Consider the following 111763-nt stretch of genomic DNA (forward strand, 5'->3'; position numbering starts at 1 on the left):
GGCTCGTCCTCGCGGTCGGCCCACTCGCGGAGCTCCGCCAGTTCGGCCCGCAGGTCGGCGACGACGCAGTTCAGCACCCGCGTACGCATGCTGGCGTCGGCCCACTCGACGGCCGGTTCGGCCGTGGTCTCGGGGAGCGCTTGGGCCGCAGCTTCGAGTTCGGCCAGCGACTCGGCCGCGAACGAGACGTCCTCGCCGAACTCGTCGTACCGACGCGCGGGGCTCGTGAGCCACGATTCGACCTGTTCGAGGTCCGTCTGGAGGTCGTCCGCGGTCCGGACAACGCCCTGCGCGTTCGACGCGACCGCCCGGAGTTCGACGGCGAGTTCGTACGCCGCGGTCGGGTCGTTCAGCCGTTCGACCGGCGATCCGAGATCCCGCGAGAGGTCGTCCCGGCGCGCCTCGACGGCCGCGAGCCGGTCTGCGGCCTCGTCGAGCCGGGCGGACACGACCTCGAGGTCGGCGACGGGTTCGGCCGCCTCGCGCGCCTCCTCGTGCTCGATCCGCGCCAGTTCGACCCGGGTTTCCGCGGTGGCGACGACCTTCGAGGTGTCCGAGACGGCCGACTCGACGGCGGCCTCGGTGACGACGCCGTCCTCGGTGACTGGGTCGAGCGCCGCCCGGACGGCGTCCCGCTCGCGCGTCCCGTCCGCCGCGAGGATCGTTTCGACGGCCTCCTCCGTGGTTCGACCGACGACGGCCTGGGGTCGACTCATGCCCGACCGTCCTCGGTCCCGACGGATGTACTTTTTCTCAGAGCAATCTATTAGGGAATATAGCGGGCCGGAGCGCTATTGTCGGCTATAGATCGGCCCGTATCCGGGGGGAGATCTCCGAGGGCTGGGTAGCCGAAGGGAGTTCTCTGAGCCGACAGTACCAGTATTATAAACCCCTTTTACCGTCTCACCGAAGCCGTCAGGTGATGGTAGACGACCCCAACCAGTCCATCACCGGCGTATCGCGGCGGAAATTCATCCTCACCTCCGGCGTCGTCGGCGCGACGGGCCTCGCCGGCTGTTCGAGTTCGAGCGAGACCACCCCGAGCGGGAGTTCTGGCGGGGACTCGGGCGGCGATTCGGACGGGGATTCGGGCGGCGACGACGGCGACGGCTCGGGCGGCGACGGCGGCATGGACACCTCGCTGCTCAACGCCGAGGGGTCCTCGACGGTCTACCCCATCTCCAACAAGGGGAGCTCCTACTGGAACTCCAACGCGCCGCCGAGCGACGGCGAGTACTGGGGCTCCAACTCGGAGAGCACCGTCCCCGGCTGGTCGGACCTCGGCGAGCCCGACATGCTCCTTGCCGACTACTTCGCCAGCCAGGCCGGCTTCGAGCCGACCGAACAGCGCTCGGAGCCGCCGTTCCCGACGACGGTCGGCCTCTCGCACTCGGGGACAGGCTGTGAGGCCGTCGTTGACGGCCTCGTCGACATCGGCAACTCCTCGGGCCCGATCACGGCCGAACTCGACTGGAGCGAGCAGCGGCGCGACGAGGAGGTCGTCGACCACGTCGTCGGCCGCGACGGCCAGCCGGTCGTCGTCAGCGGCGACGTGTGGGACGAGGGCATCCAGCAGCTCACCGGCGAGCAGGTCCGGATGATCTTCCAGGGCGAAGTCGAGAACTGGAGCGACCTCGAGGGCATCAGCTACGACCAGGAGATCTACGCCATCGGCCGCGCCGAGGGCTCCGGCACCGACACCGCGTTCAGGCTCAACATGCTCGGCGACGCCGACGCGCCGATGGACGTCGACACCCGGCAGGGCCAGAACCAGCAGGTCGCCCAGCTCGTCTCCCAGAACGAGGGCGCCATCGCGTACATGGCGCTCGCGTTCACGAGCGACGCGGTCCGTCCCATCGCCATCGACTTCGAGGGGACCGTGTACGAGCCGGACCGGGACGCGGAGAACACCATCTTCGACAGCGAGTACCCGCTGAACCGGAACCTGCACATGTACACGAAGATCACCGACGACACGCCCAGCGGGACGGACCGGCGCGAGGCCGCCTTCATGAACATGTTCCTGACCACGTTCGGGCAGACGCTGTTCGTGGAGGACGTGAACTACATCCCCCTGCCGACGGCCGACATCGAGTCCGAACGGGAGAAGCTCAGCGACTGGATCGACTACTGAGCCGACCCCGGCCGGCGGCGCTCTCGGACCGGACACCAGGCACTCGAAATTATTTCAAATGACATGACAGCAGCGAGAGAACGGGTGGGATCGTGGCTTCGTGACGCGGGCGAGCGGCAGGTACGGCGGGGCAGGGCGTTCGTCGACGACACCGAGCCGGAGGCGCTCGCGGTCGTCGGAATCGGATCGGCGGCGATGCTCGTGGCGTTCGTCGGGTTCCTGTTGGTCTCTCCGCTGACCGTCCTCCCCTTCGCCGTTTCGATCGCGACGTTCGGCTACGGCTGGGTCAGACACCAGGAAGTGACCGCGAGGGTGCTGACGCTGATGACGACCGTCTCGACGATCCTGATCCTCGGGCTCATCATCGTCTTCATCTTCATGGAGTCGATCCCGGTCATCCGGTACGAGAGCGCGACGGTGTTCGGCGTGACCGTGCCCGGGCTCCGGCTGTTCGTGGAGACGCGGTGGGACGCGGTCGCCGATCCGGTCCGGTACTCGATGGTGCCGATGATCCACGGGACGGTGATGGTGACCCTCATCGCGACGGCGGTCGCCGCGCCGCTGGGCGTCGCGGCGGCGCTGTTCCTCTCCGAGATCGCCCCCCCGATGGTGCGGGAGGCGGTCAAGCCCGGCGTCGAGATCCTCGCCGGCATCCCCTCCATCGTCTACGGGTTCATCGGCTTCACCGTCCTGAGCCCGTGGGCCTCCACCCAGTTCGACCTCAGCGGGCAGGGGACGTACCTCTTCGTCGGCATCGTGGTCGGGCTGATGGCGCTCCCGACGGTCGTCTCCGTCGGGGAGGACGCCCTCTCCAGCGTCCCCGAGTCGATCAAGAGCGGCTCGCTCGCGGTCGGCACGACCGACTGGCAGACGATGACCTCGATCACGCTGCCGGCCGCGTTCTCGGGCGTCTCCGCGGCCGTGCTGCTCGGCGTCGGGCGCGCCATCGGCGAGACGATGGCCGCGACGGTGATGCTCCGGGGGGTTCCCCGGCTCACCGACCCGCTGTACAACGTCTTCTACGGCCAGGAGACGCTCACCTCGCTCATCGCGCGAAACTACGGCGACGCGGACGGCCTCCAGATGGACGCGCTGTTCGTCTCGGGCGTCATCCTCTTCATCACGGTGCTTTTCATCTCGATCGGCTCGCAGTACATCGAGTGGCGGATGCACCGGAAGTTCGGGGGTGAGCTCTGATGGCGGGCGCGATGGGGACCGACCTCGTCCGGCAGGACACCTCCGGGACCGACGCGGTCGCCGCCGTCGCGGTCGCCGTCTCGGCCGTGCTGTTCGGGCTCTCGATCGTGGCGCTGGCCGAGGGGATCTCGATCACCGGCACCGTCGCGGGCGTCTCGACGGTCGCGCTCCTGGGCGCCCTCCTCGTCCTGCTCGGCGGGGCCGTCGTCTCCTTCGGCGTCGGCTCCCGCCTCGAGTTCGTCTCGACGACCCCGGACGCCAGCGCCGGCCTGATCGCGGGGGCCGCCGGCGCAGTCCCGTGGTTCGTCGTCGGTGCCGGCGCCGCGACCCTGCTCCTCGGCTCCGGGGGTATCGGACTGGTCGTCGGCGGACTCCTCCTCGGCGGCGTCGCCTTCGCGGCCACGGTGCTCCCCCGCGAGGACGTCGGGTCGACGGTTCCCATCGGGGCGCTGCCGGCGTTGACCGGCCTGGTGTTCCTGACCGGCACGCTCGGCCCGGAGTGGGTGTGGGACCTGGGCTGGGAGCAGACCGCCTCGCTGACCGCGGAGTTCGTCATCCCGGTCGCGACCCTGTCCAACGCGATGCTCGCCGGCTGGGCGGCCGCGAAGGCGTACGGCGGCTTCGGCGCTCGCGGCCGGCACCTGGGCGCGTACGTGCTCGTCTACCTGAACGCCCTCTCCATCGTCGCGTTCCTGTTCGTCCTCGTCGCGTTCACGGTCGTCCAGGGCGTCCCGGGGCTCCTCACCGGGGTCCAGTTCGGCCTCGGCGTCGGGCCCGAGACCACGCTCGGACTGTTCGGCCTGGAGCTGAGCTTCCGGTGGCCGGTCTCGATCCCGTTCCTGATGAACGGCGTCGCGCTGTTGAACGAGTTCAACGGCGTGCTCCCGGCGATCGTGGGGACGGTGTGGCTCGTCGTCGGTGCCGTGCTGTTCGCGGTGCCACTCGCGGTCGGGGCCGCGATCTTCCTCACCGAGTACGCCGAGCAGGGCGCGTTCACGCGGGCGGTCGAGATCGCGACGAACGGCCTCTGGAGCACCCCCAGCATCGTCTTCGGCCTGTTCGGGTTCGCGTTCCTCATCCCACGGTTCGGCAACAGCAAGTCGCTGCTGTCGGGGATGCTCACGCTCGGGTTCATGCTGCTCCCGCTGGTGTTGATCACCAGCCGCGAGGCGATGCTCTCGGTGCCCGACGAGTACCGCGACGCGAGCGCCGCCCTCGGCGTCACGCGCTGGCAGACCATCAGGAGCGTCGTCCTGCCGGCCGCGCTCCCCGGCGTCGTCACCGGGGTCATCCTCGGCGTCGGACGGATCGCCGGCGAGACGGCCCCCATCCTGCTGACGATGGCGGGCGGGACGTTCGTCCCCGGGGGACAGACGGTCGACGTGATCGGCGGCTTCGAGTTCACGTCGGCCCCGCCGTTCGTGGCCAACCCCGAACTGCTGCAGGCGACCTCGGCGCTCCCCTACCAGCTGTTCGCGCTCATCACCGCGGGCGTCGGGCTGGGGGAGAACGTCGCCAACCCCGACGAGTTCCGGTGGGCGACCGCGCTCGTCCTCCTCGCCGTCGTCCTGACGTTCTACGCCATCGGCATCGGCACGCGATACTACTTCCGGCGGAAGCTCAGACACGAATGACCATGAGTGACACACCACAGACCCAGCAGGAAAGCCAGACCGACCAGCCGCTCGAGACCGATCAGCCGCTCGAAACGACCGCCGGCGAGACCGACGAGCGCGTCCGTGAGGAGTGGCGGGAACACGAGTTCGCGGGCCGGGCCAAGCTGGCGGTCGAGGACCTGAACGTCCACTACGGCGACGACCACGCGCTGAAGGACGTCTCGATGGACATCCCGAGCAACAGCGTCACGGCGCTCATCGGTCCCTCCGGCTGCGGGAAGTCGACGTTCCTCCGGTGTCTCAACCGGATGAACGACCGCATCTCGGCCGCTCGGATCGACGGCTCGGTCGCGCTCGACGGCGAGGAACTCTACCAGGACGGCGTCAATCTCGTCGAACTCCGCAAGCGCGTCGGCATGGTGTTCCAGTCGCCGAACCCGTTCCCGAAGTCGATCCGGGACAACGTCTCCTACGGCCCGCGCAAGCACGGCGACATCGAGACGGGCCTCCTCGCGCGCGCGCTCGGCCGGTCGAACGAGGACGAGCGCGACGACCTCGTCGAGCGCTGTCTGCGCAACGCAGCCCTCTGGGAGGAGGTGTCCGACCGCCTCGACGACAACGCGCTCGGCCTCTCGGGCGGCCAGCAGCAGCGCCTCTGTATCGCCCGCTGTCTCTCGGTCGATCCGGAGGTCATCCTGATGGACGAGCCCGCCTCGGCGCTTGACCCCATCGCCACCGCGAAGATCGAGGACCTCATCGACGACCTGAGCGAGCAGTACACGGTCGTCATCGTCACCCACAACATGCAGCAGGCGGCCCGCATCTCTGACCAGACGGCCGTGTTCCTCACCGGCGGGGAGCTCGTGGAGTACGACGACACCGACAAGATCTTCGAGAACCCCGAGTCCCGGCGCGTCGAGGAGTACATCAGCGGGAAGTTCGGATGACCGGGGCCCCCCGTGGAGGCGGCGCGGACGCGGTCGCCGTGGGCCGGCCGGGAGCCGCTCGCGCGACGCCGCCCTCCACCGGACCCGTCGCCGCGCCGCGCGCGTCGTCCGCTCACCAACCCACCTCACGACCCACCGCCTGACAGATGGAGACGCGAAAGATCCAGACGGTCGGCAGCGGGACTTACACCGTCTCGCTCCCGAAGTCGTGGGCAGAGTCCGAGGGCATCTCGGCGGGGACGGTCGTCACCCTGCACGCCGACATCGACGGCCTCCTCCGCGTCGAGGCCCCCGGCCACGAGCGGGACGAACGGAGCCGCGTCTCGGTGCGGGTCGAGGACGGCGAGCCCGAGCGGCTCGAACGGGCAGTCAGGGCCGCCTACGCGGCCGGGTTCGAGGAACTCGTGCTCACCGCGCCCGACGGGTTCGGGGACGACCAGCGGGGGACCGTCAGGGCCGTCACCCGCACCCTCCCGGGCGTGACGATCGCCGACGAGTCGGCCGACCGGCTCACGGTGCGGACGCTGCTCGACGCCTCGGAGGTCTCGATCCGGCAGACGATCCGCCAGCTTCGGTTCGTCGCGCTCTCGATGCACCGGGACGCGACGGCCGCGCTGACCGGCGAGGCGACCGTCGAGGCCCCGGGCGACCGTGACGACGAGGCCGACCGCCTGTTCGCGATGATCGACCGGCACGTCGGGCGCGGCCTCTCGCGGCTCGACGAGGTCGACGCGCTCGGGGTGACCCGTCCCGAACTGTTCGCGCTCTGGGTCACCGCCCGCGAACTGGAGGGCGTCGCCGACCGCGCGGAGCAGCTCGCAACGACGGCGGCCGAACTCGACGGGCAGGCGACGGTGCCCGGCGAGGGTGACCTGGACGCGGTCGCCCGGCAGGCCCGCCAGGCGGTCGAGGACGCGGTGGGCGTCGTCGTCGGCGACGGCACCGTGGACGCGGCGCGGCGCGCGCTGGCCGCCCGCGAGGCGGTCCGCGAGGAGACCGACGCGATGGACCGGGCGCTGTTCGCCGCGGAAGGGGCCGACTACCGGCTCACGCACGCGCTTGAGGCCGTCCGCCGGACGGCCGAACACGCTGGCGCCGTCGCGGAACTGGCGCTCCGGATCGAACTCGGCGGCGGCGAGTTGCGGTCCGCGTCGGTCCAGGACGGCGACCGCGACGGCGACGACTGGGTCCTCCGGGCGGTCGCGGGCTCGGACGAGTGAACGCGCCCGACGGTCCTCGACTGTCCCGTTTTCCGCCGGTTCCCGCGAAGACCTATACTGTCGGTCCGTGAAGCGCCGGGTATGGACACCGCTGGGACCGAACGGTCGGGCCGCGAGGTGGCTACGGGCATCTACCGGTTCGGCACCAGCAGGATCAACTGGTACGTGCTGGAAGCCGAGGACGGGCTGACGGTCGTCGACGCCGGGCTGCCGGCCCACTGGCCCCAGCTCGGCGACTGGCTCGCCGAGAACGGCTACGAGTTCGGCGACGTGGCGGCGCTCGTGGTGACCCACGCGGACGCCGACCACGTCGGCTTCGCGGCACGGCTGGCCGAACGGGGCGTACCGATCTACTGTCATCCGGCCGACCGTTCCCTCCTGAGCGGCCAGCCCCAGGGCGCGCCCGGCTGGTTCTACCGGAACCTCTGGCGGCCGGGGTTCCTCCGCTACGCGGTCGAGATGATCCGGGACGGCGTCACGTCAGTCGAGCCTGTCGCCGAGACCGAACCGCTCGCGGCCGGCGAGGTGCTCCCCGTTCCGGGCGAGCCCCGGGTCGTCTTTGCCCCCGGTCACACGCCCGGGTCGTGCGCGCTGTCGGTCGAGGACCGGGACGTCCTGTTCTGTGGCGACGTGCTCGCCACGCGGAACATCTTCACCGGGCAGGAGGGCGACCCCCAGTTGCTCGGGGCAGCCGACGAGGATCACGAGGAGGCGAGGGGATCGCTCGACCGGCTCGACGGGCTGGGGTCGGTGACGCTTCTGCCCGGCCACGGGAACCCGTGGCAGGGGGAGGTCGAGACGGCGGTCGAGAGCGCGCGGTGACGGCTGGTCGGCCGGCGACTGGCGGCGTGAAAACACGCGTTCGATTGGTGAGGAAACGGGGGATACCGTCTTTCGGCTCCGACGTGGATGTGGTGGCCCGGATGAGTCGCCTCACCGGGGGCACAGCGGGCCGAATACGCCACCTGCCGTGAGACCGACTGCCGGGAACCGGTGGCGAGTGAACCGAACGGGTCCCCGTCCTCACCGCGAGAACGCGGGACCCGCCGGGCGCGACGCCTTCAGCTACTGGCCTTGCCGCTGGCCGCCCTCCTCGTGGGGCTGGATGACGACGAACCCGTCCGAGCCGGTGAACTCCATCTGCATCGCTTCCCCGGAGGTCTGGCCGATCTCGAACGTCTTGTTCCGGGCGATGGACGGCGAGAGGTTCGCGCTCCACGCGACGGTCGCGTCCGGGTCCGTGCGTACCGGCGGCGTTATCACGAGCGGGTCCCCGTGCGTCGAGATCGCGACCTGACCGGGACCGGTGAGGTAAACGTTCGTCAGGCCGCCGGCCGCAGCACCCGAGAGGCTGCCGATCGTGCTGATCTCGTAGTCGACCGTGGACTCGAACGCGAGGATGTCGGTCCCGTTGATCGAGATGGACTCGTCGCGGTCGAGGTCGAGCACCTGGACTTTCTTGCTCTGTTCTGCGACGTAGAGACGTCCGCTTCCCTCGGCTTCCATGACGGGCGTCCCCTCGCTGCTCACCGCCTCCTTCACGAAGCCGGTGATGCCACCTTCGGCCGACGACTTCCCGGTGAACGTCACGTCGCCGGTGTACGCGATCATCGACCCGGCCTTCACCATCACGGTGCCATCGAGCGGGACGTCGAGCAGCCTGTTGTTCTCTTTCCGAAACCCTGTACCGCCTTCCTCGGGCGCGTTGGAGCGCGCGAATTCCGCTAATTCCATGGGAACCATGAGCCGAGTCGAATTCGACTCACCCGAAAGTGGTCCGATCGTGTGATAAAATTGTCCTCGAACGGTGAGACGTCGATCCCGCGTCGTGACCCCGTCGACGTGTCGTGGACCCGTCCGGCCGGATGCCCTCCCGGGCGGCGATCACTGGCAAGCCAGTGGCCGGGAGTCGCCGGGGCGGAACTCGACGTCGGCCGGACCACGAGGACGTCCGGAACGTGAGGTGGTGGCTCGGAGAAAGCCTTCCTCAGAAGGGGTTCGGCGGGGCAAACACAGCATCTACTACTGGAACGACTGCCGGAAACGACGGCGAGTGAGACGCACGGGCTGCATCCTCAGCGCAGGTAACGCGGGTATCGTCAGGGACAGGTGAACGACTTCACGTCCAGTCCAACTCACAGGATGAACAGAACTACGAAGACGGCTATCACCAGGAGTAGGAGAAGGAGAAACCAGCGACTCCCGCTTTCATCATCCTTCTGTAGCTGTTCACCTCGGTGTTTGGAGTGAGAGTGCTGTTCATACCCTGTGTCGTCGTTCATCATCCGTTTTATTAGGTTCCTGACGGGATAAAGCTAACTTCGCACGTCTACCGAGGGGCCATCTCACCTCGACCCGCGTTTGAAGGTTCGCTGGTTTCAGAACTGAAGCACCCTCTCGCGAGGGCTTCCGGAACGTGAGATGGTGGCTCGGGTGAACTTCATCGTCACGAGGGGCTCGGCGGGGGTAACGTTCGTCATCGCCACCGGGACGAACTCCGCAACCGAGACGTAAAAACCCCGCTTTGAGGAGCGCCGCCCTCGACGCCCGGTTCCCAGCCAGCCCGGAATACGGCCCGCACCTTCCACACGCTTTTCTACGCACCCACCCCCATCGGACAACGATGACCGACGCGTACCTCGTCGGGGCCGGGCAGTCGCCGTTCGGGTCGTTCCCGGACGAGACGTACCGCTCGCTGTTCGACACGGCGTTCGACCGGGCGCTCGCGAGCGTCGACGGCGACCTCGACCCCGACCGGATCGACGAGGCGTTCCTCGGCACGCTCGGCGTCGGCGGGAGACAGATCGGGCTGAGCGCGCCCGCCGTCACCGAGCACGTCGGCCTCCACGCGATTCCGACGACGCGTGTCGAGAACGCCTGCGCGTCCAGCGGCTACGCGCTCCGGAGCGCCGTCGCGGCCGTCCGGGCCGGGATGGCCGACCTCGTCCTCGCGGGCGGCTACGAGGTGATGACCGACACCAGCGCCGACCGGACGAAGTGGTGGCTCGGCGTCTCCGGCGAGACCGAGTGGGAGCGCCTCTCCGGGACGACGTTCGCCGGCGTCTACGCCCAGATGGCCAGCGCCCACATGAACGAGTACGGGACGACGACGGAGGACCTCTCCCGGGTCGCCGTCAAGAACCACGCCAACGGCGCCGAGAACCCCGACGCCCACCTCGGCTTCGAGTGTTCGCTGGAGGACGCCATGGACGCCCCCGCGGTCGCCGACCCGCTGAACCTCTATCACTGCTGTCCGACGACCGACGGCGCGAGCGCGGTGCTCGTCGCGAGCGGGGACGTCGCCCGGGAACTGAGCGACGACCCCGTCCGCGTCGCCGGCGTCGGCGCCGCCAGCGGCCGGGTCGGTCTGTTCCAGCGCCCCGGCCTGGCGTCGATTCCAGCGACCCGGACGGCCGCCGAGCGGGCCTACGGGGCGGCCGGCATCGACGACCCGGCCGGGGACCTCGACTTCGCGGAGGTCCACGACTGCTTCGCAATCGCCGAACTGCTCGCATACGAGGACCTCGGCTTCTGTGATCCGGGCGAGTCCGGTCGACTGCTCCGCGAGGGGCGGACCGACCCGGACGGCGACCTCCCCGTCAACACCTCCGGCGGGCTGAAATCGAAGGGCCACCCCATCGGCGCGACCGGCACAGGACAGGCGGTCGAGGCGTTCAAGCAGCTCCGCGGCGAGGCCGCGGTGCAGGTCGCGGACCCGGTCCGCGGGCTGGCCCACAACGTCGGCGGCTCCGGCGGCGGCGTCACCGTCCACGTGTTCGAGCGGGCCGCGGAGGTGGACGCGTGAATCCCGATGCCGACGCCGAACGCGGCATCCTCGCGGCCGGGGTCTACGTCCCCCGCGCCAGACTCCCCGCCGAGACGGTCGCGGACGCGTGGGGCAGTTTCGAGGGCCGCGGCATCGACACGACCGCCGTCCCGGCGGGCGACGAGGATGCCGTGACGATGGGCGTCGCGGCGGCGGAACGGGCGTTCGAGGCGAACACCGCGACCGGAACGTCGCCCGATTCGCCGGACTCGGCGTCGGTCGCGCCCGACGAGGTCGGGACGCTCGCGTTCGCCACCACGACGCCGCCGCTGGAGGAGGAGCAACTCGGGCCGCGACTCGTCCGGGCGCTCGGCCTCCCGGACTCCTGCCGGACGTGGGAGCACGGCGGGAGCACCGCAGCGGGCGCGGACGCCATCCAGACCGCTCTCGACGCCGACGGCCCGGCGCTCGCGGTCGTCGCGGACGCGCCGGAGGGTGACCCGGCCGGCGAGGGCCACGCGTTCGGCGCGGGCGCCGCGGCGTTCCTCGTCGCCGACGACGCCCTCGTCCCCTGCGAGGCGGTCGCGGCCGCGACCGACGAGTCGCCCGGCATCCGGTTCCGGGAGCGCGGCGCGACCGACCTCGACTCGCTCGACGTGACCGGGTACGAGCGCGCGGCGACCCGCGAGACGACCCGCCGGGCCATCGCCGACCTTGACGTCGACCCGGACGAAATCCGCGCCGCGGCGGTCCACCAGCCGAACGGGTCGATGCCGTCCCGCATCGCGGACGGGGACGTCGTCCCCGCGGACGCCGTCTCGGCGGGACTGGTCGCGGACCGCGTCGGCGACGCGGGGGCGGCGACGGTTCCGATGGGCCTCGTCGAGGCGCTTTCGACCCCGGGCGACGGCCCCGTCCTCGCGGCGTTCTTCGGGAGCGGCGGGAGCGCCGTCGCGTTCTCGTTCGCCGGCGAACTCGACGCGGTGGCCGGGACCGACTTCGACGACGGCGTCGCCGTCGAGTACGCCGAGTCCCTCCGCAAGCGCGGTCGCCTCGGCGACGGCGAGGTCGCCGGGGGCGGCGCGAACGTCTCGCTGCCGAACTGGCGGCGGACGCTCGACGCCCGCTACGCGCTGACCGCCGGGCGCTGTCCCGAGTGCGGGACGCTCTCGTTCCCGGGCGAGGGCGCCTGCGGGGGCTGTCACGAGCGGGTCGAGTACGAGCGGGTGTCGCTCTCCCGGGAGGGGACCGTCGAGGCGCGGACGGTCATCGGCCAGGGCGGCGCGCCCCCGGAGTTCGTCGCCCTCCAGCGCCGCGAGGGCGACTACGCGGCGGTCCTCGTCCGACTCCCCGCGAGCGAGGCGGACGGGTCGGTGGTGCTGCCCGCCCAGGTGACCGACTGCGACCCCGACGCCGTCGAGGTGGGCGACTCGGTCCGCCGGACCGTCCGTCGGATCTACGACCAGGAGGGCGTCCCGCGGTACGGCGCGAAGTTCAAGCCGACGGGATAGCCGACGGTGACGACGAATCAGTGGGTGTCGTCGTCCCAGGTTTCCTCGTCCCACCCCGCGAGCGCGCGGTGTTCCTCGGCCACGGCAGCGACGGCGTCGACGTCGAGCGGGCCGTCCTCGGTGACGACGGTGACCAGGTTCGAGGGTGTCCGGTCGAACAGCGGGGCGAACGACTCGACCCCTGCCGGGACATCGAACCCGGCCGACCCGGGATGGAACGAGTCGGTGCCCGAAATCTTGTCCCGGGCGGTCACGGCGTAGCAGGGGACGCCCTCGCGGGCGGCCGCGAGCGCCAGCCCCCGCGTCCCGACCTTGTTCGCCACGTCGCCGTCCGGGAACACCGTGTCGGCGCCGACGAGCGCCGCGTCGACCACGTCCTCGGCCAGCACGGCGGGGACGGCGGCGTTGGGCAGCAGCGTCACCTCCCGGTCGGCCGCGGCCAGCTCCGCCGCGACGTCGCGCCCCTCGCCGCCCGGGCGCGATTCGGCGACGAACACTCGTTCGTCGTGGTCGGCGAGCGCCGCGGCGACGGTGCCCGATCGCGAGAGCGTGAGAACTGCACCGTCGAGCAGCGTCGCCGCCTCGGTTGCCGCGGCCTCGTCGGCGTTCACGGCGGCCTCGACGGCCGCGATGGCGCGGTCGCGGACCGCCGCGGGCGTCCGCTCGGCACCGGCCACGACGCGGTTCACGCGGTTCGAGAGCGCTGCCATCCCCGGCCGCGCGTCCCGGAGGGCCCGCGCGGCGTCGGCGACGGCGTCCCACGACTCGGCGACGGCCGCCTCGTCGCGCAGCGCCTCCAGCGCACGGACGGAGACGTCCGAGGAGCCGTGCGTGTCGTCGTCCCGGACCGTCTCGAGGGTCGGGCCGACCGCGCGGTACGCCGCCCAGAGCTTCGGCACCGTCTCGCGCCCCAGCATGGCCGTCGCGGGCACCCACTCGTGGGCCGCGAGTTCCTCGTTTTTCGTCACCTCGCGCGTCGCGCACTCGAACAGGAACGGGTGGACGGTGAACGTCCCCTCGGCGTCGTCTACCGCTACCGGGTCGCCGGCGCGGACGAGCGTCAGGGCCGACCCCTCGACGCCGACTTCCTCCTCGACCTCGCGGCACGCGTCCGCGAGCGGGTCGTCCGTGTCGTCCTCGACGTAGCCGGAGACGCCGCCCCACTGCCCGCGGTAGGTGCCGACCGCGTCGCCCCGGCGGACCAGCAGCACCTCGCCGCGGTTCCGGAGGAAGGCGGTGACGACGTGGGCCATGTCAGTCGGTCCGGTCGCCGTCGTCACGAAGGTTGCGGCGAGCGTCCGCTCGCGGCAGCAGCGCCCGTTTGCATCGCGCCCACCCACCGGCAGACTCAAGGACATCTGCTTCGAGATGCCGAAGACTGAGTCTCTATGGAACTTTCGGACGAACTCAAGTGCGTTTTCAGCGCCGAACTGGACGAGGCGGGCGACACCTACACCGTCGAGGTCCCGAAACGCGAACTCGAGAACGGCGTCCTCCGGCCGGGTGAGGTGGTCCGCGTGGCGATCCTCAGCACCGAGCAGCAGTCGACGGCCGCGTCCGAGCGCGGGAGCGACGGCGCGCAGTCGAACGGCGGTCCGGGGGCCGAGTCGGACGAGGGCCGCGCGGACGGTGCGGCAGCCGGCGGACGGGACGGGGCAAGCGGCGGACTCGAACCGCCGGTCGAGGAGGGCGACGAGCGGACGGTCGACATCGAGGGGATCGGCGAGCAGGGCGACGGCATCGCGCGCGTCGAGCGCGGCTTCGTCGTCATCGTCCCCGACACGGAGGAGGGCGAGCGGGTGACCATCGAGATCACGAACGTCCGGACGAACGTCGCGTTCGGCGAGGTCCTCGAGCGCAAGGACTACTACGTGTAGCCGGTCAGGCCTCGGGCTCGAACCGACTGTGGATGTTCGTGCTGCCACACTCGGGACACTGCGTGAGCGTGCCGAGCGGCGGGTGGTCGACCCGCTCCCAGTCCTCGCCGGCGGGTGCCTCGAACCCGCACTGGAGACACTGTAACTGCGCCGTTTCGGGTTGGTTTCGGGCCATACTCCACGGTTCGGGCTCCCGAGTGAAAACAGTACGTCAGCGCCGCTGCCGGGGACCCGGACGGTGACGTGACCGGGCGTCCAGTTTCGGCGTCGATCACGCCGGCACCGCTAGACACCGGACAGCCGTACCACCACCGGCGACCTTTTGCCACCGACGCACGACCGCCCGATATGGAACTGTTCGCCGTCCCCGACCTCCCCGAGATTCGGGAGGGCGAGGACCTCGCGGCCGCGATCCGCGACCGGGTCGACCTCCGCCCGGACGACGTGGTCTGTGTCGCCTCCACCGTCGTCTCGAAGGCCGAGGGGCGGACGTTCGACCTCGACGACTTCCCGCCCTCGGAGCGGGCCAGGGGGATCGCGTCCCGGCTCGAAGCGATCTCGGGCGAGGAGAAGGACCCCCGGTTCGCCCAGGCCGTCCTGGAGGAGTCCGACGAGCTGCTGCTGGAAGCCCCGTTCCTCCTCACGGCGACACGCTTCGGCCACGTCGGAGTCAACGCCGGCATCGACCGCTCGAACGTCCCGGCGGGTGACCTGCTGCTCCTCCCCGAGGATCCGACTGAGTCGGCCGAGCGGATCCGCGAGGGGCTGCCGGTCGATCGCGTGATCGTCACCGACACCTGCGGCCGGCCGTTCCGGCACGGCCAGCGCGGCGTCGCCGTCGGCTGGGCCGGCATGCACGCCTCCCGCGACTGGCGCGGCGAGACGGACCGCGACGGGCGCGAACTCGGCGTCACCGTCGAGAACGTCGTGGACGAACTCGCGGCCGCCGCGAACCTCCTCGCGGGCGAGGGCGACGGCGGCACCCCGGTCGTCGTCGTCCGCGACTTCGAGTGGGGCGCACACGGCGGCAGCGACGAGCACTTCCGCGCGGTCGAGGGCGACTTCGTGCGGCAGGCGCTGCAGGGGTGGGAGTTCGATGGGTGAGGACGACCCGTCCTCCGGCGCGGCCGTCGCCTCGCGGGGCGGCGGAATGTTCGGCCTCGAACTCACGCCCGAACACCCCGTCGAGCGCCTCGTCGACCTGGGTACGACGGCCGAGGACGCGGGGTTCGACGCGGTGTTCGTCTCGCACCACTACAACAACCGGGACGCGTTCCAGGCGCTCGCCCGTATCGCCGCCGAGACCGACGCGGTCCGACTCGGCCCCGGCGTCGTCAACCCCCTCGAAACCCACCCCGTCACGCTCGCCTCCCGGGTCGCCACGCTCGACGAGTCCTCGGGCGGCCGCGCCGTGTACGGCGTCGGCCCCGGCGACCCGTCCTCGCTGCGGAACCTCGGCCTCGCCGAGGAGCGCGGCCTCCGCCCCGTGCTGGAGGCGTTCGAGGTCGCGCGGGACCTCTGGGCGGGCGAGCGCGTCGACGGCGCGAGCACGTTCGACGCCGACGACGCGGGGCTCAACTACGAACCGCCCCAGGGCGCGGCCATCCCGGCCTACGTCGGCGGCGAGGGGCCCCACATGTGCCGGATGGCCGGCAAGCGGGCCGACGGCCTGCTGTTCAACGGCTCGCACCCAGACGACCTGGCCTGGGCCCGCGAGCGCGTGGACGAGGGGCTCGCGGAGCGCTCGGACGGCGTCGACGCCGACGCGTTCGACCTCGCGGCGTACGCCTCGGTGTCGGTCTCCGCCGACGGCGAGGCGGCCAGGGACGCCGCCCGCCCGCCGGTCGCGTACATCACGGCCGGGGCCGCGCCGCCGGTGCTGGACCGGCACGACATCGACCCCGAGCGCGCCGCGCGGATCGGCGACGCCATCGCGGCCGGGGAGTTCTCGGAGGCGTTCGCGGCCGTGACGCCGGCGATGCTGGAGGCGTTCTGCATCGCCGGCACGCCCGACGAGGTGGGGAGGGAGATGAGAGCGGTGCTGGCGGAGGCTAACTCGCTGGTCGTCGGCTCGCCGATCGGTCCGGACCTGGCGGAGGGGATCCGGCTGGCCGCCGAGGCGGCCCCGTAGCCGCGCTCGGCTCGAGGTCAGTCCCGTTAAAGAGGGCGGCGGTTCAGCGTCGCGGCGGCGCGTCGCGCGGACCGCTGCCGGGGGACGCGACGTTGACGCCGAGTTCCCGGACGAACGCGCCGAGCGCGAGGTAGCCGAGGACGCCGACGCTGGCCGCCATGAACAGCCCGCCGACGAGCACCGAGATCAGCGAGAGCGGATCCGCGAGCGCGACGTCGAGCCCGATGATCTCCCCCATGCCGACGATGCTCCTGCCCAGTTCCGTGAGGAACTCCGTGACCGTGACCATGGGGGCGCTTGTGTGTGGCGGTGCTTGAGCGTTGGCGTTCGCGTGGACGTTCGGGGTCGCGTCGAATCCGTCGAACCGGCTCCGAGGGGTCCATCACGTCGACCCGAACCCGTCCGGCGTTCAGGAAACGAACTTCAGCAGGTCGTCCCGCTTCGCCTCCCCGAACCGCTCGCGCAGCACCTCGAGCAGCGGTTCGACGCTCCCGCGCTTGGCGGAGACGGGCGCGACGATGTGGTCCCACTGCTGCCACGGCGGGTACAGCCCCAGCCGGTCGCACAGCTCGTCCAGCCGCTCGTCCCGGTCATCCACCTTGTCCATCTTGTTGACCGCCACGACCGGCGGGACGTCGACGTCCTGCAGGAAGTGGAACAGCTCCACGTCGTGGGGAATCTCCTCCTCGTTCGTGTGCCGGTCGATGATGTCGATCACGCTCTTGCCGTCGACGACCAGCACGCCGGCGAGGATGTGCTCGGCGTTCGCCTCGACGTACCGCACCACGTCGGTCTTGATCGCCTCCCGGTGTTCCTCCTCGACGCCGGACATGAACCCGAAGCCGGGGAGGTCGGTGAACATGAACCCCTCGGGCGCCCAGTCGTAGTGGTTCGGCTGCCGGGTGACGCCTGGCTTCCTGCCCGTCGTGAAGTCGTGGCCCGTGAGTTCGCGCATCAGCGTGGACTTCCCGACGTTCGACCGGCCGACGAGCACCACCTCGGCGTCGCGGTCGGGTCGTCCCTCGAAGGTCATGGCTTCGGGTTGGACGAGTGGGCGGTTAAGGGGTGTGGCCGGGCTCTGTCTGGTGGGTCTCTGCTGTAGTCGTAGAGTTTGGTGAGGTGACGATAGCCTCGAAAGCCCCCGCGGTCCCGTTCAGTCCCACCCACACTGCACCTCACCCTCCCCAACCTCCTGTGCTCCTCACTCACTCGCTGCGCTCGTTCGGCTGCGGTTGCTCGTCCCTCGCGCGCGTCTGCTCGTCCCTCGCGCGCGTCTGCTCGCCCCTGCGGGGCTCGCCGTCACGCGCGCCGTGCCGGCTGCTCCCCATCGCGCAACTCACATCGAAAACGTCTCACCGAAAAAGGGAGTTCGGCTACTCCTCGCTCTCGTACGGCTCGCCGACGGCCGAGGGCATCCGCGTCGAGCCCCAAACCGTCAGCACCACGACGACGGCGACGTACGGGAACAGGTTCACCAGCCGGTTCGACACCTCGATGCCGGCCGTCTGGAACTGGATCTGCAGCATGTCCAGCCCGCCGAACAGCAGCGCCGCGGCGGCCGCGCCGATCGGGTTGTAGTTGCCGAACAGGTACGCGACGATGCCGATCCAGCCCCGGCCGTTCACCATCGTGTCGCCGGTGCCGGTGAACGAGCCGGCGTGTGCGAGCAGCACTGCGCCGGCCAGCCCGGCCATCGCGCCCGAGAAGATCACCGCGGCGTACCGGACGCGCGTGACGCTCACGCCCGCCGTGTCGAGCGCCTCGGGGTTCTCGCCGGCCGCCTGGACCCAGTAGCCGTACCGGGTCCGGTAGAGCACGACCCACGCGAGGACGGCGACGACGGCCGTCGCCAGCACCAGCGGCGAGGTGTCGAACAGCACCGGGCCCAGCAGCGGCAGGTCCGCGAGCACCGGCACCGTCACGTCGTTCATGCTCACCAGCCCCGGGCTGTTCCGGTTGCCCCAGAGCAGCACCGCCGAGAACGGCCCGAAGCCGAGCCCGATGAACCAGACCGCGAGGCCGGCGACGATCTGGTCGGCCTGGTACCGGACGAGCAGCACCGCGAACAGCAGCGTGTACACCAGGCTCACCAGCACCGCGCCGAGGATGGCGAGCCAGAGGTCGCCCTGCGTCGGCGACTCGCCGCCGAGCAGCCAGACGAACGCCGCCGCGTTCGCGGCCCCGAGGATCATGAACCCCTCCAGGCCGATGTTGAACACGCCGCTCTTCTCGGCGTACAGCCCGCCGATGGCAGCCAGCGCGATGGGCGTGGCCGCCTGGAGCGAGCGCTCGATGAACCCGACGGTCACGATGGCCGCGAGCGGCAGATCGAGCGCGACTGCGAGCACCAGCGCGAGCAGGACCACCGCGACGGCGCTCCCGAGTTCGAGCCGGTTCCGCTCGACGTAGCCCGCGACGCTCATCGGCGCTCACCCCCGAGGCCGGTCCGCCGGGCCGCCATCCGGAACAGCTCCGGGGTGGCGACGAACAGGACGACGAGCCCAACGACCCCGTCGATGAGTTGCGGCGGGACGTCGCTGTTGATGCCGATGTGGGTCCCCGCCGAGTCGAGTCCGCCGAAGAGCAGCGCCGCCGGGACGACGCCCAGCGGGTTGTTCGCCGCGAGCAGGCTGACCGCGATGGCGTCGAAGCCGTACGTCGCCACGCCGCCGGGGTCGCTGTAGTAGCCCTGGATCATGATGGCGAAGACGGCCCCCGCGACGCCCGCGACCATCCCCGAGAACGCCATCGTGGAGACGATGGTCCGCCCGGCGTCGACCCCGGAGAACGTCGCGGCCGCCTCCTGGTGGCCGCTCGTCACCATGTCGTAGCCGAACCGCGTCCGGATCATGACGACCGAGACGATGGCGACGACGACGAGCGCGACCGCCAGCCCGACGAGCGAGAAGTCTGGACTGTCGAACGCGACGGCGGGAAGCTGGACGTACTCGGGGATGCGCGCGGTGTTGGGCGCGCGGTTCCCCTCGCCCCGCAGCGGCCCCTCGACGAGGTAGCCGACGATGCCCACCGCGATGAAGTTCAGCATGATCGTCGTGATGATCTCGTTCGCGCCGCCGTACGCCTTCAGCACGCCGGGCAGCGCGGCGTAGAGCCCGCCCGCGACGATGCCGAACGCCGTGCCGAGCACGAGCAGCGCGAGCCCGCCGACGGTGCCGGCGGGCAACAGCGGCGCGAGCCGGAGGATGGAGACGACGGTGGCGAAGCCGCCGACGACGAACTGACCCTGGACGCCGATGTTGAACACGCCGGCGCGGAACGCGATCGCGACGGCGACGCCGACGAGGATGAAGATGGTCGTGAACTTCAGCGTCCGCCCGATCGAGTTCTGGTCCCCGAACGCGCCCTCGAACATGTCCATCAGGAACGTCGCTGGGTCGTAGCCGGCCGCGGCGACGACGACCAGCCCGATTGCCAGCGCGAGCGCCGTGGACGCCGTCGCGATGCCGAGCCGCTGGAGCGCCGACGCGTCCAGCATTCTGGCCGCGGCCTCGTCCAGCACCGCCCGGACTCGCACCGGGTCGGCGTCGCTCACTGCTCCACCTCGGAGTCGGTGGCGGTGGCCGATTCGGCCCCGGTTCCCGCCTCCGCGCGCCCGGCGGCTGTCCCCTCTGTCTCCCCCGCGTCGTCGAGCCGACGCCCGGCCATCAGCAGGCCGAGTTCCTCCTCGCTCACGGCCTCGGGGTCGACGACGTCGATGAACTCGCCCTCGTACATCACCGCGATGCGGTCAGAGAGCTTCCGGATCTCCTCCAGTTTCGAGGAGACGAGCAGCACCGCGAGCCCATCGTCGCGCAGGTCGAGCAGGCGGTCGTGGATGAACTCGATGGAGCCGATGTCGACCCCGCGGGTCGGGTGCGAGGCGACCATCACGTCCGGGTCGTGTTCGATCTCGCGGCCGACGATGAACTTCTGCTGGTTGCCGCCCGAGAGCGACGCCGCCTCGGGCTCGACCGACGGCGGCTGGACGTCGTACTCGTCGACGACGCCCTCCGCGTGCTCGCGGACCGCCGGCCAGTCGATGAGCCCGCGGCTGACGTACGGCTCGACGGTCTGGTTGCCGAGCAGCGCGTTCCGGACGAGGTCGTAGTCCTGGACCAGCCCCTCGGTCTGGCGGTCCTCGGGGATGTACGCGATGCCGGCGCGGATGCGTTCGCGTCGGCTCAGCCCCGTGATGTCCGCGCCGTCGAAGCTGACGCTGCCCGAGTCGACCGACCGGAGCCCGGTGAGCGCCTCGACCAGTTCCGTCTGGCCGTTGCCCTGGACGCCCGCGACGCCGAGGATCTCGCCCTCCCGGACCGTGAGATCGACGTCGGTGACCCGTTCGAGCCCCCGGTCGCCGGTGACCCGAAGCTCGTTCGCCGTCAGGATCGGGTCGCCGGGTTCGGTCTCGCGCGGCCGGCGGTCGAACAGCACCTCGCGCCCGACCATCATCCGGGCGAGCTCCTGCTCGCTGGTGCCGTCCGCGGCGACGGTGCCGACGGCCTCGCCGTCCCGGAGCACCGTGATCTCGTCGGCGACCGACAGCGCCTCGTCGAGCTTGTGCGTGATGAAGATGAGCGACCGGCCGTCGGCGGCCAGATCGGTCATCACGTCGATCAGGCTCTCGACCTCCTGGGGCGTGAGCACCGCCGTCGGCTCGTCGAGGATGAGCACCTCCGCGCCGCGGTAGAGGCTCTTCACGATCTCGACGCGCTGGCGCACGCCCAGGTCGAGGTCCACGACGCGTTCGTCGAGGTGCTCGTCGACGTCGAAGCCGTACCGGTCACAGATCGCCTCGACGTCCGCCCGGGCGTCGGCCTCGTTCACCAGGCCGTTCTCGGTCGGCTCGTGGCCCAGGATGACGTTCTGGAGGACGGTCATCGGCCCCACGAGCTGGAAGTGCTGGTGGATCATGCCGACGCCCGCGTCCATCGCGTCGCGCGGGGAGTCGAACGCCCGCGGTTCGCCGTCGACCGTGATGGTGCCCGAATTCTGGTCGTACAGCCCGTAGAGGACGCTCATCAGCGTCGTCTTGCCCGAGCCGTTCTCGCCCAGCAGCGCGTGGACCGAGCCCTGCTCGAGCGTGAAGTCGATCCCGTCGTTGGCGACGACGTCGCCGAACCGTTTGGTGATCCCGTCGAGCCGAACGGCTTGCGACCCTGGATTACCTGTCATGATGGAAAGCTGCAGTCATGGGGGAGAGGACGAGGACGGAGTCAGTTACAGCCGGACGCGGTGCAGGGCACGCTGATGTCGCCCGAGGTGATGCCCTGCTTTGCCTCCTCGAGGTTCGTGGCGACGGCGTCGGGGAGCTCCCCCTCGAACGCCTGTCCGATGACGCAGTCGACGCCCTCCTGTTCGAGCCCGAGGACGTTCGCGCCGGTGACCGAGCCGAAGTCGTCCTCCGCGACCGCGACGGCGACCTCCCGGGTCCCCTCGTTGATGTACTTCACCGCGGAGCCGAGGATGACGTCCTGGAAGTCCGGCAGCGTCACCGACTGGTCGGCGTCGACGCCGATGGCGAAGCGGCCGTTACCCTGGGCGGCCTCGAACACGCCACGGCCCGCGGCCGCCGCGGCGTGGTAGACGATGTCCGCGCCGTCGTCGTACTGGGAGCTGGCGATGTCGGCGGCCGTGTCCGTGTCGGTGTAGTCGCCGATGTAGCCGACGTTGACCTCGACGTCCGAGTTGACCCACTCGGCGCCCGCGACGTACGAGCGCTCGAACGCGTTGATCAGCGACCCGTCGACGCCGCCGACGAAGCCGATCTGGGCGCTCCCCGGGTCGGTCTCGCTGTCGTCGTGGGAGAACTCCTCGCTCGTCATCGTGCCGCCGAGGACGCCCGCGAGATACGACATCTCGTGGTTCGCCCACGTGTAGCCGGCCACGTTCGGCTCGTCGACGTGGTCGTTGATCAGCATCCAGTTCTGGTCGGGGTAGTCGACCGCGTTCTGGGTGAGCGCCTCCGTGTGGTTGTACGACACGAGGACGATGAGGTCGTAGTCGCCGCTCGCGGCCAGTTCCGACTGCGTCGACTGGTACTGGGCCTGTTCGGTCTCCTCGACCTGGTTGATCTCCACGTCGTACTCCTCGGACGCGGTCTGGAGCCCCTCCAGCGCGAGGTCGTTGAACGCGTTGTCGTCGAAGCCGGCCGGGCTGGAGACGATGGCGACGTTCGTCGTCCCGCCGCCGTCCCCGCCGGAATCGGTTTCGGTGTCGTCGCCGCCGTCGCCGCCACCGTTCCCGCCGCCATCACCGCCACCGCCGCCGTCGCCGCCGCCACCGTCGCCGCCGCCCATACAGCCGGCGAGCGCCGTCCCGCCGACCACGGCCGCGCCCGAGGACAGGACGGTCCGCCGACCCACCGCCCGCGAGGAGGACTGTCCGTTCGATTCGGCTTCTCCGTCACGTGAACCCGTACTAGGACTCATTTCAGATACATAGACAGTCGTAGCTCACAAAAAGATTACTCTAATCTGGATAATCGTTCACAATCCATAATAAATACATATCAGACCGCGGCCGTGTTCGGCGGCCCCGCCGAGCGCCGACGTTTATCCCGCGTCCGGCCCGACGGGGTCCATGGAGAAACAGCCCCTCCGCGAGCGCGTCTGGGACGCGCTGGAGGCGTCTGGGGAGGCCCGATTCCCGTTCCCGCCACACGGCAGAATCCCCAACTTCGCCGGGGCCGCGGACGCCCGCGACCGGCTGACCGCGACCGACGAGTGGGCCGACGCCGGGACGCTGAAGTGCAACCCGGACGCCCCACAGCTTCCGGTCCGCCGGGCCGCGCTCCGGGCCGGCAAGACGGTCTACGTGGCCGTGCCGCGGCTGCGCGAGGAGCACCCGTTCCTCCGCCTGTCGCCCGAGGAGGTCCCCGACGTCGACGAGGCGACGACGGTGTCCGGGTCGGCCGAGCACGGCGTGCCCGTGGGGCCCGACGAGGTGCCACACGTCGATCTGATCGTCTCGGGCAGCGTCGCCGTCACGGAGTCGGGCGGGCGCGTCGGCAAGGGCGAGGGGTTCGCGGACCTGGAGTTCGCGGTGCTCACGGAACTGGGCGCGGCGGACTCGGACACGACCGTCGCGACGACGGTCCACGGGATGCAGGTCGTCGACGACGACGTGGAACTCGACGCCCACGACGTGCCGCTCGACCTGGTCTGTACGCCCGAACGGACGATCCGGCCGGACCGCGGGCCGCGGCCGGCCGGGATCGACTGGGACGCGCTGGACGAGGAGAAGCTGGCCGAGATTCCCGTGTTGGAGCGACTTCGCGCCGAACCGCGATAGCGTCGGGCGAGCGGGACTGTTTTGGGGTGGGCCTTCGAGGTACCGCCGTGCGACTCGTCCAGGTGATGGTTCCGGCGGGCAAGCGCGAGGCGGTGCTCTCCGCGCTCGACGAGGAGGGCATCGACTACGTGCTCTCCGAGGAGACCAGCGGCCGGGACTACACCGCCGTCGTCTCGTTCCCGCTCCCGACCGCCGCCGTCGAGCCGGTGCTGGAGACGCTCCGGGAGGCCGGCATCGAGCGGGACGCCTACACCGTCGTGCTGGACGCCGAGACGGTCGTCTCGAAGCGCTTCGAGCGGCTCCAGGAGCGGTACGAGGACGACGAGGACAGCGAGAACCGGATCGCCCGCGAGGAACTCGAAGCCCGCGCCGTCGAGATGGCCCCCGAGTGGACGCCGTTCCTCGCCATGACGACCATCAGCGCCGTCGTCGCCACCGCGGGGCTGCTGCTCGACTCGCCGGCCGTCGTGGTCGGGTCGATGGTCATCGCGCCGCTCATCGGTCCCGCGATGGCGACCAGCGTCGGGACGGTCGTCGACGACGACGAACTGTTCCGGCGCGGCGTGCGCCTGCAGCTCGTCGGCGGCCTGCTCGCGGTCGTGAGCGCCGCGCTGTTCGCCGCGGTGCTCCGCTACACCAACGCCGTCCCGTACAACGTCGAGGAGGTGTTCGCCATCGGCGAGATCCGGGAACGCCTCGCGCCCGACGTGTTGCAACTGCCCATCGCGCTCGGGGCGGGCGTGGCCGGCGCGCTGTCGATCTCCTCGGGCGTCTCGTCGGCGCTCGTCGGGGTGATGATCGCCGCGGCGCTCGTCCCGCCGACCGCCGTCGTCGGCATCGGCATCGCGTGGGGTGAACCGATCGCCGTCAGCGGGGCCGCGATGCTCGTCGTAGTGAACTTCGTCTCCATCAACTTCGCCGCGCTGGGGGTGCTGTGGTACCGCGGCTACCGGCCCGAGTCGCTGTTCCGGTTCGACGGCGCGCGCACTCGAACGGTCAAGCGGTTCGCGGTGCTCGGTGCCGTCATCCTGCTCTCGACGACCGTGCTCGTGGGCGTCACCGTCGCGACCTACCAGAGCTCGCAGTTCGAATCGACGGTGCAGACCGAAGCCGGCGACCTTGTCGGGCCCGAACAGACGGTCGTCGACGTGGAGGTGACCTACGGGAGCTTCCCGTTCCGCCAGCCGACCGCCGTCACGGTCACGGTCGCGCACCCGCTCGGAAGCGACCCGGAGCCGCTGGCGGGGCCGCTGGCGGCGCGGCTCTCGGACCACACCGGCGCGCCGCTGGGGCTCGGACCGAAATCGCAGGTGGAGGTGACGGTTCGGCACGTCCCCCGGGAGACCGCCCGGACGGCCGGCGGGACGGACCTGCCGAGCGCGAACGGGACGACCTCGACCGCGCCGGCGTGAGACAAACCGCTCTTTGTCCCTAGGCCACGTTGAAGCCCTCCCGGGTCGACACTGCTGTCGTGAAGCGAGTTGCCACCCTCCTCACGGTGCTGGTCGTCCTGCTGGCCGGCTGCACCGGAGCCGCCTCGAACGCGACGCCGAACCCCGCGGCCGACGGGTCGGCCGGGACGAACAGCGTGACCGCCACCGGCAGCGCCACGACCTCGGCCGCGCCCGACGTCGCCGTCGTCTCGGTCGCCGTCGCGGCGACCGCCGACACCGCCGCCGAGGCCCGAAACCAGGTCGCGGCCGATTCCGAGTCGCTCCGTACGGCGCTCCAGGACGCCGGCTACGAGCCGAACACGACCGACTACCGCCTCTCGCCCGAGTACGATCACGGCGGCGAGACGCGCGAACTCGTCGGCTACCGCGCCATCCAGGTGTTCGAGTTCGACGCCGAGCCCGACGCCGCCGGCGAGGCCGTCGACGTCGCCGTCGACAACGGCGCGAGCGCGGTCAACAGCGTCCGGTTCGAACTGAGCGACGAGCACCGCGCCGAACTCCGCGAGCAGGCGCTCGCCGACGCCGTCGGCGACGCCCGGGGCGACGCCGAGGCGGTCGCGTCGGCCGCGGACCGCTCGGTCGGCTCGGAGCTGTCGATGCAGGTCGGCTCGCAGGGCTACTCCCCGTACGAGGTCCGGTACACCGCCTCGGCGGCCTCGGCCGACGCGGGCACCTCGTTCGAGCCCGGCCCCGTGACGGTCACCGCGTCGGTGACGGTGACGTACGAACTGGAGTAAACCGGGAGCGGAACCGCCCCGTCCGGCGCTTTTTCGACCCCTCAGTTCCGCGAGGGCAGGTCGGGTTCGAAGCCGACCGCCTCGACCGCCAGGTCGAGCACGCCCTCGACGTTCTCGTCCTCGGTGACGCTCATGTACGCGTCGGCGTCGACCTCGCGCGAGCGGTCGCTCTTGTTACAGACGACGAGCACGGGCGAGTCGAAGGTGGACTCGACCTCCTCGAGCAACGTCAACTGGTCCTCGAGCGGATAGCCGCAGTCGCCCGAGGCGTCGACGACGAACAGCACCGCGTCCGCCAGGTGTGTCAGCGCCGAGACGGCCTGCCGCTCGATGTCGTTTCGCTCGTCGGCCGGCCGGTCGAGCAGGCCTGGCGTGTCGATGATCTGGTAGCGGACGCGGTCGCGCTCGAAGTGACCGATCTGGACCGCCTTCGTCGTGAACGGGTAGGAGGCGATCTCGTTGCTCGCGCGGGTGACCTCGTTGACGAACGAGGACTTGCCGACGTTGGGGTAGCCGGCGACGACGATCGCCGGTTCGTCGGGCCGGATCTCGGGCAGGCCCTTCAGTGCGTCGCGCGCCTCGCCGACCGACAGCAGGTCCTCGGCGATCTCGTCGACGACGTCGGCCATCCGGGCGAACGCCTGTTTTCGGTGCTTACGGGCGGTCTCGGCGCTGGAGCGTCGGATCTTGCTCGCGTACTCCGAGCGCAGCTCGGCGATCTGGTTCGACGCCCAGTTGACCTCCGAGAGCGACTGCCGGAGTTCGTCCACGTCGACGACGGCGTCGGCGAGTTCGTAGTAGAACGGGTCGACCTCGTACTCGAAGTCGGGCCAGTCGTTGGAGACGTTCTCGAGGTTGTCCGAGAGGATGTTGCCGGCGGTCCGGAGCATCGACTCCTGGGCCTCGATGCCGCCCTTCGCTCGGCCGGCGCGGGCCGCACGCGAGAAGGCCTTGTCGACCAGTTCCTCGGCGCGGGGCGTGGTGGGGAGGTTTTCGAATATCATGCGATTCTGCTCAATTACGCGTCTGTTGGCCGTGAGGCCGTAAAAGCGCGTCCGTTCGGTCGCGTCGGCCCCGCACGTCGACGGCGCCGCCAGTGGCGCCAGCGTTCCGCCGGTGGCGCCACGAGTGACACGACTTTTCCGGGCGCGCCACCCAGCGCGGGTATGAGCAGGCTCGAGCAGTTCCTCGCGGGCGAGCGCCTGGAGGACGTGGCGATCTACCTCGACGACGACCTCCTCGACGACGGGGGGAAACTCGCGGGCATGGGCGACCCCGTCGGCGACGGCGTCGTCCTCGTCGTGTCCGGCGAGAAGGGGCGCTCCGCGTTCGCGGCCGGGACGGGCATGGACCCGATGGAGTTCTCCCGGCAGGCGATGGAGCACGAGGGAACCGTCGACGCGGACCTGGGCGGCGGCGACTGCCCGGCGGCCGAGGACGCAGGGGCCGACCACGCGGTCGAGTTCCTGTTCGCGTTCGCGGAGGCGCGAAACGAGGGGGTCGGGGGCATGTACGCGGACGGCGACGTGATGCACGCGTACGCCCACTGTACCTGCGGGACGAACTACTCGCAGAAGTGGCTCCTCGGCGAGCGGACGGCGTGAACGCTTCGGGGCCCGGTCTGGCCCGGTCTGGTCCCGTCCGGTCCCGTCCGGTCCCGTCCGGTCCCGTCCGGACTCCGTTCGGCGAGTCAGACAGCCGGCAGGGAGTCGTCGCCATCGGTGCCACAGATCTCGGCAGGTGGGAACAACGCTCAATCCCCGTCCCGCCGTCCCCGAGGGCGATGGACAGATACGCCGACGGATACGTTCTCGTGGTCCCGACCGCGGAGCTCGACGCCTACCGGGAGATGGCCGCCGAGGCCGGGGAGCTCTGGATCGAACACGGTGCGCTCGAGTACTTCGAGGGGGTCGGCGACGACATGGAACCCGACGGGGACGGGACGTCGATGCGGACCTTCCCTCAACTCGCCGGAACCGGCGACGACGAGACGGTCGTGTTCTCGTTCGTCGTGTTCGAGTCCCGGGAACGCCGCGACGAGGTGAACGCGAAGGTGATGGACGACCCCGCGATGGACCCGAACCGACCGGACGTGGAGATGCCCTTCGACCCGGAGCGCATGACCTACGGCGGGTTCCGCTCCATCGTCAGCTACGAGCACACGAGCTAGTCGCGACTGTCGGTCCGGGACCCACGCGGGGCGACCCACCCGCAGTTCCCTCCGAGGAATCGCAACGACGGGAGTTCGAGAGCCGAGCGCGGTACGGGAGGCGGAACCGTTTTGTCCCGACTCGGACTCTCTCGGAGCACCATGGCGGCCCCGGAACTGCGTCGGCGGACGGTCGTCGGCCTCATGGCGGGCGCGGTCGTCGTCACCGTCCTGGCGTTCACCGTCAGGGGGTTCGGCCAGCTCGTCGTCGGCTACGAGTTCGCGCTCCTCCTCGCCGGGCCGCTGTTCGGCGTCGCCTTCCTGCTCGCAGTCCTCGGGTTCTGTCTCGCGGTTCTGGCGAAGCTCTCGGTCGTCTCGATCGAGTGAGGCGGCGGTCGGTCTGCGCGCTCATTCGGGTCGATTCACGGGGCACTCGCTCGAGACGGCCGAACGACGGGACTCTGGGCCGTACTCTCCCCCCGTCGGTCAGGACGAACGTACTGAACGCGGGGTCGGCCGTGATCGTGCACGCCAGCGAGGAGGATTCGCAACTGCCGGCCGGCCGCTCACGCGGGGGTGCGTTCCTCACCAGCCCATCCCCGGATCGTCGGCCGCTTGCCGGATCCAGGAGGCGACCTGCTCTTCGTCCAGCGCGTCCGTCTCCCCCTGGTCGAGGGCCTGTCTCGTCGGATCCGATCCGCTGGGTGGCTCCGGATCGAGGTACGCTTCACAGACGAACGACAGTTTCACGTGGTTCGAGAACGCGCTGAACGACGCGAACCATCCCTCGTCCTCGACGCCGTAGAACGGCTGGTGCCACTTCACGGCGCGGCGCACGTCGGGCAGTTCCTGCTGGATGATCTCGTCGAATCGTGTCGCGACCTCGCGCTTCCACCCCGGCAGCGCCGCGATGTACGCCTTCACCGCTGCGGACCCGTCGGTTTCGTCGTTCCTCCGCGCCGCCTGGTACCGTTTGCTCCGTTCGTCCCACTCCTGCTCCGAGGGAACCTGGTCCGGCAGTTCGATCTCCCCGAACTCAGCGTCCGGGACGCGGTTCTCACCCTTCCGGCCCGAGATCGCGGTCACGACCAGCACCTCCTCGGACTCCTCGGGACCAGAGAACAGGTCGAAGTCCAGCCGCACCGTTCCGCCGCGCCAGTGGCGAGCAAAGCCCACCCAGCCGTCGGGGTGGTCCTCCCGGCCGTCCTGCTCGACCCGGAAGAGGCCCAGCAGGGCCGGAACGGCGTCGGCCCCCCACTGGAGCCCCCGTTCCGGGTCCGTGAACTGAACCCCCTCGTCGTGGTCCTTCCTGTAGTCGGGTGCTCTGATCGCTCGGTTCGCCAGCACGAGTTCGGAGACTCGCCGGGCGGTAAGTGGGCCGGACGCGCTCATGATCACTGACGAAACGCGGCGTCGGCTAATCAATATACCGCGGCAACCGGACGGAGGACTCGGGATTGGGACGTGTCTCGCGTTCGACGCGACCCGACGAGCACCGTCGACGCCGGTCGCGCTTACTCCCCGTCGTCCTCGGCCATCGCCTCGAACTCCGCCCGCTCCTCGGCGACGCGCTCGAACGCCGCGAGGATGACGCGCTTGGTCGCCGCGCCCTCGGTCGTCCAGTGGTGGGCGTAATCGAGCATGTCGTCGTACACGTCGGGCATGCAGCCGGCGGCCTGCGGGTGGCCGCCGCCGTTGACCTGCCCGGCGACCTCGTGTGCCAGCCGAAACCCGTCCGAGCCGCGGATGGAGGCGCTGCCGGCGGGCTTGACGATGACCGCGGCGTCCATCCCTCCCTGGCGGAGGGTCTCGGCGACCTCGTTCTGCGAGCAACGGCCGTAGGTGACGCCGACCGACCAGTCGCCCACCTCGTGCTCCTCGGCGCGCTCGACGGCCTTCTCGATGAGCAGCTCCTTCTCGACCCGGCGCTCGGCGATGTACTCCTCGACCGCGGGCGGGAGGTCGACGCCGTACGCGCCGACGACGGCGGCGTACTCCTCGGCGTCCGTCCAGTAGGCGTAGTCGGCGATGTCGTCGCTGCGCTCGTCCTGCTTGAGCCAGAGGTCGTGGTCGCGGGTGACCGCGGCGAGTTCCGTGAAGCGCTCGGGGAACTCGTACTCGAGCGAGCGCAGGGTGACGTCCGTCGAGCACTCCTCCTCGCTGTCGCCGACCACGAGGTCGATGCCCAGTTCGCGGACCGACGCCATGAGCTCGTCGCCCCACTGGTGGTGGTCGAACCAGCGGACCCCGCCCGCGCGCTCGACGACCGTCCGCAGGTCGTCCTCGACGTACTCGAACGCGTCCGGACAGATGTCACAGACGAACACGTCGGCGTCGGGTTCGAGGTACTCGGCGGCGTAGCCCAGGTCCTCCTCGAACGAGTGCGGGCCGGAGGGGAGCAGCGCGACTGCCGACTCGGGGAGGTCGTCCTCGTCCTGCTCGGCGGCGGCGTCCGTGTCATCGTCGCCGTCCGTCTCGTCCGCGTCGTCCTCGTCGGCCAGGCGCTCGCGCAGTCGCTCCTCGAACGGGGCGACGTCGAGCGCGGCGTCGTACGCCTCGCGGACGAGCGCGACACAGCCGAGGCCGTCGGCGTCCGAGTCGGTGATGACCACGACGCCCGCGCCCTCCAGCGCCTCCCTCGCGCGCTCCTCGGCGAGGTCGTCGTCCAGCGAGTCGGGGTAGAAGAACCCCTCGCCGGGGAGCTTGGATCTGCGCTCCAGCGAGAGGGAGCCGGTGTCGATGAGTTCGTCGTCCATACCCGACCGTCCACGCCGGACGTGAAAACGTCGGCGTTCGGCCGCGACGGGGCGGCGGTCGACTGGGTCCCGATCGGCTGCCCGCTTACTCGGCTGCGCCCTGGAGCTGCCGGACGGTCAACACCGGCGTCGGGCAGGTGCGAACGACCCGTTCGGCGACGCTGCCGATGAGAAAGCGGTTCTCGCCGTGTCGGCCGCGGGTGCCCGTGGCGACGACGTCCGCGCCGATCTCGCGGGCGTACTCGCCGATCTCGTTGGCGGGGCGACCCTCCCGGACGACGGCGGTCACGTCGCGCTCGGTCCGCGCCTGGACGTCGACGATGGCCTCGCCGCCGCGCTCCTGGAGCGCGTGGCGCATGTCCTCGCGGACGGCGTCGGGCGAGGAGTCGACCTCGCCGGCGTCGACGACGTACAGCGCGTGGACCGCCGCGTCGAACCTGTCGGCGAGGTCGAGCGCGACGTCCACCGCTCGCCCGACGCTCTCGGAGCCGTCGGTGGCGATGACGATGGTGTCGAACATTACGAACTCCCTCGTCCGTTCGCGTCTTAAATCCCTGCAAGTTTCGCGTTGCGAGTGCGGAGCGGATGTCAGTCGAGAGGGCGTAACTGTTATTCGTACACAAATTCAACACGACCACATGTCAGAGGCCGATACGCCGCCGGACAAGACGACCGTGAACATCCGAATGACGGAGACGTTCCTCGCCGACGTCGACGGGACGTGGAAGGAGTTCGGCTACAACAGCCGAAGCGAGTTCATCCGTGACGCGCTCCGCGACGCCGTCAAGCACCCCGAGTTCAACCGCGCGGATCTGAAGGCGATGCTCGCGGGCGAGGCCGAGATCCGGGAGGGCCGGACGTACTCCAGCGACGAGGTGAAGGACAAGTACGGGCTCCACGCTGACGCGGTCGACGAGCACGACGAATGAGCGAGGGGTGGGACTGGCGGCTCACCGAACGGGCCATGAGACAGTTCGACGGACTCGACGACTACGCTCGCGAACGGATCACGTCCAAACTGGACGACGTCGTCGACGACCCGTGGCGCGAGCCCGCCGACTACCTCGAACCGCTCTCGGGAGCCCCACATCAGAAGCTTCGAGTTGGACCGTTCCGTCTCGGTTGCAGGGCGAATCAAGACGAGACGGTGCTCTGGGTGCTCACTATCAAGAAACGCGGTGGCGACGCCTACCGGAGCGACGACTGAGACGGCCCTCGAAGCTACAACTGCTCGACGCTCCCGCCGTCGTCCCGCTCGCGGAACACCTGCCCGTCGATGAGCGTCACCATCGTCTCCTCGTCCTGCCAGGCGGTCGGCGAGACCTTGGCCTTCCGGCAGACCCGCGAGAGGAACTGCTCCTTGCTCCAGCCGTTCTCGACCGGGATCGTCGGGTAGAGCCAGCCGTGCTTGTCGCCCTGGTCGATGGCGACCCCGTGGCGGCCCAGTTCGAGGTCGGAGACGGGATCGTTGGTGAGCGTGACGTTCGAGACGATACAGGCGGAGACGAGAATCGAGTCCAGTTCCTTCGGTTCGACTTCGGAGCCGCCCGAGTCGGACGAGGCGGCCTTGATCGCGGCGTCGACGATGGCGTGACCGAGCTGTTCTTTCCCTCGATACGAGCCGGCACAGCCCCGCATTCGGCCACGACCGCGTGTGGACTGGAGGCGAACGAACGCCCCCGTTCGGGCGTAGAAGGCGTCGCGCATGCTCCCCGGATGTTCGCGCTGTCCGTGGAGAACGTACGATTCGACGGCTTCCCGAGCGAGTTCGACCGCACGATCACCGTCCTCGTAGGTGAGCTGAACGGTCTGCGCCTCGGACATGGACCAGTTAACGGGACACGCCGACTTCAACCCTTCCCTTCATGTGCAGGACCGTTATGGACCGTACAACCGTCCCACAGGGAGGGCCTAGCCGCCAGTAGTGTCGAACTACTCACACCGGTTCGCGCCCGATTCGCGCTCGACTCTCGCTCGGTCCCCTCTCGACCACGTTCGAACCGGATCCGATTCCCGTCGAACCGATACCCCCGGCCTCGACCCGCTTTCTATCGACCACCCGACGGCCGCGGTGACGGCCCCCCGGACGCCTCCCGACGAACCCACGGCGAACCGCTTAAACCACGATGCGGCCTAGGTGCTGACGGCAGAGGGAGCCCGATCCCCGTGCGTCCTCGGGCGGTGAGCCGGCGTCCGCGCCGCGACCGCCCGACGAGGCATGAGGAAAGTCCCCCCACCGCCCGAACGGGCGACCGGGCGCAAGCCCGGAGCCGGAGACGGCTGGCGCTGGAACAGAAACGAGACCACCCGGCTCGACCGATGAGGTCCGCGAACCGACCCGCGAGGGGAGGGAGCTAACCGACCGAGGGCGGAGTCGCGGCGGGCGTCCTGCTCGCCCGGCTCCACGAGACCTCGCGTCTCGTCGACGGCCGGGAACGGATGGAACGGCGAATCCTCGCCGGTGCAAGTCCGCGCCGACGGGGCCTCGTGCCCCCGATGGTAGTTCGGGCCGCCGCTTCGCGGCATGGCGCGGACGCGTAGCCGAATGTCGGGACGAACAGAAGGGGGCTTACTCCCCTCAGCCGCTCACGACGGCGAGCGACGGCTCCGCCCGTGGGTCGTGGGGAGAATCCTCGCGGCACCGTCAGTCCGTCCGACGGTGGTCGTGCGAGAGTCTGACACATACCCGGCGGACTAAAAGGCGTGGAGTGCCAAGCAGGCACGTGGACAGTCGAGAACTGACGACGGCGCTCGAACGCGAGTTCGGCGGCGAGGAGCCTCACCGGCGGGTCGTCGCCCGCCAGGCGCGGGACCTCGCGGACGCCGGCAAGCTGGAGGCCGACCGCGGCGAGCCGCTCACGGCCGCCGACGTCGTGAACAACATGGCGGACGCCCCCGACGACAAGGACCTCGTCGAGCGGTGGAACTGGTGGCTGGGCTCGCTCGAGACCGCCTACGGCGGCTACGACCGGTTCACCGTCCGATTCGTCGACGACGGGCCGGACGTGAACGCGTAGCGCGGCCGTCCCCCGTGTTTCAGCCCTCCGGATTTCGCCTCCTCTTCATCGGCCGGACCCCCGGAGTCGACACGCCGACGGTCGCGCCGAGGTGAGGTCGGTAGTCGCGCCGAGGTGAGGTCGGTAGTCGCGCCGAGGTGAGGTCGGTAGTCGCGCCGAGGTGAGGTCGGTAGTCGCGCCCTGATGACTGTGGCAGTCACGCCGTGCGACGACGTGGACCGCCGGCGAACACGCCGTGGGCAACCCTTTTGACTCGCGCTCGCGCCTCTGGATGCATGGAGCCCGGCGACGTGGAGGCGGTCCCCGGCACCACCGACCTCTACTACCTCGACACGGGGATGTACGACACCGCGAACTACGGGGCCGTCTACGTCATCGACGCCGAGCGGCCCGCCGTCGTCGACACCGGCATCGGCACGAACCGCGAGTACCTCTTCGACGCGCTCGAGGAACTGAACGTCGTCCCCGACCTGATCCTCCCGACCCACGTCCACCTCGACCACGCCGGGGGGGCCGGGTTCCTCGCGGAGGCGTTCCCGGACGCGACGGTGATGACCCACGAGATCGGCGTCCCGCACCTCGTCGACCCCGGGCGGCTCGTCGAGGGAACGAGGGCCGCCGTCGGCGAGCAGTGGCGGTACTACGTCGAGCCGGAGCCGATCCCCGAGGACCGCATCGAGCCGCTCTCGGGCGGCGAGACGCTCGACCTGGGCGACCGGGCCCTCGACGTCCACCACGCGCCGGGCCACGCCCCCCACCAGGTGTTCTTCCACGACCGCGGCGACGACGTGGTGTTCACGGCCGACGCGGCGGGCGTCTACGTCCCGCAACTCGACGAGGTGCGCCAGACGTCGCCGCCGTCGGCGTTCAACATGGACGCGTGTCACGAGGACGTCGACGCCATCCGCGCGCTCGACCCGCGTATCCTCTGTTTCGGCCACTTCGGTCCCCGCGAGTTCGACGACGACTTTCTCGCGGAGTACAAGCGGACGCTGCTGGAGTGGGTCGAGGCCGTGAAGCGGAAACGCGAGGAACTCGGCGACGACGAGGCGGTCGTCGAGCACTTCGCGGCCCACGCCCAGGAGCGGTTCGTCGACTGCTGGGGCGAGCGGAAGGCCCGCGCCGAGGAGCGCCTGAACGCCCGCGGCGTCCTCGCGTACCTGGACTACGTCGAGGAGAACTGAGACCCTCCAGGGACGTCCCCTGCGGTACTGAGACGGACGTACGGTAGCTTTATCCGGCGCTCGTCGAATCTCACGACGATGCGACACGTCGGGGGCTCGTCGGGGAATCGCGGCCGATCAGGGGGTGAGTGACGTGCAGGCGCTCCCGTCGGCGGTCGGCGAGGTGACGCTCGGACTCCACGTTCTGGCGGGCGTTCTCGCGCTGTTCGCGGGTGCCGGCGCGTTCCTGACGAGCAAGGGCGGGACGCGGCACCGCCGCCTGGGCCGGACGTACGTGTACGCGATGGCGTTCGTCGTCACGTCGGCGCTGGCGCTGTTCGCCCTCGACCCGACGCCGACCCGCCAGTTCCTCGCGCTCGTCGCGGTGTTCAGCTTCTACTTCGTGTTCTCGGGCTACCGCGTCCTCTCCCGAAAGCGGCCGACCGACGGCCCGGAATCGGTCGACTGGGCCGCCGTCGGACTGCTGACCGCGGCCGGCGCGGGCCTCGTGCTGATGGGCGGAGCGCGTCTCCTCGACGGCTCCTCGTTCGGGACGGTGATGCTCGTCTTCGGCGCCATCGGGACGGGGTTCGGGCTCAGCGACGCCCGCGCCTACCGCGTGGGCGACCCCGAGCCCCGGGCCTGGTTCTTCCAGCACCTCTCCCGGATGAGCGCGGGCTACATCGCCACCGTGACCGCCTTCTCGACGGTGAACTTCCTGTTTCTCCCGCCGATCGCCCGCTGGCTCTGGCCGACGCTCGTGGGCTCGCCCGCGATCTACTTGCTGGCGCGGCGATACGAGGCCTGAGTCCGGGCCACCGATACGAGCTTCGGGCTCCGGAGCGCGGGATGCCGGGTGAGAACCGGCGAACGCGCCCGGAAACCCGTGACAACGGGCGCCGAGTGGGGGCACCGTTAAGACCCCGCCATCGCCACACGTTCGCATGGACTGGAGGCAGGCCGAACGCGAGTACGAGCCCGACGTGACGCGCGACTCGCTGGCGGCGACGTTCGACGCGAGCGCCCGGCGCAACGCCGACCGGGTCGCCCAGCGCTACAAGGGGGGCGTGTACGACCGCTCGCTCGTCCGCGAGGGCGTCGTCGACGCCGCGCCCGAGGGCGACTACGCGGACCTAACGTACGGCGAGGTGCACGACCTCGTCCGGCGGCTCTCGGCGGGGTTTCGCGACCTGGGCGTCGCGCCCGGCGACCGCGTCGGCATCTTCGCCCACACGCGGATGGAGTGGGCCCAGTCGGACTTCGCGCTGCTGGGCGCCGGCGGCGTCGTCACGACCGTCTACACCTCCTCGTCGCGGAGCCAGGTTCGCCACCTGCTCTCGGACCCCGGCGCCTCGGGCGTCGTCGTCGAGGACCGCGAACTGCTGGACCGGGTGCTCGCGGTGGAGGATGACCTCTCGCTGGAGTTCGTGGTGCTGCTCGACGGCGAGCCGCACGAACGCGAGGACGTCCACACGCTCGGCGAGGTCCACGACCGCGGCGCGGCGCTGGATCCGGGCGACGGCTGGGTCGTCGACCGCGACCTGGACGACCTCGCCAGCCTCATCTACACCTCCGGCACCACGGGCACCCCGAAGGGCGTGGAGCTCACCCACCGGAACTTCCTCGCCAACGTCGACCAGTGCATGCGCCGGTTCGGCCCGCGCCCGGACAAGGCCGAGGCGGGCGTCCCCGCCATCGACGAGACGACCGTCGGGCTGTCGTTCCTCCCGCTCGCACACGTGTTCGAGCGGCTCGCGGGCCACTTCATGATGTTCTCGGCGGGCGCGACCGTCGCCTACGCCGAGTCGCCCGACACGCTCCGCGAGGACTTCGGGCTCGTCCGTCCCACGACGGCGACGAGCGTACCGCGCGTCTACGAGAAGCTGTACGCGGCGATCCGCGAGCAGGCGTCGGAGTCGAGCGTGAAAGAGCGGATATTCGAGTGGGCGACCGACGTCGGCCGCGAGCACCACCGCGCCGACGACCCCGGGTTCGGCCTGCGGACGCGCTACCGGATCGCCGACCGGCTCGTCTTCTCCAGCGTGAAGGAGGCGCTGGGCGGCAACGTCGACTTCTTCATCTCCGGCGGCGGGTCGCTGTCGGCGGACCTGTGTGAACTGTACCACGGGATGGACGTCCCCATCCTCGAGGGGTACGGCCTCACCGAGACCGCCCCGGTCGTGGCCGCGAACCCGCCCGAGGAGCCGAAAGTCGGCACCATCGGCCCGCCGGTCGTCGACGTGGACGTGAAGGTCGACCCGACCATCGCCGGCAACACGGACGACGCGGCGGGGGAGGTCGGCGAACTGCTCGTGAAGGGGCCGAACGTGTTCCGCGGCTACCACAACCTTCCCGAGGAGACGGACGCGGCGTTCGACGACGATGACTGGTTCCGGACCGGCGACGTGGTCGAGATCCGGCCGGACGGCTATATCGCGTTCCGGGAGCGGGCGAAGCAACTGATGAAGCTCTCGACCGGGAAGTACGTCCCGCCAGGGGCGATCGAGGACGCCTTCGCGGCCTCCGAGTACGTCGAGCAGGCGATGGTGCTCGGGGACGCCCGGAAGTTCGTCTCGGCGCTCATCGTCCCCGCGATGCCGGCGATCAGGGAGTGGGCGGAGGCGAACGGCGTCGACCTCCCCGCGGACGCCGACGCCGTCTGCCGGAACGACGAGGTCCGCGTGCTCGTCCAGTCGGAGGTCGACCGGGTGAACGAGTCGTTCGAACCCCACGAACAGATCAAGCAGTTCCGACTCGTCCCCGAGGAGTTCACCGAGGAGAACGACCTGCTCACCCCGACGATGAAGAAGAAGCGCCGGAACATCCTGGACCGCTACGCGGAGGCCGTCGACGTCCTGTACGAGGGGCCCTGACGTCCGGCATCGTTCACGGAATCGTAACATAGTTGTCCGTTCTTCTGGATTCGCCATCCAACCACGGCCGCCGCTGTCGAAACACCCCCGTAACGGTGGACTTATCAGATTCGGACGGATACCCGAGCCTAATGGAGGGGCGATAGTGGCAGGCGACGGGACGCTCATCGCGCTGGTCGCCGCCATCATCGGCGTCGGCGTGATCGCACAGATCCTCTCCGACCGCTTTCAGGTGCCGAGCATCATCTTCCTGCTGGGGGCGGGCATCGCGCTCGGTCCCGAGGGGCTCGGCGCCATCACCTCGGAGTCGTTCGGCGACGCGCTGCCGGCCATCGTCGGGCTCTCGGTCGCGGTCATCGTCTTCGAGGGGGCGTTCCACCTCCGGGTGGAGAAGCTCCGGGAGGCACCCCGCGAGACGCTCCGGCTCGTCACCCTGGGCGCGGCCATCGCGTTCGTCGGGACGACCCTGACGGTCCGGTACGCGCTGGGGACCTCCTGGGGCATCGCGGGGCTCATCGGCGCGCTGCTCGTCGCGACCGGCCCGACGGTCGTCACGCCCATCCTCGAGGTCGTCCCGGTCAGGGACCGGGTGGAGGCGGCCCTGGAGACCGAGGGGATCGTCAACGACGTGACCGCGGCGATCCTCGCGGTCGTCATCTTCGAGGCGATCCTCGCCGGCACCACCGCCCCGGGCGCGCTGTTGACGCTGTTCGTCGAACGCCTCGGCACCGGGGTCGTCATCGGCGGCCTGGTCGCGGCGGTCGTGTTCTACGTCCTCCGCTACGTCGACCTCTCGCCGGGGAACGCCCCCCGGAACGCCCGGCTGCTCGTGCTCGCTGGCGCGCTGGTGTCGTACGGCGCGGCCGACTTCATCGTGCGCGAGGCCGGCATCGCGGCGGTCGCCACCGCCGGCATCCTGCTCGGGAACATGGACATCCCGTACGAGGAGGACGTCACCGACTTCAAGGGCGACGTGACGCTGCTGGTGCTCTCGTTCGTGTTCATCGCGCTGGCGGCGCTGCTGCGGTTCGAAGACCTGGTCCTGCTCGGGTGGGGCGGCGTCGCCGTCGTCCTCGCGGTCGTGTTCCTCATCCGCCCGGCGCTCGTGTTCCTCTCGTCGGTCGGCGACCGCTTCTCGCGCCAGGAGAAGCTGTTCATGTCGTTCGTCGGCCCGCGGGGAATCATTCCGGCGTCGGTCTCGACGCTGTTCGCGGTCGAACTCACCGCTCGGGGGATGACCGAGGCGGCGAACGTCCTCGTCGGGACGGTGTTCCTCGTCATCCTGGCGACGGTCGTCCTGGAGGGCGGGTTCGCCCGCCGCATCGCGGAGACGCTTGACGTGATACCAATGCGTGTACTCATCATCGGGGGCGGCACCGTGGGGCGCACCCTCGCCACCCGCCTCGAAGACCGGGGAGAGAACGTCGTCATCATCGACAACGACGAGACACAGGTGCAGACGGCCCGCAACGAGGGCCACACCGTCCACGTGGGCGACGGCACGGACACGGGCGTCCTCCAGTCGGCCGGCGGCGACAACGCGAAGGTCGTCGTCGCCGCGACCGGGGACGACGACGTGAACCTGCTCGTCTCCCAGCTCGCGGCCTCGAAGTTCGAGCCCGAGACCATCCTCGCGCGGGCGAACAACCCCGAGAACGTCGAGGCGTTCGAGGAACTGGGCGTCCGGACGGTCGCCTCGACCATCGCGACCGCCCAGGCGATGGACAACTACATCGAGCGCCCGGCGCTGGCCAACTGGATGGGCGAGATCGGCCGCTCGGGCGACGTCCAGGAAATCGAGGTGACCGCCGAGGAGTACGCGGGCCGGACGATCCGCGACATCGGCCCGGACCTGCCCGGCGGGAGCATCATCGCGCTGGTCGCCCGCGACGGCGAGGCGGTCGTCCCGAGCGCCGACTTCACGATCCAGACCGGCGACCGCGTCACGCTCATCGGCAACCGCGAGGACGTGCGCGACACGATGCGCCAGTTCGACCCGAACTGATCCGGCTCGACCCTGCCCGACCCCGCCCGCCCCGGTTTTCTCCTCCCCGGCCCGCGGCAAGTTCACGAATCGGCTCCGATCAGGAGCCGGGACGGCCGAGTTCGTATCGGTCGCCGGTCAGCGCCGACGCCGCAGGAGTTCTCCCGTCCCGAGCACCCCCGCGAGCGCCCCGGCCACGCCGAACCCCGGCGAGTCGGTCTCCGTGACGTCCGGCCCGCCGATGTCGACGTCGGCGGTGTCGAAGGTCGCCGCGCCGACCTCCTCCAGTTGCGCCTGGACGTGGTCCGAACCACAGTCCGTCTGGCCGGTGACGATGAACAGTTTGCCGAACGCGACGCTGTCGTCGTCCACCGCCGCGAACAGCAGCGTGTCGGCCTGCGGGGTTTCCTCGGACGCGCGGTCGACGACGGTGACGTCGTAGGCGACCACCGCGTCGTCGGACTCGACGAACGGACAGGTGCTCACGTCCCGCGTCGAGGCGTCCTGGTTCACGCCCGCGACGTGGACGAACAGCCCCGTGTAGTCCGAATTTCCGAGCCGCGGCGCGTCCTCGGCGAACGCGGCGCTGGTCGTGGCCCGTTCGGCCTCCCCGTCGGCCGTCCCGGTGCCGTCCTGGGCGCGGGCGGTCCCGACCGTGCCGACCCCGACCGCCGCCGCTCCCGCGCCGGCGGTGCCCCGGAGGAACGACCGGCGGCCGAGTCGGTCCCGGCCGTCGATCCGGTTCACGCCGTCCGGGTCGTCGGAATCGTCCCGTCCGTCCGTCCCGACCGCGTCGTGTGCTGGAGCGGTCCCGCCGCTCCGTGAGTGGTCCCAGCGCATGGAGGCCACCGTTCGTTCCCCGGCCGGGTATGTGGCCTGCCAGCACCTGCCGTGTCACCCCGGGAGGTTCACGCGGGTGTCCGTCACGCGTCGGTACGGTCACGCGGCGTCGCACGGCGGGTGTCGTCTCGGGGGCCACGCCACGCCGTCGTCCAGCCGCGTTCGCCTCGGGGAGCACCTTCCGCCCGGGCCGGGGCCAAATCATTAACCGGATTCCACGGAACCATCCGCCATGGACCCCATCGACTACGCCCAGCTCGAGGACGGCAGCCACTGCAACTACTGGGCGCTCGACCCGACCCTCCGGCGGGCCGCCGAACGCGCCTACCCGGACGACGAGTTCGACTGGGCCGAGTCCCGCCTCTCGGCGTTCGGGTCGGTCGTCGGCCACACCGTCGCTGACAACGCCGACGCGGTCGACGAGCGCGGAATCGACCTGCACACGTACGACCGGAACGGCGACCTGGCGAACGACGTGCGCTACCCCCGAGAACTCCTGGAGAGCGAGCGGCTGGCCTACGAACACGGCACCGTCGCCGACGCGTTCCGCGCCCCGGCCGACCGGGAGGAGCCGGTCGGGCTCGTCCACACGTTGACGATGCAAGCACTGCTCTCCCATGCGGACGCCGGGCTCACCTGCCCGGTGTCGATGACCGCCGGCGCGGCGCTCGTGCTCGGGAACCACGACGACGGCCACCTCGACGGCTATCTCGACGGGCTCACGGCCCGCGAGGGCGACGAGCGCATCGAGGGCGCGATGTTCCTCACCGAGAAGCAGGGCGGCAGCGACGTCGGCGCGGCCGAGACCGTCGCCGAACGCGTCGAGGGTCGGGAGTACGAACTGACCGGCGAGAAGTGGTTCTGCTCGAACGTCGACGCGCAGGGGACGCTCGTGCTCGCCCGCCGGCCCGACGCGCCCGAGGGCACCGCCGGGCTGTCGCTGTTTCTCGTCCCGCACGAACTGCCCGACGGGCGCCTGAACGACCAGACGTACCGCCGGCTGAAGGACAAGCTCGGCACGATCAGCGTCCCGACCGGCGAGGTCGAACTGCAGGGGGCGACGGGGTATCTCGTCGGCGAGCCGGAGGAGGGGTTCCGGTACATGACGACGATGCTGAACTGGGAGCGGGTAACCAACGCCACCGGCGCGGTGGGCATCATCGGCCGCGGGCTGCTGGAGGCGAAGGTCCACGCCGCCAACCGCGAGGCGTTCGGGAAGCGGCTCGACGAACTCCCGCTGATGCGGCGCGATCTGGCGGCGTTGAGCGTCGAGTACGAGGCGGTCGTCGCGGTGACGATGGAGGCCGCCCGCTGGCTCGACCGCTACGAGCGCGACCGCGGCGACGAGGAGGCGTTCAAGCTGATGCGGGTGCTCGCCCCACTGTCGAAACACCACACCGCCCGCGCCGCGGTCGACTGTTCCTCGGACGCGATGGAGATCCTGGGCGGGGACGGCTACGTCCGGGAGTTCGTCACCCACCGTCTGCTCCGGGACGCGCAGGTGCTCCCCATCTGGGAGGGCACCTCGAACGTGCTCTCGCTCGATCTGCTCCGGGCGTTCGACCGGGCCGACGCCGCGCCGACGTTTCTCACCTTCTGTCGCGAGCGACTCGACGAGGCGACCCACCCCGCGCTGGCGGCGGCAGTCGAGGAGGCAGAGACGCGCCACGAGGCGCTCCAGTCGGCCCTGTTCTCGCTCGCCGATGCGGACGAGGCGGACGCACAGCACGGGGCCAAGGAGCTCTCGCGGCTCTGCTACGACGTGCTCGCCGCGAGCCTCCTCCTCGCCGGCGCGCAGGCCGAGATCGACGAGCGCGGGGACGCGCGGCTGGCCGCCGTCGCGCGGTGGTTCGTCCGCGATCGGTTCGAATCGCCCGCCGACCGGGGCGTCTCCGATTCCGAGGCCGTCTCCCGGGAGGCGTTCGACGCGATCGTTCGCCACGCGGGGCTGGATCCCGAGTCACTGACGGACGGTGGCGAGGACGGCGACGGTGGCGACGACTGATCTCTCCTGGCGGGCACGTCTGCCGGCGGACGCCCCCGGCCGGAACTTAAGTCGGCGCCCGTCCATGTGCCGACGATGCGCCACGGTACCACGCCGGCAGTTCCCGCGAGGTGGCCCCGGTGAGCTACGAGCGATCGGTCTCGGCAAGCCCGCACGAACTCGCGCCCGAGACCGTCTGGAACGTCGAGATCCCGCAGCTTCGGGTCGGCCCCGGCGCGGTCGAGGAGATCGGCACACAGCTCGACTCCGTGGGGGCCGACGCGGACGCACGGGGGCTGATCGTCACCGACGAGACGCTCGTCGACCTCGGCCACGCGGGCCGGGTCGCTGACCACGTCGAGGCTGCCGGCTACGACGTGGACGTGTACGACGGTACGGAGCGGGAGCCGTCGATCCGGGACGTCGAGGGCTGCATCTCGTTCGTCCGCGAGGAGATGGGCGCGGACGGCTACGACTTCTACGTCGGCCTCGGCGGCGGGAGCTGTCTCGACACCGCGAAGACGACCCGGTCGGTCGTCGCCAACGGCGGCGAGATCCTGGACTACGTCGCCGAGCCGACCGGCGAGGGGGAGGCGCTGACCGACCACGGCCCGCCGCTGGTGCTGGTGCCGACGACCGCCGGAACCGGCTCCGAGATCTCGCCGGTCGCCATCCTCTCGGTCGAGGAGAAGGAGATCAAGGAGGGCATCTCCAGCGCGAACGTCCGCGCCGACGCCGCGCTGCTCGACCCGACGCTCACGACGACGCTGCCGCCCGAACTCACCGCGAAGACGGCGATGGACGCGCTCGGGCACGCCATCGAGGGGTACACGACACACGCCTTCGACGAACTCCTGCGTCCGGAGGACCCCGCGGACCGCCCGGTGTACGCCGGCCGGACGGGCTTCACCGAGATGTTCAGCGAACGGGCGATCTCGCTCCTCTCGGGCAACGTCCGGCGCGTCGTCAACAACGGCGACGACCTCGAGGCCCGGGGCGCGATGTTGAAGGGCGCGCTGTACGGCGCCATCGCCGGCCTGACGGCGGGCGCGAGCCTCTGTCACGCGATGGCGTACCCCGTCGGCAACCGGTACCACACGTTCCACGGCGAGACCATCGCCGTGCTCACCCCGGCGAGCACGCTCGGCTACAACGTCGCCAGCGACCCCGAGCGGTTCGCGCGGGTGGCCGAGCTGCTCGGGGCGAACACGGACGGGATGGGGACCCGCGAGGCGGCCGACGAGGCCCGCGAGGAGTTCGTGCGCCTCCAGCGCGACCTGAACGTCCTGCCGAGCGGCCTGCACGAACTTGCCGACGTGACCGAGGAGGAGATCGACTGGCTGGCGGGCCAGACGGTCGACACCCAACAGCGCCTGCTCCGCTGTAACCCCCGGCCGGTGACGAAGGCGGACGTGGCGGACATCTTCCGGGAGTCGCTGCACAACTGGGAGTGACGGGGAGGGCATCTCACTCCGTCCGCTCGGTGCGTCTCAGACCGTCACCCGCGCGCCGAGTTCCGGCGCGCTCGCGTCGTAGCCGTCCGCGCGTAACTCCTCGGCGAACGCCTCACAGCGGTCGCCGTGGTTCACCAGCACCTCGGCGTCGCGGTACGACTCCAGGAAGTCTAAGAGCCCGCTTCGGTCGGCGTGTGCCGAAAAGTCGTACTGCTCCACGCGAGCGCTGACCGGCATCACGCGCCCGTCGATCTCCGCGCTCCCGGTCTCCAGCAGGCTCCGCCCGGGGGTGCCCTCGACCTGGTAGCCGGTCAGCGTGATCTTGTTCGTCGGGTTCGCGCGAATCGCCGGGATGTACGTCATGGCGGGGCCGCCAGACAGCATCCCGCTGGTGGTGATGATCGCCGCCCGCTGGTCGACGATGCGCTCCCGCTGGCCGTCGCGGCCGGTGACGACCCGGGCGTGTGACGTCGCACGACGAAGTGCATCGGCGTTGCGGACGAATTCGGGGTACTGCCGCAGCATCTCGGTCACCTCAGTGCCCATCCCGTCGACGTAACAGGGCACGTCGTAGGCCTCACAGATGAGCATCAGTTCCTGCGTCCGTCCGATGGCGAACGCGGGGACGATCACGGTGCCGCCCTCCCAGAGCGTCGTCTTCACGCTCTCGGCGAAGCGTTCCTCGATGGCCGTGCGGTCCTCGTGTTCGACGTCCGAGTACGTGCTCTCACAGATGACGACGTCCGCGTCGGGGCGGGCTGTCGTGCCCGACACCAGTCTCTGATCGTCGGTGTGAAAATCGCCCGTGTAGAGCAGTCGGGTGTCCCCGTCGTCAACGATAACGTGCGCGCTCCCGGGGATGTGGCCCGCCTCGAAGAACGTCACCTCGTAGCCGGCGGCCTCGAACGGCTCGCCGTAGCCGTGTTCGACCGACACCTCGCCGATCCGGCGGACGTCCTCGCCGGTGAACGGGCACCGCGGGCTGTTGCCGTGCAGCTTCAGCGTGTCGCGGGCGAGCGTGAGCGCGAGTTCGCGGGTCGGCGGCGTCCAGTGGATCTCGGGGCGGGCCTCCCCCGAGAGCAGCGCCGGCACCGCGCCGACGTGGTCGAGGTGGCCGTGGGAGACGACGACCGCGTTGGGGTCGACCCCGCGACCGCCCCCGGCCGAGCCGAGGGGGTACTGGGGCGGCGTCGCCGTCTTCGTCCCGTAATCGAGGAGGAGCGACTCGTCGACGAGCACGGCGCTGCGACCGACCTCGCCGGCGCCGCCGAGGAACTGGACGTCCATCGCACCCACCTCCGCGGCGGAGCGGTTTTCCTCCATCGGTTTCGCGCTCGGACGCGTTCACGCCCGGCGCGGTCGCCGGCCGGAGCCGTCAGCGTTCCCGAGCGCGTCCTCGACTTCGGGCGTCAGCCTGCTGTACACCGACCGGCCGTCGCGCTCGCGCTCGACGAGGCCGTCCTCGGCCAGGACGGCACGCTCGTGTTCCGGTCGTACCCCGACGAGCGATCCCAGCAGGACGAGCGGCAGGAACGGCTCATCGCGGACGGGACGGCGACCGCGGAGGTCTACGTCATGAGCGCCGCGGAGTCGGGGAGCGAGAGCGGCGGCGAACTCGCGACCGACGTCGTCACGTACGGCGAGGACACGACCGTCGAGGTGACCGAGCGGAGCGAGGGCACCGTCGAGATGACCGTCGAGCGCTCAAAGGAGCAGGGGAAGGTCCTCATCACCTCGGTCTCGGAGGAGGCGATCAGTTCGGCCGAGGACGTGCAGGTGACCGTCGACGGTGAGGCGGCCGCGCGGGCGTCCTCCTACGGCGAACTCGAGAGCGCCGCGAACGGCGGCGACACCTCGAAGTTCCTCGTCCAGCAGTCCTCGAGCGCCGAGGCGAGCGCGGACGTGCTCGTCGCGGTGAACCACTTCTCGAGCCGCGAGGTCGCCATGAGCGAGGGCGGCAACGGGAGCGATACCGGAAGCGGCGGTGACGGCAGCAGTGACGGCGGCAGCGGCGATGGCTCGACCACGACCGGGCCGGGTCTCGGCGTCACGGCCGGCGTGCTCGCCCTGCTGAGCGTCGCGCTGCTCGCGCGTCGCCGGGTCTGATTCGCCGCGTCGCGCTTCGGGGTGATCCATCGCCTCGCGCGGCGAGGCTGACCCGATTCGGGCCGTCGCGGTCGCGGATCGTACCGTCCGGACGACCACCGGGCTGACGCGGTCACAGATCGTCTTTTCGTCGCAGTTCCCGAGCCGCCGACCGTCGCCAATCCGTCGGTACCTGGCCGCAGTCTGCCAACTATCGCTGCCGAACGTTGATTGGGACTCTCGTGTGATTCGTGAACGTACCCCATGATAACGGAGACAGCGCTCAGAGCCATGTTCACGGACATGGTGACCGCGCGCCACTACGAGGAGCGGTTACAGGAGGAGTATCTGGAGGGGAAACAGCCGGCGTTCGACATCTCGGCGGGCCAGATTCCCGGCGAACTCCACCTCGCCGCGGGGCAGGAACCGGCGGCTGTCGGCGTCTGCCAGCACCTCCGCGAGGACGACACGGTCACCGCGCCCCACCGTCCCCACCACGTCGCCATCGCCAAGGGCGTCGACCTTGACCGGATGACCGCGGAGATATTCGGCCGACAAACGGGCCTCTGCAAGGGGAAGGGCGGGCACATGCACCTGTTCGACCCGGACGTGAACTTCGCGTGCAGCGGCATCATCGCGCAGGGCTGTCCGCCCGCGGTCGGCGCCGCGCTGGCGGCGAAAAAGCGCGGCGAGGACAGCGTCGCCGTGTCGTATCTGGGCGAGGGCGCCATCAGCCAGGGCGGGTTCCTGGAGTCGCTCAACCTGGCGAGCCTCCACGACCTTCCGGTCGTGTTCGTCGTCGAGGACAACGACTGGGCGATCAGCATGCCGAAGGAGCGCGTGACGAACGTCTCCAACGGCGCAAAGCGTGCGGAGGGGTTCGAGATGCCCGGCGAGCGCGTCGACTACAACGACGCCGTCGCGGTGTACGAGGCGGCCGACGGGGCCATCGAGCGCGCCCGCGCCGGCAACGGCCCGACGCTGCTGGAGGTGCAGGTCCACCGCCACATGGGCCACTTCATGGGCGACCCCGAGACGTATCGCCCCGACGAGGAGGTGCCGCGGCTCCGGCGCATGGACCCCATCGACCGCCTCGCGGACGACCTCCGCGACGCGGGCGTGAGTGACGACGAGCTCGAGGAGCTGCGCGAGACGGCCGAGTCACGCGTCGAGGACGCCATCGCGTACGCGAAGGAACAGCCACAGCCCGACCCGGAGGAGGCGTACGAGGACGCGTTCGTGAACCCGCCCGGGGCGAGCGACGCCGCCGCGGCCGACGCCGGAGGTGACGACTGATGGCGACCCAGGACCCCGAACGGGAGGGCGACGAGTCCGAGGCCGCGGCGGCGGAGCAGGAGGCGGCGGCGGAGCACGAGTCCGGCCCTCGGGAGGAACACGAAACGGACGCGGGGGAGGCAGAACGGGAGTCCGACGCCCGGGAGGCCGACGCCGGCGGGCGCGAACTCACGATGAGCCGCGCGATGGTCGAGGCCATCCGGACCGAGATGGCGGCCGACGAGGAGGTGTTCGTCATGGGCGAGGACGTCGCCGACTACGGCGGCATCTTCGACAGCACGCAGGGGCTGCTCGAGGAGTTCGGACACGACCGGGTCATGGACGTCCCCATCAGCGAGACGGGCTTCATCGGCGCCGGCGTCGGGGCCGCACAGGCCGGCATGCGGCCGATCGTCGAGCTGATGTTCGCGGACTTCTTCGGCGTCGCGATGGACCAGATCTACAACGGGATGGCCAAGAACACGTACATGTCGGGCGGGGCGGTGAACGTCCCGATGGTGCTCATGACCGCCGTCGGCGGCGGCTACAACGACGCCGCCCAGCACTCCCAGACGCTGTACGGCACGTTCACGCACCTCCCCGGCATGAAGGTGGTCGTCCCGAGCACGGCCTACGACGCGAAGGGGCTGATGCACGGGGCCATCCGTGACGACGACCCGGTCGTCTACATGTTCCACAAGCGGCTGATGGGCCTCGCCTGGATGCCCGCGCCGCCGGGACCGAAGACGGCCGTCCCGGAGGAGGAGTACACCATCCCGTTCGGCGAGGCGGACGTGAAGCGCGAGGGCGGGGACGTGACCGTGGTCACGCTCGGCCTCCACGTCCACCGGGCGCTCGACGCCGCCGAGGACCTCGCCGAGGACGGCATCGACGCCGAGGTGATCGACCTCCGGACGCTCGTCCCGCTCGACGAGGAGACGATGCTGGACTCGGTCGAGAAGACCGGCCGGCTGGTCGTCGTCGACGAGGACTACCGGTCGTTCGGCCTCACGGGCGAGATCGTCGCCCGCGCCGCGGAGTCGAACCTCGACGCCCTGGAGGCGGTCGAGCGGGTGGCGATGCCGGACGTCCCCATCCCGTACGCCAGGCCGCTGGAGGAGGAGGTGAACCCGGACGGCGAGGACGTCGCCGCCGCCGTGCGCTCCGCGCTCGAATGAGGGTGGGCCGAAGCCGGCTCACACCCTGCGAATCCGTCGCCCGGACCCGAACGAGGTGGGGGCCGTGAGCGAGTCGACCGTCGCGGTCGACTCGGCCGACGTCTGGCCCGCGGACGCCGCCGACGTCGAGGAGGCGGTCGTGGCGACGTGGTTCGTCCGGGAGGGGGCCGCGGTCGAGGTCGACGACACGCTGTGTGAGATCCAGATCGAGAAGGTGAGCGTCGACGTGCCCGCGCCCGCGTCGGGCGAACTCGTCGAGCAGACCGTCCCCGAGAACGGCGAGTTCCGTCGCGGCGACACCCTGGGGCGGATTCGGACCGAGTAGTCGGGAGGCGTCGTCGTCGGACACGGTCGGCATCGTCGGACACGGTCGGCGTCGTCGGTGGCGAGCGTCCGGGCTCCGGGCTACAGCCAGCCCTCCCGACTGAAGTACGCGGTGAGGATGACCGCGACGGCGGCCATCCCGAGCATCGTCGCGTGGTAGGCGTACGGCCACGACAGTTCGGGCATCGCCTCGAAGTTCATGCCGAACACGCCGGCGACGAGCGTGAGCGGCAGGACGACCGTGGCGACGACCGTCAGCCGTCGCATCACCTCGTTGGTCGACTGTGAGAGCGTGTTGAGGTAGATGTCCCGCGCGCCGGCGGTCAGGTCGCGGTACGTCTCGGTCAACTCGACCACCTGCACGAGGTGGTCGTACACGTCGCGGTAGTACTTCTCGATGGGCTCGGTGACGTGGTCGGCGTCACCGCGGTAGAGCGCGTTCGCGGCGTCGCGGCTCGGCCAGACGACCCGCCGGATGGAGAGCAGTTCCCGGCGGAGGTCGTTGATGAGCGCGAGCGTCTCCGGGTCGGGCGCCTCGACGACCCGCTCCTCGACGGTCTCGATGTCGTCCTCGAGTTCGTCGAGCAGGTCGAAGTAGCCGTCGACGATCCGGTCGAACACGAGATAGCCCGCGTAGTCGGCGCCCCGGGAGAGCACGCGGCGCTCGTCGGCCGCCACCCGGTCCCAGACGTCGTCGACGGGCGCGACCGCCTCGGCGGTCATCGTCACCAGCCAGTCGTCGCCGATGAAGATGCCCACCTGCTGGGTGCGGATCTCCTCGAGGAACGTCGTCTCGCCGACGCGGAAGCGGGCGGCCTTCACCAGCAGGAACGTGTACTCGTCGAGCACCTCGGTCTTCGGCCGGACGTCATTCAGCACGTCCTCGACGTGGAGCGGGTGGACGTCGAACCGCTCGGCGACGGCGTCGAGGTCTGCGCGGTCGGCCGACGCGACGGTCGCCCAGGTGGTTCCGGGGGCCTCGATGGCCTCCCCGAGGTCGTCGTACGCGGCGACCCCGTCTGGGGTGTAGGACAGCGAGCGGGTCACGACTCTCCCTCCCGGCCGTACGTCACCGCCGCGAGCGTCACGCCCGCGAGCAGGCCGGCGATGCTGGCCTCGCGGCCGGGGTAGGACGCGACCGTCCCGGCGACGTAGCCGACCAGCGAGAGGCCCGTGAGGCCGAGCGACGCGAGGAACGTCCGGTTCATGCGCTCGGCATGGGTTCGCTGGGTGGTAACCGTTCGGGCATTCTTCTGTGGTGGTGAGTTGTTGGTGCACTCGAGGTGTCCGATTCGGTGACGACCAGCTCGAAAGCCCCCACCTGGGTACGCGAACCCCGGACCGCGCTGCGCTCCTCGGCTCGCTCCGCTCGCCTGCGCGTCTCGTCCCTCTCGCGCGTCCGCTCGCCCCTCCGGGGCTCGCCGTCACGCGCGCCGGACGGCTGGCCGGGCCTGCATCCTTCGGACTTCCGGGCAAAATTTGACACGCGTTCGGCACCTATCCCGACGCATGCCCCCGAACGGCGACAGCGAACCGAGCCTCACCGAGACCGAGCGCGAGGCCCTCCACGACGCTCAACTCGGCATCGAGCACGTGTTCCGCGCGTACGGCGACCTGCTCGCCTGTCACCACCGCACGGGCCACGCGATGGAGAAGTTCGAGCGGGCCGAGTCGCTGCTCCGCGAGGCCGGCCACGACGAGTTCGCGAACGTCCTCCGGGACGAGTTGCTCCCGGCCGGCGCGGTGGAGGACGCCTGGACGTACGAACTCGTGGAGGCGTTCCGCGAGGGGTTCGTCGACGAGATGGAGGCGTTCGAGTCGGCGCTGCGGGCTGACCTCGCCGACGGGCGCTATCACGTCACCGAGCGGGACCAGCAGCGCCGGTGGCGACGGCGCGCCCGCTCGGACGACTGGGGCGAGTGAGCCCGAACGACGCGGGAGAACTCGGGGACCTCAGTCGTCGTCGACGATGACCTCGACGGGGCCGTCCTCGGATCCGTCCGCCTCCGCGGACGCCGAACCCGCGTTGCGCTCCTGAAACAGGAGCGCGCCCGCGACCACGAGTACGGCCCACGAGCGCCAGTTCGCCAGGTTCAGCGTGTAGCCGATGCCGAACGGCTTCTCCACGAGCATGCCCTCCCCGGGCTGCCAGTACGACGAGAGGAGCCGGCGGATGCTCGGCCGCTCGAAGTTGTACGGGACGCCGAACAGGTCGCCGGACTCGGGCTTGTCAGCCATGTAGCGGGATAACGGCGGCGGGTGATAAATCGTTTTGGCCGCGGTCGGCACCGACGCCGTCAGTCGCCCGCCTCCCGTGCCGACTCGCGCACGAGGGCCGCGGTGGCATCGTCCTCGCCCCGATAGACGTCCCCGTTCAGCCGGACCACGAAGTCGTCGTCGACGAGCAGGTCGACGACCTCCGCCGTCGAGTGGACGTGAGCCTGCGGCATGGGGGTACCGACGAGGTGGTAGCTGTCGTCGGGGTTCTCGTTCCGGACGCGCGTCACGCTCCCCGGCGAGAACGGCCCGACGGGCCGGACCGTCCGGACGACCACGTGGTCGTCCTCCGTCCGCGAGCGGACGTCGAGTTCGATCGGGCCGAGCCCGTGTTCCCGGCGCACGAGCACCGTCCCCGGTGCCCCGAACGCCCGGCGCTCGGGCGGCAGGTCCGCGAGCGCCGCGCTCCGTTCGAGGCCGTGACCGAGGAGGAGCATCGACGCGCCCCGGCCGAGCGCCGCGACCGTCGGGCGTCGGCCGAACGAGAGCCCGGCGACGAGCCCGGACGCCACCAGCCGGCGCTCCTGCTCGGGGGCGAGCGGCGCGCCGGCCAGCACGACGGGCGGACACCGCTCGGCGGCGAGCGCCGCCACGACGGCGTCCGGGACCGCCCCGTCCCCGGCCGGTTCGTAGTAGAGCGCGTCCGGGGCGTCCGATCCCGCCGCGAGCAGCGTCGTGAGCGCGACGGCGTCGTCGACGGGGAACCGGAACGACTCCGTCGCGGCCGGGGTGAACTCGGCGAGATCCGGGACGGTGAGTCGAAGCCGCTGGGACTCGAGCTCGTCCCTGACCTCGAGCGTCCCGTCCTCGCCGGTCGCGACGAAGGAGATCAGCTCCCCGTGCTCACCCGCATCTGTCACGGAGCGAAAGGGGGTCGGAGCGAACGTCAACCCGTCGGCCGGGTGGAAAATCCCCGGGTACAGCATCGGGCAGTGTCCCGCGTCGAACGTCACATCGGGCGCTCGTTCCGGTGATCGCCGGTGACCCGTCTCCTCGCCGACGCGGGATCGGTCCGAGGTCGTCGGAGACGGACGAGACGGAGCGAGGACGGCTGCCGTCGACGAGCAGGACGGGGGCCGGGATGATCATGGAGACGAGTCGGAATCGGAACGCACGCTCCGCTCCCAAAGCCCGATTCGTCGGCGGCGACGTGCCGGTGTTCGCCGGTCGCCGGGGACGTTCGAAACATCAGATATCATCTGATACGAAGAACCACTACGAGAACATTCACGTTTCAATTGATATCTATACTTTTAATCTAGAATATAAGTTTGGATAATTCTGATTATATCGGGAATTCACTACAAATCCACATAAATACTGCAATATGAGGTCTATCATTTGGAGATGAAGAATCACCACATGAATACACCAGCTCTACTTTATAATAGAGTTTTAGATATCTCCTACGAATGTTCCGTTACAGGGATAGGAGTGTAATTTCCTCTCCCTGGACCACGGGGGCGCCCTCCAGTCGGCGGGATGGTCCCGCGAACTGGTCGGCGAGGGCTTCCGCGATCAGTCGACTTGTTCCGTCATACCGGACGCGGGTCATGAGTACGCCAGGTTCACCTCGATCACGTTGGCGACCTGCGTGACCCGGTCGGCGAGTTCGTTCTCCAATCGCCCCGACTGCATCCGGTTTTTCGGCCCCGAGATGCTGAGCGCGCCGAGCGCGTACTCATCGTCGTCGGTGATGGGAGCGGCGACACAGCAGAGTCCCTTGAGCCGCTCCTCCCGGTCGAGCGCGAACCCGCGGTCCCGGACCGCGTCGAGGCGGTCGAGCAGCTCCTCCCGCGTCCCGACCGTGTTCTCGGTCTCCCGCGGGAGGCCGTGTCGCTCGATCACCTCGTCGACGAAGGATTCGGGCCGGTTGGCCAGGATGACCTTGCCGACCGCGGTCGAGTGCAGGTGCTCCCGCTTTCCCAGGAAGGAGTCGAGGTTGACCGCGTTCTCGCCCCGCTTGAGGTCGAGATACACCCCCTTGCCCCGCTCCTCGGTGACTAGGTTCACCAGTTCGCCGGTGTGGGCCGCCAGCTCCCGGAGCTCCGGGCGTGCGAACTCGTACAGGCTCATGTTGTCCCGCCGGTGCCCGCCGTGGTGGAGGAACTTCAGCCCCATCCGGTACTCGCCGTCATCCTTGATCACGTAGCCCGCGTCCACCATCGTCGTGAGGTGATCGTGGACGGTGCTCTTGGCGACGCCCGTCTCGGTCGCCAGTTCGGTGACGCCGGCGCGGCCGAGCCGTTCGAGGGCTTCGAAGATCCGAAACCCGGTTTCGAGCGATTTGACCCGCGAGGAACGTCCTGTCATGTGTTATCTCGTCCCGGGGGCGGCTTCCCCTTAACTGTTCCGCAGGGCCGGACGCGACCGTCCCGGCGAGCGCCGCCGATTTCCCCGAAACCACCGGACGAAGCGGTGGGTCCGTGGTTTTTCGAACCGTTCCCCGTGGGCTTCCTCCACTGGGCGGGTCTTCCGTCCGGCATCGCGGAACGCGGGTTCGGACTGACCGACCGCCGGGCCCGGGGGGAGCCGTTAAGTAGCAGTCGGCGAATCCTGGTCCATGGAGCGAGTCCAGTCACGGGCGGCAGAGAGCGACCTCCCCTTCTCGGAGGCGATCCGACACGGGGACACCGTCTACGTCTCGGGGCAGGGACCCCTCGACGTCGAGACGGGCGAGATAGTCGGCGAGACGCCAGGCGAGCAGACGGACCGGACGCTCGACAACGTCGAACGGATCCTGCACGCCGGCGGCTCCTCGCTGGATTCGGTGCTCAAGGCGACGGTGTATCTCGACGACATCGAGCACTACGACCGCGTCAACGAGGCGTACGGGGCGAGACTCTCCCGGCCGTTCCCCGCGCGGACGGCGATGGAGGTGGTGAACCTGCCCGTCGAGATCATGGTCGAGATCGACGTCATCGCCGCGGTCGAGGAGTGAGCGCAACCGAGCGTCGAAGGTGCGTCCCCGCGGGCGTTACGTCCAGTCGGGGTAGGCGTCCTCGGCCATCTCGTCCAGCGGGAAGAGCGGCCGCGGGATCCGCGAGTAGTCGAACCGGGCCGGGTTCACGGCGCTCGTGCCGGGCGTGTCGATGAGGATCACCTCGCTCGACATCGGACCGTAGTCCCCGAGGAACGCGATCAGGCTCGGGATGCAGATCATCGAGAGCCGTTCGGGCGGCTGCCCGACGTGGCGCCAGATCTCCGCGTCGAACGCCGAGGCCCGCGTTTTCGCCAGCACCACCGTGACCGAGTCGTCCCGGCCACACTGGAACCGGACCGTCGTGCCGACGTGGTTTCGCACTCCCTTCCCCGAGTGGGAGGTGCCCGTGTTCACGTATTCGCCGTCCGTAATCGCCTTGACGTAGCCGTCGACGTCCGCGATCGGCTCGCCGTGGCGGTCGTCGGACTTGCCCCCGATCGTCGTGGTGACCCGGTTGCCGACGCCGGCCGCGAGGCAGTCGTCGACGGCCTCCGGGTCGTACATGATGGCCCAGCCCGCGTCCTCGACGCCCTGGTCGAGCATCTCTCGGAGGACGGTCGTCCCGTTGGACGCGCCGCCGCCGCCGGGGTTGGACCCGAACTCCGCCATGACGATCGGCCCGTCCTCGGGGCCGTGGTCGGCGGCGAGCTCCCGGGCCTTCCGGATCGCTTCCGGCGGTTTCGGGTACTCCTCGACGAACTCCTCGCGCATCTCCCAGGCGAGTTCCGCCATCTCGCGTGACACCTCGCGTGCCAGGTCCGGGTCGTCGTCGGTGACCACGGGGACGGTAAAGCCCATCTCCGGGATGTCGGCGTGGTAGAACCCGGGGAGGACGTTCACCTTGAGGACGCCGTCGCGTCCTTCGAGTTCCCTCGCGCGGGCCATCACCTCCGCCATCGGCCCCTCGGGCGTGTACGCCTTCGGCTGGTAGGCGATGATGGGCGGCCGTTCGAGGTGCATCGTCGGCGAGACGTCACCCTCGATGGCGCGGACGAGGAGTCGCATCCCCCTGCGACCCGTCTCCGCCTTGTCCAGGTGGGGGTACGTCTCGTAGGCGACCAGCGCGTCCGCGGCCGCGACCATCCGCTCGGAGACGTTGGCGTGGAGGTCGAGCGTCACCACGATGGGGACCTCCGCTCCCACCACGTCCCGGACCGCCTCGACGAGCGGTCCTTCGCCGTCCGTGTGCGTCTCCGAGACCATCGCGCCGTGGAGCGGCAGGACGACCCCGTCGAGGTCGTCCCCGTGCTCGCGGGCGCCCGCCAGGATGCGGTCGCTGTAGAACTCGTACGTCTCATCCTCGACGACCCCGCCCGGGGTCGCGAAGGCCGAGACGGTGTGAACGAGGTCGACGCCCGCCTCGTCGGCAACGTCGATGACACCGCCGACCGCGGTTTCGGTGCCGCGCAGGTTCTCCCGGACCCCCTCCGAGAGGTACTCCTGTCTCTTCTGGAAGTCGTCCCTGGTGACCGGTTCGGGGACGAACGTGTTCGTTTCGTGGGCGAACGCGCCGACGAGGACTGTGTGTGTCATTGACCCGGCGTTACGGAAAGGGCGAATCGTCCTAATATAGTTTCCCCCGGTCGGGCCGTCAGCCCGGAAGGCGTCGATTTCCGGAACGCATCGACCCCGGGACGCGTCGATTCCCGGAAACCGTCGACCCTCGGCCGGGACGCTACACCTGCGTGATCGCTTCCTTGGCCGCCTCGAGCGCCTCGTCGATGTGGGCGTCCGTGTGGGCGTGCATCAGGTTGATGCGGCCGGTCTTCGGGGGGAGGAAGATGCCCTCTCCGATCATGGCGCTCGCGAACCGCTCGTACGGCTCCTCCTCGGTGTGCGGGGCGAGGTCCCGCCACTCGCGCCACTCCGCCGGGTCGCTCTCGCCGTCCGTGAAGTGGACGTAGAAGAAGCCGCCGAACTCGGGGACGAACACGTCGTGGCCGGCGTCGCCGATGATCTCGCGGAGCCCCCCGGTCAGTCGCTCGCCCCGCTCGTACAGGTCGGCGTAGCCGCTTTCGCCCGTCTCCTGCAGCAGTTCGAGGTTTGCGTGCGCGGCGGCGACGACGAGCGGGTTCCCGGAGAACGTCCCCATGAACGTCGCCCTGTCCGACCCCGCCTCGAGGAACCGCATCACGTCCTCCCGCCCGGTCAGCGCCGCACAGGGGTAGCCGTTCGCCATCGCCTTGCCGAACACCGCGAGGTCGGGGTCGACGTCGAAGTAGCCCTGCGCGCCCTGGAGGCCCATCCGGAACCCGGTCACCACCTCGTCGAGGATGAGCAGCACGTCGTGCTCGCGGGTCAGCCGCCGGAGGTCCGCGAGGTAGCCGTCGTCCGGCCAGAGCAGGCCGCTGTTGCTCATGACGGCCTCGGTCACCACCGCGGCGATCTCGTCGCCGTCCCGTTCGAGTTTCTGTTCCAGCAGTGCGGCGTCGTTCCACGGGATCGACTCGACCGTCTCCATCGTCGCCCGCGGGACTCCCGTCGTCTCGGGGATCCGCGTCGGGTTCGACCGCGTCCCGAGGCTCTCCACGTCGGGGTGGACGTTGACGAGCGCGTAGTCCGTGTGCCCGTGGTACATCCCCTCGAACTTGAGGACCTTCTCCTTACCCGTGTAGGCGCGTGCGAGCCTGAGCGCGCTCATGATCCCCTCCGTGCCCGTGCTGATGAACTTGGTCAGGTCGCTGGCCGGGACCATGTCGTTGAGCAGTTCCGCGGCCTCGAGTTCCCGCTCGTACGTCGTCGCGAAGTACGCGCCGCGGTCGACCTGCCGTTTCACCGCCGCCCGCTGGGCCGCCGGCCCGTGGCCGTTGATGATCGAGGAGACGCCACAGTGGAAGTCGAGATACGTGTTCCCGTCGACGTCGGTGAGTTCGGCGCCGTCGCCCTCCCGCATGTAGATCATCGGGTACGGGGCGTACGAGCTCTTGCCCCGGTAGTTCGACGACGTGGCTTCGGGGAGCTCCCCGTCGGCCGCCCGCTGGAGCGCCAGGGACCGGGAAAACTCGTCCAGCCCCCGGGCCCCGTACGGCTCGTGCTCCGCTCTGGATACTGATGGCTCCCGTGCCGAGTGCTTACCCATGGACAACCGTTACCAAGGACGTTAATAAAAATTCCGCAGCCAGCAACGACCCTCGGCGGTCGAGAGTGACGTTCGACCACTTATTCACGATTTAGCGCACATTCGTCAAGTTTTCTACGCCGCGACTGTGGATCGTTCGACGATCGCCCCGCGAACGGCGAACGCCGCAGATACCGGACGCCGGGCGTGGCCCGACACCGGAGGACGGGTAAACCCTTTTGTCGTCGCTGGGAGAGTGCCAGCCATGGAGCCCGACGTTACCGCGACCGGCCGTACCGCCTGGGGGAGCCACACCGCCGGGGAGATCCGGGAGATCGCCTCCCGGGACGGCTCGGTGCTCGTCGTCCCGGTCGGCAGCATGGAACAGCACGGCGAGCACCTCCCCGTCTCGACCGACTCCGTCCTCGTCGCCGAGATCGCGGCGCTGGGCGCGGAACGCGTCGCTGACGACGTGCCGATCCTCGTCCTGCCGCCGCTGTGGAGCGGCTACTCGCCACACCATCTCTCGTTCGGCGGGACGGTCTCCCTGGAGTTCGACCACATGCACCGGGTGCTCGAAGACGTCGCGACCACGGCGCTCGAGAACGGGTTCGACGCGCTGCTCCTGTTGAACGGCCACGGCGGGAACGTCTCGCTCCTGAACGGGGCGGTCAGCACCATCGGCACGGCACAGCCCGACGTCGAGGTGCTGGGACTGACGTACTTCCGGCTCGCGGCCGAGTTCGTCGGCGAGATCCGGGACAGCGAACTCGGGGGGATGGGCCACGGCGGCGAGTTCGAGACGTCGCTCATGCTGTACCTGCGGGAGGAACTCGTCGGCGACGGCGACCGCCCGGCGACCGAGATGGACGAGCCGTACGAAACGGGGATCAGCGACATGTTCGAGGGCGGCCCGCTCGCGGTGTACCGCGGGTTCGAGGAGTACTCCGCCAGCGGTGCGATCGGCCGCCCGGACCTCGCCTCGGCCGAGAAGGGCGAGCGACTGTACGACCGGCTCGGCGACGAACTCGAGTCGGTGCTGCGCGACGTCCACGACAGAAACCGGTCGTAGGCGACGGACGGCGACGCTCCGGTCGGGGGCCGACGACGATCCGCCTACGACTGCCGGTCGGCTCCGACGTTCACGGTGACGTTCTTCACCTGGCTCATCTCGTCGATCGTGTAGCGGCCGCCGATCCGGCCAACCCCGCTGTTCGTGCCCGAGTGTCCGCCGACCGGGGTGTGTGTCTCCCAGTGGGCGCTCCCCTCGTTGACGTTGACGAGCCCCGTCTCCAGCCGCTCGGCGAAGTAGTACATCGTCGAGATCGTCTCGGTGAACACGCCGCTCGAGAGGCCGAGGTCGACGTCGTTCGTGATCCGGATCGCCTCGTCGTACTCGCCGAACGTGATGATCGGCGCGATGGGGCCGAACGTCTCCCGCTCGTTGGTGAGCATCCCCGGAGTCACGCCGTCGAGCACCGTCGGCTCGTAGTACAGGTCGGTCGGCCGGTCGTCGTCGAGCGACCCGCCGTGGAGCAGGTCCGCACCCTGGGCGACCGCGTCATCGACGTGGTCGTGCATCTTCTCGGCGACGTCCCGGTTGTTGAGCGGCCCCATGTCGGTCGATTCGTCGAGCGGGTGGCCAAGCGAGACGTCCGCGGCGTGTGCGACGAGCAGGTCGCGGAACTCCTCGTGGACGTCCTCGTGGACGAGGATTCGTTCGCTCGCCGTGCAGATCTGGCCGGCGTTGGTGAAACAGCCGTTCGCCACGGTCCGTGCGGCCCGCTCGACGTCGGCGTCGTCGAGGACGATCACGGGGCCGTTCCCGCCGAGTTCGAGCAGCGTCGGCTTCGCGCCCGCGTTCCGCGCAACGAGGTCGCCCGTCTCGGGGCTCCCGGTGAAGCCGACGGCGTCGGTGCCCGGGTCGGTGACGACGGCCTCGCCCACCACCGGCCCGTCGCCCGTGACGAGGTTCAGGGCCCCGTCGGGGAGCGACGTCCCGGCGAACGCCTCGACCAGTTTCACGGAGATGACCGACGTCGACGGCGCCGGCACCCAGACGACAGCGTTGCCGACCCCGAGTCCGGGGCCGAGATACTCGCTGGGGATCGTCACCGGGTAGTTCCAGGGCGTGATGACGCCGTACACCCCGTGGGGCTGTCGGATCGTGAAGATTCGCGTGTCGGGGTCCTCGGCGGGGATCGTCTCGCCGCCCGCCCGTTTGACGTTCTCGGCGGCGTCGCGGTACATCTCGGCCGCCAGTTCCAGTTCGACCCGCGCCTCGGCGAGCGGCTTGCCCTGGTCCGCGGAGAGCCAGCGGGCGAGCGAGTCGCGCTCCGCGTCGAGGGCCGCCGCGAGTTCGTGGACCATGTCCGCGCGCTCGAACGCGGTCATCGACGCGAGTTCCGCCTGCGCCTCACCGGCGGCCGCGACCGCCTCGGCGACGTCCTCGGCCGTCCCCCTGGCGACCGACCCGATCGTGTCGCCCGTCGCGGGGCTTCTCGCCCGCTCCGTCTCGCTCGCGTCCCTCCACTCCCCGTCGATGTACAGTCCGTACTCCTCCACCGGGAGGTCGTACTCGGACGGTCGGCTGTTCGATCCCATGCTCGGGGGGTCGCGTCGCCCCGAGTTAAATTCCGGTGGCCTCGACGGATCCCGGGTCGCCCCGCCGGCGCGTTCGGCGGACGCGGAACCGCGACCCGTCTGACTCCCGCCGCGCCTGTAGTTAGAATTATATACTCCTAGTTGGAGTGTCATGGTATGCCTAGCCACAGGCGCAAGTTCCTGAAGAGAGCGGCAGTGACAGGTTCCCTGGTCGGACTCGCCGGCTGTCAGGGAGACGGGGGTGACGCCACGCCAGCGGAGACTCAGACTCCCGAGCCAGGCGTCGAGTACGAGGAGGTGGACGCCGTATCGTGGCTCACCCTCTCGCGCGAGGACAACCCCGGCTACTACGAGGAGGCCCAGCAGGCGATGGGGATGCTCGAGGAGATCGGCTTCCAGTTCGACGAGAGCGTCTACGAGTCCGGCCAGTGGGTGAACACCCTGTTCGCGAAGGACTACGACATCGCGAACATCGGCTGGTCCAACACCGTCGAGCGGCTGTTCCCCTACTACAACCTCTACTTCAGCTTCCACTCCCAGTACGCGGGGCCCGACGGCGGGAACTTCTCGAACTTCGTCAGCGACGAGTACGACCAGGCCGTCGAGAACTTCGCCAGCGAGATGGACGAGGACGCGCGCCAGGAGCTCGCCTACCGTTGTCAGGAGATCCTCGCACGGAACGTCCCGACCGCGTTCACGACCCACCCGTCCTCGCTCATCGCACACAACACCGAGGAGTTCTCGGGGTGGGACCCGATGGTCGGCGAGTGGGCCTACTTCAACCCGACCACCCTGAAGTCGGCGACGCGGCAGGCCGGCGACGGCACGGTCGTGTTCGCGACGACCGCGCCGCCCGAGCAGTACCCGAACTTCATGTCCCACACCGGGCCGGCGGCCGTCTTCCTGCACAAGCTCAACTACGACCCGCTGGTGCAGATGTCCACCACCGGCCGGCCCATCGCCGAGGGCGCGGCCGAGAGCTGGGAGGTCGTCGACGACACCACCATCGACGTGACGCTCCGGTCGGGGATGACCTGGCACGACGGCGAGCCCGTCACCCCCGAGGACGTCAAGTTCACCTGGGACTACGCGACCGAACACGGCATCCCGTATCTCGCCTCGGACATCGAGCCGTACGAGAGCTCCGAGGTCACCGGCGAGAACTCGATCCGGTTCACCCTCTCGAACCCGTTCGCGGGGTTCATCCCGGTCAGCATGTACCGCGTCCCGATCATCCCCCAGCACGTCTGGGAGGGCGTCACCGCGGAGAACGACCTCGATCACCCCGGCCAGTGGGAGAACCCGGACATGACGGGCAGTGGGCCCTTCCGGATGGTCAACTACGAGCCGGGGAACCGGATCGTCTTCGAGAAGCACGCCGACCACTACGCGGCCGGCGAGTACGACTTCGACTCCATCGTCTACAACATCTACGGGACGAACTCGACGGCGGTCGGCGACGTCATCAACGGCAACGCCACGTTCACGCAGGGGCTCGGCTACACCGACTGGCAGCGCGCCCAGAACAGCGACACGGCCGAGGCGATCGAGAACCCGAGCATCCAGGCGAACGGCCTGTTCTTCAACGTGAACAACGAGCCGTTCAACGACGTGCTCGTCCGGCAGGCGATGGCGTACGCGCTCAACCGGACCGAGATCGCACAGACCGTCCACCAGGGGTACGCACAGCCCGCGAAGTCGCCCGTCGCGCCCGCGAACGAGGGGTACCACAACCCGGACGTGGCGGCCTACGAGTTCAGCCTGCAGCAGGCTAGGAGCCTGCTGGAGGAGAGCGGGTTCCGGTACGAGGGTGACACGCTCATGAAGCCGGTCGACTGGGAGCCCACGACCGAGTACGTAAGCGTCAGCGACTGAACAGGCCCCCAAACCTATTTACGGATGTCCGCGCCACCGAACGCACAGACGGTTCCGACGCCAGCCCCCCGGAGGTCGATTCCACACCAATGAACCAGAAACTGAAGTTCGTCCTGCAGCGGTTCGCGCTGATGCTGATCTCGCTGTTCGCGGTGATCACCATCCTGTTCCTGCTGTTCCGGCTGATGCCCGGCAACCCCGCCAGCCAGCTCGTCTCGCCGCGGTTCTCGGAGGCCGAACGGCAGGCATTGCTCGCACAGCACGGGCTCACCGAACCGCTGCACGTCCAGTACGTCGTCTACCTCCAGAACGTGGCCCAGGGGAACCTGGGCATCTCGTTCCAGCACGGGAGCCCGGTCGTCCCGTTCCTGCTCAACAAGACGTTGAACACCCTCTCGATCACGGTGCCGGCGCTGCTGCTCGCGTTCACGTTCGGCCCGTTCATCGGCGCCAACTTCGCGTGGAACCGCAACGAGAGCATCGACGCGTACGGCACCGGGGCCGTCCTGATCGCCTTCGCCGCGCCCATCTTCTGGACGGGCATGTTGAGCATCATGGTGTTCTCGTTCTGGCTCGGCTGGCTGCCCGCGGCGGGGATGCACTCGGCGACGTACACGGAGACGTCGCTTGTGGATCGCTTCTTCTCGGTGGGCTTTCTCAGGCACGCGATCCTCCCCATCGCCATCTTCGCGCTCTGGCGGCTGAGCCAGCCGACGCTCATCATGCGGAACAACATGATCGACCTCATCGGCTCGGACTTCATCAAGCTGAAGCGCGCCGAGGGGCTCGACGAGCGGACGATCATGTACCGGCACGGGGCCCGTAACGCGCTGCTCCCGCTGGTCCACTACATGGCGCTCGCGTTCGGCTTCGCCTTCGGCGGGTCGATCATCCTCGAGACGGTGTTCTCCTGGCCCGGGGTCGGCCAGGCGATGTGGAACGCGGTCCGCGCGAGCGACTACCCGGTCGCACAGGGCGCGTTCACGATCATCTCGGTCGCCATCATCCTCCTGAACTTCCTGGTCGACGTGCTGTCGGTGTACATCGACCCGCGCGTCGCCGACTCGGGGGTGGAAACGTGATGGAAGTCGTCCTCGGTCGGCTCTCGCGGAGCCAGCGGATCCAGTTCGAGCACTACCGCTCGCGGCTGGTCGAGGCGGTCGCCGTCTTCCGCGAGAACCGGATGGCGATGGTCGGGGCCGCCGTCGTGGCGCTGACGCTGTTCATGGCGATCTTCGCGCCGGTGCTCGCGCCCTACGAGCCGACCGAGACGGTGTACAACGACGAGGGGACGCCCGCGACGCTCCAGCCCCCGAGCGCCGAGTACCCGATGGGGACGAACCACCTCGGCCAGGACATCCTGAGCCAGTGGATCTACGGGAGCCAGGTCTCGCTGCTGGTCGGGTTCCTCTCCGGGCTCTCGGTGGTCGCCATCGGGACGACCGTCGGGCTCGTCGCCGGCTACTACAAGGGGACGATCGACCTGGTCCTCATGCGCGTCGTGGACGTCCTCTACGCGATCCCGGCGACGCCGCTCGTCCTGGTCGTCGCGCTGTTCTACGGGAGCTCCGTCTGGACGGTCATCATCGCGATGATCCTCGTGCTCTGGCGGACGTCGGCCCGCCTCATCAGGTCCGAGACGATGTCGCTCGCCGAACAGCCGTTCGTGAAGGCCGCGCGGGCCTCGGGCGCGAGCGACCTCCGCATCATGTTCGTCCACATCGCGCCGATCCTGGTGCCGATCATGCTCGTCGAGGGGACGTTCGTGATGGGCTCGGCGATCCTGCTGGAGGCGGGCATCTCGTTCCTCGGGCTCGGGGCGACCGAGATGATGAGCTGGGGCGTCATGCTCCAGCTCACGTTCTCCAGTGGCGCCATCGCGGTCGCGTGGTGGTGGGTGCTCCCGCCGGGGCTGTCCATCACGGCGCTCGTCGTGTCGTTCTTCTACATCTCGCGTGGCATCGAGGACGTGACCAACCCGCAGATCAGGTGACTACCATGACACTACTCGAACTCGACGATCTCGGCGTGACCTACGAGGAGGACGGCGCGGACGTACACGCGGTCGACGGCGTCGACCTGTCGGTCGAAGCCGGCGAGACGCTCGGCATCGTCGGCGAGAGCGGCTGTGGCAAGTCGACGGTGATCAAGTCGCTCGTCGACATCCTCGACGAGAACGGCTCGGTGTCGGCCGGGGAGATCCGGTTCCGCGGCGAGGACCTCGTGGGCTTCTCACAGGAGCGACTGAACGAGGAGGTCCGGTGGACCGAGATCTCCTACATCCCGCAGAACGCGATGGCGTCGCTCGACCCGGTGTACCGCATCGGTGCACAGATAATCGAGGTGATTCGGGCACACACCGACGCGACCGAGGGGGAGGCGCGGGCCCGGGCGGAGGAACTGCTGGTCGACGTCGGCCTCGACGCGGAACGGCTCTCCGATTACCCGCACGAGCTCTCGGGCGGGCAGCGCCAGCGCGCCGTCATCGCGCTCGCGCTCGCACTCGAGCCGTCGGTCATCCTCGCCGACGAGCCGACGACCGGCCTCGACGTCGTCATCCAGGACGAGATCCTCAAGCTGCTCTCGGAGATCCAGGCGGAGGTGAACTGCGCCATCGTGCTCGTCACCCACGACATGAGCGTCGTCGCCGAGATCGCCGACACGATCGCCGTGATGTACGGCGGCCGGGTGATGGAGGTCGGGGACACGACCGACGTGTTCACCGACAGCACCCACCCGTACACGATCGGGCTGAAGAACGCGTTCCCGACGCTTGAGCGCGGGAGCGACACGTCGCGGCTCGTCTCCATCCCGGGGTCGCCGCCGAACCTCCGGCACCCGCCCTCCGGCTGTCGGTTCACGGACCGATGCCCGTTCGCGACCGAGGAGTGTACGGCCGTCGAGCCGCCGACGGTCGAGGTCGGCGACGGGCAGCGCGCGAAGTGTCACTACACGGACCGGGCGGCCGAGTTCAGGCGCCGCGGGGAGTCATCGGACGTCTGGCTCGAAGCCGGAGGTGACGACTGATGGCGGCACAGGAAGCGAACTCCTCGACGCTGTTCGACGTCCGCGACCTCCGGAAGTGGTTCCGGTCCACGGGCGAGGCGTCGCTGCTCTCGTCGCTGTTCTCGGACCCGAGCCACCTGAAGGCGGTCGACGACGTCGCATTGACGATCGACCGCGGCGAGATCGTCGGGCTCGCGGGTCAGAGCGGCTGCGGGAAGTCGACGCTCGGCGAACTGCTGGTCGGGCTCCAGGAGCCGACCGGCGGGGAGATCACGTTCGACGGGGAGCCGCTTTCGGAGTTCGGCGGCTCCGAGATGCAGGCGTTCCGGCGGCGGGCACAGGTCATCTTCCAGGACCCGTACGAGGCGATGAACCCGCGGTTCCCGGTCGCCCGCATCGTCTCCGAGCCGCTGAAGATCCACGGCATCGGCGACCGCGAGTCCCGGACCGACCGGACCATCGAGACGCTCGAGGAGGTCGGCCTCTCGCCGCCCGAGAAGTACCTGGACAAGCTCCCGGGGGAGCTGTCGGGCGGGGAGCGTCAGCGGGTGTGTATCGCCCGGGCGATCATCCTCGATCCGGACTTCCTCGTGGCCGATGAGCCGGTCTCGATGCTCGACGTGAGCGTCCGGACCGGCATCCTCCACCTGTTCGAGCGCCTGCAGGCAGAGCGGGACCTCTCGATCCTGTACATCTCACACGACCTCTCGACGATCAACTACCTCGCGGACCGCACGATGATCATGTACCTCGGCAAGATCGTGGAGACCGGGCCGACCGAGGAGGTGATCCACGAGCCCTCCCACCCGTACACGGAGGCGCTGCTCGACTCGGTCCCGAACCCGGATCCGAGCGCGACCCGCTCGTGGGGGAAGCTGGAGGGGAAGGTGCCCAGCCCGACCGACGTCCCGAGCGGCTGTCGGTTCCACCCGCGCTGTGAGTACGCGACCGAGGAGTGTACCGAGTCCGAACCGGCGCTGAAAGAACGGGGCCGGACGGGTCACGACGTGGCCTGCATCCACCCGCTCCATGAGTCCTGAGACGATGTACCTGCGATCCACACGCACACCGACCGGCCGTTCGAGGAGTCGACCATGAGCGCGACCGTCGCCGACGTCGAGGCGATCCCCGTCGAGATGGCCGTGACCTCCCTCGAGGCGGGCGGCATCGCCCCGTACGTCGGGAACGCCTCCTCGGTCGAGGAGGTCGAACGCGTGCTGCTCAGGCTGACGACCGAGTCCGGGATCGAGGGCTGGGGCGAGATCAGGCCCTCCCCGTCGGTCGAGTCGACGGTCGGGGTGCTGGAGGCCGACGTGATCCCGGCGGCGGTCGGCCGGGAGGTCTGGGAGATCGAGTCGTTCGTCCGCTCGTTCGAGTACGAGTATCTCGACCTGAACGGCTACGTCGCCGGCGTGGAGATGGCGATGTGGGACGCGCTGGGGAAGCACCTCGACGCGCCGCTCCACCGGCTCATCGGCGGGAAGTGCGCCGACGAGGTTCCGATCGCGAACACGCTCGGAATTCTCGACCCGGAGGAGTCCCGGACGTACGCCCGCCGGGCGCTCGAGGCGGGGTACGACGTCCTCAAGACGAAGGCGGGCAGGGACTGGGAACGGGACGTCGAGCGGGTCGTGGCGATGCACGAGGAGGTCGACGGCGAACTGGAGTTCCGCGTCGACCCGAACCAGGGGTGGCGCTTCGAGGACGCCGTCCGCGTCGGCGCCAGACTGGAGGACGAGGGAATCTACCTCCAGTACCTCGAACAGCCGATCCGCATCGACTCCGTCGGCACGTACGAGCGCCTGCGGAACCGGCTCAGGACGCCCGTCGGCATCAACGAGGACGCGTACTTCCCGCGGCACCTCTCACAGCTTCTCAGCGCGGACGCCATCGACGTCGCCGTCGTCGACCTCGTGCCGGCCGGCGGGGTGCTCGCGCTGAAGGGACAGGCCGCCGTGGCGGACGAGCACGGCGTCTCGGTCGCCCACCACGACGGGTTCGACCTCGGGATCAAGAAGGCGGCCGTGTTGCACGCGGTCGCCAGCACGCCGGCGATCAACCTCGCGGTGGACACCGTCTACCAGGCGTGGGACGATCATCTCCTCGAGGAGCCGCTCACGGTCGCCGACGGGGCGATGCCGGTCCCCGAGGGCCCGGGGCTCGGCGTGTCGGTCGACGAGGGGAAGCTGGAGCGGTATCGGCTGGACTGAGCGTCCGTCAGGCCGGTCGCGAAACCGTCGGGGACCGAGCGTCGAGCGAGCGTTCGAACGCGCTCAGCCGTGTCGGCAGGGGTTCGAGAGTTCGCCGATGCCCTCGACGCCGACCGTGATCTCGTCGCCATCCTCGAGGTAGATCGGCGGCTCCCGGAACGCGCCGACGCCGGGCGGCGTCCCGGTGAGGATGACGTCGCCGGGGACGAGCGTGAACGCCTCGCTGCAGAAGGAGACGAGTTCGTCGATGCCGAACAACAGGTCGGCCGTCGTCGACTCCTGGAGGCGTTCGCCGTTCAGATCGGCCCACAGCGCGAGGTCCTCGGGGTCGCCGAGTTCGTCCCCGGTCACGAGTTCGGGGCCGAGCGGGCAGAACGTGTCGAGCGTCTTCCCCCGGACCCACTGGTCGTCGGCGAACTGGAGGTCCCGGGCCGAGACGTCGTTCGCCACGGTGTAGCCCGCGAGGTACTCCCGCGCGTCGGCCTCGTCGACGCGGCGCGCCTCCCGACCGACGACGGCCGCCAGTTCGACCTCGTAGTCGACCTCGTCGGTGAGCGCCGGGTCCCACGCGATCGGGGCGTCGGGCCCGGTGATCGCCGTCGGGTACTTCGAGAAGAGGACGGGGTTCTCGGGGGCCGTCTCGCCCGTTTCCTCGACGTGTTCGACGTAGTTCAGGCCGACGCAGATGACCTTCTGTGGGTCCTCGACCGGCGCGAGGAGATCGACGTCGGGTCGGTCGTGCGTTCCGACGCCCGCCTCCCGGGCGTGGGCCGCGAGCAGGTCGAGCTTCTCCCGCCAGCGTGGCTGGGACAGGAGTTCGCGTGTGCTCCCGGGGACGCCGACGTCGAGGGCCTCGCCGACCGTCCGCAGGTCGGCGACGACGCCCTCGTCCGGCAGCGAGACCCCGACGCGGGACGTGGTTCCGTCGCTGGTGAATCGAACGAGTCGCATGGTACTCCCATCGCTCACGGGTGGCATTAGCGTTTGGTCCACGGGGAATTTCGTGGCTCGGGTCGATCGAAGTCGATGAGATATGACAGAAAATCTTATATTCTACTTACTTCACAAAATTCTGATGGTTATTCGAGCGAGACAATGCCTCGGCCCCTCCTCGATTCCCACTTTCACGCTTCCGGCGTCTCCTCGGCTTCAGGGAACCGGAAGAATCACTGTACCCGGGTGCTTTTCGTCCTCGGCCACACGGATTTCCCCTTCGACGTCGGTCCGACCATCGTCGTCCACGAGTCCGATTCCGCGATGGTCACGCTCGGTCGCGTTCGCCCGGTGAAACGCTGCCAGTCGTTCGACGAAACGACTGAGTGCGGCGTCATCGACGCCGCGGACGTCGTGGCTCCGAAGCCGTGGACGCCTGCTGTACTTCCGATCCGACGATTCTCCGGCCGCGACTCGCGGATCGACGAGCAGGCCCGGATGGGCCGTCGGGAGCTAAAATAATATTCGAAACATGTGTATATCACTATTCGAATGGTTCTCTCACTGGTCGAGCCCCTTGACCGCCTCGAAGACGTCGATCGAGTCCCGACGGACCGGCATCGCCGCGATGCCGGGATCGGACTCGCTCGTGGGTGAGGGCGGTCGCGGAGAGTCCGGTTTTATCACCGTCGTCCCCGATGGCGTTGCTAATGAGTCTCGAATCATACCTCGACGGCTTCGAGAGGCGCGACTGGCGGACGGCCACGGACGGGACCGTCCGGCTCGCCGTCATCGGGCTCGGCTGGTGGACGCTCGATCAGGCGATCCCCGCGATCACCGGGGCGGAACGCTGTGAGACGACCGTCGCGGTCAGCGGCTCGACGGAGAAGGCCGACCGCGTCGCGGCCGAACGGGCGACCGTCGAGCACGGGCTCACCTACGACGAGTTCCACGAGGGCGTCGCGTCGGACGCCTACGACGCCGTCTACGTCTGCTCGCCGAACGCGCTCCATCTGCCGTACGTCGAAACCGCCGCCGAACTCGGGAAGGCGGTCCTCTGTGAGAAACCGATCGAGGCCAGCGTGGAGCGGGCCCGGGAGATGGTCGAGGTCTGTGCGGACGCCGACGTGCCGCTGGCGGTCGCCTACCGGATGCAGACCGAACCGGCGATCCGACGCGCCAGGGAGCTCGTCCGGGCCGGCGCCATCGGCGACCCCGTTCACGCGATCGGCACAAACTCCCAGACGATGGTCGACCTGGCCGAGAGTCCGAACCAGTGGCGGCTGAACCCGGACCTGGCCGGGCCCGGCGCCACGGTGACCGACATCGGGATCTACCCGCTGAACACGACGCGGTTCCTCCTCGACGCCGACCCCGTCGCCGTCCAGGGGGTCATGCGCTCGGAGCACGACGCGTTCGCCGACGTCCCCGACGAACACGCCGCGTTCACGACGACGTTTTCGGACGGCACGTACCTGGCCTGTACGGCCAGCCAGAACGCCCAGTCCTCGACGAGCCTCAGACTCGTCGGCACCGAGGGCGAACTGTACGTCGAGCCAGCCTACCACATGGAGACGGAGCTCCGCGTGACCCGCGGCGGCACCAGCGTCGCGCTCGACACGCCGGGGGTCAACCAGATGACCGAACTGTTCGACTACTTCGCCGACCGCGTGCTCAGCGGCGCCGAGATCGGCCCGGACGGGGAACACGGCGTGATCGACATGCGGGCGATCGAAGCGATCTACGAGGCGGCGTCGTCGGGACGGACGGTCGAACTCGACTGAGACGGGCGATCGCGGGAGCACACAGTGATGACCCTGGGGCGACGACGTGAATCCGTGATGGATCCGAACGGGACCGACGTCCTCTGTCCGCTCGTGACGCCGTTCCTCGGGGACGGCGGGGCCGACGGCGTGGACGTCGAGACGCTGGAAACGCACGTCGAGTGGCTGGTCGAGGCGGGGATCGACGGCCTCGTGCCGGTCGGGACGACCGGCGAGTTCGCCAGCCTCACCGACGAGGAACGCGAAACGGTGATCCGGACGACCGTCGACGCCGCGCCGGCGGACGTGCCGGTCGTCGCGGGCGCCGCCGCGACGAGCGTCGTCGACGCCGCCGGGTGGGTCGACCGCGTGGACGACCTCGGCGCCGACGCGGCGCTCGTCCCGCCGCCGTACTTCCACGGCGCGAGCGGGCCGGCGGGACACCGCCGATTCTTCGAGTCGGTCCTCGCCCGGTCGAGCGGCGACGTGTTCCTCTACAACTTCCCCGGCCCGGTCGGCGAACCGCTTCCCGCCGAGGTGGCGGTCGCGCTGGCGGAGCGACCACGCGTCCGCGGACTCAAGGATTCGAGCGGCGACGTCGACTATCTCGGCCGCGTGCTGGCGCGGACGGGACCGTCGTTCCCGGTGCTCGTCGGCGCCGATTCGCTCCTCGGGACCGGAGTCGCGGTCGGCGCCGCGGGCGGGGTGAACGGCCTCGCCAACGTCGCCCCGAAACAGCTTCTCGAGATCGCCGAGTTCGCGGGCGAGGGCGACGTCCGCGGCGCGAGGGACCGGACCCGCCGGCTCCGCCCGCTGCTCGAGGCCGCCGCCGCGCACGGCTACGCCGGGACCGTCAAGGCCGGCCTGGTGGCCCGCGGGATCTACGGGACGGCGGCGGTCAGGCCGCCGCTCGTTCCGCCAGCCGAATCGGCGTGCGAGGCGATCGGGGAGGCCGTCTCCACCCTCCTCGAGGAGTCGTAACCCGCGCTCTCCCCGGGAATCGGTCGGCGGACGTCCCGCCGGACTACCACTCGGCCACGCTCCCGTCGGGATGGCGCCAGACTGACGCGTCGGGGTCGTTCGTGGTGTCGAGCGGCCGGAACGCGTCCTCGTCGAGTTCGATCCCCAGTCCCGGGCCGTCCGGGATCTCGACGTAGCCGTCCTCGTACGCGAGCGCCGACGGGTCCGCGAGGTAGTCCCGGAGTTCGGCCCCCTCGTTGTAGTGGATGTGGAGGCTCTGTTCCTGGATGAGCGCGTTCGGCGTGCAGGCGTCGAGCTGGAGGCACGCGGCCAGCGCGATCGGTCCCAGGGGGCAGTGGGGCGCGAGCGCGACGTCGTACGCTTCGGCCATGCTGGCGATCTTCTTCACCTCGGTGATGCCGCCGGCGTGTGAGAGGTCGGGCTGGATCACGTCGACGGCCCCCTGTTCGAACAGACGCTTGAACTCCCAGCGGGAGAACAGCCGTTCGCCCGTGGCGATCGGCGCCGTCGTCTTCGCGGCGACCGACGGCAGCGCCTCCTCGTGCTCGGGGAGCACCGGCTCCTCGAGCCACAGCGGGTCGTACTCGTCGACCGCGGCGGCAAGCCGCGGCGCCATCGGCTTTGCGACCCGCCCGTGGAAGTCGAGCGCGATATCCCGCTCCGGCCCGATTTCGTCCCGGACGGCCGCGACGCGATCGCGGGCCGCCTCGACTTCCGCGGCGGCGTCGATCCGGCGGAGTTCGGAGGTGGCGTTCATCTTCAGCGCGGTGAAGCCGTCCTCGACGCGCTCGCGGGCCGCCTCGGCGACCTCACCGGGCCTGTCGCCGCCGATCCACGCGTACACCCGAATCCGGTCGCGCGCTCGCCCGCCGAGCAGGTCGTGGACTGGCGCGCCCAGCGCCTTCCCCTTGAGGTCCCAGAGCGCCTGGTCGATGCCGGCGATGGCGGCCATGAGCACCGGCCCCCCGCGGTAGAACCCGCCCCGGTACATGGTGCTCCAGTGGTCCTCGATCCGGGCGGGGTTCTCGCCGACGAGGTAGCTGTCCAGCAGTTTCTCCATCGCCTCCGTGACGGTGTCGTACCCCCCGAGCCCCACGGCCTCCCCCCAGCCGACGTGCCCGTCGCTCGTCGTCAGCTTCAGGAACACCCAGCGCGGCTCGACCGCGTACACGGCGTAGTCAGTGATGTGCATCCGGAAACACCACCGTCGCGGGTGAACTTTACTCGTTCGGCGCGCGCTTCGGCGAATCCGGTCGTCGCCTACGCGGTCCGCACGTCCAGATCGAGGGCCCGTTCGGGAGCGTCGATCACGGCCAGATCGACGGCCTCGACGGTCGGCCCGCCGAGCACGAAGCGGTCCTCGTCCGCGCCGGCGACCTGCACCCGGTCGCTCGTGAAGTTCAGCACCCAGCAGTAGCCGTCCCGCCGCATGACGCGCACGCCCTCGGGCAGTCGATCCGTGTAGTCGACGCCGGCGTCGTCCAGCAGGTCGGTCATAAGCGCGTCCACGAGCGCGTCGTCGGGCCAGCAGCCGCAGTAGGTCGCCGTCCCGCCGCCGACGGCGTTCCTGACGACCGCCGGGCTCCCGTCCGCGGCTCCCCCGCGGTAGCTCCCTAGCTCCGTCCCCTCGTCGGGGTCGAGCCACGAGGCCCACGTCCGGAACTCGTGGGTCGAGCCGCCGTACTCGAGGCGCGTGTCGAGACGCTCCGGAAGCGTCTCGTGGCGTTCGACTCGCAGGCCGGCGAGCGACGAGAGGGGGCCGGGCGCGAGCGAGTCGTGGAGCTGATTGGACCGGTCCTTCTCGCCGGTCCGCGCGCCCAGCAGGAGCGACCCGCCCGACTCGACGTAGTCGGCCAGCGCCGCGACGAGGGCGTCGTCGACGAGGTGGAGCGTCGGCGCGACGACCGCGTCGTAGCCGTCGAGGTCCGCCCGCGGGGAGACGACGTCCACCTGCAGTCCGCGGGCGCGGAGCGCGTCGTAGTAGGTCCGCAGGTGGTGCCAGTAGTCCCACTCCGGGGCGTGGGGCTGCTGCTCGGTCGCCCACAGGCTCTCGTAGTCGTGGACGACGGCGACCGGCGCGTCGACCGGACCGAGGTCGAACAGTTCGTCCGCGGCCGTCGCCGCCTCGTGGTAGCCGCGGTCGGGCGAGCCGTCCTGCCGACGGAGCCCGGCGTGGTACTGTTCCTGTCCCTGACGGCATCGCCGCCAGCGGAAGTAGACCACCGCGTCGGCGCCGTGTGCGACCGCCTGGTGGGCCCACAGGCGCATCGCCCCGTCGGCCGGTTGCGGCGAGCGGGGCGGCCAGTTCACGTCGCCGGGCTGCTGTTCCATCACCCAGAACGGTCCGTCGGACGCGCCGCGCTGGAGGTCGTGGTTCATGCTCACCTGGTCGGGGTTGCCGGCCCGCAGCTGGTCGGCCGTCGCGGGTTCGGGCTGGCGGTCCTGGACGAACCCGGTCGGGTACGAGTCCCACGAGAGGAAGTCGAGGTCCCCGGCGAGCCGGTACGCGTCGAGCGAGATCTCGCCGACGAAGTTGTGCGTGACCAGCCAGTCGTCGTTCGCCTCGCGGATCAGGTCGGCGTGCAGCCGGTTGTACTCGGCGACGCTGTCGTTGCTGAACCGCTCGTACTCCAGCAGCCTGGTCGGATGATGCGCGGCGGGCGTCGGGCCCGGCGGCTCGACGCGCTCGAAGCCTTCGTACTGCTGGCTCCAGAACGCCGTCCCCCACGCCTCGTTGAGGTCCTCGACGGAGTCGTAGCGCTCGGCGAGCCACGCGCTGAACGCCTCCGAGCAGTCCTCACAGTAGCAGGTGACCGTGTCGTGACAGCCGAACTCGTTGTCGGTCTGCCAGCCGACGACGGCGGGATGGTCGGCGTAGCGCTCGGTCAGCCGCCGGACGATCCGTCCCGTCTCCGCCCGGTAGGTCGGCGAGTTGACGCACGTGAACCGGCGGCTCCCCCACTCGCGGGGCGTCCCGTCCATCTCGCGCTGGCGGACGTCCGGGTGCTCGTCGACCAGCCACTTGGGCGGCGTCGCGGTCGGGGTACACAGCACCGCCTCCATCCCGTACTCGTCGACGAGGTCGAGCGCCTCGTCCAGCCAGCCGAACGCGAACTCGCCGCGCTCGGGTTCGATCCGGCCCCACGCGAACTCCCCCATGCGCACGTACTCGATGCCCGCGTCGGCCATCTCGCGGACGTCGGTCTCCCACCGCTCGGCCGGCCAGTGCTCCGGAAAGTAGCAGACGCCGATCGACATACCCGCACCTCGGAGCCACCCCCTAAATGTCTTTCCGGTCGCCACCCGTCGGGCCCGCCCCGGTCCGCGCCCGGGTTGGCCGCACCATCGCTCGTCGCCCCGGCACCGAACGGCCGATGCCGTTCCGCTGTGCGGGCAGTCGGAACAGTATGAATACGATACTATTCAGCATTGCTACCTTCGAGGGTCCCCCTGACCGCTTCGGTCCAGCACTGTCGCGCGAGCGTCTGTGACAGCCTTAGAGTTGTAAGGGAGAGCGTGCCGTCCCTCGGCCACCGATCAGAGTCGCCGGAACGGTCGGCGATCGGCGGCCGTCGTGGTCGTAATACTGGATCGAGTTCGGTATCGCTACTCGTTACTCCTCGCGCTCGGGTCGTGTCGGTCCCGACCGAGAATCGCTCCCGGCCCCGGTCTCCGACGGAACCGGACGGCGCCGCCCCGGACGCTCCACCGTCCCGGCATCGACGTGCTGTCCGGGCATCGACGTGCTGACGATCGGCGACGACGAGTTCGACCTTCACCGGTTCGAGGAGGTGGCCCCGGCGATCCGGACCGCTCCGTACCGGCGTCGAGTGGGAGCCGGCGACGGACGACGGCGGGTTCGCCCGTCGACTGGCGCTATTCGGTTCCGCCCGCGTCGGGCTCGCTCGTGGACGCCGGCGTCAACTCCCCGGCCTCGACCATCGATTCGAGCGGGTTGTCGTCGACGTCGAGCGGGAACGTGACCCGCCCGTTCCGCCGGACCGACTCCCACGCGCCGAAGATCAGTTCGGTCGCGTTCAGCGCGTTTCCGGCGTGGAGTTCGCAGGACCGCCCGGCGTCCAGCGAGTCCACCGCGTCGACGACCGCCCGCCGGACGTACTCGTTCATCGGGTCGTGGAGCCCCTCCTCGCCCGTCTCGACGGGCTCCCAGCCCGCGCCGTCCCGGCGGACGCGGAGGTCGACGCCCGGGTCGGCCTCCGGTCCGATCTCGATGACGCCGTCCGTCCCCACGAGCCGGTTGTGACAGCCAACGAGCGACCGGCCGGCGCCGGTCGCCGCGAACCCGTCGACGCCGTTGGCGTACTCCCACTGGACGATCGCCTGGTTCTCGTTGTGGACGCCGTACCGCACGTCCCGCTCGTGATAGTCGAGCCCGGCGAGCACCCAGTCTGCGGCGGTCTCGTCGTTGTAGTAGTTACAGAGGTCGAAGGAGTGGCTGCCGTAGTCGTACAGGTTCGCCGCGCCGAACTCGACGCGCTCGAGCGCCCCGACTTCACCGTCGTCCAGCAGTCGCTTCGCCGTGCGGAACGGCCGCCCGTACCGGCGCTGATGGTTGAAGGTGAGCTGTACGCCCCGGTTCGCCGCTCGCTCCGCCATCCCCCGTGAGCCGCCGACGGTGCGCGCCATCGGCTTCTCGCAGTGGATCGCCTCGACCCCGGCGTCGATCGCGTCGCGGACGATGCGTTCGTGGGACGCCGGCTGTACGGTGACGCTCAGGACGTCCGGCTCGACGGCCGCGAGGAGCGCGCCGTGACTCTCGTAGACGTCGCCGACGCCGAACTCGTACTCCCGGGCGAACGCAACGGCCCGCTCCCTGTTGCGGTCCGCACAGGCGACGAGTTCGACGTCGTCGTGGGACCGGTAGGCGTCGGCGTGTTTGTACCCCATGCCGAAGCTCTCCCCCGACTCGTGGGACCGCGTTCCGGCACCGACGACCGCCGCTGTGTACCCATGCGACCGCGTCTCCCGCGAGCGACTTGTGTACTTCGACGGCAGGGTGAGGAAACCGGAGAGAGACGCGCCCGCCGGGGGTCGAAGGGGCCGAGGACGCCGCCGAACGACGGCGCTCGCGACAGTCGTGATGGGCAATCGAAAACCGGGCGGAGCCGATGACGGACCGGCTCAGAACGTCTGCTGGGGCGGCGTGACGCCGTCGGTCTTCGTCTTGACGGCGTCGCCCGACTTCGTGTCGAACAGGTAGACGGCCTCGGGCGGGAAGTCGAGTCCCACCTCGTCGCCGCTGGTCGGGCGGACCGACGCGTCGGTCCGGGCGACGACCTCCTTGCCGCCGACGTCGCCGTAGATGAAGTTCTCGTTCCCCATGTTCTCGACGACCGTCACCGTCATCACGCCCCCGCCGGTGTCGATCTCGAGGTCCTCCGGGCGGATGCCGAGCCGAACCGACTGCCGGTCCTCAAGCGAGGCGTGCGTCATCTCGTACTCGAAGCCGCCGGACCCGACGAGGGTGGCTCCATCGATCGACACGTCGAAGAAGTTGATGCTCGGGCTCCCGATGAAGTTCGCCACGAACTCGTTCGTCGGATCGCGGTAGAGCGTCTCGGGCGGCCCCACCTGCTGGAGCCGACCGTCCGAGATGACCGCGATGCGGTCGCCCATCGCCATCGCCTCGGTCTGGTCGTGGGTGACGTACACCGTCGTCGTCCCCAGTTCGTGCTGGAGCGCCTGGATCTCGGTCCGCATCTCCGAGCGGAGCTTCGCGTCCAGGTTCGAGAGCGGCTCGTCCATCAGGAACACGTCGGGCTCCCGGACGATTGCGCGCCCGAGCGCGACGCGCTGCTGCTGGCCGCCCGAGAGCTCGCCGGGTTTCTTCGACAGCAGGTCGCCGATGCCCATCATCTCGGCGATCTCCCCCACGCGTTCCGTGATCTCGGGCGTCGAGAGCTTCGTCGAGAGCTTCAGCCCGAACCCGAGGTTCTCCTCGACGCTCATGTGGGGGTAGAGCGCGTAGTTCTGGAACACCATCGCCACGTTGCGGTCCCTCGCCCGCAGGTCGCTCACCTCGTCGCCGTCGAACAGCAGGTCGCCGTCCGTGATGGTCTCCAGCCCGGCGATACACCGGAGCATCGTCGTCTTACCGCAGCCGGAGGGGCCGACGAGGACGATGAACTCGCCGTCACGGATCTGGAGGTCGACGTCGTCAACCGCGACGATCTTGTTCCCCTCGACGTCGTGCTCTTCGTTCGCTTCGTACTTCTTGACGAGTCCGTCGATATCGATTTGCGTCATGCTGTATCACTCCTTCACTGCTCCCGCCAGGATCCCCCGCACGAAGTACTTCTGGAGCGCGAGGAACACGATGAACATCGGGAGTATCGCGATCGCCGATGCAACCATCAGTTGGTCGAACGCCACGGTCTGTTGGCCCATGATCTTCGTGATGGCCACCGGGATGGTGAACTTGTCGGCGCTCAGGACGACGAGCGGCCAGAGGAACAGGTTCCACTGGAACAGGAACAGGATCACCGCCAGCGCCGCCATCGAGGACTTCATCGACGGCAGCGCGACCCGGTAGTAGAGTTGGAACTCCGAGGCGCCGTCCATCCGCGCCGACTCGAGCAGCGCGTCAGGGATCGCCTGCATCGTCTGGCGCATGAAGAAGATCCCGACCGGGTACGCGGCCCACGGCAGGATGACCGCCGCGTACGTGTTGGTCATGTTCGTGTTCGACATCACGAGGAACAGCGGGATGACCAGCAGGTTGATCGGGATGACGAGCGTCGCCAGGATGCCGACGAAGATCGGCTCCTTGAACCGGAACTCGTACTTGGCGAACGCGAAGCCCGCCATCGAACACAGCACCAGCGCGAGCGCCGTGTACACCACGGCGATCAGGATGCTGTTCCACACGCTGTCGAGGAAGTTGACGTACTCCCGGGACTGGAGCGCCTCCAGGTTCGCGAGGAACTCCCCGCCGGGCAGGAGCTGTGGCAGCCCGCTGCCCGACAGGATCGCCTCCTGTGGCAGGGTCGATGCGACGACGATCCAGTAGATCGGAACGAGCATGAACAGCGCGGCGGCGACGAGGAAGCCGTAGCCTCCGAACCGCCACAGCGCCTCGGATCTGCTTCGGTCGTGCATTTCAGTTCACCTTGAGTGGTATCAGCGATAGCCCGATGACGATGCAGACGAGAACGACCGTCAGCGCGCTCCCGTAGCCGAGTTGCAGGTTCTGGAACGCGATCTCGTAGATGTAGTACACCACCGTGCGCGTCTCCTTGATCGGCGCGCCGGCCCCGATCAGGATCGTCGGCTCGGAGAACTTCTTGAACCCGCCGATGGTGGACATCACGAGGACGAACACCAGCACGGGTTTGAGCTGCGGGATCGTGACGTACCTGAACTTCTCGAACCGGCTCGCGCCGTCGATCTCGGCCGCCTCGTACAGCGACTCGGAGATCGTCTGCAGTCCGGCGAGGATGATGATCATGTTGTAGCCGGTCCAGCGCCAGGTCGCCATGAACGCCATCAGGTTCCGGGACCAGAACCCGTTGCTGAGCCAGTCGATCGGGGTGAGCCCGAGGAGCTGGAAGAACAGGTCGAGCAGTCCGCCCTCCGCGACGATGACGACGAAGACGACCGAGTACGCGACCGTGTTGGCCGAGACGGGCAGCAGCATGATGCTCCGGAAGACCCCCTTGAAGCGGGTGAACCCGGCGTTCAACATGACGGCCAGCCCGATCGCCAGCCCCACGTACAGCGGGACCTCGATCGCGAAGACGTAGGCGGTGTTGAACAGCGCCTGGTGGAAGACGCCGTCGCTCAACAGCCGCTCGTAGTTCCGGAGCCCCACGAACTCCAGGCTGGCGATCCGCGGGATCGTGACGATCGAGTCGCCGATCTGCATCCAGAACAGCGGCTGCTCGGCGACGCCCTGGTAGGTGAAAAACGACAGGTACACCGTGTAGAAGATCGGGAACGCGAGGAACGCGAAGAACAGCAGGAAGAACGGGCTGAGAAACAGGTACGGCGTCCCCGGAATCGAGGGCAGCGTCTCCTTGAACCGCTGGCGCTGGAAGCGGAGGCGATCTGAGAGCTGTACGATGAGCTCCGAGCTCATCTATGCGACGTCCCGACCGGTGCGGTTCGCGACCCGTTCTGCCGCGCGATCCAGGACCGTCTTCGGCGAGTCGCCCTCGTCGATCATGTTGCGCATCTCCTCGTTGATGATCGTCGAGACGATCGGCGAGTCGATGTTGAACCGGTAGCCGGGGATGTTGGGCATCTGCTCGATCCAGATCTCCCCGAGGTTCTGCCCCCCGAAGAAGTCGATCCCCTGGTTGAACCCGTCGTTCTCCCAGGACGGCTCGTGTGCCGTGAAGGTGCCCTCGTTCGCGTACTGTATCCCGTTCTGCTCGGGGCTCGCACACGTGAACTCGATGAAGTCCCAGGCGCGGTTCGCCTCCTCCGCGGAGAGCTGTGAGGGGATGACGAGCCCCGAACCGCCCCGGTTGCTCGCGCGATTCCCGCCCTGCTCGACGGCGGGCAGCTTGAAGCCGCGCCAGTTGCCGGCGGTGTCGCCGATGTTCGAGCGCAGCGTGCCCTGGAACCACGAGCCGGTGGCGTAGCCGGTGATCGTCCCCTCGTTGAACCCGGAGAACCACTGCTGGCTCCAGTTGGCGACCCTGTCGACGAGCCCCTCGTTCGCCAGCCGGTTCATGATGCGGGCGGACTGCAGGCCGGTCTCGCCGTTGAGCACGACGTTGCCGTCCGCGTCGAACTCCTGGCCGCCCTGCATCCGGTTGAGGAACCGCCAGTAGAGGTTCGAGTTCGACGCGGGCAGCGAGAGCAGCGCGACGTCGTCGGGGAGCTTCTTCCCCTCCTCGATGAGCTGGTCCCACGTTTCGATCTCCTCGTGGGGCGCGAGCCCGTGCTCGTCCCACACGTCGCGGCGGTAGTAGAGCATCGTCGGCGCGGCGTCGTCCGGGACCGAGTAGATGGCCCCGTCGTCGCCCGACACGGCGTTCAGGTGCCCCGAGCTGAACTCGTCGACGATCCCGGCCTCCTCCATCCGGGGACGGAGGTCCCGAAGCCCGCCGGTGCTGGCGACCTTCAGCGTCTTCTTCTGTTCGACGAGCGCCGTCGTCGGCGCGCCCTGTCCGGAGATGATCCGCGTCTGGATCTTGTTGATGAGCTCGCTATACCCCATGTTGGTGTGGGAGATGCTCGTCCCGGTCTCCTGTGAGTACCGGTCCATGATCCCGCCGTAGGACCCGGACATCTCCCAGAACTCCATCGAGTCGGCCTTCGGACGCGGCGTCGACTCCCCGGAGTCGGTCGGCGTGGAGTCCCCGCCGGAGCCGTCCGTCTCGGGCTGTTCGGTCGGGGACTGTGTCGGCGGGCTGGAGTTGACCCCCGCACAGCCGGCGAGTCCCGCGACGCCGACACCACCGATCGCTTTCAACACTGTTCGACGAGTACCGTCCTCTGAGCTGTCTACCATGGCGAACGTTGGTGATGTCTATAGGGGGATGTATATAACTTTGGGTTGGTGACCCATACCGCACTGCGGGGTCGACGCCGACCGAAGACGTCCGACGCATCCAAAGAAATATGGCCGCCGCCGCGGACGCGCTGGGTATGCGGCTTCCAGCAATCGGTCTCGGCACCTGGCAGAACACCGACCCGGAAACGTGCAGCGAGAGCGTGCGAACGGCCCTCGAGATGGGCTATCGCCACGTCGACACCGCCCAGTACTACGGCAACGAGGAGGCGGTCGGTGCCGGCATCCAGGCGGCCGACGTCCCCCGCGAGGAGGTCTTCGTCGGCTCGAAGGTCCACGCCGAGAAGTTCGGGCTCGCCCACGAGGAGGTCATCGAGGGGCTCGAGGTCACGCTCGACCGGCTCGGGCTCGACTCGCTCGACCTGCTGTACGTGCACTGGCCCGTCGGCAACTACGACGCCGCGGAGACGATGCCGGCGTTCGACGAGCTCGTCGACCGGGGGCTGATCGACCACGTCGGCGTCTGTAACTTCGACGTCGACCTGCTCGACGAGGCGATGGACCACCTGGACGCGCCGCTGTTCGCCAACCAGGTGGAGACCCACCCCCTCCTCCAGCAGGACGACCTCGTCGCACACGCGCAGGAACACGGCTACGAACACGTCGCGTACTCGCCGCTCGCGCGGGGGAACGTGTTCGAGATCCCCGCGATCGTCGACGTCGCCGAGAAACACGGCGTCAGCCCGGCACAGGTCAGCCTCGCGTGGCTCCGGTCCAGAGACCGAGTCAGCGCCATCCCGAAGGCGACGGGCGAGGCCCACCTCCGGGACAACCTCGACTCGGTCGACCTCGACCTGGACGATGCGGACGTCGAACGGATCAGCGCGCTCGACCGGACCGAGCGCTTCGTCGAACGCGACGGGGCGCCGTGGCTCGACGACTGACGCCCCGGGCCCCCGATTTCGACTCCTCCGTCACGCCGACCGCGACGACTCGGATTCTCTTCTCACGGGGACGGAAGCAGAGACGGCACAGTGACGACGACCACCGACCGTGTGCGGGATCGCTGTTCGAAACCGGGAGCAGGATGGCGGATCGAGCGCGGGAGCAGGATGGCGGATCGAGCGCGGGAGCAGGATGGCGGATCGAGCGCGGGAGCAGGATGGCGGATCGAGCGCGGGAGCAGGATGGCGGATCGAGCGCGGGAGCAGGATGGCGGATCGAGCGCGGGAGCAGGATGGCGGATCGGCGCGGGCACGGAAGTCGGGAACGGCACCGCCGGGCGGCGCTCACCAGGACGTGATCGGGATCTCGCGGAGGGGGCTCTCGAGGGGGACGGACACCGACGAGCCGGTGTAGTGGGAGACGTAGAACGCGACGATGATCTCGAGCGAGCGGGTCGCCTCGATGCCGGGGGAGTAGTTCGCCTCCTCCCCGTTCAACACGTCCTGGATGTGGTCGGCCGCGTTGGCGAACGAGCGCTTGTAGTCGTCCTCCCACGTCCACGCGCCGTTGATCCCCGGGAGCGACTGCTCGACGTGCTCGCCGTCCTCGAGCGACCAGTAGCGCCACTCGCCGTCGTCGTTGTTGAGGTACAGTTTCCCCTCGCTGCCGATGAAGTTGAGCGTCATCGAGGACAGCTCGCGCGGGATCGTGCAGTCGACGGTGACGAACGAGCCGTCGTCCATCACGACGTGGCCGCCGCCGCCGGCGTCGTCGATGTCGGCGGCCGCGTCGAGCGAGTCGATCGCCTCGTTCTCGCCGGTGATGTACCCGCTCACCTGCTCGGCTCGCGCGTCGAGGAGGTAGACGAGCGTGTCGAGGACGTGCGTGGAGTTGCGCATGAGCTCCATCCGGTACTGCGCGCTCACCGACTGGATCTCGCCCAGGAGGTCCCGACGGTTGATCAGGTGCTCGAGCTGCTGTAGCTTGTCGGTGAACCGGAACGAGTGGTTGACGATCAGCTCCGTGTCCGTCTCCGCACAGACGTCGATCATCTCCTCGGCGGCGCTGACCCGCGAGGCGATCGGCTTCTCACACCAGATGACCGCCGGATCCGCGGCCGAGCGCGCCGCGTCGATCGTGTGCTCGTGGTGGAGGAACGAGGGCGTACAGATCGAGACGACGTCGAGATCCTCGCGGGCGAGCATCGCCTCGTGGCCGACGTAGCGGCGATCCGGCGGGACGTCCCACGCCTCGCCGAACGTCGCCAGTTGCGCCTCGTCGACGTCGGCCACCGCGACGAGTTCGATCTCCTCGGTGCTCGCGTACCCGCCCGCGTGGCTCGCGTCGATCTTCTCGTTCCCGATCGCCTCCTCGTCGTGCATCCCGAGAATACCCATGCCCGCGATCCCGCCCGTCCCGATTACTCCAGCTCGATATGTCATTATCAGTCTCTCCCCGTACCGCCCGCGAACCCGCCGGTCCCCCCTCGGGACGGTCCGCCGGCAGTACGGGTTCGGTGTGTGATGGAGTCATCAGTATCGCCCGTAATAAATCTTTGAGTGCCGGAGGGGACGTCGCCGCCACGCGCGGAATCGGGCGTAGCCCCGGAGCTTGTCCGCTCTCCTCCCGAAATCTGGCTTTTGGGTCGCGCCGGGACCCGTTCCCGCGAACCGAACTGAGCCGAGCGCGACCGGTCGGTCACGACCCGGCGGCCGCTCATTCGCGGTGGGACGCCGCGACGAACTGCCCCTCCTCGAACTCGATCGGTGACGGCTCCTCGAGGACGCGGAGGTCCTCCCGGTCGCGTGCGGCCTCGACCAGCGCGGGCGAGGCGTGGAGCCGGCGGAGGTGCATCGTGTCGGGCGCGCGGAGCACGCGCACCGTCTCCGGGTCGACGACGCCGATCGTCGAGAGCGCCGCGACGAGCCCGGCCCGGTCCGTCTCGACGACCGGCGGGAGCTTCACGCCGCGGATCGTGCTCGCCGTGAGCGCGTTGACGAGCGTCGTCGTGGCGTCGAGTTCGGCGACGACGTCCTCGTGGACGACGTCGGCCGAGCCGACGCCCATCGCGTTCCCGTGGGTCGCCTCGGTCAGCGAGCGCGTGTAGATGCGCTTGATCTCCGGCCGCTCGGGGGCCGGCTCGTTGATGGAGAACGGCCGCCGGCCGACGACGTTCGTGTCGATCCCCTGGCCGCTGATCTCCTTGCCCTGCCGGTCGAACACGACGAGGTCGAGGTCATCGAACGGGAGCGTCGGCATCAGGTCGTAGGCCCGTTCGAGCAGCTCCGCCTCCCGGTCGAGGAAGCCGCTCGGGGGGATTCCCTCGACGATCGTCGTCTCGTCGTGCTGGTCCTCGACGACGGCGACGCCGCCGACGATGGGGAGCGCCTCGAGGAGCTGGTCCGTGATCGCGGGGATCATGCGCCGGAACGACCAGTCGACGGCCCACTTGTGCGCGATCTGTGCGCCCCGCTGTTTCCCCATGCCGATGACGAGCATCTTCGAGAGTCCGCTCTCGACCGTCCCGTCGAAGTCGGTGTGGGGTTTCACGCGGTTGATCGGCACGATGGCGTCCGCCCCCGCGGCGTTAGCGTCGGCGACGACGGGGACGTCCCGGTCGGGCGTTCGACCGACCTCGACGACGTCCATGCTCGACCGGATCTCACAGCCGATGGCGGCCGCCGTGACGCCCAGTTCGTTCAGCATCTCCCGCTGGCCCTCGCCGGTCGCACCCCCGTGGCTCCCCATCGCCGGGAAGACGAACGGGTCGTAGCCGGCGTCGGCGACCGCCTCGACGACGCCGGACACGATCGCCGCGAGGTTGGCGATGCCGCGGCTGCCGACGCCGAGCGCCACCTCGCCACCGGCCGGAACGCCGTCGAACGACAGCGACTCGACGGCACGAGCGGCGCGCGAACCGACGGCCGCGGCCGGAACGGGGTCGGTGTCCCAGACCTGTTCGATCACCCCGAGTTCGGGGAGCGGCGGGTCGCCACACGCCTCGACGATCCGCCGTTCCGGGACCGAAACGGCACTCGCTGCCCTCTCCTGGTCGCTCGGATCCATACGCGTCCCATCGACGGATCCGGACATAAACGTGGTCCCTCGCCCCCGTCGGCCGCGGGCCGGCCGGGACAACTCAAGGTTTTTGTCCCGGCGGCGCGGTTCGGAGGACGATGCAGTTCGTCCGCTACACAGACGGCGCCGCTCCGACGTGGGGCATCAAACGGGACACGACCATCCACGCGCTGGCGGGCCTCCCGCAGGGGGAACCCGACCTCGGCGACGTTTCGAACCCCGACTACCGGTCGCGGGTGTCGACGCTGGTGAACGAGGGGACGCTGACGCGGGTTCCCGTCGACGAGGTGTCGCTGCTGGCACCCGTCCCGCGCCCCGGCAAGATCGTCTGCTGCGGGCTGAACTACCGCGATCACGCGGAGGAACAGGACGAGGACATCCCCGAGCGGCCGATGCTGTTCGGCAAGGCTCCGACGGCGGTGACGAACCCCGGCGACCCCATCGTCCACCCCGGCGGCGGGGAGCAGGTCGACTACGAGGTGGAACTCGCCGTCGTCGTCGGCCGGGACGGCCGGAACCTCTCGGCGTCGGACGTGCCAGAGCACGTCGCGGGCTACACGGTGCTCAACGACGTCAGCGGGCGGACCGCCCAGGGGCGCGACGGGCAGTTCTTCCGGGGGAAGAGCTACGACACGTTCGCGCCGATGGGGCCGACGCTCGTCGCGGACGAGGCGTTCGACCCGAACGGCGTCGACGTGGAACTGCGCGTCGACGGCGAGCCCAAGCAGTCCTCGAACACCGAGCAGTTCGTCTTCGACGTGAACGAACTCCTCTCCTACGTCAGCGAGGCGATGACGCTCCGCCGGGGGGACGTGATCTCCACTGGCACGCCGGGCGGGGTCGGCATCTTCCGTGACCCCGTCGAGGTCCTGGAGCCCGGCCAGACGGTCGAAGCGACGGTCGAGGGGATCGGCACCCTCCGCAACCCGGTCGTCTCGGGGTAGTTCCCCCGCGGTTCCTGGTTCTCCCGCTCGGTCCCTACTCCTTTCTCCCGCTCGGTCCCTACTCCTCCCGTTCTGGCACCACCGCGACCATCACGTCGTTGACGTTGGTGCCGGTCGGTCCGGTCCGGATCGTCGCGCCGATCGGCGAGAGGTACGTCCCCGCGTCGTTCGCGTCGAGGTGTTCGCTCGCACGCGCCCGGTCGGCGTCCCCGACCGTCCCGTGGTCCGCGATCGCGCCGGCGACGTCGGAACTGCCGTCCTCGCCGTCGGTGTCGACGGCGGCGACGACCGCCTGCTCTGTCAGGGCGAGCGCACCCGAGAGCACGAACTCCTGGTTCGGGCCGCCCTCGCCGGGGTCGTCGGCCACGGTCACCGTGCACTCGCCGCCGGCGAGGATGACGGCCGGCGGCTCGACCGGGTCGCCCCCGACGGCACACTCCTCGGCGATGCCGGCGAACGCGGTGCCCACCTCCCGCGCTTCCCCCCGAAGCCGCGAGGAGAGCACGACCGGCGCGTGACCGGCGTCGGCGGCGACCGACCGGGCGGCCTCCAGCGCGACCGCGTTGTCACAGAGCAGGTGGCTCCCGGCCCCGCCGACCGTCGGGTCGTCGCCGAACGGCGTCTCGGCGACCCGGCCGGCGACGCCCGCCTCGAGGTGGTCCGAGACTGCCGGGGACGGGGTGAGCCCGTGGCGGTCGAAGGTGGCCAGCGCGTCCGAGAACGTCGTGTCGTCGGGCACCGTCGGGCCGCTGCCGACCGTCGAGAGGTCGTTGCCGACGACGTCCGACAGCGCCAGCGTCACGACGGTCGCGGGTGCCGCCGCCCGGGCCGCCCGCCCGCCCTTGACGGCCGAGAGGTGCTTTCGGACGCCGTTGACCGCGTCGATCGGGGCTCCGCCCTCCAGCAACTGCTCGGTCGTCGCCCGGACGTCCTCGACCGTGAGATCGCCGGCCGGCGCGGTCAGGAGCGAACTCGCGCCGCCGGTGACGACGAACAGGACGAGCGTCCCCGAGCCGGCGGCCGCGAGCGTGTCGAGCAGTTCGGTCGTCGCTTCGACGTTGCGCTCGGTCGGAAGCGGATGGTCGCCCGTCACGGGGCGGACGCGGTCCAGGTCCGCGTCGTGTTTCGTCACGACCAGCCCGTCCGTGATCCGGTCGCCCAGCACCGACTCCAGCGCCGACGCGACGCCGTGAGCCGCCTTCCCGCCGCCCACGACGAGGACGTCCTCGTACGCGCTCAGGTCGTACGCGGCGTCCGCGACGGCGAGCACGTCACCGTCGAGCGAGACGGCGTCGCGGGTCGCGCGTTCCGGGCTCGCGGCCTCGATCGCCGCGGCGACACAGTCCAGGGCGAGCTCGCGAGCGTCGCCGTCGCCGAGCGCGTCCCGGTTCTCGATCATGCAGGTCGCTGCGAGCCCCACGGTAATAATCTGGCGGGTCGAGCGCCTCAGAGGTCCCCGGGAGCACACGCGAGCAGTTCGTCCCCCTCCGCGGTCTCGACGACGACGCCGTCATCGGTCCGCCGGAGTTCCGGTCCCGGCTCCAGGGGGACGCTCCGGTCGGGACTCGCCCTGACGGTCGAACCGAACCAGTGAACCCCGGGCTCGTGGGTGTCCCGGAGCGTCGGGACGACCGTCCGGGGATGCATGAGGTTCGTGTTCGGCTCCCCGTCCACGACGACGGGCGTGCGGTCACCCGACGAGCCGGCGATTCCGCTGGTCCCGTTGGGGTAGCGTGCGAGCGCGGTCCCGTCCCCCGTCTCGTGTTCGAACCGCGAGCCGTCGTCGCCGGTCCGATCGAGCGCGTACCCGCCCTCCTCGCTGTGCACCGTCCTGTCCGTCTCCAGCCGGTGAACGCGGACGTGGCCGGGGACCGCCGGCGCCAGCCACGTCCGGACGGTCACGCCGTCCCACGGGTCCCACCGGGACCCGAGCGTGGTCCCGTCGACGGTCGTCGCCGAGGCCGAGGCCGGAATCTTGTACTGGTCGCCGTCGATGCTGAGCGCGAGCGCGCTGTCGTGGCCCGCGGTGCCCGGCCCCGGCCGCCGACCGGCCACGGAGAACCCGAACTCGGTCGAGTACGCGAACTTGGTGTACTTCTCCCGCCCGTGGACGCTGTCCTGTGGCGTCGAGAGCGCGAACAGGTGGTCCTCGCCGCGACGGACGACCTTGCCGGCCTCGCCCTGGACCGACGTCGTCGGGAGCTCCGGCATCGCCTCCTCGTCGGCCCGCCAGAACGGATGTGTCGCGTCGAGCGCGAGCGGCATGAACGCCTTCATCGCCCAGTAGGGCGAGTTCGGGGAGTTGTACGTCTCGGAGACTTTCAGCGTGGGGTAGCGGTAGCCGACCGAGAGGAGCCCTCCGCCGGTGAAGACGGGCTGGTTCAGCCACCAGCGGATGTTCCGGGCCCAGAGCCCGCGGATGACGCCCCAGGGGAGCGGGTCGAGCCCGGCGAATGCGAGCCCGCCCCAGAACGACGCCTGCGCGAAGCGGTAGGTGAGGCTCCGGCCGAACGGGAGCGCCCGGCCGCGCTCGTCGAACCAGTGGACGTGTCGTTGCGCGAACGCCTCGGCCCTGGCGCGGAACCGCTCGGCTCGCTCCGGGTCCTCCTCGTCCGCGATGGTCGCGTACACGAGCCCGTAGAACTGCATCGCCCAGGGAAGGTAGTAGTCGACCGGGCTCCCGTCACCCTTCGGCCCGTCGGTGTACCAGCCGTCGCCACGATGGAACGTCTCGAGCCGGTCGAGCGCGTCCCGGGCGGCCGCCCAGTCGTGTTCCGCGCCGACCGAGCGGAGCCCGAGGTTCACCATCACGCGGAAGAACAGCCAGTTGCAGTCGTACAGTTCGGCGTCGTTGATCTGGTTCAGCCAGGTCGCCACCCGGTCCCGCTCGGCGTCCGACAGCGGCTCCCAGAGCTCCTCGGGCGCGAGCGCCAGGCCGACGCCGATGGCGGCCATCTCGACGTGTTTCTGCGAGTAGTCGTCCGCCTCGCCCCAGTACTCCTCGTGTGACGGGTCCGTCCCGTTGACGAGGCCGATCCGGAACAGCGGCCACCGATCGAACTCCCCGCCGACGCCCCTGGGAACGACGCCCCACAGCGGTCGTGCGAACCCCTCGAGTTCGGCCGAGACGGCGGGAAAGTGCGCGCCGGTCGCCGCCGGCCGAACTCGCGCCCTGCCGGGGCTGAACTGCGACGCCAGCGGCTCGACGAGCTGGTCGACCGCGCGCTCGAAGTCCTCGCGGGAGTGGAGCGGATTGTCCGCTACTGGATCCATACCTACCCCACCGCGACCGTCCGCCAATAACGTTTCCCCGACCGCGTTCCCGACCGGTCCGGGTCGTCCCGGGTGCCGTCGTCCGCCCCGACGCCGGGGGCGAATCCGGACGACTGCTCACCAGTACCGGTCCCACTGGTCGGTCGCCCGGACGAGCGCCTCGAGGTAGAAGTAGTCGCCCCAGATGCAGCACTCGTCGTAGTCGCCGTCCGTCGGGTCGTACGCCCCCTCGGTCAGGAGCCCGTTCGAGTCCAGCCCCTCGGTGGTGTAGTGCTCCGCGAGGCTCCCCAGCGTCTCCAGCGCGGCGTTCCGGTAGCTCGCGGCGCGGCGGTCCGCGAGCGGGAGCTGACGGGCGAGTTCGTCGAGCCCGCAGGCGGCGATGGCGGCCGCCGAGGAGTCGCGCCAGTCCTGCTCGGCCGGCGCGTCGAAGTCCCAGCGGGGGACGCAGTCGGCCTCGACGTTCGAGAGGTAGTGGTTCGCGAGCCGTGCCGACAGTCGAGCGTACGCCCGTTCGTTCGTGTAGTCGGCCGCCAGCGCGTAGCCGTAGATCGCCCACGTCTGGCCGCGCGACCAGCGCGAGTCGGCGTCGTACCCCTGTGCCGTCTCGCCGCCGATCGGCGCTCCCGTCTCCACGTCGCACTTGAACGTGTGGAACGTCGAGCCGTCCGCCCGAACGACGTGTTCCGCGTTGGTTCGGGCGTGGGTCTCCGCGACCGACGCGTACGTCGAGTCGCCCGTCGTCTCGCTCGCCCAGAACAGCAGCGGGAGGTTCATCATCGTGTCGACGATCATGCGTCCGCGGTTCCAGGTGTCCTCTTCGGCCTCGTGGTCGCCCCACGCCTGGATGAGGCCGGGCGCCTCCCAGAACCGGTCGACGAGGAGGTCGGCGGCCGCGAGCGCCGCCGACCGGTACCGTTCGGTCCCGGTGAGCCGGTGGCCCGCGACCGCCGACAGCGTGTACAGGAACCCCAGGTCGTGGGTCTCGACGTCGCCGCTCTCCAGGCGTCGCTCGAACGTCTCCAGTTGCGCCTCGGCGGCCTCGCGGAACCGGGCTTCCCCCGTCACTTCGTACGCGAGCCAGCACAGCCCCGTCCAGAACGACGTCGTCCAGCCGTCCCGGTTGTCGGTCGGCGCGTAGACCAGGTCGTCGCTCGAGGGGCCGGGGAACTCGTCGTGGAACGTGTCGAGGTTCTCGCCGATGCGGGCGATCGCGTCGGAACGCGCCCGCCGGAGAGCCGCCCGATCGACGTCGGGGGGCTCGGCGAACCGGGCCGGAACCTCACCCTCCCCAACGGCAGTCAGTAACGCGTCCGGAGTGCGGGACATGGAAACCGGTACTTGCAGTCCCGGCATAAATCCGTCGTTGCGGCCGACGCGGCGCGGTCGCCTGCGAGCTGCCTCCGAGCAGCAGCGTGACGTCCGCGAGGGATGCTCCACGGCCATCCGGTCGAACCGACCTCGCTTCGCCCTCCGAAGCGGCATTCCGACCCACTGAGCAGCAATAGTGAATCGAATTCACTCATACACCACCCAGGTTTATGTGAACGGGACGTATTCGGGTCCGCATGGCCGAGAACCAGTCGGCGAACCTCGTCAAGTCCGCGCGGACGACGTTTCGGATCCTCGAACTGCTCAAGGAGAAGAAGGAGCCCACGGTCACAGAGTTGACCGCGGAGTTCGACCTCTCGAAGAGCAGCATCCACAACTACCTGACCACGCTCGAGCGCGACGGCTACGTCGTGAAGGAGGGGAACGCCTACCGGCTCGGCCTCAAGATGCTCGACCTGGGCGGCTACGCGCAGCACGGACAGCGGATCTACGACGTCGCGAAGGACGAGGTCACGGCGCTGGCCGAGGAGACGGGGGAACTGGCGAACCTCCTCGTCGAGGAACACGGGAAGGGGATCTACCTCCATCGCGCCCACGGCGAGGACGCCGTCAAGACCGACTCGTACATCGGCCAGGAGGTGTATCTGCACAACACCGGCCTCGGGAACGCGATCCTCGCGCACCTCCCGCGGGACCGCGTCCACGAGGTTCTCGACGAACACGGGATGCCGGCGACGACCGGGAGCACCATCACGGACCGGGACGAACTGTTCGACCACCTCGACGAGGTGCGCGAGAACGGGTACGCGCTCGACGACGAGGCCCGCGTCAAGGGGCTGCGCTGTGTCGCCGTCCCGATCATCAACAACGACGACGAGGTCGAGGGGGCGATCAGCGTCTCCGGCCCGACCAGTCGGTTCCAGGGCGACCGGTTCCGGGAGCGGCTGCCCGAGAAGCTCCAGAGCGTGGCGAACGTGATCGAACTCAACATCACGTACACCTGACGCACACTCAAACTACGTCACCTCCTACTAATTCTGAGGGAGTTTCTAAAATGCACGATGATTGCGGCGTAATCCCGGAACACGAATCATTTCAGGAACTCCGATCTACCATTACTGACGATCAGACAGTATCACTGAGTATGGGCCGGTGAGGAGTTCCAGGACCGGATCACGGCGCTCGGTGATTACAGTCGTACACGCGTAATGGACCGCTGGATAGCCCCGGTTTGTGAGGCTCGACATAGCTATCAAACCTAGAGAACGCACACGTAGTATAGATTTAGTTATGTTTATGTGCTTCTGGTGTGGCTATTTCGAGACGTATCCGACTCGTGGAAGATCGAAGATAGTTCGGGAACTCGGCAGCGGAACCGACGAGTAAAGTCGAATATCTCTGCCGATTTTGAACGAACACATCTGTTCGATCGGGTCCTGCGATCGACCTTCACGAGAACGAAATCCGATTTGTCGTTCTATCACCGGACCTAACGAATGGAAACACTGTGTCGAGAACTGATCGTTTCTCGGCGGGGAGATTTCGAGCGTCCCCTGCTCACCACTCACGCTGCCCCGTCGACGACCGACCGCTTTCCGAGCCTGTCGGTGTCAGGCCGTGTTCCCGTCCTGCGTCTCCCGATCGGTCTCCTCGGCGAGGTCGCTCGCCTCGACCTCCGAGGCGACGCCCCACGGGAGGCCAAGGAACTCCTCGGGTGACTCGACGATGACGCCGATCGGCCCGCCGGGCACGACGTCCTGACCGTCGGCGACGAGGGTCTCGTGGAGGACCCCCCGCTCGGCGGCCACGACAGTCGCGGTCCCGCTTCGGTAGTCGATCTCGGCGATCAGATCGCCCTTCCGGACGGACGCACCCGCGTCGGCGTGCCACCGGATCGAACCATGCGTTCGCCCGTCGGGACCGTCGTCGGGGACGTGGATGATCTCCCCCATCTCGAGAGCCTTGCGCGGGAGCCGCAGTAACCGTTTTGGTAGCAGAACGTGTCGGTTTACACCGAACGGGTTCAGATTCGACGTATCCGGCTTGGACTGCGGCCGTCCGATCGGACCGACGGACGGCGAATTCGTGGGCCCTGATCGCTCGTGCGACCGATCGGCTGGTCACCTTCGACGCGCTCCGTGGTATAGATTCAAGGGACTCGACGGCGTGAGTGGACCGTGAGTTCCACATGTCCGATCTGCTGTTAGAAAACGTCGGTCGCGTCGTCACCGGCGACCCGGCGGACCCGACGAAATCGGTCGAATCGATCCACGTGCGCGACGGCGTCATCGAGGAGCTGGGAGCCTCCGCGACGACCGCCGACACCGTCATCGACGTGCGGGGGACGACCGTCGTCCCGGGGCTGATCGACGCCCACGTCCACCCGGTGGCGGGCGGGTACACGCCCAGACAGAACACGCTCGGCTGGTGTGAAAGCTACCTACACGGCGGCGTCACGTCGATGGTCTCGGCCGGCGAGATCCACCATCCGGGGCGGCCCGCCGACGCGGCGGGGACGAAGTCGCTCGCGGTGCTCAACCGGAAGTCGTACGGGAACCACCGGCCCGGCGGGGTGAAACTCCACGCCGGGACGCTCGTGCTCACGGACGATCTCGCGGTCGAGGACGTCGAGGAGGTCCGTCGGCAGGGCGTCGAGCGCACGAAGATCATCTTCGCCATGGCCGACCTCGATCACGCCCACGACCTCGTGGCCCGGGCGAAGGAGCTCGGCATGGTGACGATGATGCACGCGGGCGGCGCGAGCGTTCCGGGAACCCGGTCCATCGGCGAGGAACAGTTCAGGCGCGTCGAGCCCGACGTCGCGCTCCACTTCAACGGCGGCCCGACCGCGATGCCCGACGACGAGTGGCGAGCCCTCCTCGCGGACACGGACATGGATCTGGAACTCGTCGTCGCGGGGAACCAGCGGACCGCCGGCGAGATCCTGTCGACGCTCGCCGACCGCGACGAGCTTGACCGGCTTCAGATCGCCACGGACACGCCGACGGGCACCGGCGTCGTCCCGTGTGGGATGTGGCTGGAGGCCAGTTTCCTCGCGAGCACGACCGACGTGAGCGCGGCCGAACTCGTCTGTCTGATGACCGGCACGCCGGCCGCCCACCACGGCCTCGACGCGGGTCGGATCGAGCCGGGCCGTCCCGCCGACCTCTGTATCCTCGACGCGCCCCAGGGGAGCGCGGCAGACGACGCCCTCGGCGCGATCGAACACGGTGATTATCCCAGCGTCGACACCGTGCTCGTCGACGGGGAGGTGCTCGTTGACGGGAGTCGGAACACGGGCCCCGCGAAGCGACCGGCGGAGATCCTGTAAGGGTTCACGGGCGGTCGGTTCCCCGTCCCGTTCGGTCGTCCCGCCGGACCGGACTAGCTTTATCATCTCCGTGCGAGACCTTCGAAGCGTATGCTGCTCGATCTCACCCAGACGCTCGAGGAGGACGTCCCGTACCCCGCGGTCTGCCCGCCGCCCTCGTTCGGCACGGTGCTGGACAACCGGGCCGACGATCCGCTCAACGTCCAGCAGTTCTCGCTGTCGACACACACCGGGACCCACATCGACGCGGTGCGCCACCGGTTCCCGGACGGCGAGTCGATCGACGAACTGCCCCTCGAACGGTTCACCGGCGAGTCGGTCGTCCTGGACGTTTCCAGGGAGGAGGCGGGCCCCGTGGACGCCGCGGACCTCGCGGCGGCCGTCGACCGCGACGACCTCTCGATCCGTCCAGACGACGTTGTGCTGCTGTACATGGGCTGGGGCGACAAGTACGGCACGGACGAGTACGAGATCCACCCGTGGCTGACGACGGACGCGGCCGCGTGGCTCGTCGACCGCGAGGTCTCGCTCGTCGGGATGGACACGATCACGCCCGACGTTCCCGGCCCCCACCGATCGGACGACTGGGCGGAGACCGAACGGTGGCCCGTGCACGAAGTGCTGCTCGGCGGTGACGTCCTCATCGCCGAGAACCTGGTCAACCTCGACCGCATCGCCGGCGAGCGCGTCGCGGTGACGGCGTTCCCGCTGAAGATCCGTGACGGCGACGGCGCACAGACCCGGTTCGTCGCCGAGACCGAACACCGAGTCGCACCCGACGAGCCCCGGAGCTAGGTTCCAGTCGAGCGGAGCGCCGGAGCGCCGCAGGCGGTCCCCGCCGGCTCTTCTGACGGTACACGACGCGGAGCGTTCGCCGTGCGTTCCACGCGAAAACCGTCACGTCGTGTTCGCAGTTACCGAACACCGAGTAACCATTACGATCGTATCGTTGTAATTTGAACGGCGGGAATCGGTTGAATACGCCTCGCGGCGCGTTCACCGCGTCGGACTCGTCCGCCGCTCGACTCCGTCGTGCAGCACGGTCGGGAATGCGGGGACGAGCGCCCCCGATCCAGTCGATCTCCGATCCGGACGCGGACCAGTTCTCCGGACCGGACGCTTCGGCCGACCCACGTCGCAGACGGAACCTGTTCGGGATCGCCGAACAGCCATCCCGACGGCGACGGTCGCCGACCGCCCGGCACCCGTCGAGCCGACCGCGACCGGTCCGGATACCGAACCCGATCCGGACCGCTCGGACGCCCGGACGACCCCGACCCGCGTTTTGCGGGTCAAGCTTTAATGCATCCGGGCGAGGAGTGTTCGGTATGACCGACGACGAACCCCAACAACCAGGGGTGAAAACGACCGAAACGATCGTCGAGATAATCGAAACCCTGCGCGACCTCGACGGTGCGAGCGCCGCGACGCTGTCCGACCATCTCGGCATGTCGAGAAGCTGGACGTACGAGCACCTCGTCACGCTGGAGAAGCTGGAGTACGTCGTCAACGAGGACGGGACGTACCGACTGGGGTTGCGGTTCCTCGACCACGGCAAGTACGTCAAGAGCCGGATGCGGATCCACCAGCTCGTCCAGTCGTCGATCGCGCACCTCGCCGAGGAGACCGGCGAACTCGTTCGGTTCGGGGTCGAGGAACACGGGCGCGTCTTCCAGTTGAACGAGGCGGCCGGCGAGCGGGCCGTCGCCGTCGACCGGTGGCTCGGCGAGCACACGCACATGCACTATCTCGCGCTCGGCAAGTCGATGCTGGCGTACATGCCCGAGTCACGGGTCAGGGAGATCCTCGACCGCCACGGGCTGCCGGAGATGACGAACGAAACGATCACCGACGAGGGGAAGCTGTTCGACGAGCTGGAGGAGATCAGGGAGCGCGACGGGATCTCGTTCATCGACTCCGAGCTCGAAGCGGGCGTCAGGGCGGTCGGAGCGCCGATCATCCACTCGGAGGACATCGTCGGCGCGATCAGCGTCTCGGGGCCCGCGAACAGGCTGAAGGGGCCGCTGTTCCGCGAGACCATCCCCGAGCAGATCCGGGCGACGACCAACGAGGTCGAACTCAAGCTCCTCACCGAGCTCGAGTGACCTGAGCTCGGGGGCGAGGCCCGCCCTGCGGGAACGTTAATACGCCCCGCTCGACAGCACAACCCGTGAACCCGTTCGACACGCCGGGGCTTCTCGTGCCGCCGATGACGCCGTTCGCTGCCGGCGGCGACGTCGACCACGAGGCCTACGAGGAACAGATCGAGTACGTCCTCGCGAACTGTGATCCGGCGGCGATCCCGCTGCTGGCCGTCGAAGCACAGGAGTACCGGGCGCTCTCACCCGCCGAGCGGGCCGAGACCGTCCGTCGGGGGGCGGAGATCGTCGACGGGCGCGTCCCGGTCATCGTCGGCGCGTCGGCCGCCAGTCCCCGCCGGGCGATCGAGTTCGGCCGGATCGCAACCGAGGTCGACGCCGACGCGGTCCAGCTTCTGATCCCCCGACGGCTCCAGGGCGGAGCCACGCGCGTCGAGGAACTGGCCGCGTTCTTCGCCGAGGTGGGTGACGCGCTCGACCTGCCGATAGTCGCGTACCACAACCCCGGTCCGGGCGCCTCGTTGACGCCGGACGAACTGGTCCGGCTGGCGAGAGTGGACGCGGTCGCGGCGTTCAAGGAGAGTTCGAGAAACGCCAGGCGCGTGCTCACCCTGATCGAGCGGATCGACCGTGCGGGGCTGGCGAACTACTACACGACGATGGAACTCCTGCTGGTCACCGTCCTCATGGGAGGGTCCGGCGGGACGATGCCCGCCCCGCCAGCCGTGATCGCGAGCGACCTCCTCGCGGCGCTCGCGGACGGCGACCTCGAGGGGGCCCTCGACCGCCAGCGGGCGTTCGCCGAGTTCCCGGCCGGCTTCCTCGAACACGGCTTCCCGGCGGTGATGAAAGCGGCGCTCGCACACGTCGGCGTCGACGCGGGGGTCCCCCTGTCTCCCGCCGGTCCCCTGCCGGCGGAAGTGCGCGCGCGCCTCGCGGACCGGCTGGACGCCGTCGGGCTGGCGGCCCACTCGGCGTCCGATCGCCGGTAAGTCGCCTCAGGTGTCCGCTTCCAGCGGAAGGATCGTCCCCCGGTCGATCTTCACTTCCCCGTCGATCTCCAGGGTCGGGCGGGCGACGACGCCGTCCATGTGCAGTCGGCTCTGCACGTCGCCGCCGACGTCGGCGTTCGTGCCCAGTCCGACGTGGATGCACCCGAGCATGACCTTGTCCTCGCGCTGGACGCCGACGATCTTCGACTCGGGGTTCGTGCCGACCGAGAACTCCGTGGGCATCTTGTACGCGTCCTCGTCGCCGTACTCCTCGAGGATCCGCTCCAGTTCGAGCGCCTGGTACCCCCCGTCGACGTCGACGATGCGCCCCGACTCGATCTCGATCTCGATCGGCTCCTCCAGCCGACCCAGGGCGTGCATCGTCGTGTCGATGACGAGCGTCCCGTCGGCCGTGGCGGGGTCGGGCGGGACGTTGAACTCGCCGCCCGGGCAGATGGCCGCCCGGAAGCCCGGCCGGAACTCCTCGGCGCGCAGCGGCCAGCCCGGCGGCTCCTCCGGATCCGGCTCGTCCGGGACGAACACGCGGTCCTCGATGCTCAGCGTCAGATCACAGCCGTGCTCGCTGGTGAGCCGCGCCTCGCTCCCTCCCTCGAACACCTCCGTCGCCACGCGGTAGGTGAGCCGCTCGATCTCCTTGTAGTCGGCCGTGAAGCCGCCGGACGTGAGCATGTCCATCGTCATCCCCCCGTCGAGACAGACGAAGGGGACGCCGCTCTCCATCGCCTCGTGGCCGGCGGGGCTGTGGAGCATCGCGGTCGTCGTGCAGGTGACGACGACGTCGACCTCCTTCATCTGGGCCGCGACGCTCGCCGGCGGGTCGAAGTAGTCCATCTCCCGCGGTTCGAACACGGAGACGATCGGGTGGGCGCCGATGTCGGCGACGGCGGCCGCGACGGACCGCCACACCTCCGGGTCGTGGTCGGTGTCGGTCACGAGCAGTACCTCGTCGCCGGCCTCGACGTTCGGTTCCAGCGGCTTCTTCACGTACTTCGCGGCCTCGATGGAGCGGTACGGCGCGTGATCGATCGATCGCTGGCCCATGAGTCCCGGTCGTCTTCCGCCCGAATAACTGTTCTGTCGGGCACGGCGCGGACCCCAGTCTCCGATCCCCACACCCGCCTCCCCGCACCCGACCCGACGAAAGCGTTAAGATTCGACGCGGAGACGCTCCAGCACGATGGATTCAGCGATCAGCGGCGTCGTCGCGCCCGTGATCACGCCGGTCGAGGAGGGCGAGATCCGGCCCGACCGCGTCGACCGAAGCGTCGAGTTCACGCTCGAGTGCGGCTGTCACGCGGTAGTGGCGGCCGGGACCGGCGTGCAGGAGACGTCCACGATGTCGCTCGAGGAGCGACGCGAGGTGATCGCCGCGACGGTCGAGGCGGTCGACGGCGCCGTGCCGGTCGTCGCCGGCGTCTCGTTCCCCTCGAAACCGGGGACCGCGGCGCTCCTCGAGCACGCCGCGCGGGAGGGGGCCGACGCGGTCGTCGCGATGCCGCCCTGGGGGCTCCCGCCGAGCGGCGACGCGATCGTGCGCTACTTCGAGTTCGTCGCCTCCGAGAGCGACCTGCCGGTGGTCGCGTACAACAACCCGACGGTGACCGCCGACATGTCGCGTGAGACGATGGCCGCGGTCGCCGCGCTCGACGGCGTCACCGCCGTGAAGGAGAGTTCGCGCGACTGGCTGAAGATCGGGTGGCTGCTCGAACGGGTCCGGCACGCGGGCCACGCTGACGTGTTCACCACGATGGACGTGCTGCTCCCGACGCTCCAGGCCGGCGGCGGCGGCGCCATCATTCCCCCGCCGGCGACCGTGCCCGCGATGGCGGTTCACGAGGCCTACGAGGCCGGAGACCTCGAGGCAGCCGCCGAGGCCCAGCGCACGTTCGGCACGTTCCCGCCGGACGCGGCGAACGGCCTCACCCCGACGGTGAAGGCGGCCGCCGAACGCGCCGGGGTGTCGGTCGGGCCACCGCGCTGGCCCTACGACCGGCTGCCGGCAGAGGCACACGACGACCTCGAGGCGTGGATGGACCGCGTCGACGTTCCGCGGTACGACTGAGCCGTGACCCGGGCTCCCAGCCACACGGCGCCCACTGCGGTTGCTCCCCGCCGGTCACCGGGAGACGAGCCATCGGAGCGCGACCATCGAACCCGCCCCGACCACGCCCACGACGGCCCCGAGCGCGACGAACGCGCTCGGGGTGCCGACCACCGGAAGGAGCGCCGCCACGGCCACGGGACCGAGTAGCTTCCCGACGTTCATCGTCGTGCTGGCGCTCGACATCGCGCCGGCCCGGAGGTGGTCCGGGGCGTGCGCGTTCACCAGCGTCTTCTGGAGCGGGCCCAGGAAGCCGTCGCCGACGCCGTAGACGACGAGCCCCGCGACCAGGGTCGTGAGCGACGGCGAGGTGCCCATCGCTGCCACGCCGACGCCGGCGACCGCGAACGAGACGGCGGCGACGAGCGCGGCGTCGACACGGGCGACGAGCCGCCCGACCTGGGTGGAGCCGACGAGCGCGAACACTCCCTTGAGCGAGACGACGACGCCGACGAGCGACACCGCCAGCCCGAGCTCGCCGACCGCCAGCGCGGAGACGTAGGTGACGACGCCGAACAGGAGCGCGAACCGGAACACCGTCGACAGCAGCACGAGCGCCATCGTCGGCCGTCCGAGCAGTCCCAGGAGCTGTGTGACGTACTCGCGGACCGTCGACCGCCGCTCGGGGCGGACGTCGGGCATCGCGACCCAGGCCCACAGCGCGACCGGCAGGCCGAGCAGGAACAGGAGGAACGGGTACCGCCAGGAGGACAGAAAGAGGAGCCCGGCGATCGCCGGGGAGACCACGTTGACGACGCCCAGGCCGCCGTTGCGAACCCCCTGGGCGGTCGCCTCCCGGCTCCCGTCGTACACGTCGCCGAAGACGGTCATCGTCAGCGGCATCACGGCCGCGAACCCGACGCCCTGGAGGAGCCGGAGCGCGAGCGCGACCTCGAACGACCGGGTGAGCGCGAGCGCGCCGCCGGTCACCGAGAACAGTACGAGGCCGGGGACGAGGACCGTCCGTCGACCGAGCCGATCGGCCACCATCCCCAGCACCGGGACGAGCAGGATCTGGGGGAGCAGGATCGCGACCATGAACCGGCCCACCTCGGCCTCCGAAACGCCGTAGAGCACGGCGAGGTCGACCAGCAACGGGCTGACGAGGTACTCGCCGGTCACGACGACCGCCGCCGAGACGACCATCACCTGCGTGATCCGGTCCCCCGCGACGTCGCCGTCGGCGCCGAAAAGCCACCTGAGGGCCCGCGTCCCGTCGAACGTGCTCATCCGTCACCCTCCCGGGTCCTCCCCCGTGGTCGGTTCACACGCTCTCCTGACGCGGCATCCCGCATGTACGTGTCGACCTGAAGCGACTGATCACGAGCGCGAACAGCGGGGAGCGGCCGCAGTTAGCACCGGGAGGTGAGGGGGCGGCCGCCCCGTGGGCGAGTCACTCGAACCGCTCCTTGATCCACCCGCCGATCCCCTCCGGGACGAAGATCAGCAGGACGATGAGGATCACGCCGTACACGATGAACCGGACCTCGCTGAGGAAGCGAAGCACCTCCGGAACGAACACGACGAACATCCCGCCGATGATGGCCCCGCCGACGGTGGTGATCCCACCTGCGACGGCGGCGAGGATGATCTCGATCGTCGCGTCGAGGTTGAACAACGTCGGGGTGATGTAGCCGGTGATGGGGGCGTAGATGCCGCCGGCGAGCCCGCAGATCGCCCCCGACAGCGAGAACGCGAGCAGCCGGTACCGCTGGGTGTCGATGCCGACCGACTCGGCGACGATGGTCTCCTCGTGGAGCGCCAGGAGCGCCCAGCCGTGTTCGGACTCGACCAGTCGCCTGATGACGAGGTAGGAGCCGACGAACGCCACCAGCGCGACGTAGAAGTACAGCACGTCGATGGAGACGACCGCCGTCAGCGCGTCCGGGAAGTAGAGGTCAGGACTCGGCATCCCGATGCTTCCGCCGAAGAACCCGGGGAAGAGGTCGAGCGCGAGGACGAACATCTCGTTGAACGCGAGCGTGATGATCCCCAGATAGATGCCGGTCGCGCGCGTCGCCGGCTTCCCGAGCGCGTAGGCGACGGCGGTCGTGACGACGATCGCTGCCGGGATCGCGAGCCACGTCGGGACGCCGGCGTTGGCGACTTTGATGAACGTGTATGCTCCGACGCCGAAGAATGCCCCCTGCGAGAGGATGAGCTGACCGGAGTACCCGATCGGGGCAATCGCCGCGAACGCCAGGATCGCGTAGATGAACGAGAGCGTAAACAGGTACAGCCTCGACCCGCTGAATACGAACGGGAGCGCGAACAGCGCGACGGCTGCTACGCCAACCAGCTTGCGCCAGTGGTTCTCGAGGAACGCCTTCGGCCCGCTCACCGTCTCGCTCGCCATCAGGAATCACCTCGCAGGCCCGTGGGACGGGCGATGAGGATGAGGAACAGAATGAGGAAGACGACGAAGATGCGGTACCGGCTGCCGACCACGACCGACGAGATGCTGTCGATGACGCCGATGAGGAGGCTGGCGGCGATGGTCCCGCCGAAGCTGCCGATGCCGCCGACCACGACGATGACGAACGCGAACGCCGTGAGTTCGACGCCGATGGACGGCGAGAGCGGGAAGAGGATACCGTAGAGCACCCCCGTCATCCCCGTGATGAACGATCCGATCCCGAACGTGATCGGGTAGACGCGGTCCTCGTCGACGCCGATGATCTTGGCACCTTCCTTGTCGTTCGCGAGCGCGCGGATCGCGAGCCCGAAGTACGTGTACCGGGTGAACAGGTACAGCGCCGCGAGCATCAACACCGCGACGACCGAGACGAGGACCTGGTTGTACGTGATCGTCCCGCCGAACAGCTGGAAACTCCCGAGGTTCGGGAAGGAGACCCGGAACAACGACGCGCCGAAGTAGTAGCGCAACAGCTCCTCGAAGGCGATGACGATGCCGAACGAGGCGAAGAACGAGAGCAGGAAGAACTCGTCGTCGTCGTACAGCGGAGCCATGATGAGTCGCTCGACGGCGACGCCGGCGACGAACGTCAACACGAGCGCGATGGCGATGGCCGGGACGAGACCGATGCCAAAGCCCATCAGCGCGATGACGCCGAAGCCGCCGAAGGCGGCGAACTCCCCCTGCGCGAAGTTGGGGATGTCGAGGACGCCGAAGATGAGCGTCAGCCCGACTGCCGTCAGCGCGAGCAGGAACCCGAAGATGAGCCCTGTGGCGATCGCGTACGGGATCTGTTCGAGCACCATCTCAGGCCCCCCCTCCGAGGTATCGCTCGACGATCCGGTCGTCGTCCAGGAACTCGGTCGCGTCACCGGTCATCGTGATCCGGCCGTTCTCGAGGAGAGCACCGCGATCCGCGACCTCCAGGGCCTCGTTCACGTTCTGTTCGACCATCACGATGGTCACGCCATCCTCGTTGATGCGTTCGATGCGCTCGAACAGTTCGGTGACGAGATTCGGCGCGAGGCCGACGGACGGCTCGTCCAGCAAGAGCAGGTCCGGTTCGGACATCAGCCCCCGGCCGATGGTGAGCATCTGTGCCTCGCCGCCGCTGAGCGTATCCGCCCGCTGTCCCTTGCGCTCTTCGAGCCGAGGGAACGTCGCATAGACGCGGTCGAGGAGCTCCTGCTTGTCGGCGTCCCGGTTGAGGTACTGTCCGAGGATGAGGTTCTCTCGCACGCTCATGTCTCGGAAGAGGTGTCGTCCCTCGGGGACCAGCGACATTCCCATCTCGACGCGGTCGGGCGTCGAGACGGTCGTGATGTCCCGATCTCGAAACGTGACGCTGCCACTCGTCGGACTGATGATTCCCATGAGCGTTCGCATGATGGTCGTTTTGCCGGCACCGTTCGGGCCGATGATGGAGAGCAGTTCCCCCTCGCTCACGTCGAGCGAGACGTCGTAGAGAACTTCCATGTCGCCGTATCCGGCGTCGACGGCTGAAGTGTGGAGCATGCTAGGCGATGTACGCCTCCTGCACCCTGCTGTCGTTCATAATCTTGTCGGGCTTGCCCGACGCGAGGAAGCGTCCGTTGTCGATGACGACGATCTTGTCACAGATCCGCCTGATGACGGAGAGGTCGTGTTCGATGACGAGGAACTCTATCCCGTGATCCTCGTGTAGCTGGACGATGTGCGAGATGAGCTCGTCCTTCTCGCTCGGATTCAACCCCGCCATGATCTCGTCGAGGAGCACCAGCGACGGGCCGGTCAAGAGCGCTCGCGCGAGGTCGAGGTACTTCTGTTCGACGAACTGGAGGTTCTCGGGGGAGCGATCGCGAGTCTCCCGGAGATCGAACAGGTCCAGGAGATCCTCCACCGAAAACGCGGTCTCGGCGTTCCGGTCCGCGGGGCCGAAGTGGCGGGCGATTCTGAGGTTCTCCTCCACGCTCAACTCCGTGAACGGGCGGGGGGACTGGAACGTCCGCGAGATCCCCCGCCGACAGATCTCGTGAGGTTTCTCGCCCGTGACCTCCTCCCCCTTGAAGTAGACCGACCCGGTCGTCGGCTTGAGGACGCCGGTGGTGAGGTTGAAGAACGTTGTCTTCCCCGCGCCGTTCGCACCGATCAGCCCCGTGATCACGCCCTCTTCCATCTGGAGATCGAGTTCGTCGAGCGCCACGATGCCGCCGAAATGTTTCGAAAGGTTTTGTGCTTCTAGCAACATTTCTTCCATGGCGGGTCGGCGATCTACGATTCCCTCGGGGGGAGCTCGGATGTCTTGTACTCCACCGCGGCGACCGGACTGTCGTCCTGGATCTCCCAGCGGAGCAGCGAGGAGCGGAACGTCTGGTTGTCCCCGCTCTCGTTGAAGTTGATGTCGAAACCCGAGATCGACGGCAGTTCGATCTCGCCCAGCGTCGTGTTCGTGCTCTGGGGGGTCTGCTCCTCGGCCTGGACGACCGCCTGCATCGCCGTGTAGGCGGCGTCGTAGCCGAGGAAGTCGATCGTCTCCGCCCGCTCGTCGAACCGCTCTTGCTTCTTCGAGATGAAGTCGGCGGCGGCGTCGGTTCGGCGGTCGACGCCGTGATAGCCGACGCCCTCCACGGTGTTCCCCATCGCGCTGAGGAACGCGTTCGACCCGTACAGGTTACCGCCGATGTGGTACTTGCCGTCGATGAGTCCGGCGTCCTTCGCCTGTTCGATGAGGACGACGCCGTTGTTTCCGGGGTAGATGCCCAGGAACGCGTCGGTCTCGTCGGGGTCGATGTTCGAGAGGGTCGGCCTGAAGTTGTCAGTCCCCAGCGGCACGAACGTGGAGGAGATCAACTCCACCCCGAAGTCCGCCATGTGCATCTCGAAGTACTCCTTGAACTTCCGGCCGTAGCTGTAGTCGGCGAAGATCGCTGAAACGTTGCTAGCGCCGACGTTCTCGTAGTACTCGAGCGTGGCCAGCGCGAGCTGTTCGCCGTTGCCGTACGTCCGGTACATGTAGTCGGTCCCGTCCTGGGTCACCTCCGGGTTCGTGATGACGGGGCCGACCATCGGCACTTCCTCCTGCATCAGGAGGTCGCGCAGGCCGACGCCGACGTCGCTGGAAACGGGTCCAGTGAGGGCGATGCAGCCGTTCTCGATCTGCTCTTGCACCACGCTCCTGGCGGTCTCGACGCTCCCTTCGGTGTCGGCAAACACCATCTCGAACTCGTCGTCGACCTCGCTGTTCACGTCGTCGAGCGCGATTTCCGCGCCCTGACGTAGCCCCTCACCGAAGGTCGAGAGGGAACCGGTCAGCGACGACACGAACCCGATCTTTCGCTCGTACTCGGTGCCGCCGCCGCCGCCGACGCAGCCGGCGAGTCCCGTCAGTGCCGCCGCCGATGCACCTGTCCGTTTCAGAAACGCCCGTCTGTGTGTTACCATCAACCATTGATGAATAGGGTGTGCTCAAATAGTTTTCGCTGACTGTTCGGTTCCTCAGGAGTTATCTCGCGCGGCTCCGTTAATTCATACCGACGGTCGGCTTATTCCACCCGGCGTTCGTCGATTCTTGCCGTTCTCTCGTTCCCGCGCACGTGAACGGGAGAAGGACAACGGACGCGGGTGCCCCCGTCGTGGTGGACGAACACGGCGACTGTCGACGACGCGGAACTCGCGGGTTGATCCCCACGCGTGAAGTCGCGGTCATTCACGAGCGACGGGTACCCGGTGGAGCAGACGGTGCTCGTTCGAGCCCGGTTCCGACACGGCGGCGGGGTCCACGGCCAAACCGTCGAACGGCTCTCACAGGTCGAACAGGCTGCCAGCCTGGACCGACTCCGAGCCCACCCCTGCCGCACGGAGGGCGTCCCACAGGGTGGCCTGGTGTGCGGAGACGACCGGCTTGTCCAGGTCGGCCTCCAGCGTCTCGACGACCGGCATCCCGTGGTACTCCATGCCGCTGATGAACACCCCGTCCGCCTCGTCAGTGTCGATGGAGCGGACGCGTCGGTACACGCTTCGGGGGGTCGAGGTGCCGTAGTCCGCCCCGGACGCGAAGTCCTCGCCGTGAACGTCGAGGACGGAGTAGCCGTGTTGCTCGAGGTACGCGACGAGCAGGTCGCTGAGTTCGTCGATGTACGGCGTGGCGATCACGAGCGACTCCAGGTCCAGCGCCTCGAAGGCCCGCCGGGCCGCCGTCGCGGTCGTCACCGCCGGGACGCCGGCGCGCTCCTCGATCCGTTCGGCGAGTTCGACGTCGTACCCCTTCCCCCGGTAGAAGCTCCCGGCGGTAACCCCGTACGCGACGACGTCCGGGTCGACCTTCGCCACGGCGTCGGTCGCCCTGTCCACGTCGCGGTTCATCCCTTCGAGCGCGGCGGCGTCCACCGGGTCATCGAGCGGGAGGCGGGCCGCGTGCACGGTCACGCCCTCGGGCGCGTGCCGGTTGAACTCGACCTCGCTCACGGTGTTGATGTCCGGGGTCAACAGGCCGATCCGCGCCCGCCAGCCGTAGTGCTTGCCGGTCATGGGTCGTGATACCGCACAGCGGACCAAATACGTTCTGCCGACCGATCGCTCGTTTCGCCGACCCCTCTCCCGTCCCCCCGACCGATCTCATCGCACCGACGCTCGTCCCCTGGCTTGCTCGTATCGATACGCTTTCGGCTTCGGAACGAAACCGACACTCGTGGTCGACGGAGAAGCTCGTGTCCCGGAAACCGTCCACGGGTGGTGGATCGTGCTCGTGGGGACGCTCTCGATGACGTTCACGTTCGGAACGCCCTACTCGTACGGGCTGTTCCTGGGAGCGTTCGCCGAGACGTTCGACGTGTCGCGCGTCACCCTCTCGACCGTCTTCTCCGTCGAACTGTTCGCGTTCTACGCCGGCGCGGGCGTGGTCGGGGTCCTCGTGACGCGGCTCCCGGCCCGCGCCGTACTGCTGGTCACCGGCGGTACGACCGCGTTACTCGCGCCGTCCCTCTACGTCGTGGACTCGCTCGCGGGGCTGTTCGTCGTCTTCGGACTGCTCGGGACCGCGCTGGGGACCGTGTACGTGGTGCTGGCGTCAGTCGTCCCCCAGTGGTTTCGGGAGCGTCGCGGCCTTGCGACGGGCGTCCTCTTCATGGGCAACGGGCTCGGACTCCTCGTGCTTCCGCCGGCCTGGCGGTACGGCTTCGAGCAGTTCGGCGTTCGGCGGGGGTTCCTCATCGTCGTCGGGGTCAGCGCAGTTTCGTTCCTCCTCGCCGGCGCGTTCTGCCGACGGCCGCCCTGGAGCGAGCCCGGCGGCGAGTCGCTGGCGGACCTCTCCCGCTGGCTGGTCCGGCTGGCGGGCGGTCGCGGGTTCCAGTTGACGTTCCTCGGCATGGGGCTCGCGTTCGCCTGGTACTACCTGCTCGCCGCCTACGCGGTCGATCTGTTCGTCACCCGGGGTCTCTCGGAGGCGACGGCGACGCTCGCGTTCGGGTTCATCGGCGGGGTCAGCGTTTTCTCGCGGGTCGGGAGCGGCGTGGTCGCCGATCGGTTCGGCTACCGGCGAACGTTCCTCGCTTCGCTCGGCCTGGCGGCGCTTGGAAGCGCGCTGCTGTTGGTTCCCAGCGCCGTCTTCGTCTTCCTGTCCGTCTGCGTCTTCGGCCTCGCGCTCGGAGCCATCGGCACCCTGTACATCCCGATCCTCATGCGGCGGTACGACCCCGAGAAGGACACGGCGATCATCGGCGTGTTCAACGTGACCTTCGGCGTGTTCGCGCTGGCCGCACCGCCGGTCGGGACGGCCCTGATCGCGTACAGCGGGTCCTACTCGGGAGTCACCGTGCTCACGCTGCTCGCGTCGATCGGCGCCATCTGTGCGGTCTGGCTGGGAACGCCCCCGGCGCAACTGGACTCCTCCTGAGTTGGGGGAGCGATCCGCCCGCTCGTCAGCCGAGCCGACGTTCCCACGCCGGGGCCGCGAGCGATTCCCCGCTCACGCCCTCAGGTCCCTGTCCGGCCAGCAGCACCGCCGCCTCGTCCATGACGTCCGGCTGCAGGATCGACTCCCGCTCCTCGTCGGGCAGGTGGTCCCAGAACGCCGTGTTCACCCGGCCGCCGGGACCGAGGCTGTTGACGTTGATCCCCGCCTCGTCGTACTCGGCCGCCATCGTCCGCGTCAGGGCCTCCACGCCGGCCTTCGAGGCGGCGTACGGGCCGAACCTGGGCGCCGGTTTCTCCGCCAGCCCCGAGGAGACGTTGACGACGTTCCCGGAGCCCCCGTCGAGCATGTGTGGCAGCGTCGCCTTCGAGAACCGGAACACGCCGGTCAGGTTCGTGTCGAGCACCAGCTCCCACTCGTCCTCGGTCACGTCCCCGAGGAGCTTGCCGTCCTTCCCGAGGCTCAACAGGCCCACCGCGGCGTTGTTCACCAGGGTGTCGATCCCGCCGAACGCGTCGACCGTCCGCTCGACGGCGCGGGACACCGAGTCGGCGTCCCGCACGTCCGCCGGCGCGACCAGCGTCTCCCCGTCGGCGTCCGCGGCCACCGCGGTCAGTTCGTCCCCGTCACGCGCGACCAGCGCCACGCTCGCGCCCTCCGCCGACAGTCGCAGCGCCATCGACCGACCGAGCCCGCGGCTCGCGCCCGTGACCACGATCCGTTCGCCGTTCAGGTTCGCCATGGACACTGATGACCGAACCGTCCCATAAGGGTTTCCTCGGGGAGAGCCCCCGATCCGGCGGCCGATTCAGCCCACGACCCGGCCGTCAACGATCGTCGGTCGTCGTTAGACGTCGCCGGTGTACGTCCGGGTGGCCGTGAGCCGGTCCATCTTCCACTCGCCCCCGTGTTTGCCGTACTCGACGTCGTGTGTGCCCATCGCCCACTCGCCATCCCCGTGGTCCGGGTCGTCGGCCTTCAGGAGCACGTACGACCAGCGGGCGGTCGCCTCGTCGCCCTCGACCGTGATGATGGGGTTCGTGGCGAGGTGCTGATACGCGGCCGGCCTGTTCGCCGCGCTGGATTCGAGGAACTCCCGGATCTCCTCGCGACCCTCGAACGACCGGTCCCCGAGGGCGAACGTGCCGTTCGGAGCGAACAGGTTCGCCAACGATTCGGGCTCGCCGTCGTCGACCGCCCGGATGTACTCGTAGTGGATCCGCTCGAGCTGGCTTCTATCGCGTTCGGACATGCCGGGTAGTCGTGAGCGGCCGGCTCACAAGAATCATTCGTCGCGGGGCTTACTCGATGGTGCCGTACTGGCCCCTGAAGAACGTGAGCGGGGCCGCGTCGGGCTCCTGGACGCCCATCTCCTCGACGTGGCCGAGATAGATGGTGTGGTCGCCCCCGTCGTAGCTCTCCGTGAGGGTACAGTCCATGTAACAGATCGCCTCCTCGACGATCGGCGATCCGGTCGCCTCCCGACGGAACGTGACGTCCTCCCAGGGGTCGTCCATCTCCTTGTGTTCGCCCGCGAAGCGGTTCGAGAGCCACTCCTGCTCCGCGGAGAGGACGTTCACCGCGTAGCGCTCGCTCTCGGCGATCAGGTCGTGCGACGTCGTTCCCTTGTCAGCGTTGAACAGGACGAGCGGGGGATCGAGCGACACCGAGGCGAACGAGTTCACGGTCATCGCGTGATCGTCCCCGTCGACCGTCGTCGTCACGACCGTCACGCCCGTCGCGAAGTTTCCCATCACCTGTCGGAACTGATCTTGCTCGACCATGAGCAGTTGCTATGCTCGCTACTACTAAACTACTGTGCCCGGCGGCCGACGATCCTCCTGCCGTGCCGCCGGCGACCGGCGGCCGACGATCCGGCGTTGGCACTCCGGACGCGAAGCGGGAGGGAGAAACGTCGAACCGCCCGGTCAGGACTCGAGGAACTCCCTGGTCCGCGAGAGGAACTCCTCGGGGTGTTCGATGTGTGCGCTGTGGTGAGTCTCCTCGAGCAGGACGAGTTCCGAGCCCGGGATCATCTCGTGGAGTTCGGTCATCGCCTCGGGCGGCTGCAGGGGGTCATCCTGCCCGCCGAAGATGAGCGTCGGCACGTCGACCCGCTCGTACTCGTGGCTGCGCCTGAACTCCCGGTCCTCCTCGAACGGCGTGTTGAACCGGATGGCGGCGGTGCTCTGCCAGTGGCCGGGGATCCTGCTCGCCGCCCGTTTCCGGTCGACGTACGCCTGGTCGTACCACTCCTCGTAGAACAGGAGCGAGAGGATCTCGCGGACGTCCTCCTCGGTGGCCTCGAAGTTGTGGAGGATCTCGCCGAACCCCTGCGGGGCCCCGCCGCCGCCGCTCACGAGGACGATCTTGTTCATGTTCCACTCCGGGTCGTCCTCGCACGCGAGGCTGGCGATGTAGCCGGCGCCCATCGAGTGGCCGATGAAGTGCGCCTCGTCGACGTACAGCGCGTCGAGGAACGCCCCGACGTGGCGCACCCGTCGGTCGAACTGGTCCCCGAAGTCGAACACTTTCTCGGAGCGGCCGTACCCGAGCAGGTCGGGCGCGAGGACGTGATAGTCCTCCGCCAGGTCGTCGATGACTGGCTCCCAACTGAGCTCCGCGGTCGCGCCGAACTCGCCCGAGTGAATCAGGACGAGCGTCTCGTCGTTGCCCTCGCCCGCTTCGAGGTAGTGTGTTTTCAAGTCGTTGACGTCGAGGTACCGACTCGTGTAGGATTGACTCATGCTACCACCATTCCCGGTAGGTTCTGGGAAAGCGACCGACATAAGTGTTCCCGACCGTCGGACGTGGTGGCCCTCCGCCGTCGACCGTCGGGTCGGGGGCGGCGGACGCACGGGGCACCGAAATCGTCATGGTCGTCCGTGCGGACGGGTCACACATGTCGGTAGAGGAGTCGGGCCCGGAGGCAGAGGTCCCGCCCGAGGCGTTCGAGACGCGCATCGTCGACGTCGACTTCCACATGAACCCCGCCGAGGAGGTCCTCCTCGAGTACGTGGACGACGGGACGGTGCGGGAGAAGCTGACGACGGAGTTCGGGATGACCCCCCGGAAGGGCAAGTGGGACGCCGCCTACGCGATCAAGGGGGGCAACGAGGGGCTGTTCACGCAGGGGCGCGCACAGACCCCGGCGGACGTCCGCGAGGCGGCGCGGACGTTCGCGATCGACGAGCCGGTCGTCAACGCCGGGATCAACAACCTGCCGACCCAGCACCACCCCGTGCTGAAGAACGCGGTCGCGGGGGCGGCCAACGACTGGCTCCTCGACGCCGTCGTGCCCGAGGACCTCCACTGTCTCATGATGCTCCCCCAGTGGGACCCCGAGTTCGCGGTCGAGGAGATCGAACGCGTCGGCGACGAGCGGGGGATCGTGGGCGCGTACGGCTGGTTCGGTCCGTTCCGGCTGTTCGGGACCACCGACTTCGATCCCGTGTTCGAGGCGCTGGAGGCCAACGACCTCCCGCTGTTCCTCCACGGGTCGCTCTCGTTCTGGCCCCAGAACACCCCCGTCGGCGACGGCACGTACACGTGGACCGAGATACTGGGGTTCGACTGGCCCGTCCACGCCCAGATGACGACGGTCAACATGATCATGAGCGGGGTGTTCGACCGGTTCCCGGACGTCCAGGTCGTCATCCAGGAGGGGGGCCACTGGTGGCTCCCGTTCCTCCGCTATCGGATGGACGAGTTCTACGAGATGCACCCCGAGGACGTCGCGATCACGCCGCGGAAGTTCGAGGCCGGGGAGCGGTACCTGGACCGCTCCCCGAGCGAGTACCTTCGGGATAACGTCAACGTCTGCACCCAGCCGATGGCGCCGCCCGACCGGTCCGGGGAGCTGCGGAACCTGCTCGAACTGTCGATGGCGGCGGACACGTTCCTCTATTCGAGCGACTGGCCCCACCAGACGCTCGACCCGGCGACGTGGGCGTTCGACAACCCGGCGATCGACGACGAACTGCGCGACGCGATCCTGCACGGGAACGCCGAGCGGCTCCTCGGGATCTGACGATGTCGTCGGAAACCTCCCACCGGGTCGCGGCGGCCGACGAGATCGACCCCGGCGAGGGGATGGGTGTCGAGGTCGACGGCATCGAGATCGCCCTGTTCAACGTCGAGGGCGAGTTCCACGCCATCAGCAACCGGTGTCCACACCAGCGCGCCCCGCTCTGCAAGGTCGGCGAGAAGAAGATCAACGGTGAGCTGTGCTGGAGTGACACCCGCGGCGGGGTCGACGCCGAGACGCCGGCCATCTCCTGTCCGTGGCACCTCTGGGAGATCGAACTCGAGACGGGCGAACATCCCGTGTCCGGGTCGAAGATCGGGTGCTTCGACGTCGTGGTCGAGGAGGGCGACGTGTTCGTCGAGCTCTAGGCGGGCCCCCCGGACCCCGCCCCCGCGCCGCTACTGCCCATCCCATCGGTTCGGCGGATCGACCCCTCCCATCGGTTCGGTGGGCCCCTGCGAAGGATTTTATGAGGAAACGCCTATGAGGGGGGTATGGAAATCATCCATTTCCATCTGATGCCGTGGCAACGGACCGAGGACGCCATCGCGTGGCCCTACTCCGAGGACAAGTTCGACCCGGCGATCGGGGGCGACCTCTACGAGACGTACTTCTCCCAGCTCGAGTACTCCGAGGAGCTCGGATTCGACACCATCGGCTTCAACGAGCACCACTACACCGCCTACGGCCTGATGCCCGGCCCGAACCTCGTCGCAGCCCACATGGCGGCCCGGACCGACGAGATCGGCCTCGCGGTCATGGGCAACGTGCTGCCGATCCGCGGCAACCCGATCCGGGTGGCAGAGGAGATGGCGATGCTCGACAACATCAGCGACGGACGGATGACGAGCGGGTTCGTCCGCGGCATCCCGACCGAGTACGCCGCCTACAACGTCGACCCCGACGAATCGCGCGGCCGCTTCGAGGAAGCCTGGGAACTCGTCGTCGAAGCCTGGACCGCCGAGGAGCCGTTCGACTGGGACGGCGAGTTCTGGCAGTACGACGACGTCTACATCTGGCCGCGACCCAAGCAGGACCCCCACCCGCCGCTCTGGATGCCCGCCGAGAGCCGGAAGTCGATCGAGTGGGCCGCCAAAAAGCGGGTCCCGATGGCGCAGGTGTACGTCGGGACGGAGAACCTCGTCGACTCCGCGGACTACTACCGACAGGTCGCACGCGAGGAG

The 111763-nt window shown here is 69.2% G+C and carries 106 protein-coding genes and 1 other RNA gene (2 of these 107 running past the window's edge); 55 read left to right on the forward strand and 52 right to left on the reverse strand.

Annotated elements, in window-relative coordinates; genetic code table 11:
- A protein-coding gene (locus RJT50_RS01415) for a halo transducer protein (RefSeq protein WP_313693385.1) crosses the window boundary here: on the reverse strand, positions 1–716 show its 5' portion. The gene continues 250 nt to the left of window position 1, outside the view; only the first 716 of its 966 coding nucleotides appear in the window; its start codon is at positions 714–716; its stop codon lies beyond the left edge, outside the window.
- 206 nt (positions 717–922) lie between these two features.
- Here RJT50_RS01415 and RJT50_RS01420 point away from each other — a divergent pair, with 206 nt between their 5' ends.
- The 6 genes from RJT50_RS01420 (at position 923) to RJT50_RS01445 (ending at position 7936) form a co-directional block, all read left to right on the forward strand.
- A complete protein-coding gene (locus RJT50_RS01420; protein WP_313693387.1) occupies positions 923–2134 on the forward strand; it encodes a PstS family phosphate ABC transporter substrate-binding protein in 1212 nt (403 codons plus the stop codon).
- Between the two features lie 63 nt (positions 2135–2197).
- Positions 2198–3331 (forward strand): phosphate ABC transporter permease subunit PstC, encoded by a 1134-nt coding sequence (gene pstC / locus RJT50_RS01425; RefSeq protein ID WP_313693389.1) that lies wholly within the window; start codon positions 2198–2200, stop codon positions 3329–3331.
- A complete protein-coding gene (gene pstA / locus RJT50_RS01430; protein ID WP_313693392.1) occupies positions 3331–4965 on the forward strand; it encodes a phosphate ABC transporter permease PstA in 1635 nt (544 codons plus the stop codon). Before pstC ends, pstA begins: the two co-directional genes overlap by 1 nt.
- Positions 4966–4967: 2 nt before the next feature.
- Positions 4968–5894 carry a phosphate ABC transporter ATP-binding protein PstB gene (gene pstB / locus RJT50_RS01435; RefSeq protein WP_313693394.1) on the forward strand — a complete coding sequence of 309 codons (927 nt, stop codon included), beginning with the start codon at positions 4968–4970 and terminating at the stop codon, positions 5892–5894.
- A 146-nt stretch (positions 5895–6040) separates the two neighbouring features.
- Complete coding sequence (locus tag RJT50_RS01440) at positions 6041–7114, forward strand: AbrB/MazE/SpoVT family DNA-binding domain-containing protein (RefSeq protein ID WP_313693395.1); 1074 nt, start codon at positions 6041–6043, stop codon at positions 7112–7114.
- 81 nt (positions 7115–7195) lie between these two features.
- Positions 7196–7936 carry an MBL fold metallo-hydrolase gene (locus RJT50_RS01445; protein ID WP_313693397.1) on the forward strand — a complete coding sequence of 247 codons (741 nt, stop codon included), beginning with the start codon at positions 7196–7198 and terminating at the stop codon, positions 7934–7936.
- Between the two features lie 243 nt (positions 7937–8179).
- Here RJT50_RS01445 and RJT50_RS01450 read toward each other — a convergent pair whose 3' ends face one another.
- On the reverse strand, positions 8180–8848 hold the full coding sequence (locus RJT50_RS01450) for an AIM24 family protein (protein WP_313693398.1): 669 nt from the start codon (positions 8846–8848) through the stop codon (positions 8180–8182).
- A gap of 401 nt (positions 8849–9249) precedes the next feature.
- Entirely contained in the window at positions 9250–9399 is a 150-nt protein-coding gene (locus RJT50_RS01455) for a hypothetical protein (protein WP_313693400.1), read from the reverse strand.
- 338 nt (positions 9400–9737) lie between these two features.
- Between RJT50_RS01455 and RJT50_RS01460 the strand changes: the two genes are divergently transcribed.
- Both RJT50_RS01460 and RJT50_RS01465 read left to right on the forward strand, forming a co-directional pair.
- The gene (locus tag RJT50_RS01460) at positions 9738–10919 is read left to right on the forward strand and encodes a thiolase C-terminal domain-containing protein (RefSeq protein ID WP_313693401.1); all 1182 of its coding nucleotides are present in this window, start codon (positions 9738–9740) and stop codon (positions 10917–10919) included.
- Entirely contained in the window at positions 10916–12391 is a 1476-nt protein-coding gene (locus RJT50_RS01465) for a 3-hydroxy-3-methylglutaryl CoA synthase (protein ID WP_313693403.1), read from the forward strand. Before RJT50_RS01460 ends, RJT50_RS01465 begins: the two co-directional genes overlap by 4 nt.
- A gap of 17 nt (positions 12392–12408) precedes the next feature.
- Here RJT50_RS01465 and RJT50_RS01470 read toward each other — a convergent pair whose 3' ends face one another.
- On the reverse strand, positions 12409–13644 hold the full coding sequence (locus RJT50_RS01470) for an eIF2B alpha/beta/delta subunit family protein (protein ID WP_313693405.1): 1236 nt from the start codon (positions 13642–13644) through the stop codon (positions 12409–12411).
- A 135-nt stretch (positions 13645–13779) separates the two neighbouring features.
- Here RJT50_RS01470 and RJT50_RS01475 point away from each other — a divergent pair, with 135 nt between their 5' ends.
- Positions 13780–14268 (forward strand): TRAM domain-containing protein, encoded by a 489-nt coding sequence (locus RJT50_RS01475; RefSeq protein ID WP_313693406.1) that lies wholly within the window; start codon positions 13780–13782, stop codon positions 14266–14268.
- Positions 14269–14272: 4 nt separating this feature from the next.
- On the opposite strand, the gene RJT50_RS01480 is transcribed toward RJT50_RS01475, so the two are convergent.
- A complete protein-coding gene (locus RJT50_RS01480) occupies positions 14273–14443 on the reverse strand; it encodes a DUF8106 domain-containing protein (protein ID WP_313693407.1) in 171 nt (56 codons plus the stop codon).
- Positions 14444–14616: 173 nt separating this feature from the next.
- Here RJT50_RS01480 and RJT50_RS01485 point away from each other — a divergent pair, with 173 nt between their 5' ends.
- Positions 14617–15372 carry a coenzyme F420-0:L-glutamate ligase gene (locus RJT50_RS01485; protein WP_313693408.1) on the forward strand — a complete coding sequence of 252 codons (756 nt, stop codon included), beginning with the start codon at positions 14617–14619 and terminating at the stop codon, positions 15370–15372.
- Positions 15373–15418: 46 nt separating this feature from the next.
- A complete protein-coding gene (locus RJT50_RS01490) occupies positions 15419–16399 on the forward strand; it encodes a 5,10-methylenetetrahydromethanopterin reductase (RefSeq protein ID WP_313695888.1) in 981 nt (326 codons plus the stop codon).
- A 43-nt stretch (positions 16400–16442) separates the two neighbouring features.
- Here the strand turns inward: RJT50_RS01490 and RJT50_RS01495 are convergent, their stop codons facing one another.
- From RJT50_RS01495 to RJT50_RS01520, 6 genes are all read right to left on the reverse strand, one after another.
- Complete coding sequence (locus RJT50_RS01495) at positions 16443–16688, reverse strand: DUF8024 family protein (RefSeq protein WP_313693410.1); 246 nt, start codon at positions 16686–16688, stop codon at positions 16443–16445.
- A 120-nt stretch (positions 16689–16808) separates the two neighbouring features.
- Positions 16809–17432, reverse strand: coding sequence for a GTP-binding protein EngB (gene engB / locus RJT50_RS01500; protein WP_313693412.1), 624 nt, complete (start codon positions 17430–17432; stop codon positions 16809–16811).
- Positions 17433–17772: 340 nt separating this feature from the next.
- Positions 17773–18822, reverse strand: a complete 1050-nt coding sequence (locus tag RJT50_RS01505; RefSeq protein WP_313693413.1) for an ABC transporter permease — start codon at positions 18820–18822, stop codon at positions 17773–17775.
- Positions 18819–19895 (reverse strand): ABC transporter permease, encoded by a 1077-nt coding sequence (locus RJT50_RS01510; protein ID WP_313695890.1) that lies wholly within the window; start codon positions 19893–19895, stop codon positions 18819–18821. Before RJT50_RS01510 ends, RJT50_RS01505 begins: the two co-directional genes overlap by 4 nt.
- Before the next feature lie 53 nt (positions 19896–19948).
- The gene (locus tag RJT50_RS01515; RefSeq protein ID WP_313693414.1) at positions 19949–21574 is read right to left on the reverse strand and encodes an ABC transporter ATP-binding protein; all 1626 of its coding nucleotides are present in this window, start codon (positions 21572–21574) and stop codon (positions 19949–19951) included.
- A 41-nt stretch (positions 21575–21615) separates the two neighbouring features.
- Positions 21616–22830 carry a BMP family lipoprotein gene (locus tag RJT50_RS01520; RefSeq protein ID WP_313693415.1) on the reverse strand — a complete coding sequence of 405 codons (1215 nt, stop codon included), beginning with the start codon at positions 22828–22830 and terminating at the stop codon, positions 21616–21618.
- A gap of 151 nt (positions 22831–22981) precedes the next feature.
- Between RJT50_RS01520 and RJT50_RS01525 the strand changes: the two genes are divergently transcribed.
- From RJT50_RS01525 to RJT50_RS01535, 3 genes are read left to right on the forward strand one after another with little or no spacing between them, the layout of a single operon-like run.
- On the forward strand, positions 22982–23692 hold the full coding sequence (locus tag RJT50_RS01525) for a 5-formyltetrahydrofolate cyclo-ligase (RefSeq protein WP_313693417.1): 711 nt from the start codon (positions 22982–22984) through the stop codon (positions 23690–23692).
- A 47-nt stretch (positions 23693–23739) separates the two neighbouring features.
- On the forward strand, positions 23740–25104 hold the full coding sequence (locus RJT50_RS01530) for a TIGR00341 family protein (protein ID WP_313693419.1): 1365 nt from the start codon (positions 23740–23742) through the stop codon (positions 25102–25104).
- 59 nt (positions 25105–25163) lie between these two features.
- Positions 25164–25883, forward strand: a complete 720-nt coding sequence (locus RJT50_RS01535; protein WP_313693420.1) for an SIMPL domain-containing protein — start codon at positions 25164–25166, stop codon at positions 25881–25883.
- A 41-nt stretch (positions 25884–25924) separates the two neighbouring features.
- Here the strand turns inward: RJT50_RS01535 and RJT50_RS01540 are convergent, their stop codons facing one another.
- A complete protein-coding gene (locus RJT50_RS01540) occupies positions 25925–26887 on the reverse strand; it encodes an NOG1 family protein (protein WP_313693422.1) in 963 nt (320 codons plus the stop codon).
- A 162-nt stretch (positions 26888–27049) separates the two neighbouring features.
- On the opposite strand from RJT50_RS01540, the gene RJT50_RS01545 reads away from it, so the two are divergent.
- From RJT50_RS01545 to RJT50_RS01555, 3 genes are all read left to right on the forward strand, one after another.
- A complete protein-coding gene (locus RJT50_RS01545) occupies positions 27050–27487 on the forward strand; it encodes a DUF5807 family protein (RefSeq protein WP_313693425.1) in 438 nt (145 codons plus the stop codon).
- Between the two features lie 179 nt (positions 27488–27666).
- On the forward strand, positions 27667–28053 hold the full coding sequence (locus tag RJT50_RS01550; protein WP_313693427.1) for a DUF1428 domain-containing protein: 387 nt from the start codon (positions 27667–27669) through the stop codon (positions 28051–28053).
- 141 nt (positions 28054–28194) lie between these two features.
- Positions 28195–28419, forward strand: a complete 225-nt coding sequence (locus RJT50_RS01555) for a hypothetical protein (RefSeq protein ID WP_313693430.1) — start codon at positions 28195–28197, stop codon at positions 28417–28419.
- A gap of 198 nt (positions 28420–28617) precedes the next feature.
- Here the strand turns inward: RJT50_RS01555 and RJT50_RS01560 are convergent, their stop codons facing one another.
- The 3 genes from RJT50_RS01560 to RJT50_RS01570 all read right to left on the reverse strand — a co-directional run bounded on the left by RJT50_RS01560 (position 28618) and on the right by RJT50_RS01570 (position 31308).
- Positions 28618–29424 (reverse strand): DUF1801 domain-containing protein, encoded by an 807-nt coding sequence (locus RJT50_RS01560; protein ID WP_313693432.1) that lies wholly within the window; start codon positions 29422–29424, stop codon positions 28618–28620.
- Between the two features lie 122 nt (positions 29425–29546).
- The gene (locus RJT50_RS01565) at positions 29547–30788 is read right to left on the reverse strand and encodes a DHH family phosphoesterase (protein ID WP_313693433.1); all 1242 of its coding nucleotides are present in this window, start codon (positions 30786–30788) and stop codon (positions 29547–29549) included.
- 85 nt (positions 30789–30873) lie between these two features.
- Positions 30874–31308 carry a universal stress protein gene (locus RJT50_RS01570; protein WP_313693435.1) on the reverse strand — a complete coding sequence of 145 codons (435 nt, stop codon included), beginning with the start codon at positions 31306–31308 and terminating at the stop codon, positions 30874–30876.
- 118 nt (positions 31309–31426) lie between these two features.
- Between RJT50_RS01570 and RJT50_RS01575 the strand changes: the two genes are divergently transcribed.
- Together RJT50_RS01575 and RJT50_RS01580 are read left to right on the forward strand one after the other, a co-directional pair.
- Entirely contained in the window at positions 31427–31717 is a 291-nt protein-coding gene (locus tag RJT50_RS01575) for a ribbon-helix-helix domain-containing protein (RefSeq protein ID WP_313693436.1), read from the forward strand.
- The gene (locus tag RJT50_RS01580; RefSeq protein ID WP_313693437.1) at positions 31714–31995 is read left to right on the forward strand and encodes a type II toxin-antitoxin system RelE family toxin; all 282 of its coding nucleotides are present in this window, start codon (positions 31714–31716) and stop codon (positions 31993–31995) included. The genes RJT50_RS01575 and RJT50_RS01580 overlap by 4 nt, the downstream gene beginning before the upstream one ends.
- A gap of 14 nt (positions 31996–32009) precedes the next feature.
- On the opposite strand, the gene RJT50_RS01585 is transcribed toward RJT50_RS01580, so the two are convergent.
- Positions 32010–32612, reverse strand: coding sequence for a TIGR00296 family protein (locus RJT50_RS01585; protein ID WP_313693438.1), 603 nt, complete (start codon positions 32610–32612; stop codon positions 32010–32012).
- A 382-nt stretch (positions 32613–32994) separates the two neighbouring features.
- On the opposite strand from RJT50_RS01585, the gene rnpB reads away from it, so the two are divergent.
- From rnpB to RJT50_RS01615, 6 genes are all read left to right on the forward strand, one after another.
- An RNA gene (rnpB, locus tag RJT50_RS01590) (RNase P RNA component) lies at positions 32995–33361 on the forward strand.
- A 150-nt stretch (positions 33362–33511) separates the two neighbouring features.
- On the forward strand, positions 33512–33805 hold the full coding sequence (locus tag RJT50_RS01595; protein WP_313693440.1) for a WNWW family protein: 294 nt from the start codon (positions 33512–33514) through the stop codon (positions 33803–33805).
- Positions 33806–34080: 275 nt separating this feature from the next.
- On the forward strand, positions 34081–34989 hold the full coding sequence (locus tag RJT50_RS01600; RefSeq protein ID WP_313693442.1) for an MBL fold metallo-hydrolase: 909 nt from the start codon (positions 34081–34083) through the stop codon (positions 34987–34989).
- 124 nt (positions 34990–35113) lie between these two features.
- On the forward strand, positions 35114–35776 hold the full coding sequence (locus RJT50_RS01605; RefSeq protein WP_313693443.1) for a DUF2306 domain-containing protein: 663 nt from the start codon (positions 35114–35116) through the stop codon (positions 35774–35776).
- Between the two features lie 136 nt (positions 35777–35912).
- Positions 35913–37841 (forward strand): AMP-dependent synthetase/ligase, encoded by a 1929-nt coding sequence (locus RJT50_RS01610; protein WP_313693444.1) that lies wholly within the window; start codon positions 35913–35915, stop codon positions 37839–37841.
- 142 nt (positions 37842–37983) lie between these two features.
- A complete protein-coding gene (locus RJT50_RS01615; RefSeq protein ID WP_313695892.1) occupies positions 37984–39846 on the forward strand; it encodes a cation:proton antiporter domain-containing protein in 1863 nt (620 codons plus the stop codon).
- A gap of 117 nt (positions 39847–39963) precedes the next feature.
- On the opposite strand, the gene RJT50_RS01620 is transcribed toward RJT50_RS01615, so the two are convergent.
- Positions 39964–40665 (reverse strand): PGF-CTERM sorting domain-containing protein, encoded by a 702-nt coding sequence (locus tag RJT50_RS01620; protein ID WP_313693445.1) that lies wholly within the window; start codon positions 40663–40665, stop codon positions 39964–39966.
- A 232-nt stretch (positions 40666–40897) separates the two neighbouring features.
- Here RJT50_RS01620 and RJT50_RS01625 point away from each other — a divergent pair, with 232 nt between their 5' ends.
- Together RJT50_RS01625 and RJT50_RS01630 are read left to right on the forward strand one after the other, a co-directional pair.
- Entirely contained in the window at positions 40898–42670 is a 1773-nt protein-coding gene (locus RJT50_RS01625) for an acyl-CoA dehydrogenase family protein (RefSeq protein ID WP_313693446.1), read from the forward strand.
- Positions 42671–42789: 119 nt separating this feature from the next.
- A complete protein-coding gene (locus tag RJT50_RS01630; protein WP_313693448.1) occupies positions 42790–44103 on the forward strand; it encodes a hydroxyacid-oxoacid transhydrogenase in 1314 nt (437 codons plus the stop codon).
- Between the two features lie 36 nt (positions 44104–44139).
- On the opposite strand, the gene RJT50_RS01635 is transcribed toward RJT50_RS01630, so the two are convergent.
- Positions 44140–45390, reverse strand: coding sequence for an MBL fold metallo-hydrolase (locus tag RJT50_RS01635; protein WP_313695893.1), 1251 nt, complete (start codon positions 45388–45390; stop codon positions 44140–44142).
- Between the two features lie 195 nt (positions 45391–45585).
- On the opposite strand from RJT50_RS01635, the gene RJT50_RS01640 reads away from it, so the two are divergent.
- The 4 genes from RJT50_RS01640 to RJT50_RS01655 all read left to right on the forward strand — a co-directional run bounded on the left by RJT50_RS01640 (position 45586) and on the right by RJT50_RS01655 (position 48966).
- Positions 45586–46209, forward strand: a complete 624-nt coding sequence (locus RJT50_RS01640) for a PGF-CTERM sorting domain-containing protein (RefSeq protein ID WP_313693449.1) — start codon at positions 45586–45588, stop codon at positions 46207–46209.
- A 270-nt stretch (positions 46210–46479) separates the two neighbouring features.
- Positions 46480–47484 carry a thiamine pyrophosphate-dependent dehydrogenase E1 component subunit alpha gene (locus RJT50_RS01645; RefSeq protein ID WP_313695894.1) on the forward strand — a complete coding sequence of 335 codons (1005 nt, stop codon included), beginning with the start codon at positions 46480–46482 and terminating at the stop codon, positions 47482–47484.
- 173 nt (positions 47485–47657) lie between these two features.
- A complete protein-coding gene (locus RJT50_RS01650) occupies positions 47658–48641 on the forward strand; it encodes an alpha-ketoacid dehydrogenase subunit beta (protein WP_313695896.1) in 984 nt (327 codons plus the stop codon).
- 64 nt (positions 48642–48705) lie between these two features.
- A complete protein-coding gene (locus tag RJT50_RS01655) occupies positions 48706–48966 on the forward strand; it encodes a lipoyl domain-containing protein (RefSeq protein ID WP_313693451.1) in 261 nt (86 codons plus the stop codon).
- Between the two features lie 80 nt (positions 48967–49046).
- Here the strand turns inward: RJT50_RS01655 and corA are convergent, their stop codons facing one another.
- Together corA and RJT50_RS01665 are read right to left on the reverse strand one after the other, a co-directional pair.
- On the reverse strand, positions 49047–50012 hold the full coding sequence (gene corA, locus RJT50_RS01660) for a magnesium/cobalt transporter CorA (protein ID WP_313693454.1): 966 nt from the start codon (positions 50010–50012) through the stop codon (positions 49047–49049).
- Positions 50009–50173, reverse strand: coding sequence for a hypothetical protein (locus tag RJT50_RS01665; protein ID WP_313693456.1), 165 nt, complete (start codon positions 50171–50173; stop codon positions 50009–50011). The genes corA and RJT50_RS01665 overlap by 4 nt, the downstream gene beginning before the upstream one ends.
- Before the next feature lie 301 nt (positions 50174–50474).
- Between RJT50_RS01665 and RJT50_RS01670 the strand changes: the two genes are divergently transcribed.
- Positions 50475–50888, forward strand: a complete 414-nt coding sequence (locus RJT50_RS01670) for a hypothetical protein (protein ID WP_313693457.1) — start codon at positions 50475–50477, stop codon at positions 50886–50888.
- Positions 50889–50918: 30 nt separating this feature from the next.
- Here RJT50_RS01670 and RJT50_RS01675 read toward each other — a convergent pair whose 3' ends face one another.
- The 3 genes from RJT50_RS01675 to RJT50_RS01685 form a co-directional block, all read right to left on the reverse strand.
- Positions 50919–51203 (reverse strand): DUF5808 domain-containing protein, encoded by a 285-nt coding sequence (locus RJT50_RS01675; protein WP_313693458.1) that lies wholly within the window; start codon positions 51201–51203, stop codon positions 50919–50921.
- Positions 51204–51262: 59 nt separating this feature from the next.
- Complete coding sequence (locus RJT50_RS01680) at positions 51263–52102, reverse strand: hypothetical protein (RefSeq protein ID WP_313693461.1); 840 nt, start codon at positions 52100–52102, stop codon at positions 51263–51265.
- Positions 52103–52793: 691 nt separating this feature from the next.
- Positions 52794–53555, reverse strand: coding sequence for an IclR family transcriptional regulator (locus RJT50_RS01685; protein ID WP_313693463.1), 762 nt, complete (start codon positions 53553–53555; stop codon positions 52794–52796).
- A gap of 250 nt (positions 53556–53805) precedes the next feature.
- Between RJT50_RS01685 and RJT50_RS01690 the strand changes: the two genes are divergently transcribed.
- On the forward strand, positions 53806–54183 hold the full coding sequence (locus RJT50_RS01690; RefSeq protein WP_313693466.1) for a RidA family protein: 378 nt from the start codon (positions 53806–53808) through the stop codon (positions 54181–54183).
- A gap of 36 nt (positions 54184–54219) precedes the next feature.
- Here the strand turns inward: RJT50_RS01690 and RJT50_RS01695 are convergent, their stop codons facing one another.
- Positions 54220–55758: a M81 family metallopeptidase gene (locus RJT50_RS01695; protein ID WP_313693468.1), complete on the reverse strand. Its 1539-nt coding sequence runs from the start codon at positions 55756–55758 to the stop codon at positions 54220–54222.
- Between the two features lie 142 nt (positions 55759–55900).
- A complete protein-coding gene (locus RJT50_RS01700) occupies positions 55901–57304 on the reverse strand; it encodes an aspartate aminotransferase family protein (protein WP_313693469.1) in 1404 nt (467 codons plus the stop codon).
- A gap of 244 nt (positions 57305–57548) precedes the next feature.
- Between RJT50_RS01700 and RJT50_RS01705 the strand changes: the two genes are divergently transcribed.
- On the forward strand, positions 57549–58355 hold the full coding sequence (locus tag RJT50_RS01705) for a creatininase family protein (RefSeq protein ID WP_313693471.1): 807 nt from the start codon (positions 57549–57551) through the stop codon (positions 58353–58355).
- A 44-nt stretch (positions 58356–58399) separates the two neighbouring features.
- Here the strand turns inward: RJT50_RS01705 and RJT50_RS01710 are convergent, their stop codons facing one another.
- Positions 58400–59887 carry an aldehyde dehydrogenase family protein gene (locus tag RJT50_RS01710; RefSeq protein WP_313693473.1) on the reverse strand — a complete coding sequence of 496 codons (1488 nt, stop codon included), beginning with the start codon at positions 59885–59887 and terminating at the stop codon, positions 58400–58402.
- A 156-nt stretch (positions 59888–60043) separates the two neighbouring features.
- On the opposite strand from RJT50_RS01710, the gene RJT50_RS01715 reads away from it, so the two are divergent.
- From RJT50_RS01715 to RJT50_RS01740, 6 genes are all read left to right on the forward strand, one after another.
- Entirely contained in the window at positions 60044–61762 is a 1719-nt protein-coding gene (locus RJT50_RS01715) for an ABC transporter substrate-binding protein (protein ID WP_313693476.1), read from the forward strand.
- 89 nt (positions 61763–61851) lie between these two features.
- Entirely contained in the window at positions 61852–62844 is a 993-nt protein-coding gene (locus RJT50_RS01720; protein WP_313693479.1) for an ABC transporter permease, read from the forward strand.
- The gene (locus tag RJT50_RS01725; protein WP_313693481.1) at positions 62844–63755 is read left to right on the forward strand and encodes an ABC transporter permease; all 912 of its coding nucleotides are present in this window, start codon (positions 62844–62846) and stop codon (positions 63753–63755) included. Before RJT50_RS01720 ends, RJT50_RS01725 begins: the two co-directional genes overlap by 1 nt.
- A gap of 5 nt (positions 63756–63760) precedes the next feature.
- Positions 63761–64789, forward strand: coding sequence for an ABC transporter ATP-binding protein (locus tag RJT50_RS01730; RefSeq protein ID WP_313693482.1), 1029 nt, complete (start codon positions 63761–63763; stop codon positions 64787–64789).
- Positions 64789–65808, forward strand: a complete 1020-nt coding sequence (locus RJT50_RS01735) for an ABC transporter ATP-binding protein (RefSeq protein WP_313693484.1) — start codon at positions 64789–64791, stop codon at positions 65806–65808. Before RJT50_RS01730 ends, RJT50_RS01735 begins: the two co-directional genes overlap by 1 nt.
- 54 nt (positions 65809–65862) lie before the next feature.
- Positions 65863–66978, forward strand: a complete 1116-nt coding sequence (locus tag RJT50_RS01740) for a mandelate racemase/muconate lactonizing enzyme family protein (protein WP_313693487.1) — start codon at positions 65863–65865, stop codon at positions 66976–66978.
- 63 nt (positions 66979–67041) lie between these two features.
- On the opposite strand, the gene RJT50_RS01745 is transcribed toward RJT50_RS01740, so the two are convergent.
- Positions 67042–67929 carry a fumarylacetoacetate hydrolase family protein gene (locus RJT50_RS01745; RefSeq protein WP_313693489.1) on the reverse strand — a complete coding sequence of 296 codons (888 nt, stop codon included), beginning with the start codon at positions 67927–67929 and terminating at the stop codon, positions 67042–67044.
- Between the two features lie 75 nt (positions 67930–68004).
- On the opposite strand from RJT50_RS01745, the gene RJT50_RS01750 reads away from it, so the two are divergent.
- The 3 genes from RJT50_RS01750 (at position 68005) to RJT50_RS01760 (ending at position 70655) form a co-directional block, all read left to right on the forward strand.
- Positions 68005–68433 carry a hypothetical protein gene (locus RJT50_RS01750; protein WP_313693491.1) on the forward strand — a complete coding sequence of 143 codons (429 nt, stop codon included), beginning with the start codon at positions 68005–68007 and terminating at the stop codon, positions 68431–68433.
- Between the two features lie 188 nt (positions 68434–68621).
- On the forward strand, positions 68622–69695 hold the full coding sequence (gene gfo6, locus RJT50_RS01755) for a D-xylose 1-dehydrogenase Gfo6 (protein ID WP_313693493.1): 1074 nt from the start codon (positions 68622–68624) through the stop codon (positions 69693–69695).
- 57 nt (positions 69696–69752) lie between these two features.
- Positions 69753–70655, forward strand: coding sequence for a dihydrodipicolinate synthase family protein (locus tag RJT50_RS01760; RefSeq protein WP_313693495.1), 903 nt, complete (start codon positions 69753–69755; stop codon positions 70653–70655).
- A gap of 43 nt (positions 70656–70698) precedes the next feature.
- On the opposite strand, the gene dgoD is transcribed toward RJT50_RS01760, so the two are convergent.
- From dgoD to RJT50_RS01795, 7 genes are all read right to left on the reverse strand, one after another.
- Entirely contained in the window at positions 70699–71847 is a 1149-nt protein-coding gene (dgoD, locus tag RJT50_RS01765; protein WP_313693497.1) for a galactonate dehydratase, read from the reverse strand.
- A 68-nt stretch (positions 71848–71915) separates the two neighbouring features.
- A complete protein-coding gene (locus RJT50_RS01770; protein ID WP_313693499.1) occupies positions 71916–73913 on the reverse strand; it encodes a beta-galactosidase in 1998 nt (665 codons plus the stop codon).
- Between the two features lie 618 nt (positions 73914–74531).
- Positions 74532–75563, reverse strand: a complete 1032-nt coding sequence (locus RJT50_RS01775; protein WP_313693500.1) for a Gfo/Idh/MocA family protein — start codon at positions 75561–75563, stop codon at positions 74532–74534.
- 234 nt (positions 75564–75797) lie between these two features.
- On the reverse strand, positions 75798–76922 hold the full coding sequence (locus RJT50_RS01780) for an ABC transporter ATP-binding protein (protein WP_313693501.1): 1125 nt from the start codon (positions 76920–76922) through the stop codon (positions 75798–75800).
- A 6-nt stretch (positions 76923–76928) separates the two neighbouring features.
- The gene (locus RJT50_RS01785; RefSeq protein ID WP_313693502.1) at positions 76929–77774 is read right to left on the reverse strand and encodes a carbohydrate ABC transporter permease; all 846 of its coding nucleotides are present in this window, start codon (positions 77772–77774) and stop codon (positions 76929–76931) included.
- A gap of 1 nt (position 77775) precedes the next feature.
- The gene (locus RJT50_RS01790) at positions 77776–78753 is read right to left on the reverse strand and encodes a carbohydrate ABC transporter permease (RefSeq protein ID WP_313693504.1); all 978 of its coding nucleotides are present in this window, start codon (positions 78751–78753) and stop codon (positions 77776–77778) included.
- A complete protein-coding gene (locus RJT50_RS01795; RefSeq protein WP_313693506.1) occupies positions 78754–80136 on the reverse strand; it encodes an ABC transporter substrate-binding protein in 1383 nt (460 codons plus the stop codon).
- A gap of 137 nt (positions 80137–80273) precedes the next feature.
- On the opposite strand from RJT50_RS01795, the gene RJT50_RS01800 reads away from it, so the two are divergent.
- Positions 80274–81080 carry an aldo/keto reductase gene (locus tag RJT50_RS01800; protein ID WP_313693508.1) on the forward strand — a complete coding sequence of 269 codons (807 nt, stop codon included), beginning with the start codon at positions 80274–80276 and terminating at the stop codon, positions 81078–81080.
- A 345-nt stretch (positions 81081–81425) separates the two neighbouring features.
- Here RJT50_RS01800 and RJT50_RS01805 read toward each other — a convergent pair whose 3' ends face one another.
- Both RJT50_RS01805 and RJT50_RS01810 read right to left on the reverse strand, forming a co-directional pair.
- Positions 81426–82523, reverse strand: coding sequence for a Gfo/Idh/MocA family protein (locus tag RJT50_RS01805; protein WP_313693510.1), 1098 nt, complete (start codon positions 82521–82523; stop codon positions 81426–81428).
- Between the two features lie 274 nt (positions 82524–82797).
- Positions 82798–84147 (reverse strand): nickel pincer cofactor-dependent isomerase, group 22, encoded by a 1350-nt coding sequence (locus RJT50_RS01810; RefSeq protein WP_313693512.1) that lies wholly within the window; start codon positions 84145–84147, stop codon positions 82798–82800.
- 110 nt (positions 84148–84257) lie between these two features.
- On the opposite strand from RJT50_RS01810, the gene RJT50_RS01815 reads away from it, so the two are divergent.
- The gene (locus RJT50_RS01815) at positions 84258–85103 is read left to right on the forward strand and encodes a fumarylacetoacetate hydrolase family protein (RefSeq protein WP_313693514.1); all 846 of its coding nucleotides are present in this window, start codon (positions 84258–84260) and stop codon (positions 85101–85103) included.
- Between the two features lie 58 nt (positions 85104–85161).
- Here RJT50_RS01815 and RJT50_RS01820 read toward each other — a convergent pair whose 3' ends face one another.
- The 3 genes from RJT50_RS01820 to RJT50_RS01830 all read right to left on the reverse strand — a co-directional run bounded on the left by RJT50_RS01820 (position 85162) and on the right by RJT50_RS01830 (position 89702).
- Positions 85162–86502 (reverse strand): glycerate kinase type-2 family protein, encoded by a 1341-nt coding sequence (locus tag RJT50_RS01820; protein WP_313693516.1) that lies wholly within the window; start codon positions 86500–86502, stop codon positions 85162–85164.
- A gap of 47 nt (positions 86503–86549) precedes the next feature.
- Positions 86550–88376 (reverse strand): DUF2264 domain-containing protein, encoded by a 1827-nt coding sequence (locus RJT50_RS01825; protein ID WP_313693517.1) that lies wholly within the window; start codon positions 88374–88376, stop codon positions 86550–86552.
- A gap of 117 nt (positions 88377–88493) precedes the next feature.
- On the reverse strand, positions 88494–89702 hold the full coding sequence (locus RJT50_RS01830) for a glycoside hydrolase family 88 protein (protein ID WP_313693519.1): 1209 nt from the start codon (positions 89700–89702) through the stop codon (positions 88494–88496).
- Between the two features lie 239 nt (positions 89703–89941).
- On the opposite strand from RJT50_RS01830, the gene RJT50_RS01835 reads away from it, so the two are divergent.
- Positions 89942–90709, forward strand: a complete 768-nt coding sequence (locus tag RJT50_RS01835) for an IclR family transcriptional regulator (RefSeq protein WP_313693521.1) — start codon at positions 89942–89944, stop codon at positions 90707–90709.
- A gap of 606 nt (positions 90710–91315) precedes the next feature.
- On the opposite strand, the gene RJT50_RS01840 is transcribed toward RJT50_RS01835, so the two are convergent.
- On the reverse strand, positions 91316–91657 hold the full coding sequence (locus RJT50_RS01840; RefSeq protein ID WP_313693522.1) for a biotin/lipoyl-containing protein: 342 nt from the start codon (positions 91655–91657) through the stop codon (positions 91316–91318).
- Between the two features lie 236 nt (positions 91658–91893).
- Here RJT50_RS01840 and RJT50_RS01845 point away from each other — a divergent pair, with 236 nt between their 5' ends.
- From RJT50_RS01845 to RJT50_RS01860, 4 genes are all read left to right on the forward strand, one after another.
- Positions 91894–93036, forward strand: a complete 1143-nt coding sequence (locus tag RJT50_RS01845) for an amidohydrolase family protein (protein WP_313693524.1) — start codon at positions 91894–91896, stop codon at positions 93034–93036.
- A 90-nt stretch (positions 93037–93126) separates the two neighbouring features.
- A complete protein-coding gene (locus RJT50_RS01850) occupies positions 93127–93831 on the forward strand; it encodes a cyclase family protein (RefSeq protein WP_313693525.1) in 705 nt (234 codons plus the stop codon).
- A 533-nt stretch (positions 93832–94364) separates the two neighbouring features.
- Entirely contained in the window at positions 94365–95141 is a 777-nt protein-coding gene (locus RJT50_RS01855) for an IclR family transcriptional regulator (protein WP_313693527.1), read from the forward strand.
- Positions 95142–95206: 65 nt separating this feature from the next.
- Positions 95207–96127, forward strand: coding sequence for a dihydrodipicolinate synthase family protein (locus tag RJT50_RS01860; protein ID WP_313693528.1), 921 nt, complete (start codon positions 95207–95209; stop codon positions 96125–96127).
- A gap of 6 nt (positions 96128–96133) precedes the next feature.
- On the opposite strand, the gene RJT50_RS01865 is transcribed toward RJT50_RS01860, so the two are convergent.
- Positions 96134–97189, reverse strand: coding sequence for a 2,5-dihydroxypyridine 5,6-dioxygenase NicX family protein (locus RJT50_RS01865; RefSeq protein ID WP_313693529.1), 1056 nt, complete (start codon positions 97187–97189; stop codon positions 96134–96136).
- Positions 97190–97325: 136 nt separating this feature from the next.
- Here RJT50_RS01865 and RJT50_RS01870 point away from each other — a divergent pair, with 136 nt between their 5' ends.
- Complete coding sequence (locus RJT50_RS01870) at positions 97326–98210, forward strand: dihydrodipicolinate synthase family protein (protein ID WP_313693530.1); 885 nt, start codon at positions 97326–97328, stop codon at positions 98208–98210.
- Between the two features lie 54 nt (positions 98211–98264).
- Here the strand turns inward: RJT50_RS01870 and RJT50_RS01875 are convergent, their stop codons facing one another.
- From RJT50_RS01875 to RJT50_RS01905, 7 genes are all read right to left on the reverse strand, one after another.
- Positions 98265–99479: an MFS transporter gene (locus RJT50_RS01875; protein WP_313693532.1), complete on the reverse strand. Its 1215-nt coding sequence runs from the start codon at positions 99477–99479 to the stop codon at positions 98265–98267.
- Positions 99480–99642: 163 nt separating this feature from the next.
- Positions 99643–100605: a branched-chain amino acid ABC transporter permease gene (locus RJT50_RS01880; protein WP_313693534.1), complete on the reverse strand. Its 963-nt coding sequence runs from the start codon at positions 100603–100605 to the stop codon at positions 99643–99645.
- Complete coding sequence (locus RJT50_RS01885; protein ID WP_313693536.1) at positions 100605–101471, reverse strand: branched-chain amino acid ABC transporter permease; 867 nt, start codon at positions 101469–101471, stop codon at positions 100605–100607. Before RJT50_RS01885 ends, RJT50_RS01880 begins: the two co-directional genes overlap by 1 nt.
- Position 101472: 1 nt before the next feature.
- Positions 101473–102180 (reverse strand): ABC transporter ATP-binding protein, encoded by a 708-nt coding sequence (locus RJT50_RS01890; protein ID WP_313693537.1) that lies wholly within the window; start codon positions 102178–102180, stop codon positions 101473–101475.
- 1 nt (position 102181) lies between these two features.
- On the reverse strand, positions 102182–102847 hold the full coding sequence (locus tag RJT50_RS01895) for an ABC transporter ATP-binding protein (protein ID WP_313693539.1): 666 nt from the start codon (positions 102845–102847) through the stop codon (positions 102182–102184).
- 68 nt (positions 102848–102915) lie between these two features.
- Positions 102916–104085 carry an ABC transporter substrate-binding protein gene (locus RJT50_RS01900; protein ID WP_313693541.1) on the reverse strand — a complete coding sequence of 390 codons (1170 nt, stop codon included), beginning with the start codon at positions 104083–104085 and terminating at the stop codon, positions 102916–102918.
- Between the two features lie 360 nt (positions 104086–104445).
- Positions 104446–105171 carry a maleate cis-trans isomerase family protein gene (locus RJT50_RS01905; protein WP_313693544.1) on the reverse strand — a complete coding sequence of 242 codons (726 nt, stop codon included), beginning with the start codon at positions 105169–105171 and terminating at the stop codon, positions 104446–104448.
- A gap of 160 nt (positions 105172–105331) precedes the next feature.
- Here RJT50_RS01905 and RJT50_RS01910 point away from each other — a divergent pair, with 160 nt between their 5' ends.
- Entirely contained in the window at positions 105332–106534 is a 1203-nt protein-coding gene (locus tag RJT50_RS01910) for an MFS transporter (protein WP_313693546.1), read from the forward strand.
- Between the two features lie 25 nt (positions 106535–106559).
- On the opposite strand, the gene RJT50_RS01915 is transcribed toward RJT50_RS01910, so the two are convergent.
- The 4 genes from RJT50_RS01915 to RJT50_RS01930 all read right to left on the reverse strand — a co-directional run bounded on the left by RJT50_RS01915 (position 106560) and on the right by RJT50_RS01930 (position 109299).
- Positions 106560–107294, reverse strand: a complete 735-nt coding sequence (locus tag RJT50_RS01915; RefSeq protein WP_313693548.1) for an SDR family NAD(P)-dependent oxidoreductase — start codon at positions 107292–107294, stop codon at positions 106560–106562.
- Positions 107295–107399: 105 nt separating this feature from the next.
- Complete coding sequence (locus RJT50_RS01920; protein ID WP_313693550.1) at positions 107400–107804, reverse strand: nuclear transport factor 2 family protein; 405 nt, start codon at positions 107802–107804, stop codon at positions 107400–107402.
- 49 nt (positions 107805–107853) lie between these two features.
- Entirely contained in the window at positions 107854–108336 is a 483-nt protein-coding gene (locus RJT50_RS01925; RefSeq protein WP_313693552.1) for a flavin reductase family protein, read from the reverse strand.
- A 144-nt stretch (positions 108337–108480) separates the two neighbouring features.
- Positions 108481–109299, reverse strand: coding sequence for an alpha/beta fold hydrolase (locus RJT50_RS01930; RefSeq protein WP_313693553.1), 819 nt, complete (start codon positions 109297–109299; stop codon positions 108481–108483).
- 155 nt (positions 109300–109454) lie between these two features.
- Here RJT50_RS01930 and RJT50_RS01935 point away from each other — a divergent pair, with 155 nt between their 5' ends.
- From RJT50_RS01935 to RJT50_RS01945, 3 genes are all read left to right on the forward strand, one after another.
- A complete protein-coding gene (locus RJT50_RS01935) occupies positions 109455–110582 on the forward strand; it encodes an amidohydrolase family protein (protein WP_313693555.1) in 1128 nt (375 codons plus the stop codon).
- Positions 110583–110584: 2 nt separating this feature from the next.
- Positions 110585–110947, forward strand: a complete 363-nt coding sequence (locus RJT50_RS01940; RefSeq protein WP_313693557.1) for a Rieske (2Fe-2S) protein — start codon at positions 110585–110587, stop codon at positions 110945–110947.
- Positions 110948–111073: 126 nt separating this feature from the next.
- Positions 111074–111763: the 5' portion of an LLM class flavin-dependent oxidoreductase gene (locus RJT50_RS01945; protein ID WP_313693560.1), read on the forward strand. Its footprint extends 453 nt past the window's final position; only the first 690 of its 1143 coding nucleotides appear in the window; the start codon lies at positions 111074–111076; its stop codon lies beyond the right edge, outside the window.

This window comes from Halobaculum sp. XH14 (assembly GCF_032116555.1).
GTDB lineage: Archaea > Halobacteriota > Halobacteria > Halobacteriales > Haloferacaceae > Halorarum > Halorarum halobium.

Excerpts from the sequence above, each read along its gene's own strand:
- RJT50_RS01865 (WP_313693529.1), bottom strand. The coding sequence starts at position 97,189 with ATGGGCCAGCGATCGATCGATCACGCGCCGTACCGCTCCATCGAGGCC.
- RJT50_RS01795 (WP_313693506.1), bottom strand. The coding sequence starts at position 80,136 with ATGGTAGACAGCTCAGAGGACGGTACTCGTCGAACAGTGTTGAAAGCG.
- RJT50_RS01750 (WP_313693491.1), top strand. The coding sequence starts at position 68,005 with ATGAGATATGACAGAAAATCTTATATTCTACTTACTTCACAAAATTCT.
- RJT50_RS01585 (WP_313693438.1), bottom strand. The coding sequence starts at position 32,612 with ATGTCCGAGGCGCAGACCGTTCAGCTCACCTACGAGGACGGTGATCGT.
- dgoD (WP_313693497.1), bottom strand. The coding sequence starts at position 71,847 with ATGCACATCACTGACTACGCCGTGTACGCGGTCGAGCCGCGCTGGGTG.
- RJT50_RS01920 (WP_313693550.1), bottom strand. The coding sequence starts at position 107,804 with ATGTCCGAACGCGATAGAAGCCAGCTCGAGCGGATCCACTACGAGTAC.
- RJT50_RS01800 (WP_313693508.1), top strand. The coding sequence starts at position 80,274 with ATGCGGCTTCCAGCAATCGGTCTCGGCACCTGGCAGAACACCGACCCG.
- RJT50_RS01935 (WP_313693555.1), top strand. The coding sequence starts at position 109,455 with ATGTCGGTAGAGGAGTCGGGCCCGGAGGCAGAGGTCCCGCCCGAGGCG.
- RJT50_RS01560 (WP_313693432.1), bottom strand. The coding sequence starts at position 29,424 with ATGAGCGCGTCCGGCCCACTTACCGCCCGGCGAGTCTCCGAACTCGTG.
- RJT50_RS01505 (WP_313693413.1), bottom strand. The coding sequence starts at position 18,822 with ATGAGCGTCGCGGGCTACGTCGAGCGGAACCGGCTCGAACTCGGGAGC.
- RJT50_RS01720 (WP_313693479.1), top strand. The coding sequence starts at position 61,852 with ATGAACCAGAAACTGAAGTTCGTCCTGCAGCGGTTCGCGCTGATGCTG.
- RJT50_RS01870 (WP_313693530.1), top strand. The coding sequence starts at position 97,326 with ATGGATTCAGCGATCAGCGGCGTCGTCGCGCCCGTGATCACGCCGGTC.
- RJT50_RS01745 (WP_313693489.1), bottom strand. The coding sequence starts at position 67,929 with ATGCGACTCGTTCGATTCACCAGCGACGGAACCACGTCCCGCGTCGGG.
- RJT50_RS01620 (WP_313693445.1), bottom strand. The coding sequence starts at position 40,665 with ATGCGCTGGGACCACTCACGGAGCGGCGGGACCGCTCCAGCACACGAC.
- RJT50_RS01450 (WP_313693398.1), bottom strand. The coding sequence starts at position 8,848 with ATGGAATTAGCGGAATTCGCGCGCTCCAACGCGCCCGAGGAAGGCGGT.
- RJT50_RS01440 (WP_313693395.1), top strand. The coding sequence starts at position 6,041 with ATGGAGACGCGAAAGATCCAGACGGTCGGCAGCGGGACTTACACCGTC.
- RJT50_RS01890 (WP_313693537.1), bottom strand. The coding sequence starts at position 102,180 with ATGCTCCACACTTCAGCCGTCGACGCCGGATACGGCGACATGGAAGTT.
- RJT50_RS01825 (WP_313693517.1), bottom strand. The coding sequence starts at position 88,376 with ATGGATCCAGTAGCGGACAATCCGCTCCACTCCCGCGAGGACTTCGAG.
- pstB (WP_313693394.1), top strand. The coding sequence starts at position 4,968 with ATGAGTGACACACCACAGACCCAGCAGGAAAGCCAGACCGACCAGCCG.
- RJT50_RS01570 (WP_313693435.1), bottom strand. The coding sequence starts at position 31,308 with ATGTTCGACACCATCGTCATCGCCACCGACGGCTCCGAGAGCGTCGGG.
- RJT50_RS01625 (WP_313693446.1), top strand. The coding sequence starts at position 40,898 with ATGGACCCCATCGACTACGCCCAGCTCGAGGACGGCAGCCACTGCAAC.
- RJT50_RS01520 (WP_313693415.1), bottom strand. The coding sequence starts at position 22,830 with ATGAGTCCTAGTACGGGTTCACGTGACGGAGAAGCCGAATCGAACGGA.
- RJT50_RS01445 (WP_313693397.1), top strand. The coding sequence starts at position 7,196 with ATGGACACCGCTGGGACCGAACGGTCGGGCCGCGAGGTGGCTACGGGC.
- RJT50_RS01545 (WP_313693425.1), top strand. The coding sequence starts at position 27,050 with ATGAGCAGGCTCGAGCAGTTCCTCGCGGGCGAGCGCCTGGAGGACGTG.
- RJT50_RS01525 (WP_313693417.1), top strand. The coding sequence starts at position 22,982 with ATGGAGAAACAGCCCCTCCGCGAGCGCGTCTGGGACGCGCTGGAGGCG.
- RJT50_RS01880 (WP_313693534.1), bottom strand. The coding sequence starts at position 100,605 with ATGGCGAGCGAGACGGTGAGCGGGCCGAAGGCGTTCCTCGAGAACCAC.
- RJT50_RS01875 (WP_313693532.1), bottom strand. The coding sequence starts at position 99,479 with ATGAGCACGTTCGACGGGACGCGGGCCCTCAGGTGGCTTTTCGGCGCC.
- RJT50_RS01650 (WP_313695896.1), top strand. The coding sequence starts at position 47,658 with ATGAGCCGCGCGATGGTCGAGGCCATCCGGACCGAGATGGCGGCCGAC.
- RJT50_RS01635 (WP_313695893.1), bottom strand. The coding sequence starts at position 45,390 with ATGGACGTCCAGTTCCTCGGCGGCGCCGGCGAGGTCGGTCGCAGCGCC.
- RJT50_RS01675 (WP_313693458.1), bottom strand. The coding sequence starts at position 51,203 with ATGGCTGACAAGCCCGAGTCCGGCGACCTGTTCGGCGTCCCGTACAAC.
- RJT50_RS01485 (WP_313693408.1), top strand. The coding sequence starts at position 14,617 with ATGGAACTGTTCGCCGTCCCCGACCTCCCCGAGATTCGGGAGGGCGAG.
- RJT50_RS01705 (WP_313693471.1), top strand. The coding sequence starts at position 57,549 with ATGGAGCCCGACGTTACCGCGACCGGCCGTACCGCCTGGGGGAGCCAC.
- gfo6 (WP_313693493.1), top strand. The coding sequence starts at position 68,622 with ATGAGTCTCGAATCATACCTCGACGGCTTCGAGAGGCGCGACTGGCGG.
- pstC (WP_313693389.1), top strand. The coding sequence starts at position 2,198 with ATGACAGCAGCGAGAGAACGGGTGGGATCGTGGCTTCGTGACGCGGGC.
- RJT50_RS01565 (WP_313693433.1), bottom strand. The coding sequence starts at position 30,788 with ATGGACGACGAACTCATCGACACCGGCTCCCTCTCGCTGGAGCGCAGA.
- RJT50_RS01550 (WP_313693427.1), top strand. The coding sequence starts at position 27,667 with ATGGACAGATACGCCGACGGATACGTTCTCGTGGTCCCGACCGCGGAG.
- RJT50_RS01690 (WP_313693466.1), top strand. The coding sequence starts at position 53,806 with ATGGAGCGAGTCCAGTCACGGGCGGCAGAGAGCGACCTCCCCTTCTCG.
- RJT50_RS01710 (WP_313693473.1), bottom strand. The coding sequence starts at position 59,887 with ATGGGATCGAACAGCCGACCGTCCGAGTACGACCTCCCGGTGGAGGAG.
- RJT50_RS01925 (WP_313693552.1), bottom strand. The coding sequence starts at position 108,336 with ATGGTCGAGCAAGATCAGTTCCGACAGGTGATGGGAAACTTCGCGACG.
- pstA (WP_313693392.1), top strand. The coding sequence starts at position 3,331 with ATGGCGGGCGCGATGGGGACCGACCTCGTCCGGCAGGACACCTCCGGG.
- RJT50_RS01775 (WP_313693500.1), bottom strand. The coding sequence starts at position 75,563 with ATGGGGTACAAACACGCCGACGCCTACCGGTCCCACGACGACGTCGAA.
- RJT50_RS01855 (WP_313693527.1), top strand. The coding sequence starts at position 94,365 with ATGACCGACGACGAACCCCAACAACCAGGGGTGAAAACGACCGAAACG.
- RJT50_RS01810 (WP_313693512.1), bottom strand. The coding sequence starts at position 84,147 with ATGGATCCGAGCGACCAGGAGAGGGCAGCGAGTGCCGTTTCGGTCCCG.
- RJT50_RS01820 (WP_313693516.1), bottom strand. The coding sequence starts at position 86,502 with ATGATCGAGAACCGGGACGCGCTCGGCGACGGCGACGCTCGCGAGCTC.
- RJT50_RS01455 (WP_313693400.1), bottom strand. The coding sequence starts at position 9,399 with ATGATGAACGACGACACAGGGTATGAACAGCACTCTCACTCCAAACAC.
- RJT50_RS01805 (WP_313693510.1), bottom strand. The coding sequence starts at position 82,523 with ATGACATATCGAGCTGGAGTAATCGGGACGGGCGGGATCGCGGGCATG.
- RJT50_RS01645 (WP_313695894.1), top strand. The coding sequence starts at position 46,480 with ATGTTCACGGACATGGTGACCGCGCGCCACTACGAGGAGCGGTTACAG.
- RJT50_RS01515 (WP_313693414.1), bottom strand. The coding sequence starts at position 21,574 with ATGACAGGTAATCCAGGGTCGCAAGCCGTTCGGCTCGACGGGATCACC.
- RJT50_RS01760 (WP_313693495.1), top strand. The coding sequence starts at position 69,753 with ATGGATCCGAACGGGACCGACGTCCTCTGTCCGCTCGTGACGCCGTTC.
- RJT50_RS01840 (WP_313693522.1), bottom strand. The coding sequence starts at position 91,657 with ATGGGGGAGATCATCCACGTCCCCGACGACGGTCCCGACGGGCGAACG.
- RJT50_RS01555 (WP_313693430.1), top strand. The coding sequence starts at position 28,195 with ATGGCGGCCCCGGAACTGCGTCGGCGGACGGTCGTCGGCCTCATGGCG.
- RJT50_RS01885 (WP_313693536.1), bottom strand. The coding sequence starts at position 101,471 with ATGGTGCTCGAACAGATCCCGTACGCGATCGCCACAGGGCTCATCTTC.
- RJT50_RS01470 (WP_313693405.1), bottom strand. The coding sequence starts at position 13,644 with ATGGCCCACGTCGTCACCGCCTTCCTCCGGAACCGCGGCGAGGTGCTG.
- RJT50_RS01730 (WP_313693482.1), top strand. The coding sequence starts at position 63,761 with ATGACACTACTCGAACTCGACGATCTCGGCGTGACCTACGAGGAGGAC.
- RJT50_RS01575 (WP_313693436.1), top strand. The coding sequence starts at position 31,427 with ATGTCAGAGGCCGATACGCCGCCGGACAAGACGACCGTGAACATCCGA.
- RJT50_RS01480 (WP_313693407.1), bottom strand. The coding sequence starts at position 14,443 with ATGGCCCGAAACCAACCCGAAACGGCGCAGTTACAGTGTCTCCAGTGC.
- RJT50_RS01540 (WP_313693422.1), bottom strand. The coding sequence starts at position 26,887 with ATGATATTCGAAAACCTCCCCACCACGCCCCGCGCCGAGGAACTGGTC.
- RJT50_RS01495 (WP_313693410.1), bottom strand. The coding sequence starts at position 16,688 with ATGGTCACGGTCACGGAGTTCCTCACGGAACTGGGCAGGAGCATCGTC.
- RJT50_RS01905 (WP_313693544.1), bottom strand. The coding sequence starts at position 105,171 with ATGACCGGCAAGCACTACGGCTGGCGGGCGCGGATCGGCCTGTTGACC.
- RJT50_RS01490 (WP_313695888.1), top strand. The coding sequence starts at position 15,419 with ATGTTCGGCCTCGAACTCACGCCCGAACACCCCGTCGAGCGCCTCGTC.
- RJT50_RS01460 (WP_313693401.1), top strand. The coding sequence starts at position 9,738 with ATGACCGACGCGTACCTCGTCGGGGCCGGGCAGTCGCCGTTCGGGTCG.
- RJT50_RS01845 (WP_313693524.1), top strand. The coding sequence starts at position 91,894 with ATGTCCGATCTGCTGTTAGAAAACGTCGGTCGCGTCGTCACCGGCGAC.
- RJT50_RS01900 (WP_313693541.1), bottom strand. The coding sequence starts at position 104,085 with ATGGTAACACACAGACGGGCGTTTCTGAAACGGACAGGTGCATCGGCG.
- RJT50_RS01930 (WP_313693553.1), bottom strand. The coding sequence starts at position 109,299 with ATGAGTCAATCCTACACGAGTCGGTACCTCGACGTCAACGACTTGAAA.
- RJT50_RS01815 (WP_313693514.1), top strand. The coding sequence starts at position 84,258 with ATGCAGTTCGTCCGCTACACAGACGGCGCCGCTCCGACGTGGGGCATC.
- RJT50_RS01665 (WP_313693456.1), bottom strand. The coding sequence starts at position 50,173 with ATGAACCGGACGTTCCTCGCGTCGCTCGGCCTCACGGGCCTCTCGCTG.
- RJT50_RS01780 (WP_313693501.1), bottom strand. The coding sequence starts at position 76,922 with ATGACGCAAATCGATATCGACGGACTCGTCAAGAAGTACGAAGCGAAC.
- RJT50_RS01580 (WP_313693437.1), top strand. The coding sequence starts at position 31,714 with ATGAGCGAGGGGTGGGACTGGCGGCTCACCGAACGGGCCATGAGACAG.
- RJT50_RS01785 (WP_313693502.1), bottom strand. The coding sequence starts at position 77,774 with ATGCACGACCGAAGCAGATCCGAGGCGCTGTGGCGGTTCGGAGGCTAC.
- RJT50_RS01695 (WP_313693468.1), bottom strand. The coding sequence starts at position 55,758 with ATGACACACACAGTCCTCGTCGGCGCGTTCGCCCACGAAACGAACACG.
- RJT50_RS01770 (WP_313693499.1), bottom strand. The coding sequence starts at position 73,913 with ATGTCGATCGGCGTCTGCTACTTTCCGGAGCACTGGCCGGCCGAGCGG.
- RJT50_RS01475 (WP_313693406.1), top strand. The coding sequence starts at position 13,780 with ATGGAACTTTCGGACGAACTCAAGTGCGTTTTCAGCGCCGAACTGGAC.
- RJT50_RS01420 (WP_313693387.1), top strand. The coding sequence starts at position 923 with ATGGTAGACGACCCCAACCAGTCCATCACCGGCGTATCGCGGCGGAAA.
- RJT50_RS01735 (WP_313693484.1), top strand. The coding sequence starts at position 64,789 with ATGGCGGCACAGGAAGCGAACTCCTCGACGCTGTTCGACGTCCGCGAC.
- RJT50_RS01600 (WP_313693442.1), top strand. The coding sequence starts at position 34,081 with ATGGAGCCCGGCGACGTGGAGGCGGTCCCCGGCACCACCGACCTCTAC.
- RJT50_RS01510 (WP_313695890.1), bottom strand. The coding sequence starts at position 19,895 with ATGCTGGACGCGTCGGCGCTCCAGCGGCTCGGCATCGCGACGGCGTCC.
- RJT50_RS01830 (WP_313693519.1), bottom strand. The coding sequence starts at position 89,702 with ATGTCCCGCACTCCGGACGCGTTACTGACTGCCGTTGGGGAGGGTGAG.
- RJT50_RS01790 (WP_313693504.1), bottom strand. The coding sequence starts at position 78,753 with ATGAGCTCGGAGCTCATCGTACAGCTCTCAGATCGCCTCCGCTTCCAG.
- RJT50_RS01670 (WP_313693457.1), top strand. The coding sequence starts at position 50,475 with ATGCCCCCGAACGGCGACAGCGAACCGAGCCTCACCGAGACCGAGCGC.
- RJT50_RS01835 (WP_313693521.1), top strand. The coding sequence starts at position 89,942 with ATGGCCGAGAACCAGTCGGCGAACCTCGTCAAGTCCGCGCGGACGACG.
- RJT50_RS01715 (WP_313693476.1), top strand. The coding sequence starts at position 60,044 with ATGCCTAGCCACAGGCGCAAGTTCCTGAAGAGAGCGGCAGTGACAGGT.
- RJT50_RS01940 (WP_313693557.1), top strand. The coding sequence starts at position 110,585 with ATGTCGTCGGAAACCTCCCACCGGGTCGCGGCGGCCGACGAGATCGAC.
- RJT50_RS01610 (WP_313693444.1), top strand. The coding sequence starts at position 35,913 with ATGGACTGGAGGCAGGCCGAACGCGAGTACGAGCCCGACGTGACGCGC.
- RJT50_RS01700 (WP_313693469.1), bottom strand. The coding sequence starts at position 57,304 with ATGGGTAAGCACTCGGCACGGGAGCCATCAGTATCCAGAGCGGAGCAC.
- RJT50_RS01685 (WP_313693463.1), bottom strand. The coding sequence starts at position 53,555 with ATGACAGGACGTTCCTCGCGGGTCAAATCGCTCGAAACCGGGTTTCGG.
- RJT50_RS01740 (WP_313693487.1), top strand. The coding sequence starts at position 65,863 with ATGAGCGCGACCGTCGCCGACGTCGAGGCGATCCCCGTCGAGATGGCC.
- RJT50_RS01725 (WP_313693481.1), top strand. The coding sequence starts at position 62,844 with ATGGAAGTCGTCCTCGGTCGGCTCTCGCGGAGCCAGCGGATCCAGTTC.
- RJT50_RS01915 (WP_313693548.1), bottom strand. The coding sequence starts at position 107,294 with ATGGCGAACCTGAACGGCGAACGGATCGTGGTCACGGGCGCGAGCCGC.
- RJT50_RS01850 (WP_313693525.1), top strand. The coding sequence starts at position 93,127 with ATGCTGCTCGATCTCACCCAGACGCTCGAGGAGGACGTCCCGTACCCC.
- engB (WP_313693412.1), bottom strand. The coding sequence starts at position 17,432 with ATGACCTTCGAGGGACGACCCGACCGCGACGCCGAGGTGGTGCTCGTC.